Source organism: Arthrobacter sp. Y3221159, from assembly GCF_059089885.1.
Genome location: NZ_JBNHFC010000005.1, coordinates 1 through 115343, shown reverse-complemented (window position 1 = coordinate 115343; position 115343 = coordinate 1). Strand labels below are relative to the sequence as shown.

At 67.0% G+C, this 115343-nt stretch carries 95 protein-coding genes, 1 tRNA gene and 1 pseudogene (1 of these 97 running past the window's edge); 50 read left to right on the top strand and 47 right to left on the bottom strand.

Annotated elements, in window-relative coordinates:
* Positions 1–646, top strand: partial view of a Bax inhibitor-1/YccA family protein gene (locus tag AC5RT3_RS07040; protein WP_494123838.1) — the 3' portion only. It extends 242 nt beyond the left edge of the window; only the last 646 of its 888 coding nucleotides appear in the window; its start codon lies off the left edge, out of view; the stop codon is at positions 644–646.
* A gap of 100 nt (positions 647–746) precedes the next feature.
* On the opposite strand, the gene galK is transcribed toward AC5RT3_RS07040, so the two are convergent.
* On the bottom strand, positions 747–1934 hold the full coding sequence (gene galK / locus AC5RT3_RS07035; protein ID WP_494123837.1) for a galactokinase: 1188 nt from the start codon (positions 1932–1934) through the stop codon (positions 747–749).
* Positions 1931–3085, bottom strand: a complete 1155-nt coding sequence (gene galT, locus AC5RT3_RS07030) for a galactose-1-phosphate uridylyltransferase (protein ID WP_494123836.1) — start codon at positions 3083–3085, stop codon at positions 1931–1933. Before galT ends, galK begins: the two co-directional genes overlap by 4 nt.
* Before the next feature lie 100 nt (positions 3086–3185).
* Between galT and AC5RT3_RS07025 the strand changes: the two genes are divergently transcribed.
* Genes AC5RT3_RS07025 through AC5RT3_RS07010 form a run of 4 tightly spaced genes read left to right on the top strand, consistent with a single transcriptional unit; the run spans position 3186 to position 7369 of the window.
* On the top strand, positions 3186–4145 hold the full coding sequence (locus AC5RT3_RS07025; protein WP_494051413.1) for an aldose 1-epimerase family protein: 960 nt from the start codon (positions 3186–3188) through the stop codon (positions 4143–4145).
* Between the two features lie 39 nt (positions 4146–4184).
* Entirely contained in the window at positions 4185–5513 is a 1329-nt protein-coding gene (locus AC5RT3_RS07020; RefSeq protein WP_494123835.1) for an AI-2E family transporter, read from the top strand.
* A 3-nt stretch (positions 5514–5516) separates the two neighbouring features.
* Positions 5517–6755, top strand: coding sequence for a threonine ammonia-lyase (gene ilvA / locus AC5RT3_RS07015; RefSeq protein WP_494051415.1), 1239 nt, complete (start codon positions 5517–5519; stop codon positions 6753–6755).
* 8 nt (positions 6756–6763) lie between these two features.
* Complete coding sequence (locus AC5RT3_RS07010; protein ID WP_494051416.1) at positions 6764–7369, top strand: rhomboid family intramembrane serine protease; 606 nt, start codon at positions 6764–6766, stop codon at positions 7367–7369.
* 74 nt (positions 7370–7443) lie between these two features.
* On the opposite strand, the gene greA is transcribed toward AC5RT3_RS07010, so the two are convergent.
* Both greA and AC5RT3_RS07000 read right to left on the bottom strand, forming a co-directional pair.
* Positions 7444–7938 carry a transcription elongation factor GreA gene (gene greA / locus AC5RT3_RS07005; RefSeq protein WP_494051417.1) on the bottom strand — a complete coding sequence of 165 codons (495 nt, stop codon included), beginning with the start codon at positions 7936–7938 and terminating at the stop codon, positions 7444–7446.
* Between the two features lie 151 nt (positions 7939–8089).
* Positions 8090–8434 carry a DUF4307 domain-containing protein gene (locus tag AC5RT3_RS07000; RefSeq protein ID WP_494051418.1) on the bottom strand — a complete coding sequence of 115 codons (345 nt, stop codon included), beginning with the start codon at positions 8432–8434 and terminating at the stop codon, positions 8090–8092.
* A gap of 225 nt (positions 8435–8659) precedes the next feature.
* On the opposite strand from AC5RT3_RS07000, the gene mca reads away from it, so the two are divergent.
* Positions 8660–9565, top strand: a complete 906-nt coding sequence (mca, locus tag AC5RT3_RS06995; protein WP_494051419.1) for a mycothiol conjugate amidase Mca — start codon at positions 8660–8662, stop codon at positions 9563–9565.
* Between the two features lie 90 nt (positions 9566–9655).
* Entirely contained in the window at positions 9656–9991 is a 336-nt protein-coding gene (locus tag AC5RT3_RS06990; protein WP_494010625.1) for a hypothetical protein, read from the top strand.
* 23 nt (positions 9992–10014) lie between these two features.
* Here AC5RT3_RS06990 and trhA read toward each other — a convergent pair whose 3' ends face one another.
* Positions 10015–10758, bottom strand: coding sequence for a PAQR family membrane homeostasis protein TrhA (gene trhA, locus AC5RT3_RS06985; RefSeq protein WP_494123834.1), 744 nt, complete (start codon positions 10756–10758; stop codon positions 10015–10017).
* Positions 10759–10906: 148 nt separating this feature from the next.
* On the opposite strand from trhA, the gene AC5RT3_RS06980 reads away from it, so the two are divergent.
* Both AC5RT3_RS06980 and phoH2 read left to right on the top strand, forming a co-directional pair.
* Positions 10907–11668, top strand: coding sequence for an isoprenyl transferase (locus tag AC5RT3_RS06980; RefSeq protein WP_494123909.1), 762 nt, complete (start codon positions 10907–10909; stop codon positions 11666–11668).
* A gap of 237 nt (positions 11669–11905) precedes the next feature.
* Entirely contained in the window at positions 11906–13324 is a 1419-nt protein-coding gene (phoH2, locus tag AC5RT3_RS06975) for an RNA 5'-3' helicase PhoH2 (RefSeq protein WP_494051421.1), read from the top strand.
* 237 nt (positions 13325–13561) lie between these two features.
* On the opposite strand, the gene AC5RT3_RS06970 is transcribed toward phoH2, so the two are convergent.
* Both AC5RT3_RS06970 and AC5RT3_RS06965 read right to left on the bottom strand, forming a co-directional pair.
* The gene (locus AC5RT3_RS06970; RefSeq protein WP_494051422.1) at positions 13562–14209 is read right to left on the bottom strand and encodes a GNAT family N-acetyltransferase; all 648 of its coding nucleotides are present in this window, start codon (positions 14207–14209) and stop codon (positions 13562–13564) included.
* A gap of 40 nt (positions 14210–14249) precedes the next feature.
* Complete coding sequence (locus AC5RT3_RS06965; RefSeq protein ID WP_494051423.1) at positions 14250–15044, bottom strand: hypothetical protein; 795 nt, start codon at positions 15042–15044, stop codon at positions 14250–14252.
* Positions 15045–15103: 59 nt separating this feature from the next.
* Here AC5RT3_RS06965 and AC5RT3_RS06960 point away from each other — a divergent pair, with 59 nt between their 5' ends.
* The gene (locus tag AC5RT3_RS06960) at positions 15104–15646 is read left to right on the top strand and encodes a prepilin peptidase (RefSeq protein WP_494123833.1); all 543 of its coding nucleotides are present in this window, start codon (positions 15104–15106) and stop codon (positions 15644–15646) included.
* A gap of 183 nt (positions 15647–15829) precedes the next feature.
* On the opposite strand, the gene AC5RT3_RS06955 is transcribed toward AC5RT3_RS06960, so the two are convergent.
* The 3 genes from AC5RT3_RS06955 to AC5RT3_RS06945 all read right to left on the bottom strand — a co-directional run bounded on the left by AC5RT3_RS06955 (position 15830) and on the right by AC5RT3_RS06945 (position 18648).
* Positions 15830–17257 carry a class II fumarate hydratase gene (locus tag AC5RT3_RS06955; protein ID WP_494051424.1) on the bottom strand — a complete coding sequence of 476 codons (1428 nt, stop codon included), beginning with the start codon at positions 17255–17257 and terminating at the stop codon, positions 15830–15832.
* Positions 17258–17343: 86 nt separating this feature from the next.
* Positions 17344–17958 carry a carbonic anhydrase gene (locus AC5RT3_RS06950; RefSeq protein ID WP_494010619.1) on the bottom strand — a complete coding sequence of 205 codons (615 nt, stop codon included), beginning with the start codon at positions 17956–17958 and terminating at the stop codon, positions 17344–17346.
* A gap of 9 nt (positions 17959–17967) precedes the next feature.
* Positions 17968–18648, bottom strand: a complete 681-nt coding sequence (locus tag AC5RT3_RS06945; protein ID WP_494123832.1) for a DUF4245 domain-containing protein — start codon at positions 18646–18648, stop codon at positions 17968–17970.
* Positions 18649–18872: 224 nt separating this feature from the next.
* Between AC5RT3_RS06945 and glpX the strand changes: the two genes are divergently transcribed.
* Positions 18873–19895: a class II fructose-bisphosphatase gene (glpX, locus tag AC5RT3_RS06940; RefSeq protein WP_200859118.1), complete on the top strand. Its 1023-nt coding sequence runs from the start codon at positions 18873–18875 to the stop codon at positions 19893–19895.
* A gap of 81 nt (positions 19896–19976) precedes the next feature.
* Positions 19977–21017 carry a lipid II:glycine glycyltransferase FemX gene (locus tag AC5RT3_RS06935; protein ID WP_494123831.1) on the top strand — a complete coding sequence of 347 codons (1041 nt, stop codon included), beginning with the start codon at positions 19977–19979 and terminating at the stop codon, positions 21015–21017.
* Here AC5RT3_RS06935 and manA read toward each other — a convergent pair.
* From manA to AC5RT3_RS06915, 4 genes are read right to left on the bottom strand one after another with little or no spacing between them, the layout of a single operon-like run.
* A complete protein-coding gene (gene manA / locus AC5RT3_RS06930; protein ID WP_494123830.1) occupies positions 21014–22261 on the bottom strand; it encodes a mannose-6-phosphate isomerase, class I in 1248 nt (415 codons plus the stop codon). The genes AC5RT3_RS06935 and manA overlap by 4 nt on opposite strands.
* 35 nt (positions 22262–22296) lie before the next feature.
* Entirely contained in the window at positions 22297–23946 is a 1650-nt protein-coding gene (locus AC5RT3_RS06925) for an LCP family protein (protein WP_494123829.1), read from the bottom strand.
* Between the two features lie 10 nt (positions 23947–23956).
* Positions 23957–24541, bottom strand: coding sequence for a 5-(carboxyamino)imidazole ribonucleotide mutase (gene purE / locus AC5RT3_RS06920; protein ID WP_494051429.1), 585 nt, complete (start codon positions 24539–24541; stop codon positions 23957–23959).
* Positions 24538–25734 (bottom strand): 5-(carboxyamino)imidazole ribonucleotide synthase, encoded by a 1197-nt coding sequence (locus AC5RT3_RS06915; RefSeq protein ID WP_494051430.1) that lies wholly within the window; start codon positions 25732–25734, stop codon positions 24538–24540. The genes purE and AC5RT3_RS06915 overlap by 4 nt, the downstream gene beginning before the upstream one ends.
* 173 nt (positions 25735–25907) lie before the next feature.
* On the opposite strand from AC5RT3_RS06915, the gene AC5RT3_RS06910 reads away from it, so the two are divergent.
* Positions 25908–26465 (top strand): GtrA family protein, encoded by a 558-nt coding sequence (locus AC5RT3_RS06910; RefSeq protein WP_494123828.1) that lies wholly within the window; start codon positions 25908–25910, stop codon positions 26463–26465.
* Positions 26466–26506: 41 nt separating this feature from the next.
* Here the strand turns inward: AC5RT3_RS06910 and AC5RT3_RS06905 are convergent, their stop codons facing one another.
* The gene (locus AC5RT3_RS06905; protein ID WP_494103463.1) at positions 26507–27205 is read right to left on the bottom strand and encodes a TIGR03089 family protein; all 699 of its coding nucleotides are present in this window, start codon (positions 27203–27205) and stop codon (positions 26507–26509) included.
* Between the two features lie 391 nt (positions 27206–27596).
* On the opposite strand from AC5RT3_RS06905, the gene AC5RT3_RS06900 reads away from it, so the two are divergent.
* From AC5RT3_RS06900 to AC5RT3_RS06890, 3 genes are read left to right on the top strand one after another with little or no spacing between them, the layout of a single operon-like run.
* Positions 27597–28130: a WhiB family transcriptional regulator gene (locus AC5RT3_RS06900; protein WP_494051433.1), complete on the top strand. Its 534-nt coding sequence runs from the start codon at positions 27597–27599 to the stop codon at positions 28128–28130.
* A 29-nt stretch (positions 28131–28159) separates the two neighbouring features.
* The gene (locus tag AC5RT3_RS06895) at positions 28160–31519 is read left to right on the top strand and encodes a glycosyltransferase family 2 protein (protein ID WP_494123827.1); all 3360 of its coding nucleotides are present in this window, start codon (positions 28160–28162) and stop codon (positions 31517–31519) included.
* On the top strand, positions 31512–33158 hold the full coding sequence (locus tag AC5RT3_RS06890) for a DUF5719 family protein (protein ID WP_494123826.1): 1647 nt from the start codon (positions 31512–31514) through the stop codon (positions 33156–33158). The genes AC5RT3_RS06895 and AC5RT3_RS06890 overlap by 8 nt, the downstream gene beginning before the upstream one ends.
* A 62-nt stretch (positions 33159–33220) precedes the next feature.
* Here AC5RT3_RS06890 and AC5RT3_RS06885 read toward each other — a convergent pair whose 3' ends face one another.
* Complete coding sequence (locus AC5RT3_RS06885; protein WP_494010608.1) at positions 33221–33733, bottom strand: metallopeptidase family protein; 513 nt, start codon at positions 33731–33733, stop codon at positions 33221–33223.
* A 119-nt stretch (positions 33734–33852) separates the two neighbouring features.
* Here AC5RT3_RS06885 and AC5RT3_RS06880 point away from each other — a divergent pair, with 119 nt between their 5' ends.
* The 4 genes from AC5RT3_RS06880 to AC5RT3_RS06865 all read left to right on the top strand — a co-directional run bounded on the left by AC5RT3_RS06880 (position 33853) and on the right by AC5RT3_RS06865 (position 37459).
* Complete coding sequence (locus AC5RT3_RS06880; RefSeq protein ID WP_494010607.1) at positions 33853–34242, top strand: DUF3499 domain-containing protein; 390 nt, start codon at positions 33853–33855, stop codon at positions 34240–34242.
* A 78-nt stretch (positions 34243–34320) separates the two neighbouring features.
* Complete coding sequence (locus AC5RT3_RS06875) at positions 34321–34572, top strand: Trm112 family protein (RefSeq protein ID WP_494010606.1); 252 nt, start codon at positions 34321–34323, stop codon at positions 34570–34572.
* A gap of 106 nt (positions 34573–34678) precedes the next feature.
* Complete coding sequence (gene ahcY, locus AC5RT3_RS06870; protein WP_494123825.1) at positions 34679–36157, top strand: adenosylhomocysteinase; 1479 nt, start codon at positions 34679–34681, stop codon at positions 36155–36157.
* Between the two features lie 63 nt (positions 36158–36220).
* The gene (locus AC5RT3_RS06865) at positions 36221–37459 is read left to right on the top strand and encodes a L,D-transpeptidase (RefSeq protein WP_494051438.1); all 1239 of its coding nucleotides are present in this window, start codon (positions 36221–36223) and stop codon (positions 37457–37459) included.
* 2 nt (positions 37460–37461) lie between these two features.
* Here AC5RT3_RS06865 and AC5RT3_RS06860 read toward each other — a convergent pair whose 3' ends face one another.
* Positions 37462–38262, bottom strand: coding sequence for an RDD family protein (locus AC5RT3_RS06860; protein WP_494010701.1), 801 nt, complete (start codon positions 38260–38262; stop codon positions 37462–37464).
* 69 nt (positions 38263–38331) lie between these two features.
* Between AC5RT3_RS06860 and AC5RT3_RS06855 the strand changes: the two genes are divergently transcribed.
* Both AC5RT3_RS06855 and AC5RT3_RS06850 read left to right on the top strand, forming a co-directional pair.
* Positions 38332–39324: a stage II sporulation protein M gene (locus tag AC5RT3_RS06855; RefSeq protein ID WP_494123824.1), complete on the top strand. Its 993-nt coding sequence runs from the start codon at positions 38332–38334 to the stop codon at positions 39322–39324.
* A 127-nt stretch (positions 39325–39451) separates the two neighbouring features.
* Positions 39452–40615 carry a TIGR01906 family membrane protein gene (locus AC5RT3_RS06850; protein ID WP_494123823.1) on the top strand — a complete coding sequence of 388 codons (1164 nt, stop codon included), beginning with the start codon at positions 39452–39454 and terminating at the stop codon, positions 40613–40615.
* Here the strand turns inward: AC5RT3_RS06850 and AC5RT3_RS06845 are convergent.
* The gene (locus tag AC5RT3_RS06845) at positions 40606–42435 is read right to left on the bottom strand and encodes an AMP-dependent synthetase/ligase (protein WP_494051441.1); all 1830 of its coding nucleotides are present in this window, start codon (positions 42433–42435) and stop codon (positions 40606–40608) included. The two genes, AC5RT3_RS06850 and AC5RT3_RS06845, sit on opposite strands and share 10 nt — an antisense overlap.
* 66 nt (positions 42436–42501) lie before the next feature.
* Positions 42502–44244, bottom strand: a complete 1743-nt coding sequence (locus AC5RT3_RS06840) for a dolichyl-phosphate-mannose--protein mannosyltransferase (RefSeq protein ID WP_494123822.1) — start codon at positions 44242–44244, stop codon at positions 42502–42504.
* 46 nt (positions 44245–44290) lie between these two features.
* Here AC5RT3_RS06840 and rsmI point away from each other — a divergent pair, with 46 nt between their 5' ends.
* The gene (gene rsmI, locus AC5RT3_RS06835; RefSeq protein ID WP_494051443.1) at positions 44291–45166 is read left to right on the top strand and encodes a 16S rRNA (cytidine(1402)-2'-O)-methyltransferase; all 876 of its coding nucleotides are present in this window, start codon (positions 44291–44293) and stop codon (positions 45164–45166) included.
* 185 nt (positions 45167–45351) lie between these two features.
* A complete protein-coding gene (locus AC5RT3_RS06830) occupies positions 45352–46851 on the top strand; it encodes an NAD-dependent succinate-semialdehyde dehydrogenase (protein WP_494123821.1) in 1500 nt (499 codons plus the stop codon).
* Between the two features lie 57 nt (positions 46852–46908).
* On the opposite strand, the gene AC5RT3_RS06825 is transcribed toward AC5RT3_RS06830, so the two are convergent.
* The 3 genes from AC5RT3_RS06825 to AC5RT3_RS06815 are packed head-to-tail and all read right to left on the bottom strand — an operon-like array spanning position 46909 to position 51961.
* Entirely contained in the window at positions 46909–49380 is a 2472-nt protein-coding gene (locus tag AC5RT3_RS06825; protein WP_494123820.1) for a transglutaminase TgpA family protein, read from the bottom strand.
* Positions 49377–50831 (bottom strand): DUF58 domain-containing protein, encoded by a 1455-nt coding sequence (locus AC5RT3_RS06820; protein WP_494123819.1) that lies wholly within the window; start codon positions 50829–50831, stop codon positions 49377–49379. Before AC5RT3_RS06820 ends, AC5RT3_RS06825 begins: the two co-directional genes overlap by 4 nt.
* Positions 50832–50839: 8 nt before the next feature.
* Positions 50840–51961, bottom strand: a complete 1122-nt coding sequence (locus AC5RT3_RS06815) for an AAA family ATPase (RefSeq protein ID WP_494051447.1) — start codon at positions 51959–51961, stop codon at positions 50840–50842.
* A gap of 163 nt (positions 51962–52124) precedes the next feature.
* On the opposite strand from AC5RT3_RS06815, the gene AC5RT3_RS06810 reads away from it, so the two are divergent.
* From AC5RT3_RS06810 to AC5RT3_RS06790, 5 genes are all read left to right on the top strand, one after another.
* A complete protein-coding gene (locus AC5RT3_RS06810) occupies positions 52125–53030 on the top strand; it encodes a TatD family hydrolase (RefSeq protein WP_494051448.1) in 906 nt (301 codons plus the stop codon).
* A gap of 280 nt (positions 53031–53310) precedes the next feature.
* Positions 53311–54480, top strand: a complete 1170-nt coding sequence (locus AC5RT3_RS06805) for a resuscitation-promoting factor (RefSeq protein WP_494123818.1) — start codon at positions 53311–53313, stop codon at positions 54478–54480.
* 151 nt (positions 54481–54631) lie between these two features.
* On the top strand, positions 54632–55504 hold the full coding sequence (rsmA, locus tag AC5RT3_RS06800; protein WP_494010592.1) for a 16S rRNA (adenine(1518)-N(6)/adenine(1519)-N(6))-dimethyltransferase RsmA: 873 nt from the start codon (positions 54632–54634) through the stop codon (positions 55502–55504).
* Positions 55501–56466, top strand: a complete 966-nt coding sequence (locus AC5RT3_RS06795; protein ID WP_494051450.1) for a 4-(cytidine 5'-diphospho)-2-C-methyl-D-erythritol kinase — start codon at positions 55501–55503, stop codon at positions 56464–56466. Before rsmA ends, AC5RT3_RS06795 begins: the two co-directional genes overlap by 4 nt.
* 43 nt (positions 56467–56509) lie before the next feature.
* Positions 56510–58339, top strand: coding sequence for an ABC-F family ATP-binding cassette domain-containing protein (locus tag AC5RT3_RS06790; RefSeq protein WP_494123817.1), 1830 nt, complete (start codon positions 56510–56512; stop codon positions 58337–58339).
* Between the two features lie 165 nt (positions 58340–58504).
* On the opposite strand, the gene AC5RT3_RS06785 is transcribed toward AC5RT3_RS06790, so the two are convergent.
* Positions 58505–59131: a TetR/AcrR family transcriptional regulator gene (locus tag AC5RT3_RS06785; RefSeq protein ID WP_494123816.1), complete on the bottom strand. Its 627-nt coding sequence runs from the start codon at positions 59129–59131 to the stop codon at positions 58505–58507.
* 134 nt (positions 59132–59265) lie between these two features.
* On the opposite strand from AC5RT3_RS06785, the gene AC5RT3_RS06780 reads away from it, so the two are divergent.
* From AC5RT3_RS06780 to sufU, 9 genes are all read left to right on the top strand, one after another.
* Positions 59266–59337, top strand: a tRNA-Gln gene (locus tag AC5RT3_RS06780).
* 101 nt (positions 59338–59438) lie between these two features.
* Entirely contained in the window at positions 59439–60917 is a 1479-nt protein-coding gene (gene glmU, locus AC5RT3_RS06775; protein WP_494051452.1) for a bifunctional UDP-N-acetylglucosamine diphosphorylase/glucosamine-1-phosphate N-acetyltransferase GlmU, read from the top strand.
* Between the two features lie 2 nt (positions 60918–60919).
* Positions 60920–61900 (top strand): ribose-phosphate diphosphokinase, encoded by a 981-nt coding sequence (locus AC5RT3_RS06770; RefSeq protein WP_009356261.1) that lies wholly within the window; start codon positions 60920–60922, stop codon positions 61898–61900.
* 258 nt (positions 61901–62158) lie between these two features.
* Positions 62159–62776: a 50S ribosomal protein L25/general stress protein Ctc gene (locus AC5RT3_RS06765; RefSeq protein ID WP_494051453.1), complete on the top strand. Its 618-nt coding sequence runs from the start codon at positions 62159–62161 to the stop codon at positions 62774–62776.
* Between the two features lie 111 nt (positions 62777–62887).
* Positions 62888–63478 carry an aminoacyl-tRNA hydrolase gene (gene pth / locus AC5RT3_RS06760; protein WP_494010586.1) on the top strand — a complete coding sequence of 197 codons (591 nt, stop codon included), beginning with the start codon at positions 62888–62890 and terminating at the stop codon, positions 63476–63478.
* Between the two features lie 121 nt (positions 63479–63599).
* Positions 63600–66332: a helix-turn-helix transcriptional regulator gene (locus tag AC5RT3_RS06755; RefSeq protein ID WP_494051454.1), complete on the top strand. Its 2733-nt coding sequence runs from the start codon at positions 63600–63602 to the stop codon at positions 66330–66332.
* A 106-nt stretch (positions 66333–66438) separates the two neighbouring features.
* Complete coding sequence (locus AC5RT3_RS06750; RefSeq protein WP_494123815.1) at positions 66439–68976, top strand: LuxR C-terminal-related transcriptional regulator; 2538 nt, start codon at positions 66439–66441, stop codon at positions 68974–68976.
* A gap of 486 nt (positions 68977–69462) precedes the next feature.
* Positions 69463–70788, top strand: coding sequence for a SufS family cysteine desulfurase (locus AC5RT3_RS06745; RefSeq protein WP_494051456.1), 1326 nt, complete (start codon positions 69463–69465; stop codon positions 70786–70788).
* Between the two features lie 22 nt (positions 70789–70810).
* Complete coding sequence (sufU, locus tag AC5RT3_RS06740; protein WP_494051457.1) at positions 70811–71260, top strand: Fe-S cluster assembly sulfur transfer protein SufU; 450 nt, start codon at positions 70811–70813, stop codon at positions 71258–71260.
* A gap of 61 nt (positions 71261–71321) precedes the next feature.
* On the opposite strand, the gene AC5RT3_RS06735 is transcribed toward sufU, so the two are convergent.
* The 3 genes from AC5RT3_RS06735 to AC5RT3_RS06725 are packed head-to-tail and all read right to left on the bottom strand — an operon-like array spanning position 71322 to position 73595.
* Complete coding sequence (locus AC5RT3_RS06735; RefSeq protein WP_494051458.1) at positions 71322–71543, bottom strand: SCO4848 family membrane protein; 222 nt, start codon at positions 71541–71543, stop codon at positions 71322–71324.
* Between the two features lie 4 nt (positions 71544–71547).
* The gene (locus tag AC5RT3_RS06730; protein ID WP_494010580.1) at positions 71548–72045 is read right to left on the bottom strand and encodes a DUF2505 domain-containing protein; all 498 of its coding nucleotides are present in this window, start codon (positions 72043–72045) and stop codon (positions 71548–71550) included.
* 44 nt (positions 72046–72089) lie between these two features.
* Positions 72090–73595 (bottom strand): SDR family oxidoreductase, encoded by a 1506-nt coding sequence (locus AC5RT3_RS06725; protein WP_494123814.1) that lies wholly within the window; start codon positions 73593–73595, stop codon positions 72090–72092.
* 225 nt (positions 73596–73820) lie between these two features.
* Here AC5RT3_RS06725 and mfd point away from each other — a divergent pair, with 225 nt between their 5' ends.
* Positions 73821–77510 (top strand): transcription-repair coupling factor, encoded by a 3690-nt coding sequence (mfd, locus tag AC5RT3_RS06720; RefSeq protein ID WP_494123813.1) that lies wholly within the window; start codon positions 73821–73823, stop codon positions 77508–77510.
* Between the two features lie 6 nt (positions 77511–77516).
* A complete protein-coding gene (locus tag AC5RT3_RS06715; RefSeq protein ID WP_494123812.1) occupies positions 77517–78329 on the top strand; it encodes a metal-dependent hydrolase in 813 nt (270 codons plus the stop codon).
* 57 nt (positions 78330–78386) lie between these two features.
* On the opposite strand, the gene AC5RT3_RS06710 is transcribed toward AC5RT3_RS06715, so the two are convergent.
* From AC5RT3_RS06710 to nirB, 6 genes are all read right to left on the bottom strand, one after another.
* Positions 78387–78647, bottom strand: a complete 261-nt coding sequence (locus tag AC5RT3_RS06710; RefSeq protein ID WP_494010577.1) for a hypothetical protein — start codon at positions 78645–78647, stop codon at positions 78387–78389.
* A gap of 55 nt (positions 78648–78702) precedes the next feature.
* On the bottom strand, positions 78703–79419 hold the full coding sequence (deoC, locus tag AC5RT3_RS06705) for a deoxyribose-phosphate aldolase (RefSeq protein ID WP_494051461.1): 717 nt from the start codon (positions 79417–79419) through the stop codon (positions 78703–78705).
* Positions 79420–79516: 97 nt separating this feature from the next.
* Entirely contained in the window at positions 79517–80377 is an 861-nt protein-coding gene (locus AC5RT3_RS06700; protein ID WP_494123811.1) for an FAD-dependent oxidoreductase, read from the bottom strand.
* A gap of 210 nt (positions 80378–80587) precedes the next feature.
* Positions 80588–81736: a uroporphyrinogen-III synthase gene (locus AC5RT3_RS06695; RefSeq protein WP_494051463.1), complete on the bottom strand. Its 1149-nt coding sequence runs from the start codon at positions 81734–81736 to the stop codon at positions 80588–80590.
* A gap of 14 nt (positions 81737–81750) precedes the next feature.
* Positions 81751–82785: a uroporphyrinogen-III C-methyltransferase gene (gene cobA, locus AC5RT3_RS06690; RefSeq protein WP_494051464.1), complete on the bottom strand. Its 1035-nt coding sequence runs from the start codon at positions 82783–82785 to the stop codon at positions 81751–81753.
* A 2-nt stretch (positions 82786–82787) separates the two neighbouring features.
* Complete coding sequence (gene nirB / locus AC5RT3_RS06685) at positions 82788–85418, bottom strand: nitrite reductase large subunit NirB (protein WP_494051465.1); 2631 nt, start codon at positions 85416–85418, stop codon at positions 82788–82790.
* Positions 85419–85687: 269 nt separating this feature from the next.
* Between nirB and nirD the strand changes: the two genes are divergently transcribed.
* The gene (gene nirD / locus AC5RT3_RS06680) at positions 85688–86071 is read left to right on the top strand and encodes a nitrite reductase small subunit NirD (protein WP_494123810.1); all 384 of its coding nucleotides are present in this window, start codon (positions 85688–85690) and stop codon (positions 86069–86071) included.
* Positions 86072–86137: 66 nt separating this feature from the next.
* Here the strand turns inward: nirD and AC5RT3_RS06675 are convergent, their stop codons facing one another.
* Positions 86138–87889, bottom strand: coding sequence for a phospho-sugar mutase (locus AC5RT3_RS06675; RefSeq protein ID WP_494051467.1), 1752 nt, complete (start codon positions 87887–87889; stop codon positions 86138–86140).
* A gap of 68 nt (positions 87890–87957) precedes the next feature.
* Positions 87958–88776 (bottom strand): purine-nucleoside phosphorylase, encoded by an 819-nt coding sequence (locus AC5RT3_RS06670; RefSeq protein ID WP_494051468.1) that lies wholly within the window; start codon positions 88774–88776, stop codon positions 87958–87960.
* A gap of 103 nt (positions 88777–88879) precedes the next feature.
* Between AC5RT3_RS06670 and AC5RT3_RS06665 the strand changes: the two genes are divergently transcribed.
* The 3 genes from AC5RT3_RS06665 (at position 88880) to AC5RT3_RS06655 (ending at position 90889) form a co-directional block, all read left to right on the top strand.
* Positions 88880–90295, top strand: a complete 1416-nt coding sequence (locus AC5RT3_RS06665; protein ID WP_494123809.1) for an NAD(P)H-quinone dehydrogenase — start codon at positions 88880–88882, stop codon at positions 90293–90295.
* A gap of 139 nt (positions 90296–90434) precedes the next feature.
* Positions 90435–90695 (top strand): hypothetical protein, encoded by a 261-nt coding sequence (locus AC5RT3_RS06660; RefSeq protein ID WP_494051470.1) that lies wholly within the window; start codon positions 90435–90437, stop codon positions 90693–90695.
* Between the two features lie 8 nt (positions 90696–90703).
* The gene (locus AC5RT3_RS06655; RefSeq protein ID WP_494010566.1) at positions 90704–90889 is read left to right on the top strand and encodes a PspC domain-containing protein; all 186 of its coding nucleotides are present in this window, start codon (positions 90704–90706) and stop codon (positions 90887–90889) included.
* A gap of 66 nt (positions 90890–90955) precedes the next feature.
* Here the strand turns inward: AC5RT3_RS06655 and AC5RT3_RS06650 are convergent, their stop codons facing one another.
* The 3 genes from AC5RT3_RS06650 to AC5RT3_RS06640 are packed head-to-tail and all read right to left on the bottom strand — an operon-like array spanning position 90956 to position 96208.
* Positions 90956–92515, bottom strand: a complete 1560-nt coding sequence (locus tag AC5RT3_RS06650) for an FAD-dependent oxidoreductase (protein ID WP_494123808.1) — start codon at positions 92513–92515, stop codon at positions 90956–90958.
* Positions 92512–94737: a molybdopterin oxidoreductase family protein gene (locus tag AC5RT3_RS06645; protein ID WP_494051472.1), complete on the bottom strand. Its 2226-nt coding sequence runs from the start codon at positions 94735–94737 to the stop codon at positions 92512–92514. The genes AC5RT3_RS06650 and AC5RT3_RS06645 overlap by 4 nt, the downstream gene beginning before the upstream one ends.
* Position 94738: 1 nt before the next feature.
* Entirely contained in the window at positions 94739–96208 is a 1470-nt protein-coding gene (locus tag AC5RT3_RS06640; protein ID WP_494123807.1) for an MFS transporter, read from the bottom strand.
* 277 nt (positions 96209–96485) lie between these two features.
* Here AC5RT3_RS06640 and AC5RT3_RS06635 point away from each other — a divergent pair, with 277 nt between their 5' ends.
* Positions 96486–97898 carry an MFS transporter gene (locus AC5RT3_RS06635; RefSeq protein ID WP_494123806.1) on the top strand — a complete coding sequence of 471 codons (1413 nt, stop codon included), beginning with the start codon at positions 96486–96488 and terminating at the stop codon, positions 97896–97898.
* 151 nt (positions 97899–98049) lie between these two features.
* Here the strand turns inward: AC5RT3_RS06635 and AC5RT3_RS06630 are convergent, their stop codons facing one another.
* The 10 genes from AC5RT3_RS06630 to AC5RT3_RS06585 all read right to left on the bottom strand — a co-directional run bounded on the left by AC5RT3_RS06630 (position 98050) and on the right by AC5RT3_RS06585 (position 110601).
* Entirely contained in the window at positions 98050–98781 is a 732-nt protein-coding gene (locus tag AC5RT3_RS06630) for a glutamine amidotransferase (RefSeq protein WP_494051475.1), read from the bottom strand.
* Between the two features lie 32 nt (positions 98782–98813).
* Positions 98814–99254: a YybH family protein gene (locus AC5RT3_RS06625; protein ID WP_494010560.1), complete on the bottom strand. Its 441-nt coding sequence runs from the start codon at positions 99252–99254 to the stop codon at positions 98814–98816.
* Between the two features lie 15 nt (positions 99255–99269).
* Positions 99270–101078, bottom strand: a complete 1809-nt coding sequence (locus tag AC5RT3_RS06620; protein WP_494051476.1) for an acetyl/propionyl/methylcrotonyl-CoA carboxylase subunit alpha — start codon at positions 101076–101078, stop codon at positions 99270–99272.
* A gap of 130 nt (positions 101079–101208) precedes the next feature.
* The gene (locus AC5RT3_RS06615) at positions 101209–101856 is read right to left on the bottom strand and encodes a Maf family protein (protein ID WP_494123805.1); all 648 of its coding nucleotides are present in this window, start codon (positions 101854–101856) and stop codon (positions 101209–101211) included.
* Between the two features lie 44 nt (positions 101857–101900).
* Entirely contained in the window at positions 101901–104423 is a 2523-nt protein-coding gene (locus AC5RT3_RS06610) for an MMPL family transporter (protein ID WP_494123804.1), read from the bottom strand.
* A 16-nt stretch (positions 104424–104439) separates the two neighbouring features.
* Positions 104440–105165 (bottom strand): TetR/AcrR family transcriptional regulator, encoded by a 726-nt coding sequence (locus AC5RT3_RS06605; RefSeq protein ID WP_494123803.1) that lies wholly within the window; start codon positions 105163–105165, stop codon positions 104440–104442.
* Between the two features lie 199 nt (positions 105166–105364).
* Positions 105365–106816: a dicarboxylate/amino acid:cation symporter gene (locus AC5RT3_RS06600; protein ID WP_494123802.1), complete on the bottom strand. Its 1452-nt coding sequence runs from the start codon at positions 106814–106816 to the stop codon at positions 105365–105367.
* Between the two features lie 144 nt (positions 106817–106960).
* On the bottom strand, positions 106961–108652 hold the full coding sequence (locus AC5RT3_RS06595; RefSeq protein WP_494123801.1) for a DUF885 domain-containing protein: 1692 nt from the start codon (positions 108650–108652) through the stop codon (positions 106961–106963).
* A 63-nt stretch (positions 108653–108715) separates the two neighbouring features.
* Complete coding sequence (locus AC5RT3_RS06590; protein ID WP_494123908.1) at positions 108716–108937, bottom strand: acyl-CoA carboxylase subunit epsilon; 222 nt, start codon at positions 108935–108937, stop codon at positions 108716–108718.
* A gap of 80 nt (positions 108938–109017) precedes the next feature.
* Entirely contained in the window at positions 109018–110601 is a 1584-nt protein-coding gene (locus AC5RT3_RS06585; protein WP_494123800.1) for an acyl-CoA carboxylase subunit beta, read from the bottom strand.
* 226 nt (positions 110602–110827) lie between these two features.
* Between AC5RT3_RS06585 and AC5RT3_RS06580 the strand changes: the two genes are divergently transcribed.
* The 5 genes and pseudogenes from AC5RT3_RS06580 to AC5RT3_RS06560 all read left to right on the top strand — a co-directional run.
* On the top strand, positions 110828–111715 hold the full coding sequence (locus tag AC5RT3_RS06580) for an SDR family oxidoreductase (protein ID WP_494123799.1): 888 nt from the start codon (positions 110828–110830) through the stop codon (positions 111713–111715).
* 90 nt (positions 111716–111805) lie between these two features.
* Positions 111806–112714 carry a biotin--[acetyl-CoA-carboxylase] ligase gene (locus tag AC5RT3_RS06575; RefSeq protein ID WP_494051484.1) on the top strand — a complete coding sequence of 303 codons (909 nt, stop codon included), beginning with the start codon at positions 111806–111808 and terminating at the stop codon, positions 112712–112714.
* Positions 112707–113306 (top strand): PH domain-containing protein, encoded by a 600-nt coding sequence (locus tag AC5RT3_RS06570; protein ID WP_494010550.1) that lies wholly within the window; start codon positions 112707–112709, stop codon positions 113304–113306. The genes AC5RT3_RS06575 and AC5RT3_RS06570 overlap by 8 nt, the downstream gene beginning before the upstream one ends.
* Complete coding sequence (locus AC5RT3_RS06565; RefSeq protein ID WP_494010549.1) at positions 113296–114420, top strand: adenylate/guanylate cyclase domain-containing protein; 1125 nt, start codon at positions 113296–113298, stop codon at positions 114418–114420. The genes AC5RT3_RS06570 and AC5RT3_RS06565 overlap by 11 nt, the downstream gene beginning before the upstream one ends.
* Positions 114421–114538: 118 nt before the next feature.
* Positions 114539–115343: pseudogene (locus tag AC5RT3_RS06560) on the top strand (Ig-like domain-containing protein); the annotation flags it as partial.

Below are 115343 nucleotides of genomic sequence, written 5' to 3'. Positions count from 1 at the left end.
CGTCATCGTCAAGACTGCTGCCTGCCTCGGAGTGCTGCTCGCCGGTGCCGCGGTCACCATGGTGGTGGGCCTCGGCCTGGCATCCCTGCTGATGGTGGTCGGTGCGCTGGGCGGCTTCGTCCTGGCGCTCGTGAATACGTTCAAGAAGCAGCCGTCACCGGCTCTGATTCTTGCGTACGCGGGCCTCGAAGGCCTCTTCCTCGGCGGCCTCACCCGGGTCCTTGACACCATGTACCCGGGCGTTGGGCTCCAGGCTGTCCTCGGCACGCTGTCCGTCTTCACCGTGACGCTTGTCCTCTTCAAGAGCGGCAAGGTGCGCGCCACCCCCAAGGCCATGAAGTTCTTCATGATCGCCCTGATTGGCTACGCACTCTTCTCCGTGGTCAACCTCGTCATGATGCTGACCGGCCTCACCTCCGAACCCTTCGGACTGCGAAGCGGCATCATCGGCGTCGTCATTGGCATCCTGGCCATCGGCCTTGCGGCATTCTCGCTGGTCATGGACTTCACCAGCATAGAAGCCGGTGTCCGCAGCGGCGCTCCGCAGCGCTTCTCGTGGACGGCCGCGTTCGGCCTGACCGTCACCCTGGTCTGGCTGTACGTGGAGATCATCCGCCTGCTGGCTATCCTCCGCGGCGAGGAGTAACCGGCAAGGCGGTCCCACCACAGGACCGTGACAGCAACGGAGGGCCCCACCAGATTTCTGGTGGGGCCCTCCGTTTGTCTGCGTCCGGGTATCCTGCGGCTCAGGCGATGCGCACGGCCCCGGCGGCAGGCGACACGGTGAAGATGTCCGGCGCTGTGAAGCCGGCCCTGGCAAACGCGTGCACGACGGCGTCGCGCACCTTCTGTTCGCTGGCGGCGGGGGTCAGTGCGATGGCTGCACCGCCGAACCCGCCGCCGGTCATCCGGGCGCCGATGGCACCGGCCGCCCGCGAGGTATCCACGGCGAGGTCAAGTTCCGGACAGGAGATCTCGAAGTCATCGCGCATCGACGCATGGCTGGCGTCCAGCAGATGACCAATGGCAGCGGGCCCCCGGTCGGCGAGGAGTTCAACGGTCTGCAGCACCCGGTCGTTTTCGGTGACCACGTGCCGGACGCGCCGGAACGTCACCTCGTCCAGCAACCCGCCAGCCTCCTCCAGGTCACCCACCTGCACGTCGCGCAGCGCTTTGACCCCCAGCACTTCAGCGCCCAGTTCGCATGATGCCCGCCGGGAGGCGTATCCGCCGTCGGCATGCGAGTGCGACACCTTGGTGTCGATGACCAGCAGCACCAGCCCGGCGGGTTCCGTCTCGAACGGAACAAGGCTGGCGTTCTGGTCCCGGCAGTCCAGGAACACGGCGTGTCCGCGGGCGCCGCGCAGCGAGGCGGACTGGTCCATGATGCCGGTGGGGGCTCCCACAAAGTCGTTCTCCGCCTGCTGGGTGGCCAGGACCATGTCCTGTGCTTCCAGGCCGGCCCCGGTCAGGTCGTTCAGCGCCGTGATGACGGCACATTCAATAGCGTGCGACGACGACAGGCCGGCCCCCAGGGGGACGTCTGAATCCAACAGCAGATCGACTCCCGGGACGTCGATGCCGCGCCGGCGCAGGACCCACATGACGCCAAGCGGGTACTTCGTCCAGCCCTTGGCCGACCCCGGCTCAAGGGACTCAAGCGCGGTGGCTACGACGCCCTGGTCGCCGTAGGTCGATAGCAGCCGGACAGTTGAGTCCGCGCGGACTCCGACGGCCACGCGGGCTGTCCTGTCGATGGCGAAGGGCAGGACGAAGCCCTCGTTGTAGTCCGTGTGTTCACCGATGAGGTTCACGCGGCCGGGCGCCTGCCAGATGCCGTCGGGAGCGCTCCCGAACTCTTGGGTGAAACGGGCAGCCAGGTCCCCTGCCGGGGCAAGGGCCGGCGCGGTGGAGGGATCGGGTGCGGTGCTCAAGCGGGGGCTCCTTCAGACATGCCGGCCAGGGCCGGCGACGTGGGCGACCCCGGAACGGTGACCGAACGCAGGCGCTCTGCCACGCTTTCCGGGGTGGTGTCGTTGATGAACGCACCCATGGCGGCCTCGGACCCGGCAAGGTATTTCAGCTTATCCGCAGCGCGGCGGGGTGACGTCAGCTGAAGGTGCAGGTAGCCCGCGGGCCGCAGGACAGGATCCAACGGGGCCTGGTGCCAGGCGGAGATGTACGGGGTGGGGGTGGGATACAGGGCGTCCACGCGTTTGAGCAGATCCAGGTAGACCTCCGCCAGTTCGTCCTTCTCTTCGCCGCTCAGGGCCGCCAGGTCCGGAACATGGCGGTGGGGAACCAGGTGGATCTCAAGCGGCCACCGGGCAGCAAAGGGGACGTAGGCACTGAAGTTTTCACCTTCCATCACCATCCTGCCCCCGTCCTCCCGCTCAGCACGCAGCAGGGATCCGGTCAGGGTCTCCCGGCCGTCACGGGCGTCATGAAATTCCTGCGCTGCGGTGCCGATCACGGCGGCGCGGGGTGTTACGTACGGGTAGGCGTAGATCTGCCCGTGCGGATGGTGCAGGGTGACGCCGATGTCCGCGCCGCGGTTCTCGAACGGGAACACCTGCTGGATCCCGGGCAGGGCGCTGAGGGCGGCGGTCCGTTGTGCCCAGGCCTCAATAACGGTGCGGGAGCGGGTCCGGCTGAGTCCGCTGAAGGACCCGGTGTGCTCCGGAGTGAAGGACACTACCTCGCAGCGGCCGTACGCCCGACCTTTCGTTCCCCATACTGCATCCTCCGAAACGGGGCCCAGCGCCGGTCCGAGGGAGGGAAAGCGGTTCTCGAAAACCACCACATCGTAGTCCGCGGCCGGTATTTCCGAGGGGTTGCTGCCGGTGGTGGGGCAGATGGGGCACTGGTCTGCCGGCGGGAGATGGGTCCGGGTCTGGCGGTGGGCCGCGACTGCCACCCACTCGTTGGTCAGGGCATCGAACCGGACCTCGCCCGGCTCGCCCCGGGGAGGAAGGCCGCGGTGGTCCATGGTCAGTTCGGCTGCGCGCGAAACAGTAGTGCCCGCGTCGTCGAAATAGATCAGCTCCCGGCCGTCGGAGAGTCTGGTACTGGTGATCCCTGTCATGCAGAAAAGTTTGGCATACCCGATCAAAAAAGAATAGTTAAGAACAAAAGACAACATTAACCATTGGTGCCGTGAACGGCAGCCGGGGTACGGTATGCCCATGACATCGTCTTCCCAGCAGGAATCCCCGGCCGGTTCGACTCCGCAGGCCTATGCGACGGGGCGGCAATATGAGCTGCGGCGCGGCGATGCCCTGGCGGTGGTCACCGAGCTGGCGGCAGGCCTCCGCTCCTTCCACCGCGGCGGCGTACTCCTGACAGAGACATATGGCGACGACCAGATCCCGCCCGGAGCCACCGGAATCACGCTTGCCCCCTGGGCCAACCGCGTGGAGGACGGCAAGTGGTTCCTGGACGGCAAAAAGCAGCAGCTGGACATCACCGAAGTTGCCCGGAACAACGCCAGCCACGGCCTGCTGCGCAACACTGCGTACGCCCTGGTCGACGAGTCGGAGCACTCCGTCTCCCTGGAGGCCACCATCTTTCCGCAGCACGGCTATCCCTTCCTGCTGCGGCACCGCGTCCAATACCTCCTGGACCACACCCTGGGCCTGGTGGTCCGGCAGACCCTTGCCAACCATTCCAAAGCTTCGGCCCCGTTCGTCCTGGGAGCGCATCCATACCTCCGCCTGGGTGATGCGCCCATCGAGGAGCTGGTGCTCACGGTTGCCGCGGACACCCGGCTGGTGGCCGATGAACGGCTCATTCCCCGCGGCTCAGCACCGGTGGCGGGAGACACCGATTTCCAGTCCGGCCGGCGCATTGCGGACCTCAGCGTGGATGTCGCCCTCACCGGCCTCACGCGCGTGGACGGCAAAGCCCGGCATACCCTGAGTGCTGCCGACGGACGCAGTGTCAGCCTCTGGCAGGATGCAGCCTGCGAGTATGTCCACGTCTTCGTGAGCACCGAGTACCCCGGCCGCAGCCGGGCCGTCGCAGTGGAGCCAATGACCGGACCGGCAAACGCCTTCAACTCCGGCGACGGACTCCGCTGGTTGGCGCCAGGCGAGGCCTTCACCATCGAGTGGGGAATCGACTACAGCGCAGGCGGGGACCGCTAGCAGTTTCCCATTAGGGCACCGCTGCGGAATTATTAGGCTATGACGCCAACCGGGGATGCCGTACCGCCTTCAAGCCCAGCCTCCGTACAGCAAAAACCCGTTCCAGCACCACCGACGCTGCGGGTTCTCGCTGACCGGGAGCTGGACCGGGACATTCCCTACGGAATCCGTATCGCGGCGTCATGGGCATGGCGGCTGGGCCTGATCCTCCTGGTTGGCGGTGCCCTGGTGTGGCTGCTGAGCCACATCAGCTTCCTGATCATTCCCGTCCTGGTGGCCGCGCTCCTCGCAGGGCTCCTCAACCCGGTGGTGGGCTGGCTCAAGAGCTACCGGGTGCCCGCCGGACTGGCAGTGGCCATGACCGTGCTCGGCTTCATCGGACTCATCGCCGGTGCGCTGGCACTGGTGGGTAGGCAGCTCTGGGTCGGTTTCGGAGAACTCTGGTCGGAATCGCTGGCCGGGGTCAAGAAGATCCAGGACTGGCTGGCGGACGGACCGCTCCACCTGACGGCGGACCAGATGGACCAGTACCTGAAGGAAGCCACTGCGGCCCTGCAGGACAACACCAGCAGCATTGTCAGCGGCGCGCTCTCCTTCGGCAGCACTGCGGGCCACTTTGCCGCAGGCCTGGTCCTGGCCCTCTTCATCCTGATTTTCTTCCTGCTGGAGGGCGACAGGATCTGGGTATTCCTGGTGCGGCTCCTCCCCAGGAAGGCGCGGGCGGCAGCATTCGGCGCCGGACGCAAGGGCTGGACTTCCATGGTCAGCTATGCCCGGATCCAGATGTTCGTTGCGTTCGTTGACGCGGTGGGCATCGGGGTGGGAGCAGCAATCATCGGTGTTCCCCTTGCGCTGCCGCTGGCGGTGCTGGTCTTCATTGGCTCCTTCATCCCCGTGGTGGGTGCCCTGGTGACCGGCGCCATCGCCGTGCTGCTCGCGCTGGTGGCCAACGGGCCGGTCAACGCCCTCATCATGCTGGGCATCGTCCTGCTGGTCCAGCAGCTCGAAAGCCACATCCTGCAGCCCCTGGTCATGGGCAAGGCCGTGGCACTGCATCCGGTGGCCGTCATCCTCACCGTCGCTGCCGGCTCATACCTCGCCGGCATCCCGGGTGCCCTGTTCTCGGTACCCATTCTCGCCGTCGCAAATTCGGCCATTCGCTACATTGCCGCCAGAACGTGGGAACATGAACAGGTGCCGCTAACGCCGCTGGCGGCCGGTGCTCCGGCGGACAACACCATCAAGGATGTTGCCCGGCCTGCAGTGCGCTGGCACGGCAGGGACGCCGCAGCAGGCACCACAGCAGAAGATCCCGATGTCCGCAGCTTTCCCAAGCCGGGCCCCGGGGACGAATCCAGAGGAGAATAGTCCGTGAACATCCTTGAAACCCTTCCCGTCACACTGGACGATGTCCTGGAGGCGCAGAAGCTGCTTGACGGGATTATTGCGCGCACTCCTGTTGAATCGTCGCGGGCGCTGGGAACAATGGTTGGCGGCGACGTCTACTTCAAGTGCGAAAACCTCCAGCGGGCAGGATCGTTCAAGGTCCGCGGAGCCTACGTGCGGATGGCCAGGCTGTCCCCGGAAGAGAAAAAGCGCGGCGTGGTGGCCGCCTCGGCAGGCAACCACGCCCAGGGCGTGGCCGTGGCTGCCAAGAGCCTTGGAATCAAGGCCCGCATCTACATGCCGCTCGGCGTGGCGCTGCCCAAGCTGGCAGCCACCCGCAGCCACGGCGCGGAAGTTATCCTGCACGGGCACAACGTCGACGAAGCGCTCGCAGAAGCCCAGCGGTACAGCAATGAGACGGGCACCGTGTTCGTCCACCCCTTCGATAACGTCGACGTCGTTGCAGGCCAGGGCACGCTCGGCCTCGAGATCCTCGAACAGGTGCCCAACGTGGACACCGTGCTGATGGGCGTTGGAGGGGGCGGGCTTTTGGCCGGTGTCGCCGTGGCCATCAAAGCCCGGGCAAGGGAGCTGGGCCGGGAGATCCGCATTATCGGTGTGCAGGCCGAAAACGCAGCCGCCTACCCGCCGTCGCTCGCCGCCGACGCCCTGGTACCCCTGAAGAAGGTGTCCACCATGGCTGACGGCATCGCCGTGGGCCGCCCCGGCCAGTTGCCGTTCAGCATCATCCGGGAACTGGTGGATGACGTGGTCACCGTCAGCGAAGACTCGCTGGCCCGGGCCCTGATCTTCCTGCTGGAGCGGGCCAAGATGGTGGTGGAGCCCGCCGGCGCTGTGGGCGTCGCCGCGCTGATGGACGGGAAAATCGAGAACCCGGGAACCACGGCCGTGGTCCTGTCCGGCGGCAATATCGATCCCATGTTGATGCTGAAGGTGATCCAGCGCGGCCTCTCGGCGGCGGGACGCTACATGACTGTCCGGATGATGCTGGACGACAGGCCGGGCTCACTGGCCACCATCGCCAGGATCATCGCCGAAAACGATGCCAATGTGACCGGCCTGGACCACACCAGGGTGGGCGGCTCCATCAGCATGGGAGACGTCTCCATCACGGTGAACCTGGAGACCAAAGGCCACGAGCACGGCGCCCAGGTCCTCAGCGCCCTCCGCGCCGAAGGCTTCCAGCCGATCGTGGTGCACTAGGAGGTGCCGTGGAAGGGCTGACCGGGGACGGGGGCATCAGGCAGCGCCAGACCGTGGCGGCAAGGGCTAAGGGCGGCTTGCTGGTCCTTGGTGCTTTCGTGGTCCTGCTCTTTGTCATCGAGCTCTTCAACATGGTGATGCTCCGCTCGCTCAACGCGACGTTCGGGCTCCGGCCCCGCAGCGCTGACGGGCTGCTGGACATCTTCACCTTTCCGCTCCTGCACGCGAACCTGAACCATCTGCTCTCCAACAGCCTGCCGCTGATCATTTTCGGCTTCCTGGTGTTCCTCTCCGGACTCCGGGTGTTCATGACTGCCTTGGCCTTCAGCTGGCTGGGGTCCGGCCTCACGGTCTGGCTGATCGGCGACGGCGGCATCACCGTGGGCTCATCCGGCCTGGTTTTCGGCTTGTTCTCCTTCCTCCTGGTCCGGGGTTTCTTCAACCGCAGCTGGCGCCAGATCCTCCTGGCCGTGGTTCTTTTCATGGGATACGGGAGCATCCTGCTGGGGATCCTGCCCATCGTTTCCGGATTCGTCTCGTGGCAAGCACACCTGGGCGGCGCGGCCGGGGGACTGGTGGCGGCGCTGCTGCTTCGGACGCGGACGACCCGCTGACCTGACCGGCTGCGGGATAGAACGCATAAGCGCCGGCCCCCTTGCGGGTGCCGGCGCTTTTAGTGCGTCTGGAACTAGGCCACGTACGGCTTGGCGGACAGGATTTCCACCTTGATGTCCTTGCCGTTCGGTGCCGTGTAGCTGAGCGTCTCGCCTTCCTTGTGCCCGAGGATGGCAGCTCCCAGCGGAGACTTCTCACTGAACACGTCCAGGTCGGAATCGCCGGCAATTTCACGGGAACCGAGCAGGAAGGTCTCCTCGTCGCCGGCGATCCTGGCGACGACGATCATGCCGGGCTCAACGATTCCATCGTCAGCGGGAGACTCGCCCACGTGGGCATCGCGGAGCAGGACCGTGAGCTGGCGGATGCGGGCCTCAATCTTGCCCTGCTCCTCCTTGGCGGCGTGGTAGCCGCCGTTCTCCTTGAGGTCCCCCTCTTGCCGGGCTGCATCGATCTTCTGGACAATTTCCGCCCGGCCAGGGCCGGAAAGGTGGTCCAGCTCTGCCTTCAGGCGGTCAAAAGCTTCCTGGGTAAGCCAGGCTGCAGCTGCGCTGTTGGTGGTAGACACGGACTTCTCCTCTAATGGTCCTACATGCAAAAGACCCCGCCACAGTGGCCACTTGTGGAACAGTAACCAGCTCAGCGGGGTGAAGGTATTGCTCCATTGTAGTCAATCCTGTGGACTTATCCCAACAGGGGAGCGGCGCACGTCACATCCGCTAGCCCTCTTTATCCGCTATCCAGCAATCGTCCACCACGCCGGACACGGAAGGCGATTCGGTGCGGACGGCCACGCGCTGCGTTACTGTCCTGCCGCCGTCAGCCGCTCCTTCCCGGGCATCGGCCGGGATGTCCACTACTTTCCAGCCCACTATGGCGAACTTGGAATCAAGCGCCTTGACGGCACACTGCACGTTTGTCCCCGGTTCCCTGGTCACCTGGAAGTCCACCTCGGCCAGCGTGCCGTCAGGGGTGCTGTAGCCGATGTCCTTGAACGAGATATCGGTCAGGGAATTGGACGTGGAGACCCATGCAATGAAGCCGATGCCGCCGGCCAGTGCCACCCCGGCTATGGTCCGCTTGGCGGCGGCCGAAATCCCGCGCTTTTTAGCACCATAGCGATTGGCTAGGCTAGTGTCTGCGGGCGCGGATGGGGCCGGCTGGTCCGGGGAAGTCACCCGTCCAGTTTAGTGCCCATTCCGCCGGTGCCGGTCCTGCACCAGTGGGAGGCAGCGGCCCGCCGCCGTTGAAACAGCCACAACCAAAGATGAATGAGGAGCCGTCCCTCCATGACAGCGTCCAGCAACTCCCCGGCACCGCTACGGCTGCTTGCAGTCCATGCCCACCCGGATGACGAATCCAGCAAGGGCGCTGCGACGATGGCCAAGTACGCCGCCTCCGGCGTGGATGTCATGGTGGCCACGTGCACGGACGGTTCCCGCGGGGACATCCAGAACCCTGCGGTGGAAGGCGAACCGCACCCCAAGCGGGATATGGCCGGAGCCAGGCGCCTTGAAATGGAGAGCGCCGCCAAAATCCTGGGAATCAGGCAGCGGTGGGTGGGGTTCGTGGATTCCGGGCTTCCCGAGGGGGACCCACTGCCGCCGTTGCCAGCAGGCGCCTTTGCCACGCTGCCGCTGCACCGGGCCGCGGCGCCCCTGGTGCGGCTGGTGCGCTCCTTCAAGCCGCACGTCATCCTGAGCTACGACGAGAACGGCGGATACCCCCATCCGGACCACATCATGGCCCACCGGGTGGCAGTCGAAGCCTTCGAGGCTGCAGGTGACCCTTTGCGCTATCCCGATGCAGGGGAGCCCTGGGAGCCCAGCAAGCTCTACTACGACAGGGCTTTCAGCCCGGAGCGTTTCCGTGCGCTGCACTTCGCGCTGGAGGAGGCCGGCCTGCAGTCTCCGTATGCCGAGCGGTTGGCCGCCTGGCTGGAGTCCGACGCCGAGGGGCACACGCCGCCGCCGGCACCGCATCCGACCACCACGCAGATCGATTGCGGAGATTTCTTCGAGGTGCGCGACGACGCCCTGCGTGCGCACCGGACGCAGGTGGATCCGCTGGGGTTCTTTTTTGCCGTGTCTGCGGAGATGCAGCGGCGGGCCTGGCCGTGGGAGGACTACTCGCTCATCCATTCCCGGGTGCCTTCCGAGCTCCCGGAGAAGGATCTGTTCGCAGGGCTAAGATAGTAGCGGCAGGCAATTTCTATGCCGCGTAGAAGATAGGCCAGCCCTCCGGCCGCGCCATCCGCTGCCACCCGTTCCACAGAAGGTTTAAACGTGCATCATCTGCTCCTCAGTCTGGCCACCACCCCCACGCCGCTGCCCACCCCCACGCTGCGGGAAGGCATCTCTGAGGACCAGGTGACGCCGGGCCTCCTGGGCTTCATCATGACCGCTTTCTTCGTGGTGGCCACCGCCCTGCTGATCGTGGACATGGTCCGGCGGATCCGCCGGGTCCGCTACCGCGCGCAGGTGGAAGAGGACCGCCTGGCAGCCGCCGCAGCTGCCGATGTGGCGGCGGCTGACGCGCAGGACGGGCTGGAATCCGCTCCCAGGCAGTCCGACGGCGATGGCAACGGCATTGCCCCCGGCCAGTCCCGTCCGCAGGACTAGGCGCGCAGCCTGCTCGAAGGACGTTACCCGAGGACGGCCAGGGCGATGGCCGTGAAGTGGGCCGCGAAGGCGAAGACCGTGAAAGCGTGGAACAGTTCGTGGAAGCCGAAGTGGTGGTAGCTGAAGTTCGGCTTCTTCAGGGCATAGAACACCGCCCCGGTGATGTACAGGACGCCCCCCACGCAGATCAGCACGGCGGCCGGAATGCTGGCCTGGAAGAACTGCGGCAGGTAGACGAGGGAACCGCAGCCCAGGGCTATGTAGATCGGTACATACAGCCAGCGCGGGGCATCAGTCCACAGCAGCCGGAAGAGCACCCCGAGGATGGCACCGGACCAGATGACCCATAGCAGGAGAACAGCCTGCTGCCGCTCCAGGAGGGTCCAGGCCAGCGGCGTGTAACTGCCGGCGATGACGAGCATGATGTTGGTGTGGTCGAGCCGCTTCAGCACCATCTTTACGGCCGGGGACCAGTTGCCGCGGTGGTACACGGCGCTGACACCGAACAACAGCACGCCGGTGGTTGCATAGATGGCCGACGTGATTTTTCGGTCCGCGGTGGGTGCAAGGGCCACCAGCAGAATGCCTGCGGCTAGGGCCAGCGGAGCGGTCACGGCGTGGATCCAGCCGCGCCATTTCGGCTTGATCATTAACAGCTCTGCCAGCCGCACTGCCGCCTCGTCGAGGGCGTCCTGCCCGGCGCCTTCTGCCGCGTTTCCGCCCTGTGGTTGGGGCAGGTGCGGGGCATCGGGGGAGTCGCTGTTCATCCTCCAAGAATAATCTACGGTCCGGTAAGTTACTCGCGGGTAATACGACGGCGGGCTGCCGCCGGCACCAGCCGGACTTCCCGCATTCAGCGGGCGGTAGCCTAGGATGTGCAAGTACGTACAGCGAGGAAGTCAGGTGAGTCGACGCGTGGAGTTGCCCGGGTTCCTTTACGGCTTCTACGAGCGGCGGCTCCTCAAGGACCTGCCCCGCGACCGCATTCCCCGCCATATCGGCGTCATGGTTGACGGCAACAGGCGCTGGGCAAAGCAGTTCAACGCCCCCACCAGCCAGGGCCACCAGGCCGGCGCAGACAAGATCCATGAGTTCCTCGGCTGGTGCCAGGAACTCGGCGTCAAGGTGGTCACCCTCTACATGCTGTCCACGGACAACATGAACCGGTCCAGCGAAGAGCTGGACCTCCTGATGGGCATCATCGCCAACACCCTGGACCGGCTGGACGAGGATGCCAACATCTCTGTCCATGCGATGGGTGCCCCGGAGCTGCTCCCCGGCTACCTCGCCGAGCGGCTCAACAAGCTGACTGCGCGGACGCCCGTCCGGGAGAAGATCCACGTCAACGTGGCGGTTGGCTACGGTGGGCGGCGGGAAATCGTGGACGCGGTCCGCGAACTCCTGCATGACGCCGTGGCCAAGGGCACGGACATTTCCCGGCTCGCGGATGAACTCTGTGTGGATGACATTTCCCGCTTTCTCTACACCCGGGGCCAGCCCGACCCGGACCTGGTGATCCGCACCTCCGGCGAACAAAGGCTCTCAGGGTTCCTGATGTGGCAGAGCGCGTACAGCGAGTTCTATTTCTGCGAGGCGCTCTGGCCCGCTTTCCGCAAGGTGGACTTCATGCGGGCCCTCCGCGATTACGCGGGCCGGCAGCGTCGCTTCGGGACCTGACATCTCCAGTTCACGGGGAGTTCACGCCGGCGCAACAGGAATCGCCGCGTAATGGTTGCGGAAATTACCTGGAGTGGATTTACGTTATATCCATCAGCAGGCAAAACCGCCGGCTGATCGGGGAGGCCAGTACATGGAGCGAAACATCGCACCGGTTGTATGGGAGGCCGGACCCGGCCTCGTGGCCGAGCCGCCTCACCAATAACAATTCCGGGCTTGCCCGGGGCTGGAGTCGATGTGGCTACTTCTGAACAACTGCCCGAGGTCCTTTTCGACCAGGGAGAGAAAGCTACCTCTCGCGCCACGCGAGCCACTACACAAACCGGCGCAGCAACGGATGCAGCGGCCGGTTTTGCCGTCTCCGGAAGGGAAGCCCTCATCCACACGTTCGTGATCGACACGTCAGTCCTCTTGTCCGACCCGCGCGCCCTGCTTCGCTTTGCCGAACACGAAGTCATCGTCCCGGTGGTGGTCATCACCGAGCTTGAAGCCAAACGGCACGACCCCGAACTTGGCTACTTCGCCCGCAAGGCCCTCCGGCTCCTCGATGACCTCCGCGTCAAACACGGCGGACTGAACCAGCCAATCCCCATCGGTGACGACGGCGGCACCCTCATGGTGGAGCTGAACCACATCTCGTCCGAGGTGCTGCCGATGGGCTTCCGCAGCGGGGACAACGACAGCCGGATCCTTGCGGTGGCGAAGAACCTCTCCAACGAAGGCCGGGACGTCACGGTGGTGTCCAAAGACCTGCCGATGCGGGTCAAGGCCTCTGCAATGGGGCTTACTGCCGACGAATACCGCAACGAGCTGGTGAAGGACTCCGGCTGGACCGGCGTCGCCGAGGTTGAAGCCAACGAGCAGGAAATCTCCACCCTTTACGGCCACGAGCCCGTCTTCATCCCCGCGGCAGCCGAGATGCCGGTCAACACCGGCCTGGTGCTGCTGTCCAACCGCGGCTCAGCGCTGGGCCGGGTAGGACCCGACAAGCAGGTCCGCCTGGTCAAGGGTGACCGTGACGTCTTCGGCCTCCACGGCAGGTCCGCCGAGCAGCGCCTGGCCATCGACATGCTGATGGATCCCGCCGTCGGCATCGTGTCCATCGGCGGCCGTGCCGGCACCGGCAAATCAGCCCTTGCCCTCTGCGCAGGCCTCGAAGCGGTGCTGGAGCGCCGCGAGCACCGCAAGGTGATCGTCTTCCGACCCCTCTATGCCGTCGGCGGCCAGGAACTTGGCTACCTGCCCGGTTCCGAGTCCGAGAAGATGAACCCATGGGCCCAGGCGGTCTTTGACACCCTCGGCGCGCTGGTCAGCCAGGAAGTGGTGGAGGAGGTCATGGACCGCGGAATGCTCGAGGTCATGCCGCTCACCCACATCCGCGGACGCTCCCTGCACGACGCCTTCGTAATTGTGGACGAAGCCCAGTCGCTCGAGAAGAACGTCCTGCTGACCGTCATGAGCCGCATCGGCCAGAACTCGAAGATTGTCCTCACCCACGACGTCGCCCAGCGCGACAACCTCCGGGTCGGGCGGCACGACGGAATCGCCGCCGTCGTCGAAACCCTGAAGGGCCACCCGCTCTTCGGCCACGTCACCCTGACCCGCTCCGAAAGATCCCCGATCGCCGCCCTGGTAACAGAACTGCTCGAGGGATAGGTCAGCCGGACCCGTAAGGTGCGTGGGGCACCCTTCCTCTTCGTGCTGGCTCCTTCGTCGCCTTTGACGCACGCTGCCGGAAGGCTGCCCCACGCACACGTCCGGTCCCAGTGCTTCGTGTAGGAGCGCATCGCCGACCAAAAGCGGTGCGCAGGTCGCCCAGCGACCGAAGCGGCGCGACGGGAGGTGTCTAAGCGACGGCGAAGCGCTGGGGCGGACGAACCCAACCACTGCCACCTACGTGACCCTCAGGAACGCCGCCGCGGTTTCGTGGCCTTCTACCTGTAGCTGCCAGTCCGGGCGCTTGAATGTGTCTGGGGTGAGGCGGACGTGTTGGACTGTTTCCACCTTGGTGCCCCAGGCCTTGCGGGTGGTTCCGTTGAGCTCGTAACCGAGGCTGCGGGAGACGCCGAGGGAGGCCTTGTTCCAGACTGCGGCCTCGGATTCGGCCACGTCGGCGCCCAACCAGTCAAAGGCCCACAGGACGACGGCGGCGCGCATCTCCTTGCCAAGGCCGCGGCCCTGGACGGACTGCTTCAGCCACGATCCGGTGGTGACGGTCTTGAGGGCGGCGAAATCCTTGGCCCCCACGTCCTGGCAGCCGACGAACTCACCCTCGTGCCAAATGCCCAGGAGAATCATCCAGGACTCGGGGCTGCACTCTGCCCGGCAGCGCCAGTACCAGCGGGCCATGTTGGAGCCCAGCTCCTCCCCGGGAATCTCGGTCCAGGGAGTGCTGAACGGACTCTTCCCGGTCTCATGGATACCGCTGCGTGCGGCGTCGACGGCCGCGGGAATGTCCCCGTCCCGGACGGGGCGGAGTTCCAGCCGCGGAGTGGTCAGCTTGAGGTCGAAAAGTGGCCAAACGGAGCCCAGCGTAGTCATCAGCGAAGCCTAGCCGATCAGCATCACGGGGCCTGTCACATCAGGCGGGAATGTCCCAGCTGATGTGCCGCCGCACGTCCGTAAGGTTCATGGATTCGGCCAGGAACAGGTCATCGAGCATGTATTCGTCCACGGCAAGGATCCGCAGCCAATGGCCGTATTCGCCGGTGGACGGTTCCAGAGATTGGCTGGCAACGCAAACTCCGGTTCCCAGGTCCATCCGGATACGGTTGCGCCCGGCAAGGCAGAGAGGCGCAGCAGGATCGGCCGGGTGGTAGGCCGGAGTGGGGGTTACCACGGCCTCCAGCGCTGGTCTGCCTTCGTGTTCAACCGCACGGTGCTCCTCAACCAGCACGGCGTTGCTGCCCGGAAACTCAAGGGGAACGGGGGAGTTGCCCGCAAGTTCAACCGGATCCAGGGCGGCGGAGAAGCGGCCGTTTCCGAATCCCGGTTCCCCATAGGCGGCTTCGGGCCGGCGTTTGACCAAGCCGGAGCCGTCGTAAACGGGCGTGACCAGCTGCGGCGGCAGCAGCCACGATTTGCGGGTGGAGCTGACGTAGAGACCGTCACGGGAATCGTTGATTCCGGTGGTGCTGTGGAGGACCAGTCCGTCCGGGCTTTCGAGGCGGAGGGCACCGGGCCGGCGGAGCCAGGCCCGCACGAGGGGAGCCGTGGGGGACGGGGCCTCCGTGAAGGGTTCGTCCCAGTACTCAAAGCGCAGGGACTGCCACTTCCAGGGCGAGGACCGGCACAGGTTGCGGAACGTGGCGATTGGGTCTGCGGATGATGCGCCGCGCTCCGGATCCGGCCGGTGCCGGGAATCCCATGTCGCCATATCCACAGTTTACGCGGGCACGGTGCGGCAGCCACGGGAATTCCAGTAGCATCCGAGGGGTGATTGGTCGTCTGGGGGATCTGTGGCAGCACATGCCGACTGCCTTTTGGCTGGTGCTCGCGGCGTGCCTGTACTTCGCGGTGATGGCTGTCCGGCTGACAGTAATCGACGTCCGGCACCACCTGCTGCCCAACCGGATTGTCTTCCCGTCTTATGCCGTGGCCGGCATCCTGCTGCTCGCTGCCGCCATTGCCGGCGCCGCCGCCCCGGCGGGCGGCAATCTTGGTGCCGCCTTGTTTGCCGTGCCGGCGCTCCGGGTGCTGGCCGGCGCGGCCGTGCTGTGGCTCTTCTACTTTGTGCTCCGCTTTGCCTACCCGCCAGGCATGGGCTTTGGCGACGTGAAACTGGCCGGGGTGCTGGGGATGTACCTCGGCTACCTCGGCTGGGGGCATGTGTTCGCCGGGACTTTCCTGGCGTTCCTGCTCGGCGCGCTTTGGTCTGTTGCGCTCCTGGCGGCCCGGCGCGGGACACTGAAGTCGTCCATTCCGTTTGGTCCCTTCATGCTGGCCGGGACCGCCGTCGCCATGCTCCTGCCGGCGTGAAGGCGCCGCGCTGGATAGGCTGTCCGTTTCCCCCTGCCCAAGAATCTTTGTCCAGATATGGAGGGTTTAAGGGCTGCTAAGGCGCCATATCTGGACAAAAACTCCTTAGAGTACGACGGCGGCCGGTCACCTTCCGTTCGAAAGGTGACCGGCCGCCGTCGGGCGTTCGGGGGTGGTGCGGCTCTATGCCTTGTGGGCCGGGGCCGTCATGGTGGTGACGTCCAGTGCCTTGTCCAGGTCAGCCTCGGAGACCTTGCCTTCGCCGTCTCCGACGAAGCCGAGCTTCTCGGTGGCCTGGCGGATGGTCAGGCCCTCCGCGACGGCCGTCTTGGCGATTTTGGCGGCGTTCTCGTAGCCGATGTACTTGTTCAGCGGGGTGACGATGGACGGCGAGGCCTCCGCCAGGAAGCGGGCGCGTTCCACGTTGGCGGTGATGCCGTCAATCATCTTGTCCGCCATGACGCGGCTGGTGTTGGCCAGCAGGCGGATGGACTCCAGCAGGTTGGCGGCCATGACCGGGATGCCGACGTTCAGCTCGAAGGCTCCGTTGGTGCCGGACCAGGCGATGGCGGTGTCATTGCCGATGACCTGCGCGGCCACCATGATGGACGCCTCGCAGATGACCGGGTTGACCTTGCCGGGCATGATCGAGGAACCGGGCTGCAGGTCGGGGATGGCGATCTCGCCCAGGCCGGTGTTGGGGCCGGAGCCCATCCAGCGCAGGTCGTTGTTGATCTTCATGAACGAGATGGCGATGTTGCGCAGCTGGCTGGACGCCTCGATCAGGCCGTCGCGGTTGGCCTGTGCCTCGAAGTGGTCGCGTGCCTCCGTGAGGGGCAGCCCCGTGTCCGTAGCGAGCAGTTCAATGACCCGCTCCGGGAACCCGGCGGGGGTGTTGATGCCGGTGCCCACGGCGGTGCCGCCCAGCGGAACCTCGGCAACGCGGGGGAGGGCGGCGTTGATGCGCTCGATGCCGTAGCGGACCTGTGCCGCGTAGCCGCCGAACTCCTGTCCCAGGGTTACGGGCGTGGCGTCCATGAGGTGCGTGCGGCCGGACTTCACCACGTCCTTGAACTCAACGGCCTTGCGCTCCAGCGACTCGGCCAGGTAACCCAGCGCGGGGATCAGGTCATTGATCAGCGCGGAGGTAGCTGCAACGTGCACGGAAGTGGGGAACACGTCGTTGGAGGACTGCGAGGCGTTGACGTGGTCGTTCGGGTGGACAACCTTGTCGCTGCCGGCGGCCTTCAGGGCGCGGGTGGCCAGTTCGGCGAGGACCTCGTTCGTGTTCATGTTCGAGGAGGTGCCGGAACCGGTCTGGAAAACATCGATGGGGAAGTCGCCGTCGTACTTGCCGGCAGCAACCTCGTCAGCGGCGCCTGCGATTGCCTTGGCCAGCTCGCCGTCGAGCACACCCAGTTCAGCGTTGGCCTGGGCGGCAGCCTTCTTGACCCGGGCCAGCGCCTCGATGTGGGTGCGTTCCAGGGTCTTGCCGGAAATCGGGAAGTTCTCCACTGCCCGCTGCGTCTGCGCGCGGTACAGTGCGTTCACGGGGACGCGGACTTCGCCCATCGTGTCATGTTCAATGCGGAACTCTTCAGTGGAAGTCATGGGGCTAGCTTATGGCGACCAGCCACCCATCGAAAACCGTGAAGAGCATGCTACGGGGCCCTTGCCGGGCCCCGTGCGGAGGCCTTCTAGAGCTCGCCAATTCCCGAAACTAGGTTCGCACGGCCCTCTGCCAGGCTGTACGAAAGACCGATGACTGCCGTCCGGCCTTCCTCGATTGCGTCCGAAATCACACGCGAGCTGTCCGCCAGCCGCTGCGAGGTCTGCTTGACGTGCTCCACCACCATGTCATTGACCTCGGTTTCGTCGTTCCGGAGGGAGGTCAGCACGGAAGGCGTGATGCGCTCCACCAGGTCGCGGATGAAGCCGGCGGGCATCTGGCCCGTCTCCACGGCCGACTTGGTGGCGCTGACGGCGCCGCAGCTGTCGTGGCCGAGGATGACGATCAGCGGCACTCCCAGCACCCCCACGCTGTACTCGAGGGAGCCCAGGACGGCATCATCGATCACCTGGCCGGCCGTGCGCACCACGAAAACGTCACCGAGCCCGACGTCGAAGATGATCTCGGCCGCGAGGCGGGAATCGGAGCAGCCAAAGATCACCGCAAAGGGGTGCTGGTTCTCCACGAGGGAGGAGCGGCGCGACGCGTCCTGGTTGGGATGGGACGTCTCGCCGCTGACAAAGCGTTCGTTTCCTTCGCGCAGACGGCGCCAGGCAAGTGCAGGAGTCAGGTAAGTAGCCACGCGACTACGTTACGGTGCAGGAGTGGCCAAGGGTGAAACTGTGACGGCCGGGCTGCTTTCCATGGACTTCACGACAGCGTCCGCCAGGATGGCGAACTCGTCCAGCTGGGCGGCGCCGGACAGGATGACGGTGGTCCCGCGGTAGTCCAGGACCAGGGATTTCTCGCCCTTGCCGGTGTCGCGGATTTCCCATTCCTGGCCTCCGGCGTTCCGGGAACCGGTCACCGGTGCGTTCCGCGTCTGCTGGAGCAGCCAGGTGGGGTTGGCCTTGCTGGTCTGCACCAGGGCGATGAATGAGTCCTTGGGGGTCAGGAAGCCGACCTCCCAGGTGGGGACCCCGCTGCCCGTGCCTGCCTCCCAGCGCGCGTAGTTGGGGCGGAAGGCGCCGCCGGTCTCGGGCGCCGCGGGTGTGAATCCTGCCACATCCGTGGCATTGCGGGAGACGGCCGCCACATCGATGTCGGGGCGGTAGCCGTCGGTCTTGGGCAGCGGATTCATGAGGATGATCGGCAGGAAGGCTGCGATGCTGACCACCAGTGCAATGATCATGCCGATGGCTGAAGCATTCGCCCGCTTGGCGGCAGCAGCCGGAATGACAGGCTTTACCGGAGCTTCGCCAGCCGGACCGGCTGCCTGCCGGCCGCCAGTAGGCTCCGCTGGCTCGGGGCTGGGACTGGTCTTCTCCTGCATGTCATTCACCCTTCTATAGTCGCCCATGCCAGCGGGCAACTTCCATTCGGCCGGCTCGCGCCGCAGAACGTCCCCTGCGGGCACATTGCGCCGCCACGTCATCCGCCGCCCGGCAGGCGGCCCCGCGACTATGATCGGAAGTAGAGGAATCACCGTCCACCTGTTCCGGCGGGCGGGTTCAATGATCGCCACTCGAAGAAGAGGTTCACGTGTCACCAGCGTCCATGACCCAGAAGTACTCCACGATCTCACCGTCCCTGGCGGTGGGCAACGACGAACCGGACCGCAACCTTGCCCTCGAGCTTGTCCGCGTTACCGAGGCGGCAGCGATCGCCGGTGGCCACTGGGTGGGTTTCGGCGACAAGAACACGGCGGACGGTGCCGCCGTGGACGCCATGCGCTCGTTCCTGCAGACTGTCCACTTCAACGGCGTGGTGGTGATCGGCGAAGGCGAGAAGGACGAAGCGCCCATGCTCTTCAACGGTGAGCGCGTTGGCGACGGCACCGGCCCCGAGGTGGACGTCGCCGTCGACCCCATCGACGGAACCCGCCTGACCGCACTCGGCATCAACAACGCCCTCGCCGTGCTGGCCGTCGCCGAACGCGGCTCCATGTTCGACCCCTCCGCCGTCTTCTACATGGAGAAACTCGTCACCGGCCCCGAAGCCGCTGACATGGTGGACCTGCGCCTGCCGGTGAAGCAGAACCTGCACCTGATTGCCAAGGCCAAGGGCGTGAAGGTCAACCAGCTCAACGTGATGATCCTTGACCGTGACCGGCACCGTCCGCTGGTGGAGGAAATCCGCGAGGCCGGGGCGCGCACCAAGTTCATCATGGACGGTGACGTGGCCGGTGCCATCGCCGCGGCCCGCTCAGGCACCGGCGTGGACGCCCTGATGGGCATCGGCGGTACCCCCGAAGGCATCGTGGCGGCCTGCGCCATCAAGTCCCTGGGCGGCGTCATCCAGGGCCGGCTGTGGCCCACCAGCGACGAAGAGAAGCAGAAGGCGATCGACGCCGGCCACGACCTGGAACGCGTCCTCTCCACCAACGACCTCGTCTCCAGCGACAACTGCTACTTTGCCGCGACGGGAATCACCGATGGCGACCTCCTCAAGGGTGTCCGCTACTCCAAGGACAAGGTCCTGACCCAGTCCATCGTGATGCGCTCCAAGTCCGGAACCATCCGGTTCGTGGACGGCGAGCACCGCGCAGACAAGTGGGAAGGCTACGCCCGCAAGAGCTGAGCCACCCGGCTGGACCGCCGGAGTCCCGGAGCACTGTGCTCCGGGACTCCGGCGTTAAAGCCTTGGTATAGGGTTTAAGCCATGATTCCAGCTGTTGTTCCCTGTACTGACCGCGCCCTTTGGGATGACCATGTAGACCAGTTCCAGGGACATCCGCAACAGCTCTGGGGCTGGGGCGAGACCAAGGCAATGCACGGCTGGTCCGTCGACCGCGTGCTCCTTGAAGCCGGCGGCACCACCATCGGCTGTGCCCAGCTGCTGGTCCGGCGCCTCCCGGTTCCCTTCCGCGCCCTGGTCTACATTCCCCGCGGCCCGATGTGTTCGGTGGAAGACACTCCGGCCGTGCTTCGCAGCCTGGCCGACCACGCTACGTCCCGCCACCACGGCGTTGCCTTGAGCATCGAACCCGACTGGGACCGGGATTCCCCCTATGCGGGGGCCGTTGCGGGAGCAGGCTTCCGCGAGACCAGCAACACCGTCCTCATCCCGCGCACCCTCATCCTCGATCTCACCAAGTCTGATGACGAGCTGATGGCGGACATGTCCAAGACCACCCGCGCAAACATCCGCAAGGCCATGCGCAGCGACGTGGAGTTCCGGAAGGTCAAGAACGAATCCGAGCTTGAACAGGTGCTGGGCATCTACCACGAGACGGCTGAGCGGGCCGGCTTCGGTATCCACGAGGACCAGTACTACCGGGATATTTTCCGCAACCTGGGGGAGGGCTCACCCATCATTGGTGCGTTCGACGGCGAGCAGCTGCTGGCCTTTGTCTGGCTGGCACGCAGCGGTGCCACTGCGTTCGAGCTCTACGGCGGCGTTTCCGCGGAGGGCCAGAAGAAGCGAGTGAACTACGGCGTCAAGTGGGCAGCACTGCAGGCCATGCGCGAGGACGGGTGCTCACGGTACGACTTCAACGGGCTGCTCAACGATGGCATCTCGGACTTCAAGAAGCAGTTCGGCAAGCATGAAAACATGCTCCTGGGAACCTGGGAAAAGCCGCTGTCGCCGTTCTACCCGGCCTACTCCCTGGCAATGCCGCTGGCGCGGAAGGGCATCCAGGCGGGGCGCCGGCTGGCGAAAACGGCAGCCGGCCGCGCCCGTGCTGTGCTCCGCCGCTAAAGGCCCGTAGTCACCGCGAACGCCAGGGCAGGCTCCGCGCTGCCCGCCACCGGGTGGACGTTCACAGGCGCTTCGGCGGCAGCGAGGAATGCGCTGCCGCCACGCGCAAGCTGCAGGTCGCCCTTCGGCGAGTCCAGGTACACCTGGCCCGCAACCACGATCACCACCGCGGCACCTGACTGGGCCAGCGGGACGGGGGCGGCGTCGGGCTGCAGTTCAATGCGCTGAAGCTGGAACTCCGCGAAAGGCGGGCGGTAGAGTTCCTGGTCGAGGCCGCTCTTCTCGGCATCGAGCATCGGCACGGCCACCGGGTGGAAATCGATGGTGCGCAGGAGTTCGGGCACGTCGACGAACTTGGGTGTCAGCCCGCCGCGCAGCACGTTGTCCGATGATGCCATCACCTCCACGCCCAGCCCGTGGAGGTAGGCGTGGACGTTACCGGCGGGCAGGTAGACGGACTGGCCCGGCTGCAGCGAAATCCGGTTGAGGAGCAGCGAAATCAGCACCCCGGGGTCGCCCGGATACTTCTCGTTGAGGCTGATGACCGTTCCCAGCTCGGCCTCGTAGGGTGCAAGGGATCCGCCGGCCAGAAGCGCTGCCACCACCTGGGCGGTGGCATCGGACACAACCTGTCCGCCGGTGATGAGGCGTTCAAAGGCCTTCCGGAGGCCCGCCCCCTCATCGGCCTCGTTCAGGTCCCCCAGCAGCGCAGGCAGCAGGGCAGGAACCTGCCCCTCCACTGCCTCAAAGGCCGACGCAACGCGCTTCAGTACGTTCCGGGTCTCGGCTACCGGGCGGAAACCGCACAAGGCCTCAAAGGGCGTCAGCGCGAAGATCATCTCCGGCTTGTGGTTGTCATCGCGGTAGTTGCGGTGGGGCGCATCGGGGGCCACGCCGTCGGCGTTTTCGCGGGCAAAACCGGCCTTGGCCTGTTCCAGGCTGGGGTGGACCTGCAGCGACAGCGGCTGGGCTGCGGCGAGGATTTTTGCCAGGAAGGGCAGCCGGGGGCCAAACCGCGACACGGACCCGGCGCCCAGGAAGTGTTCCGGATCCTTGGCGATCAAGGCGTCCAGCGGGGTGGAACTGCCGTCTTCAGGCACATGGGCTACGGACGGCGAATCGGGGTGGGCGCCGATCCAGAGTTCCGCTTCGGGCCTGCCGGATTCGGGCCGGCCCAGGAGCGCCGCGATGGCCGTTGTGGAACCCCAGGCGTAATCCCGGAGGACGTTGTCAATCTCGTACAAAACCGGTTCCGTTTCTTTAGGTCTGATTGCGGGGGCTAGAGCGCCGCGCACATGCCGTTGCTGGCCACGAGTTCGCGGATGGCCTGCTCGTTGCCCTCACGCTTGAGCTGGTTCAGCATCTCTTCGGTGATCGGCTCGCCGTCGGGCGTGGTGGTCACCGGGGTGAAGTCCGACGGCGTGGGCTGCCGTACGGCGCTGCCCGCAGCCAGCGGGATGGCCGGGAAGGCTCCTGCCGCCTGGATGGAACCGGCGCCAGAGGCCGGGACAACCATGACGTCGTCGGCAGCTCCTGCCGACTGGGCGTCCTGCGCCGAGGCCGAGGCCAGCAGCTCGTCCACGCGCTCGTGGATCTGGTCGAAGTCCGGCACGGTGGAGAAGGAAGCGTCGAAGTCGGGCGGGCCGATGGTGAGCCGCTTAATATCCTGGCCCTTCGCCTTCATGGCGAGGTCCACGAAGCTGCCCAGCTGGGAGGAGGAGATGTTGGAATCGACCACCTTGGTTCCCGCGTTGGCGATGTCCTCGAACTTCGACAGCAGCGTGGCAGGGTCAAGCTGTTTGAGCATTGCCTGCTGGACGCACTGCTGGCGCTGGATCCGGGCGTAGTCGTCCACGAATTCCCTCGAGCGGCCGTACCAGAGGGCGAGGTCGCCGTTGAGCCGGTGTTCGCCGGCCGGGATCCAGCCGAGGGGCATGCCGTGGATGCCGTTTGCCTCGTCGATGACGTCGCCGCTGATGGGGACCCAGCCGCCGGCCTTGATCCTGATGCCGCCCATGGCATCGATCAGCTTTGCGAAGCCTTCCATGTCCACCAGGACGTAGGCCTGCACGGTAATGCCCAGGGTTCCGGAGACGGCCTCCAGCGTTGCCTGGGCACCCGGATCGGCCACTCCCGGGTAGAGGTCCGCGTACTCGTTCGTAACCTCGGTGTTGATGGCGTTGATCAGGCATTGGTCGCCGCAGTTGTACCCGTCAGGGTAAATGGACCGCATCGGTGAATCCTCGCTGAACTGAGCGTTCTGGAGGTTGCGGGGCACTGAGATGATGGCTGTCTGGCCGGTTTCGGCGTCCACGCTCAGCACGGAGAGGCTGTCCGGGCGCCTTCCGGTGCGGTCGTCGCCGGCGTCGCCGCCCATCATCAGGAAGTTGTAGCGGCCGTCCACGGGATCGATCGCCGGGCCGGAGGAGAAGATGCTGCCGATGGCATTGCGGCTGACGTTGAGCAGGTATGCTGCGTAGCCGAGTGAGCCGCTGCCGGCCACCAGGGCCAGGACCAGGGTCACGACGACGGCCGGCCGGGTCCGCGGCGCCAGCAGCACGGGACGGATGAGCCGCAGGGTGTTGATGAACAGGACGGCCCAGCCCGCCGCGAGGGCCACCAGTGCGATGACGATCACCAGCGAGGCAAACGGGTTCGTGACAATGGTCACCAGCGCTGTCCGGTTGGCAACGAGCAGGAGGACCGCCAGCAGCAGGGCAGCCCAAACGCAGAGCGTTACGCGGAGGGCAGCCCGGCCCAGCTTGCGGTCGCCCGCCACCAGTTGCGCACTGCCCGGGACCAGGAGCGTCAGCAGGATCAGGACGAATGCACGCTTGGTCCGGACCGGAGCGGAAGCGCTGACCGGGTAGCGGACCGGGTCCGTCAACGCGGTGTCGGACGGCGACTGCGGAACTTTGCTGCTGGACATGCCGGCGGTCCTAACGGCTGCCCCGCTGGGAGCTGTTGCCTTCAGCGAAGACTTCGCTGACTTTCTGCCGGAGGCTGGCCCCCTTGCGGCTGGCCACGGCGTTCAGGTCGGAAGCGAAGTCCAAAAGGTCGGTGCGGAGGGACACGGCAAACTCGTCCGTTCCCGCGGCAAGCATCCGGACAGCCAGGAGTCCGGCGTTGCGCGCGCCGGCGATGGACACCGTGGCTACGGGCACGCCGGCAGGCATCTGGACAATGGAGAGCAGTGAGTCCATGCCGTCCAGCGTTTTCAGGGGAACCGGAACACCGATGACCGGCAGGGGAGTGACGCTGGCCAGCATTCCCGGCAAGTGCGCGGCGCCGCCGGCTCCGGCGATGATCACCCGCAGTCCGCGCTCATGGGCTGTCTGCCCGTACCGGATCATTTCGGTCGGCATCCGGTGGGCGGAGACTACGTCCGCTTCAAAAGGGATCCCGAATTCGGCCAGGGCGTCGGCAGCGGCCTCCATCACCGGCCAGTCGGAGTCGGAGCCCATGACCAGGCCCACCAGGGGGCTTGCGGCGGCACCGGCGGCGGGGTTTGCTGGGGTGCTCATGCAGTCTCCTCGAAAGTGTGTGGCGCTTCATCCGCCGCTGCCCGCCCGTCGCGGATGATGTTGGCCACCATGGCGGCGCGGCGCCGGACCGAATCGACGTCGGCAGTGGACGTGCCTACGAGGTTCACGTGGCCGATCTTGCGGCCCGGACGCACCGACTTGCCGTAGCAGTGCACCTTGGCGGCCGGTTCGCTGGCCAGCGCGAGCGGAAACGCGGAATACAGGTCCTGGTTCTCGCCACCAAGGAAGTTCTTCATTACCGTCACCGGGGCCAGGGCATCGGTTGCACCGAGGGGCAGGTTCAGGACGGCGCGCAGGTGCTGCTCGAACTGGCTCGTCACGGCCCCGTCCTGGGTCCAGTGTCCGGTGTTGTGGGGGCGCATGGCCAGTTCATTGATCAGGAAGCCCGCACCGACGCCAGGGGTTTCGAACATTTCCACGGCCAGCACTCCGGTCACCCCCAGTTCGCCGGCGATCCGCAGGGCTGCGTCCTCGGCTGCCGCGGCAACCTCCACGGGGATGTCCAGGGCAGGGGCAATCACTTCGTCGCAGACACCGTCCACCTGGATGGTGTGCACTACCGGCCATGCGCGTGCCTCGCCATCGGGAGTCCGGGCGACCAGCGCTGACAGTTCGCGGGTGAACTCAACCTTGGCTTCGGCCAGGAGGGGCCTCATCGCCTGGAACCAGTCCTCGGTGCCGGCTGCTTCCTCTGCCGAATTGATGACCCGGACGCCCTTGCCGTCGTAGCCGCCGCGCGGCGTTTTCAGGACCACCGGCCAGCCGGTGGCGTCACCGAAACTGACGAGGGCGGCCACATCGTCCACCGGGGCCCAGGCAGGGTTGGGCAGTTCGAGCCGGTCGATCGCGGCGCGCATCACCAGCTTGTCCTGTGCGTGCACCAGGGCGTCGGGCCCCGGCTGGACGTTCACTCCTGCTTCCTGCAGGGCCCGAAGGTGGTCCGTGGGCACGTGTTCGTGGTCGAACGTCAGCACGTCCAGGCCCTGGGCGAAGTCAACCAGGGTCTGCAGATCCTTGTAGTCGCCCACCGGGGAAGTGGAAACCGCGGCTACTGCCGACACGTCGTCGCCTTCAGCCAGGACACGGAGTTCGAAGCCGAGTGCAGTTGCGGCTGGGGCCATCATTCGCGCAAGTTGGCCGCCGCCAACCACACCTATTACTGGAAAAGTCACATGGGCCAGCCTACCGAAGACCGCCCGGTATCCCGGCCTCCGGCAGCGGTGGTGGAGGCGATTTTGTGTAACGTGGGGCTGCCCCGTGCATCCTTGGGAGGCTGGCTCCATGTTTTGGGGGCTAAAATAGGCCTCTGGCCAGGTGGCCCATAGTTGAACGGCCATGGAGGGTCATGTATACCGCAGTAGCAGATCGTATCCGGGGACTGGCCTCGCTTTTTTGGCGCGAAGTGGCCAAGTTCGGCGCAGTCGGCGGTGTGGCGTTCGTCATCGACAACGGCATGACCTACTACCTGATGCATGGCCCGATGTCGGACAGCGAAGCCAAGGCCCGCTTTGTGGGTGCATCAATAGCCACGGTCTTTTCCTGGATTGCCAACCGGTTCTGGACGTTCCGGCACCGCCGCCAGGACAATGTCCTGCGCGAATTCCTCATGTTCATCCTGATCAACGGCATCGGCATCGGCATCTCCACGGGCTTCACTGCGGTGGCCAAGTACGGCCTGGGGATCACGGACAAAAACCTGCTGTTCTTCGCCGGCGTGTTCGGCATCATGGTCGCTACAGTGGTGCGCTTCTTTGCCTACCGCTTCCTGGTCTTCAACAAAGAGCTGGACCAGGAGCCCGAGTTCTCGCACGACCACGAACTCATCGAAATCCACCACCACCACAAGGAAGCCGCGGCCGCGGCCGAGCGCGAGCCTTCGCCGGACAGGTCAACCCAGCCGTAGGGATCCCGGGACTGCCCTGGAGCGCCCTGGACGAACAGCTGTCAGCTGCCGTGGATGCGTTCCGCTGCCAGCAGCTTGTCCGTCAGTTCCACATCAGGATGGGTCAGCACGACGGAACCTCCCCGCTTCCAGGCGCCGAGGGCATGGGCCAGGGCTTTTTCCAGTCCGTCCGAGGCAGGGATGTGCAGCCGCACGCCCTCCTCGTGGGCCACGGCGAAGGTATCGAACAGCTCCCCGTGCAGGTGTCCCCGGCCCTCGCTGTCCACGATGGCACAGGCGCCGGGGTCGGCATCGGCGTGGGACATGAAGACGTCGCCGTGGCTGCGGACTTCTGCCGCGTAGTCAATGCAGCCGGGCGCGAGTTCTCCCGACCAGCGCATGGCCAGGGCGGGGAGCGCAACGGCGATGACGGCGTCGTAGTTCCCATCTGCTGACTGGGGATCGGCGGTGACCAGGAAATCGGCGTCGGGTCCCGCGATTACCGCCTCAAGGCCAAGCTGCCACGCGGAAAGCGCCCAGACCAGTGCCTTCCAGTGGGCCGGCAGCTCCAGCCGCAGCCGCATCCCCGGTTCTGCGTCGAGTTCGTCCTGCAGCAGGTTGCTGGTCTTGGCCACCCAGTTGTCCAGGACCCGGCCGGAGAGTTCCACGCGTTCGGCGTCCGGGCCGTACCACGTGAGGCGGGGAGCCGTCGAATTTCCTGAGCGAAGGTTCGCCATCAAATCGAGCGCGGGTGTAGTCATGGCACCATCCTGCCACTGCTTCGGCACACGGTCATCGGGTGCTGATGCTATGGAAACGCTCAGGCTCCTGAAGTGATATTTATCACAAGTAAAGGTAAGCGTGCTTGCTATTTATCCCTTTACGGGGTATTTTTCGCGCAACTACGGGTTTTTTCGGCCAGTTTCCGCAAGCAAAGAGGTGCCCGGCGGGTTGTTCCCGGGATGGGGAGGAAAAAATCCCGGGCGTGGCGTGACCATCGTTGGGGAAGTTCACTGATTATTATCCCGGCAGCGGCTTGACTCGCCCTAGTTACACACGTGTAATTAGGTATCTAAAGCGACTGCGTAAATACCGGCACACAACCGAGTGCCTGCGTATCCAGGCAGGGGCTGCAACATCAGGAGGGTCGCCGTGGGGCATGTAGAGCGTATCCAGGAAGATGCCGTCGTGGCCGGTCAGGCAACGGCAAAGTACCGTGCGCGGGGGGTTCCAGGTGACTGGTTCGTGGACCCTGCGGATCCTGGGGCCGCGGAGCGGTATAACCGCGATGCCGGCGGCCTCCTGGAGGACCAGGCCACGGCATTCCTTGCGGCGCATGAGGCCCTTCTGGCCGGGGGACAGGACGCCGAAGACGAACTTGATCCACCCATGGAGCTGCGCGCCCCTGACTCCGTCCAGCCGGTCTGGATAGGACTGCCGTTCCAGCAGGACTTCGACGACGAAGGCGAACTTGGTTGGCAGACTGACGCCTTGTGCGCCCAGACGGATCCGGAGGCGTTCTTCCCCGAAAAGGGTGGTTCCACCCGTGACGCCAAGAAGGTGTGCGGTGCCTGCAATGTACGGTCGCAGTGCCTCGAGTATGCCCTGGCCAACGACGAACGGTTTGGCATTTGGGGGGGCCTTTCCGAGCGTGAGCGCCGGCGGCTGAGGAAGCGAGCAATCTAATTCACCAGGATGTCCTTGTCACTGCCGTTGTGGTCGCCCACAACGGCAGTGACTACCTGCCCAGAACCCTGTCAGCTTTGGCGGACCAGACCCGGCCCGTGGACCGTGCCATTGGTGTGGACGCAGGCTCCCGCGACAACTCCCGCGCCCTCCTTGAGCGGGCTATGGGTGCGGCCAGCGTGGTCAGCCATGACCGCGGCAAAGGCGGCATGGGGGCAGCGGTTTCCGCGGGACTGGCGGCGCCGGCCGCCCGGAAGGGCAGCGCCCAAGACAGCAGGCAGGAATGGATCTGGCTGCTGCATGACGACGCCGCCCCCGCCCCCGAAGCACTTGCCGAGCTGTTGGGTGCCGTGGAGCGGGCACCCTCCGTGACCGTCGCAGGCTGCAAACAGCTGGACTGGCACTCGGAACGCCGGCTGATCGACGTCGGCCTTTCCACCAGCCGCTGGGCCGAGCGGCTCACCCTGATTGACGCCGACGAACTCGACCAGGGGCAGTACGACGGCCGCAGCGATACTTTCGCCGTCAACTCCGCAGGCATGCTGGTCCGCCGCGACATCTGGGAACAGCTCGGCGGCTTCGACCCCGCACTCCCCGGCAGCGGTGACGACGTCGACTTCTGCTGGCGCAACCGCCTGGCCGGCCACCGCGTGGTGGTAGTTCCTGCGGCGCGGATGTTCCACGTCAGCCACAGGCCGCACGCTTTGGGGAACCCGGCAGCGGCACGGAAGGCGCAGGTCCACCTGCGGCTCAAGCACGCCCCGGCATGGATGGTTCCCGTGCACGCCGTCGGCGCTCTCCTTGGCTGCCTCTTCAGGCTGGTCGTGAGTATTGCGCTGAAGGACCCGGGCCACGGTATTACCCAGTTCCTTGCCACCGTCGCCGCCCTGGCCCGTCCGCGGGCTGTGCTGCGCGCCAGGCGGACGGCCCGGCAGACGCGCCGGATCCGGCGGTCTGTCATCCGGAAGCTTCAAACTCCCCGCCGCGAAGTCTGGAGCCACCGGCGGTCCCTGATGGAAGCCATCGGCTCGGACGGCAGCCAGGCTGACGACCTTGAGCAGGACCCGCTGGCACACCAGCCCAGCGGTGATGCTTCCGACGATTTCGCTGCCCTGGCAACCACCAAACGGGGCTGGGTGGGTAACGGCGCCCTCGCGGCGGTCATCATTGCTTCCGTAGCAGCCCTGCTCGGCCTGGCCGGCCTCTTCAGGGCAGACGCGGTGGCCGGCGGTGCCCTGATCCCCGTTTCCTCCGAGCTCGGGGACATCTGGAACCATGCCTCCAACTGGTGGATCACCCTCGGCGCAGGTCTTCCTGGCAAGGGAGACCCGTTCGGCTATGTCCTGTGGCTCCTCGGCGTCCTCGGCGGCGGTGACGCCAACGCGGCCATGGCCTGGCTGCTGCTCCTCGGCACGCCCCTGTCCGCCCTCACTGCCTGGTTCGCGGCCGGAGGACTGACGGTCCGGCGCCGGCTCCGCCTCGCGGCAGCCCTGTTCTGGGCGGCCGCTCCTGCCCTGCAGGTAGCCCTGAACCAGGGGCGGGTTGGCGCCCTGGTGGCCCATGTGATGATCCCGCTTTTTGTCCTCGCGTTGTTGCGTGCCACCGGGTCGGCGGTGGGCCATGGGCGCTTTTCGCTTCCTGCCCCGGCCGAACGGCGTGGCGAGAAACCCCCGGTCCGGCCTGGAATCAACGGCATGCCATCATGGACGGCTGCCGCCGCAGCCGGCCTGGCCATGGCCGTCGTTACCGCCGCTGCCCCCTCACTCCTGGTCCCCGCCACGGCAGTGATTGTGTTCTGCGGGCTCGTGCTGGGCCGCCGCGGCCGCACCGTCTGGTGGGCACTGCTGCCAAGCGCCGCGCTTTTCATCCCGTTCGGTCTGTCCGTGCTGGACAAGCCGCGGGCGCTCCTGGCCGACCCCGGCCTGCCGCTCGGCTTTGATGCTGCACCGCTTTGGCAGCAGCTCCTGGGCCAGCCGCTGGAGTTTGCGCCGGACAAGGGCCTGGATGGACTGCCCTACTTCCAGGACGGGACCCTGCCATGGGCCCTGCTGATGGCCCTCCTCCTGGCCGTCCCGGTCCTGGCCCTTGCCGTGGCGGGGCTGTTCAGCGGCCACCGCGCCGCGAAGGCGAAGTTGCTGTGGGCTGTTGCCCTGGTTGCCCTGGCAGGTGGCTGGCTCGGTTCACACGTCGCCGTCGCCATGGACGCTGACACCCTGGTGGTGCCTTTTACCGGTCCCGTGGTCTCCGCCGCATCGTTCGCCCTCCTGGGCGCCGGACTCCTCGGCGCCGAACAACTCCTCAGCGTGGCGGACAAAGCGGTTGCCGGCCCGGCCAGGCAGAAGACGGCCGTACGCTCGGCCGTGGCTTTCTGCATGGTGCTGCTCCTTGTTGGCCCGTTGGCCGGGATGGCCGCCTGGTCCGCCCGGAACCTGCTTCGTCCGGCAGCTGTTTCGGCCGCCGGTTCCCCGGCAGAACCGGCCACGGTGGCGGACGCCTCCGAATCAGGAGGTTCCGGATGGGGTACCCACCGGCTTGTCGAGGCTGCCAGCCCGCGCACCCTTCCGGCCACAGCCATTGACCGTGGAACGGGGCCCGAGCAGACGCGCACGCTCCTTATCGAAACGGGCGAAAACGGCACGTTTGACGCCGCCCTGATGCGTGGCGCCGGCACCACGCTGGACAGCCTTTCGGCCGTGGCAGCTGCGCGCAACATCCTGGGTGCCCCCGGGGCCGAAACGGTCCGCGATGATGACGACGTCACCACATCAGTCCGCCGGGCGGTCGCAACGCTGGTGGCCGGGCAGGGAGTGGACCCCCGCAGCGACCTCGAACAGCTCGGCGTGGGCTTTGTGGTACTCCGCTCCGCTGACACGGCAGCCCAGTTGACCGCAAGCAGGATGGACGCCGTGCCGGGCCTGGTGGCTGTGGGGCAGACCGACGTTGGATGGCTTTGGCGGGTCGCACCCCTCAACCAGCCGGTGCTGCAGCCCGCGGACATTGCCCACCGGGTCCGGATCGTGGACGCCCGGGGTTCCACGGTGTCGCTGGTCCCGTCCGCGTTCGACGGCGTCGACGCCCCGGTCCCTGCAGGACCCGAGGGCCGCCTGGTGGTCCTCGCGGAACGGGCCGATCCCGGCTGGAGCGCCTGGCTCGACGGCCGGAAGCTGACCTCCACCACGTCGGATTGGTCGCAGGCCTTCACGCTGCCCGCTTCCGGCGGCCAGCTGTCAGTCCGGTATGAAAACCCCTGGGCCCCCTGGGCAGGAATTGCGCAGGGCATCGTGTTCGGGCTGACCATCATGCTGGCCATACCCATGCCCGCCCGGAGGCCGAGAACCGGCCTTTCCCGTGACGAGGGCTCCCTGCGTAAGGAACAGCAGAATGCGTGAGCACACCATGTCAGCCGACACCACCGGGAGTGAACAGATCCCCGGCCGGCCGGACGCAGGACGTCCCGGCCGGAAACGCCGTCCTGGTGCCGTGGCCGGCGCCGCCACGGCAGCACTCGTCCTTGCTGGTACCGGCGCAGTGGTGGCAGCCGGATCACTGCTCCCCGCTCCCCAATCCGCACGGAGCGTGCCTGCTGCCGTGGCAGCCGTTCCCGCAGGTGAAAGCGTTGGGGTATGCCCCGGACCGGCCCGGCTGCTGGAAGGCACGGAGGCAGGAACCGATCCGCAATTCAGCCCGGTATCGGCCACGGCCGCAACCAGTGTGACTGCTGCCGTCCTTGGCGCCTCCGGTGTGCTGCCGGCCAGCCGGTTGTCGCAGCTGGACGGGACAACCGCCGTCGACATCGCCAAAGACAACGGACAGCCACCGGCCGAAGGCGCCCGCCAGGAGTTGCTGGCAGGGGCCGTGGCCAACCGGCCGGTAGACCAGGTGACAGTGCTTAGCGCCGATGCCCTGGCCAACCAGCAGGCTTCCGCCGCTGGTGCCATGAAGTTCAGTGCCACCGACGGCGACCTGCAAGGAACCGCTGCGGCCAACTGCCAGCAGCCCTCCAACGACCAGTGGCTGGCCGGAGCCAGCACCACTGTGGGGCGCGCCTCGGTGTTGCTCCTCACCAACGCCTCCACCACACCGGCCACCGTCAGCCTGGAACTCTTCGGCGGCGGCGGACAGATCCAGGCGCCCGGCAGCCGCGGGCTACTGGTGGCTCCCGGCACCACAAGATCCGTGGTGCTGGCCGGCCTGGCCCCGGGAGAGGAACAGCTCAGCGTCCGGGTGCGGAGCGCCGGGGGTCCCGTGGCGGCCGCCATCCAGCAAAGCGTCCTGCGCGGCCTGACACCCGGAGGCGTGGATTTCATTGCGCCCGGTGCCGCTCCGGCCGTGCGTCAGGTCATGACCGGCGTGGATATCCAGGACCCGGCGGGAATTTCCGCCCTGACAGGAAAATCGGGCTACGAGGACGCCGGGCCCGCCCTGCACGTCACTGTTCCCGGTGCCTCTGATGCGGTAGTGGAAGTGAAACTGTACGGCCGCGACGGCCAAAAGACACTCCCCTCCGGCGGGGTGATCACCGCCAAAGCCGGATCCGTCACCGAAGTTTCCCTGGCGGGCATACCGGCGGGCCACTACACCGTGTCGGCGGAATCGGACGTCTCCTTCGTCGCCTCCACGCGCATCAGCCGTGGCCTCCAGGCGGACCAGCCGGCCGACGTCGCCTGGGCCGCCTCCGGAGTACGGCTTGGCAGCCAGCACGTGGTGCCTGTCCCGCGGGGCGGGAGCCGCCAGTTGGTTTTTGGCGCCCTTGGCACCCGGGCCACCATCAGCTACTCGGCCATCACGGCGGACGGGAAGGTCCGCGCACCGGCCACGGCCGATATCGCCGGCGGAACCACCGCGTCCATCGCCGTCCCGGACAAGGCAGACGACGCCGACGTGGTGGGCTATGTCGTGTCGGCGTCGGGTGACGCCGCCTACGGCGCAGTGCTGGTCCAGCAGGACGGCCGGAACGACGTCTCCACCCTCGCTTTCCAGCCGGCAGCCGCCGGGCAGGAAACCGTCCCGGTGACCATCAGCTATTAGAAGCCTGCCGTCCGGCCCGGCCGACGTGCGGCGGCGGCGGACCACCTAAAGGGGGAGGGGCGTCAGTAGCGGCGCCGGTACACCGGATCCAGGGTCTCGGGGGCCACGCCCAGCATTTCGGCGGTGTGCTCCACCACCACGTCATGGACCAGGTCCTGCAATTCTTCAACTCCAGGACACGCCTGCTCCACCACCCGGCGATACACGGTGATCATCGGTCCATCCTCATCAGTGGCGGGCGAGTAGGACCCCATGGGGACCGGCGCTGAACTGGCGGCCAGGAGTTCCAGGTCCGGGGGAATCTCGTCGACGCCAAACCTGACACCGTCCAGGGTCTTTCCCCAGATATCGTGCAGCCGCTGGGCGGAATCCAGGACCATGTCATCAAAACGGTCCGAGCGGGTGCGGTACCCGGGATGCGTGGGCAGCATCACTTCACCGCGAAGCCCGCGCCCGTGGCGGTTCCGCCGGCGCTGCATGAAGCTCCTGCTAGTGGACTCTCCGCCCTGGTCCGTGCGGGCGTCCGGGTCAGCCAACCGGACCGTAAAGCCTGATTTCTGGTTCGATGACTGCATACATCGACTGTAAACCCGGGAAATGATTAACGCGATAGATTCCCCTTGAGGCGAAGACGCGTCCCGTACAGGGCGACAATGCGGCGTTTTGGCGGCGACAGCGAGTAGTCTGGGATGTCGTGGGAGCTATCCGTCAGTGTTCAAGATCTGCCTGCCGCCAGTCGGCGGTGGCCACCCTGACGTACGTGTATGCAGACTCCACCGCTGTCCTCGGCCCCTTGGCCACCTACGCTGAACCGCATTGCTACGATCTCTGCGAGCAGCACGCCGATTCCCTCACCGTGCCCCGGGGCTGGGAGGTGCTGAGGCTGGCCATGCCGTCCACGCCCCAGCAGCCCGGCCCTGATGACTTGCTCGCCCTGGCGAACGCGGTCAGGGACGCGGGGGCACTGCCCGTCCAGGCGCAGCAGCAGCCTGCGCAGCGGGGCCCCCACGCAGCACTGGAAGCCCCGGCGGGTACCGAAGGGACCCGCCGGGGCCACCTGCGGGTTCTGCGCGAGCCTTCCTGAACCCCGTCTGGCGGTACGCTGGAACCTGCACACAAGTCCGCTACCGGCGCCACCGCGCCCGCCAGGGAGCATGAATCAATGCCAAAGATCAGTCCTGAGCTGCTGTCCGTCCTGCGTTGCCCCGTGACGGGTTCACCCCTGGTCCAGGACGGCGACGAACTGGTGGCCACCGCCGCCGCGGAAAGCGGCGCAAAGCCCCGCTACGCCATCGAGGACGGCATCCCCCTCCTCCTGCCACCGGAGTTGCTGGCCGCGGCAACATCGGCCGGCTCAGATCAGCACGATTCCGCCCGGCACCAGCCTGGGCAGGGAACCGGTTCCCCCGCCTAGCGCCAACACGGCTTTCCTCCACTCTCCCTAACCGGCGCCGCAAGCGCCAGCACACAGCGCCGTCCAGCACGGACACAGCAGCACCGGATACAGCAAAGGACCACCCATGACTTTCGACTACAAAGTTGCCGACATCTCCCTGGCTGAAGCAGGGCGCCACCAGATCCGCCTGGCCGAGCACGAAATGCCCGGCCTCATGTCCTTGCGCGAGGAATTCGGCGCCAGCCAGCCGCTGAAGGGTGCCCGGATCGCAGGCTCGCTGCATATGACGGTGCAGACCGCCGTCCTGATCGAAACACTGACCGCGCTGGGTGCGGAGGTCCGCTGGGCCTCATGCAACATCTTCTCCACCCAGGATGAAGCCGCGGCGGCCGTCGTCGTGGGCAACGGCACCCCGGAGGACCCCCAGGGCGTGCCGGTCTTCGCCTGGAAGGGCGAAACGCTTGAGGAATACTGGTGGACCGCCGAACAGATCCTCACCTGGCCAGGCGCGGAATCCAACCCCGAACTGGGACCCAACATGATCCTTGACGACGGCGGCGACGCCACCATGCTGGTGCACAAGGGTGTGGAATTCGAAGCGGCGGGCAACGTACCGTCCGCTGATCCCACGGACTCGGAGGAATACGGCATCTTCCTCGAGGTCATCCGCCGTTCCATCGCAGCAGACCCACAGAAGTGGACCCGCACCGCCTCCACCATCAAGGGCGTCAGCGAGGAAACCACCACCGGTGTCCACCGCCTGTACCAGCTCGCTGAGCAGGGCAAGTTGCTGTTCCCCGCCATCAACGTCAATGACTCCGTCACCAAGAGCAAGTTCGACAACAAGTACGGAATCCGGCACTCCCTGCCCGACGGCATCAACCGGGCCACGGATGTGCTCATGGGCGGCAAGGTCGCCGTCGTCTGCGGCTACGGCGACGTCGGAAAGGGAGCCGCTGAGGCGCTGCGCGGCCAGGGCTCTCGCGTGATCGTCACCGAAATCGATCCCATCTGCGCCCTGCAGGCGGCGATGGACGGCTACCAGGTGGCCAGGCTGGAATCCGTCCTCGCCCAGGGCGACATCTTCGTCACCACCACGGGCAACAAGGATGTCATCATGGCCGAGCACATGGCCGGGATGAAGAACAAAGCCATCGTCGGCAACATCGGGCACTTCGACAATGAGATCGACATGGCCGGGCTCGCAAGGATCCCCGGCATCAAGAAGGTGGAGATCAAGCCCCAGGTCCACGAATGGGTGTTCGAGTCCGGAACCGACGCGGAGCGTTCCATCATCGTGCTGTCCGAAGGCCGCCTGCTTAACCTGGGCAACGCCACGGGGCACCCGTCCTTCGTGATGAGCAACTCGTTCGCCAACCAGGTCATCGCCCAGGTTGAACTGTGGACCAAGAAGGACCAGGACGCCGGCCAGCGGGAGTATGAGAACCAGGTGTACGTCCTGCCCAAGGTCCTTGACGAGAAGGTTGCCCGCCTGCACCTCGATGCCCTCGGCGTGGAGCTGACCGAACTGACCAAGGACCAGGCCGAATACCTGGACATCGACGTCGCCGGTCCGTACAAGCCCGAGCACTATCGTTACTAAGAAGTGAAGCACCCGGGTGCCCCGAGCACCCGGGTTGTTACTTCCAAGCCCTAGGATCGGAACATGGAGCCCGAAGCCCAGCCGCGCCGCGCGCGGACAGCAAAAAAGATTCTCATCGTCGCCGTCGTCTGCCTCCTGGCAGCTGCCGGCGGTGTTTTCGCTGCCGTCGCACCCGGACTCGCCGGCGCGGCGCTGGAATCCGAAGCCGGCTCCGCCGTCCGGACCTCCCCGGGCCTCGCCGCGCCCGTCATCGCCCCGGTGAAGTCGGACGCAGCACCCGCTAACGGTGCCAAGCAGGTCAATCCCGCGGCCCCAGTGTCGCTCAAGGTCAGCAACGGCACCATCGAGCGTGTGACGCTCACCAGTACCTCTGGTGAAACGGTGGAAGGAAGCATCGACGCCGCCGGCACCGGCTGGACGGCTTCCGGCCCGCTTAAGTTCAACACCGACTACAGCTACACGTACGTCGTGAAGGATGGCGCCGGACGGGAAACAAGCACCACGCAGTCCTTCAGCACCGTGTCCAGTTCACATGAGGCCGACGCCGCCATCTATCCGCTGGACGGCATGAAGGTGGGCGTGGGGCAGCCGCTGCAGATCATTTTCAGCGAACCCGTCCTCAACCGTGACGCCGTGGAAAAGGCCATCAGGATCACCAGCAGCGCCGGCCAGGTGGGTGCTTTCCACTGGCACAGCGACAAGATGGTCCGGTACCGTGCGGAGGGGTTCTGGGTTGCCAACTCCACGATCTCGATGGACATGCAGCTGTTCGGTGTGGACCTTGGCAATGGGCAGATCGCAAACTTCAACAAGAAGGTAAACATCGCCATCGGCGACAAGAAGGTGGCCGTCGCGGACGCCGCAGCCCACACCTTCACCCTCAGCATCAACGACCAGCCGGTCAAGACGCTGCCGGTAAGCATGGGTGACAAGCGCTTCCCGTCGGCACGGGGCTACGGGGTGCTGATGGAGAAGAAGCGCTACGACCATTTCCGCGCCTCAAGTATCGGCTTGAAACCGGACGATCCTGCCTACTACGGGGACGTGGATGTGGAGTACACCATCCGCCTCACGCTCAGCGGCGCGTACATCCACCAGGCCCTCGAGTCGGCCTACCCCTTCATCGGCAACGCAAACGTTTCACACGGCTGCATCGGGTTTGCTCCCGACGGCGCCGCCTGGGTCTTTGACAACATGGGCACCGGGGACGTGGTGCATATCGTAAACACCGAGGGCGACTACGCGGCGCACGACGACGGCTTTGGGGACTGGAACATCCCCTGGAACGAGTACGACAACTGACCTCAGCCGCTGAACGGCAGCCGCTGCAGCCGCTCGCCCACTTCCGTGTTGCGCCTCCGCTGCTGCGTCAACCTGGCGAGTTCCCGGGTACGGCGTTCGGCAACGACGGCAGCAAGGAAATCGTCCGCGCTGGTCCCCGCAGGCGGGGGAGGGGCCACATGGGCAGCGAGCTCCGTGGCAATTGCTGCCGCCATTCCGGCCCGTGACAGCGGTGCCATCCGCTGTGCCTGGCGGATGAACTGGGAGGCCCGGCGGGCGGTTGCGTCCGGAATTCTTCCAATGTCCGCGTGGGCAGCCCACGCGTGCAGCCGCGGGGGGACGAAGACGGGAACTGCTTCTTCCACCGGCACCCGGCTGCGGATGGCATAGGTTCCCGCCAGCAAGTCACCGAGCCGGCGCGATTTGTCGTTGAAGAGAGCCACCGCCAGCGCGAGTCCGCCCAGGGTCAGGTAGATTTCCAGGAACCCGGTCAGTCCCCGGATCAGGGCATGCCGGAAACGGATGGCACCGCCATCGTCCCGGACCACCCGCAACCCTGCTGCCAGCTTGCCCAGCGACAGGCCCCGGCTCAGCGTTTCCACCGCTACCGGGAGGACTACCAGGCAGAAGACAACGCTGGACAGGACCAGCGCACGCATGGCTGCCTCATCGAGGTCTTCGCCGGCCGCAGCCAGGCCAATCAGGATCACCACCAGCAGCACGGCGTGGAAGAGGACGTCGAGGACCAGCCCAAGCGCACGCGCCGCAAACGACGCGGGGCGCAGTTCCAGGACAACTGCCTCGCCGGTGACGATCGAACCCACAGCAGGTACCCCCTCGCGGCTGATGGTGCGGACGGTCAAAGTCTAGTGCCGTGCCGTTAGGCTGGTCCCGTGGATATGGACGCCTTCTCCGCGGTGAATGCGGACAAGTGGGCACGGCTGAACGAACTCGCCGCCAAGGGCAGGCTCAGCGGACGCGAAGCCGACGAGCTGCTTGCCCTCTACCAGTCCGCGTCCTCGCACCTGTCCCTGATCCGTTCGGTTGCCCCCGAGAGCGGTCTGTCCGCCTCGCTTTCCGCCACGCTTGCGTTGGCCAGGACCAGGTTCACCGGCGCGCGGTCCAATCCGATGGCCGACCTGGCACGGTTCTTCGTGGTGGCGCTCCCGGCCGCCTTTTACCGGCTCACCTGGCTCACCCTTGCCTGCGGACTGGCGTTCGTTGCCATTGGTGCCGCCTTCGCGCTGTGGATTGGAGCGTCCCCCGAAGCCCTGCGGGCGGTGGCTTCAGAGGCCGCCGCCAGGCAGTACGTGGAGGAGGACTTCATCGACTACTACTCCGAGAACCCGGCAGCTTCCTTCGCCGGCGCCGTGTGGACAAACAACGCCTGGATCAGCGCCCAGGCGGTGGCGCTGGGCATCACTGGCATCTGGGTACCCATGATTCTATTCAGCAACGCGCAGGGCGTGGGGGTCGCGGCAGGAGTCTTCGCCGCGGCCGGAAAGTCCGACGTCTTCTTCAGCTACATCCTGCCGCACGGCCTGATGGAACTCACCGCCGTCTTCATTGCCTGCGCTGCCGGCCTGCGGATCTTCTGGGCCATGGTCTCGCCTGGTCCGCGGACCAGGGGACGGGCGGTGGCCGAGGAAGGCAGGTCGCTGATCACGGTGGCGCTGGGCCTGGTCCTGGTGCTCTTTGCGTCCGGCCTCGTGGAAGCGTATGTCACGCCCAGCCCGCTCCCGGTGTGGGCCAAGATCGGCATCGGCGCCGGCGTACTGGCGGCCTACTGGGTGTACGTCCTGGTGTGGGGACGGCGCGCCTACCTGGCCGGGGAACGCGGCGACCTCCGCCGCGAAGATGCCGGGTATGCGGAAATCGCTGCCTGAATCGTTGTAATCCGGCCGGGGTGGTTCCTCGCTCCGTGTTACCCCCGGACTGTAGGCTCGTCAACAGATAAAACGTGCGCCAGCAGACCCTGGCGCAGCGTGTCAACCCTACGGAAGTGACGCTGCTGTGAAAGACGAAACACCGGCCCGCGCCAAGAGCACCGCGCCGCAGCCGGAACCGTTCCTGGATACGTCCGGCGACTCCGACGAACCCGCCTTTTCCTGGCTGACCCCGGCCGTCACCGACACCGCCCGGTCCGCAGGCGGGAGCGGCACCGCCGGGAACCCGTCCGCTGCTGCCGGTTCATCAGCTGTGCCGGGGAATTCCGGCGGGCCGGAGGCCGGAAATTCCCAGCCGGACAGCAGGGCCGGCCGAAAAGCGGCGGAGGCAGCAGCCCTGCCTTCCGACGGGACTGCTCCTTCCCACGGGAGGGAACCTTCTGCGACTGCACCTTCCGACGACGCTGACGCATCCGGCCGTGAAAGCACACCCGTCTTCCGGGAAACCCTCGAAACCTCGGCCCTGCAGGTGCGTCCACCGCAGGAAGAGGTGGAGCGGCGCAACGCGGAGCGGGAGAGTGCTGCCAATGCAAAACCGGTTGCACCACGTGTCATGCAGGTCGTGCTGGCCATCATCTTCCCGGTGGTGCTCCTGGTCCTCGCCGTCCGGGCGGTGACCAGCCCGCTGTTCCTGTGGGTGGAATACAACCGTCCGGGTTTCCCCGGCGACGGGTACGGCTTCAGCACGGATGACCGGATGACCTACGGCTCCTATGCCGTCGACTACCTGAGTAACTGGTCAGGCCCCCGGTATCTTGGCGACCTGGTGCACCGCAACGGGGACAAGCTGTTCAAGGATGGCGAAGTCAGCCACATGGCGGACGTCAAGCTGGTCATCCTGTCCACTTTCGGCGCAGGGGTTCTCCTGCTCGTCCTTGGCCTGGTCGCTGTCCTCTACCTCCGAAAGCGCAGCACCGGGGGAGTCCGCCGCGGCCTGTTCGCGGGTTCCATCGCTACCCTGGTCCTCATCCTGGGCCTCGGAACCCTGGCCTTCCTGGGCTGGCAGCAGTTCTTCACCGAGTTCCACCGGATCTTCTTTGCGGATGGCTCCTGGACCTTCAGCCTGGACGACACCCTGATCCGGCTGTTCCCCGGCCAGTTCTGGATCGACGCCGGCATCGTCATCGCCGGGCTGGTTCTGCTGACGGCGCTGGTGACGCTCATCCTCACCTGGCCGACGCGCCGCCGCCGCGGCCTGCCAGCCAGGGACGCGGCGGCCGATCAGGCGTAGAGCCTGTCGATTTCCGCCTGGAAGTCCTGCACGACGGCGGACCGCTTAAGTTTCAGTGACGGTGTCAAATGGCCTGATTCAACGGTGAACTCCGCGTCCAGCAGTGAAAAGGAACGGATGGATTCGGCCTTGGACACCAGCTGGTTGGCCTGATCCACTGCATGCTGCACTGCCTCCAGCACGCCGGGATCGCACGTTGCGTCCCGGACCGCGAGGGGCGGAAGCCCCCGTTCGGAGCGCCAGTTCTCGAGTCCTTCAGGGTCCAGTGTCACCAGCGCCGAAATGAAGGGCTTGCCGTCTCCGACAACCACCGCATGGCCCACCAGTGGATGGGACCGGATCACTTCCTCCAGGGGCCCCGGAGCCACATTCTTGCCGCCCGCTGTGACCAGCAGGTCCTTTTTCCGCCCGGTCACCGTGAGGAATCCGTCGGCGTCCAGCACCCCAAGGTCCCCGGTGCGGAAGAAGCCGTCCACGAAGGCTTCGGCGTTGGCGGCCTCGTTCCCGTGGTAGCCCTTGAAAACCCCGATTCCCTTGACCAGGATCTCCCCGTCTTCGGCCACTCGGATAGTGGTGCCGGGAATGGGGATACCCACCGAACCCACCCGTGTACGGGAGGGGGTGTTGGCCGTGCACGGCGCGGTGGTCTCGGTCAGGCCGTAGCCCTCCAGCACCGGGATGCCCGCGCCGCGGAAAAAGTGCGCGTCCTCATGTGCCAGCGGGCTCGCCCCGGACACGGTGTATCCCACCTGGCCGCCGAAGGCCTGCCTGAGCCGGGGATACAGGAGCCGGTCGAACATTCCGTGCCAGACCCTGGACACCAGTCCGGGGCCGGTACCCTCGCCGCGGCTCTGCCGGTCCAGCTCGCGGGAGTAGGCGATGGCAGCGGCCGAGGCGGCCTGGAACAGCTTGCCCTTGCCCGCCACCACTGCCTTATGGGCCGCCGTCGCCCGGACCTTTTCAAAGATCCGCGGGACCACCAGCAGGAAGGTGGGCTTGAAGGTCCCCAGATCCTCCAGGAGCCGGGCGGCGCCCGGGGTATGCCCCAGCGTTGCGCCCGCGGTCAGGCACACCACCTGGACGGCCCGCGCCAAAACATGGGCCAGAGGCAGGAACATGAGCGTGCGCGCCTGGTCCTGGATCAGCAGTTCCGGAAGGAACGCGACGATATTCTTGGCCACCAAGGCAAAGTTCCCATGGGTGATCTCGCAGCCCTTGGGATTGCCCGTGGTACCCGACGTGTAGACGAGGGACGCAACGTCGTCCAGGCCGGCGCGGCTGCGGTGCCGCTCGAGCTCGGCGTCACTTACCCCGGCCCCTGCAGCGGCGAGGCTGGCGAGGTTGGGGGCCGGGCCGTCGTTGTCCATCCGCACCACGTTCACCAGCCGGTCCCGGAGCGGGGGTGAGCCGGCAACAACGCCGGTGACCAGGTCCGCCACCGCCAGGTCCTGGGCGAAAACGCGCCGGACGCCGGCATCCCGGATGATCCACTCAACCTGGCGGGCGGATGACGTTTCATAAATGGGGACGGTCACGCCGCCCGCGAACCAGATGGCGAAGTCCACCAGCGTCCATTCATAGGACGTGGCGGACATGACGGCCACGGTGTCGCCGGGCTCAAGTCCGCCGGCAATCAGCCCTTTGGCCAGTGCGCTGACATCCTGCAGGAACTTTGCCGCCGGAACATCCACCCAGCCGTTGGGGCCCTTGCGCCGGTAGAGGGCGTGGGCGGGGTTGGCGGCGTGCTGCTCCAGCAGCAGGTCCGTGACGTTGCTGCCGGCGTCGAGCCCCACCAGCAGTTCCGTGCTTGCTTCTCTCACAGCAGGTCTCCGTTCCGCTGCCAGGCCGCGGCAGCGGCTTCGATCGGGTCTGATTGCAATCCTGCCCTAGATCCAGGACGGCATCCACATCCGTACCCGCCAGGCGTCGTAGGGGATGACCTCGGCTGCCCAGACGGGGTAGAAGAAGGCCGAGAGCAGGACGGCCGCCGCCACGAACAGGGCCACGAGGTAGAGGCCCGCGCGGCGCCGCCATGGAGGGTCCGCCGCCCGCCCCAGGACCAGTCCCAGGCAGTACACGAGGGCCAGGACCAGGAACGGCTCGAAGGAGACCGCGTAGAAGTAGAACATGGTCCGCTCCGGGTAGAGAAACCACGGAAGGTACCCGGCGCCGACGCCGGCGAGGACCGCCCCGGCCCGCCAGTCCCGCCGCCCCGCCCACCAGAACAGCAGGACCACCAGGGATATGACGGCGCCCCACCAGATGAGCGGGTTGCCCACGGACAGGATGGCCGATGTACATTTCGCCACGGCACATCCCGGCGTGCCCTGCTCCGGGGATTCATAGAAGAACGACGTCGGCCTGCCGAGTACCAGCCAGCTCCAGGCAGTTGCCTCGTACGGGTGGTCGGAGCCGAGGCCTTGGTGGAATGTGTAGGCCTCGCGGTGGTAGTGGGCGAGGGACCTGATGGAGTCCGGCAGCCAGCCCCATTCAGCGGACGGGTTGCCCTCCGCCCAGCGGCGGAAGTAGGCGTCCTCCGAGCGGAACCAGCCTGTCCAGGTTGCCGCGTACGCCAGGCATGCCACGGGAACGGTGCTGAGGAACGCCGGGATGCCGTCTTTGATGGCGCCGCCGCTGATCCAGCCGCGGATTCCTGCCACGCGCCGGGCACTGAGGTCCCAGATAACTGTGAGGAGGCCAAAACCGGCCAGGAAGAACAGCCCGGACCATTTGGTGCCGACCGCGAGTCCCAGGCAGATTCCTGCCGCCACCCGCCACCAGCGGATCCCGAGCCAGGGACCGGACAGCAGCATTTCCGCCGGCGGCTGTCCGCCGTTCCGGGCCGCCGCCTGTGCCAGGCGTGCTGCGAGCCGGCGCCGCCCGTCGTCCCGGTCCAGCAGCAGGGCGCCGAAAGCCGCGAGGATCCAGAACATCAGGAAGATGTCCAGCAGGGAGGTCCGGGACATCACCAGGTGGTGCCCGTCCACGGCCAGGAGCAGGCCGGCGGCGCCGGCCAGCGGCAACGACCGGAACAGTTTCAGGGCTATCAGGGCAAGGAGCAGGATGGAGAGGGTTCCGGTGAAGGCTGCAGCGAAGCGCCAGCCAAAGGAATTGTCCGCGCCGAACAGAGCCATCCCGGCGGCGATCATCCACTTGCCCACCGGCGGATGGACCACGTACTCGGGGGAGGGGAGCAGGACCGATGGATCGCCGGCGTTGAAGGAATCGTTCGCTTTGTCCGGCCAGTTGCGCTCATAGCCGCTGACCAGGAACGAGTACGCGTCCTTGACGTAGTACGTTTCGTCAAAGACCAACTTGTGGGGAGCGTCCAGCCGGACGAACCGGAGGATCCCGCCGGCCACGGCTGTCAGGACCGGAACCAGCAGCATCCACAGCCGCAGCGACGGCGGGTAGTCCCGCCAGGAGCGCACTCCTCCGAGAAGCCGTGCGTGCAGCGCTTCACGCGTGAAGGCCTCGGCCGGGCGGCTGATCCATGGCCGGGCCGCCCTGCCGCCTGTCCGGGAGTCCCCGCCGCTGCCTGGCGCCTTCGTGGCGTCCTGGCCGGGGGTGGGGGGAGCTGGTTGTCCGGCTCCGGGCGGCCGCGTGGAGGTCTGCGTCACGAGCCCCATGCTACCTTTTTGCGGCCGGCAGTCCCCCCGGCAGTAGGCTTGAGGCGTGGACCCTTCCCCCAGCACCCCGCCAGAATCCGGCCCGGCAGCGGCAGGACGCATCATCCTTGCCGCCACTCCGATCGGGAATACGGGTGACGCCTCCGCCAGGCTGGTGGAACTGCTGGCAACAGCGGACATCGTTGCCGCGGAGGATACCCGCCGCCTGCACCGGCTGGTGCAAAGCCTGGGCATCACGGTGGCGGGGCGGATCATCAGCTACCACGAGCACAACGAGGCGGCCAAGACATCGGAGCTGCTGGACCAGGTCAGGGCCGGCAGCACGCTGGTGATGGTCACTGACGCCGGCATGCCGTCAGTGTCCGATCCCGGTTTCCGGCTGGTGGAGGGCGCCGTGGCTGCCGGCATGACCGTAACGGCGGTTCCCGGCCCTTCCGCTGTCCTGACAGCGCTGGCCCTCTCGGGCCTGCCCACGGACCGTTTCTGCTTCGAAGGTTTCCTCCCCCGGAAAACGGGCGAACGGGCATCCCGGCTGGCCGAGCTTGCCGGGGAACGCCGCACCATGGTGTTTTTTGAGGCGCCGCACCGGCTTGAGGCCATGCTCCGGGCGCTGAAGGAACGTTTCGGCCCGGACCGGCGGGTGGCCGTCTGCCGCGAACTGACCAAGACCTATGAGGAAGTACTCCGGGGACCGCTCGGCGAGCTTCTGCAATGGGCGGAAAGCTCCGAGGTCAGGGGTGAGATCGCCGTCGTGGTGGCAGGTGCGCCCGAACAGGCGGCAGGCACCCCCGAGGACCACGTTGCGGCGGTGAACGATCTGGTGGCCCAGGGCATCCGGCTCAAGGAAGCTGTGGCCGCTGTCGCCGAGGACGTCAGGGTAAGCAAGAGGGAGCTCTATTCCGCCGTGCTGGCGGCCCGCTGACAGCCGCCCGCAGGCCTTCAAGGACTGCTGTGCAGCTGCACAGCAGAAGGCGGGTTCGGCAGTGCGCAGCGGCGTAGACCCCGGGCGAACCCCGGCAGTAGTCTGGCACATAATCAGCCTGATGGGCCCGGTCGTTCCGGCCGCAGCGAAGGGCTGCCAACAACCCTACTGACGAGGGAGTCATCGTGACTGTCACCGCACAGCCGGCCGTAACCGCGGACCGCGAAAGCCAGCTTCTGGCCTCTGTCCCCACCGGATTGCTGATCAATGGCGAGTGGCGGGACGCCGCTTCCGGCAAGACGTTCGACGTCGAGGATCCCGCCACCGGCAAAGTCCTGTTGAGCATCGCCGACGCCGGCGCGGAGGATGGTGCCGCAGCACTGGACGCTGCCGTGGCCGCACAGGAATCCTGGGCGAAGGTGCCCCCGCGCGAACGCGGCGAAATCCTGCGCCGTGCTTTTGAAATGGTGACCGAGCGGGCCGAGGACTTCGCGCTCCTGATGACCATGGAAATGGGCAAGCCGCTGGCCGAAGCCAGGGGTGAAGTGACCTACGGCGCCGAATTCCTGCGCTGGTTCTCCGAGGAAGCCGTCCGCGCCTTCGGACGCTACTCCGTCTCCCCGGACGGCAAGTCCCGCCTGTTGGTCACCAAGAAGCCGGTGGGCCCCTGCCTCCTGATCACGCCGTGGAACTTCCCGCTCGCCATGGCCACCCGCAAGATCGCGCCCGCCGTGGCCGCAGGCTGCACCATGGTGCTGAAGTCCGCGAACCTCACGCCGCTGACCTCGCAGTTGTTTGCCGCCGTCATGCAGGAGGCGGGCCTGCCCGCCGGAGTCCTGAATGTCATCCCCACCTCCACGGCAGGGGCCACCACCGGTCCGCTGATCAAGGACGCCCGGCTGCGCAAGCTCTCCTTCACCGGTTCCACCGAGGTAGGCCGCCGCCTGCTGTCCGATGCTTCGGAGACCGTCCTGCGGACCTCCATGGAGCTGGGCGGCAACGCACCGTTCGTCGTTTTCGAGGACGCGGACCTGGACGCCGCCGTCGCCGGGGCGATGCTGGCGAAGCTGCGCAACATGGGCGAGGCCTGCACCGCGGCCAACCGGTTCATCGTGCACGAGTCCGTGGCAGCCGAGTTCGCGGAGAAGTTCGCCGCGAAGATGAAGGAAATGACCACCGCCCGCGGCACCGAACCCGAGTCCAAGGTGGGCCCGCTGATCGATGCCAAGAGCCGGGACAAGGTCCACGAACTGGTCTCGGACGCCGTCGCCTCCGGCGCCAAGGCGGTCCTGGGCGGCGCTCCGGTGGACGGGCCGGGCTACTTCTACCAGCCCACCATCCTGGCGGGCGTTACCGAGGGAACCCGCATCCTTTCGGAGGAAATCTTCGGACCCGTCGCCCCGATCATCACCTTCTCCTCCGAGGATGACGCCGTGCGGCTGGCCAACAACACCGAATACGGGCTGGTAGCCTACGTCTTCACCAAGGATCTGAACCGCGGCATCCGGATGGGCGAACGCCTTGAGACCGGCATGCTGGGCTTGAACGCCGGCGTCATCTCCAATGCCGCAGCACCCTTTGGCGGTGTCAAGCAGTCCGGACTGGGCCGCGAGGGCGGCCTGGAAGGCATCGAGGAGTACCTCTACACCCAGTACATCGGCATCGCCGACCCCTACGCGGGATAAGCACCCGGGTACTTTGGCCCGGGCAGTCGCGCCCGGGCCGCCGGCCGCCGCCCGCCCTTACCGTGAACGCACGGGCAGGGTGCGGGTGGCGGCCTTTGCCGTTGCGGCGAGGAGCCGGCGTGCCGCGTTGAAGGGTGCCGCAAGCATCCGTCTTAGCCGCCCCATGACCGACGGCGGAAGCCAGGCGGCACGGAATCGTTGCCACCGGGTGGCGTTGGCGCGCAAGGCGAGCTCCAGGGCTTCGATGCGTGCCGCAGCGCCGGTGCCGCCCGCATCCTGCCGCTCCCGTCCGGCGTCGCCCGCCTTAGGGCCAGTCGGGGGCCGGCCGTACCTGTGCCGCTCGAAATCCGCGGTGATCACGCCCGCGGCCTGGTGCGCCGCTGCGTCCATCCCGCCGGGTTCCCCGAAGCGGGCGCGAAGCCGCCCGGCATAGGCCCGCGGGGTCTCGCTGGGGTCCGGGGGCACCCCAAAGTCGGTGCCCAGGTCCAGCAGTTCGCTCCAGGCCAGCGGGACGGCTTCACCCGGGTCCCTGGGCCGGAGGCGCCGGGCCCGGGTAGTCGCCCGGACCAGGTGCGGTGACGCGGCCAGCAGGACCGCGCCCAGGACTGCGCCGGCAACGATCAGGAACGGCAGGAGCTGCAGGCCGGACTCCGTGCCGCCACCTGTGCCGGGAGCCGGAATCGGGGCAGCGCTGGGCGCAGGGGCCGGCGCCGGAGTAGCGTCGGGAACCAGGTCAGCATTATTTTCGACTGCACCGGGGGCGGACGGGGACGAGGACTCGCTCGCGTAACCAGGAACCACGCCGCGGGAGGGAGTGGGCTCGAAAGGCACCCAGCCCACGCCCTGGAAGTACAGTTCCGGCCAGGCATGGGCGTCGCGCGCATCCACCTCGAACTCGGGAAGCGCGCCCTGCCCGGCCACGGTGACAGTGGCCCCGGTCAGCCTTCCCGGAGCGTAGCCCACCGCAATCCGGCTGGGAATACCTTCCAGCCGTGCCATGACGGCCATTGCCGATGCGTAGTGAATGCAGTAGCCGCTCTTCTGCTCCAGGAAGTCAGCCAGCACGGAGAGTCCGTTCCCGTCGTATCCGCCCTGCACAGGCGATTGCAGGGAGTAGGTGAACTCGGCCGAGCGGAGGTACCGCTGGATGGCCATCGCCTTCTGGTACGGGGTATTGCTGGCGCCTGCCACGGTCCCGGCAGTGGTCCTCACGATCTCCGGGACGTTGCCGGGGATCCTGGTGAACTCCTCGGGAATGTTGTTCCGCAGCGGGGCCGAGGACTGTGCCAGGAGGCCGGCGGAAAGGTTCGGCACCGATGACGTGACCACGTACTCCTGCCGCCGGGAGGTGGTGTCCGAGCCCTTGATGCTGAGGGTGGCCGGATCCCAGGTCCACCGGCCGTCCAGCCCGCGCACCGATTCAGGAGCGTAGGGTGCCGGAAGGTAGGGGCTGCTGAAGGAGCCGGTATCAATGGCAGTCACCTGCTGCACCTGGTCGCTTGCCGGGGCGGCGTAGCCGGGGTCAAGCTGCCCCACGAGCGGAAGCCGGGAGGCGTTGCGGTCGTCCGGGCCCCAGGATTCGCCGTCGAAGTTGTCCACCGTTACGGACCGCAGGTAGAGCGGGCTGGCCGCATTGGTGGCGTAGGTGATCCTGCCGCTGCCGTCAGGGGTCCGCAGGCTGTTTCCCAGGGTGATCATGGGGTTCAGCCCCGTGGAGGTACCCCAGGGATTGAGCCGGGAGCCCTGCGGAAATGTTCCCTGGTCGAATCCGGGGATGGCCAGGGCAACCAGCTGGGTGGCCAGCAGCGCAGCGGCGCCGGTCAAGGCGGCCCGCCTGATCTGTCCGGGGGTCCGGACGGAATCGGCCTGGGTCCGTGGGTCAGGGGCGAACCATTGGCTGCAAGCGAGGATCATCAGGTAGCCGGCAACGGCACCGGTGAAGCCCCAGAAGCCGACGCTTTGCGGCTTGATCACGGCCGGCACCACCAGGATGGCGAACAGTCCCACTCCGGTAGCGGCGGGCATGCCCAGGGGTACGGCAAGTGCGTCCACGAGGATAACGGCCAAGCCGAGGAGGGCACACATCACCATGACGATTCCGACGTTCGGCGCCACCGGCGCAGTTTCGGAAAGCACGGTTTCGCTGGCACGCCGGATGAGCCGGCCCAGGTCGGTGAAAGTGGCAGGGGTGGGGATGAACCCCAGGATGCTCGACCCCCGGAAGAACGTGAGGGTAAGGATGGCGGCAAGGGACAGGAACCCGCCGGCAGTCACCAGCAGCGGCTGGGCCCGGACGGCCCGCAGCGAAGCCAGGGTGAAGCTCACCACCAGCACAGTGGTGAACACGGGCCAGTACCAGCCCCAGCCCCGCAGTACACCGTTCAGCGAGAGGGCAGCACCGCAGACCGCCACGGATACCGCAGCCGCCATCGCCCATGGAAAGGGACCAACACGGGACCGGGCCGGGGATATTCCCACAGCCGACTGGTGCTGCCCGGTCTCCGGCGGCCGGGCCGGGGCGATGGTCACCGGACCACCCCCGCCCCGCGCCGGACTTCCGCGGCCGGTGCCGGAAGCTCCACGTCCTGGTCAAATTGTCCCCACGCCGAGGCCACCGGAACCGACGGCGGTACGGCCACCGCACGCCACCCTCCCTGGCGCAGCGCTTCGAGGACAGGGCCGAAGTCGGCGGGCCTGTCCGCCACCAGGATGGCAAAGGCATTCGTGCCGTAACCGGCGGCAGGGGCGAGGGACAGCGCCTCCTCGGGTGAGATCCTCCCGAGCACGGCAATCAGGGGCCCCCGCATGCGGTGGGCTGACAGCTTGTCCATCAGCCGGTCGTCGAAGGGGGGAGGCCCGGAATCCTGGCCCGTGCGGTTGCGGGGGCCGGAAAGGGGGATATCGCGGGCCACGGCGTCCAGGAGCCGGCTGTCACGGTGATGGTGGTGTGGGCCGGTGAGCTGGATCGCGGCAAGGCTTTCGCCGATGGACTGGAGCCCGGAGGTGCCGCTATATTCCTCCGACTCCGGGTTGGGCGCGGACGGGGAATGGAGGAACGCCGGTTCCCCGCGGACATCCAGCAGCCGCAGGCCGTAGTTGCGCTCGGACAGATGCGTGCTGATGGACATCGCCGCCACCACGGCCCACTCGAAGGTGCCGCTGGTGGCCATCGCGGGCCCGTCCTGTCCCGAGAGCCCGGCAGGCACCGCCGTGGAGCCGGCGGAAAACGCCGGAAAGCGGTGGTCCAGGATGATGGTTGCCTCGGGCGTGGTGACGGATTCCTCCTGCCTGACCATGAGGGCACCGTGCCGGGCGGTGGCGGCCCAGTGGACCCGGCGCATGGGGTCGCCGTGGCGGTATTCGCGGGTCATGACGTCGTCGTCGCTCGGGTTGGCCCGGATCCTGGTCGCTGTGACCCCGTCGTTGCCGCGTGCCCCGGCGAGCCCCGTCAGGGGAAGAACGACGGCGGCAGGCGTCACGGTCAGGATGTCGCCGTCGTCAATGGCCTGGCGGTGCAGGGAAAGCCCGAACGGATCCGTGAACTCAGCAGTGACCGGCCCAATGCGGAACTGGCCCCGCCGGGCAGAGCGCAGGGTGTACTCGTAGCGGCTGGTTCCGCCTGTGGCTGAGCGGGAAGGGAACCGGAAAGCAGGGGATTCACCGAACCGGGACGGCAGGCGCTCCTCCATGGTGGCCCGGCCGCTCCCGTTTCCGGTCCGGGAAACGGCCAGCCGCACGGTGGTGGGGGCCGACGTTTCCACGGGGGAGGGGTTGAACTCGCGGTAGACGCGGAAGCGGGGCTTGACCAGGCGGATGCCTGCCAGCGAAACCATGGGAAGGACCAGCAACAGGACGCTGAGCGTAAGCAGGTCGCGCCGGCCCATGATGTAGGCCGCGGCCATGGCGGCGGCGCCGGCACCCAGCATCCCCCAGCCGCGCTGGGTGAAGAGATGCCGCGGAAGCCTGTCCAACAGCGCCATGGTTCCGCCTAGCGGTTCCTGCCGAGGCCGGCCACGGATGCGGTGCTCCTGCCGGCAGGAGCTGGGTTGGGATCCGATGGCGCATGCGGAACCGGCAACCGCGACAGGATGCCCCGCAGCACGCTGTGGGGAGTCTCGCCCGAGCCTGCTGCCTTCCGGTCCAGGATGATCCGGTGCGCCAGGACTGCCTCCGCGACGTGGACCACATCATCCGGCAGGACGAAATCGCGGCCGTCAAGGGCGGCCGTGGCCTTGGCAGCACGCAGCAGCTGCAGCATGGAACGCGGACTCGCGCCCAGCCTGAGGAGGGGGCTTTCCCGCGTGGCCCTGCCCACCGAAACCGTGTACTCCTTGACTGCCTGGGACACGTACACCTGCTGGACCGTGGAAATCATGGCCGCCACTTCGGCCGTGCTGACCACTGCCGTCACCGTGGCCAGCGGTGACGCCGCCTGGTGCGTTTCAAGCATCTCGATCTCGGCGTCCTTGTCCGGATAGCCCATGGAGATCCGCGCCATGAAGCGGTCCCGCTGGGCCTCGGGCAGCGGATATGTCCCCTCCATCTCAATGGGGTTCTGGGTTGCCACCACCATGAACGGCTCGCCCAGGCGGTACGAGTTCCCGTCCACCGTCACCTGGTGTTCTTCCATGCACTCCAGCAGGGCCGACTGGGTTTTGGCGGAGGCGCGGTTGATTTCGTCGCCGATGACGATGTTGGCAAAGACCGCGCCCGGCCGGAACTCGAACAGCCGGGAGGCCTGGTTGTAAATGGACACCCCTGTGACATCGGAGGGCAGCAGGTCGGGGGTGAACTGGATGCGGTTGACGGTGCAGTCGATGGTCCGCGCCAGCGTCTTCGCCAGGAGCGTCTTTCCGACGCCGGGCACGTCCTCAAGCAGCAGGTGGCCCTGCGCCAGCAGGACGGTCAGCGCGAGCTTGGCGGCATCAGATTTCCCGTCGATCACGGTATTGACTGTGGTCAGGATGCGCTGGCTGGCGGCGTGGAAAGACTCACCGTCCATCGCGGCCGCCTGCCGGTGGCCGTTCAGCCGGCTGACGGGCTCTGCGACGCCCGCAAAACCACCCGCGGCAGCGCTTCCCTCGGTGGCAATACGTCGGTGGGGTTCCATCGGCAACCTTTCAGCCCGGGTTTCACCTGGACGTGACAGCAAGCCTGCCTTCGCCCCTCGGTGGGCGTTCGCATCTGTTCGTACCAGACTACTAACACAACTGCACCGGCAGACAGAGAGTTCCGACAAATATGGGGCACCCGGCCGCGGTTAGGCTGGATGGATGTGCACTTCGCTGATTCCCGATGCCTACCGCACCACCGCCGCCGGGGAAGCCCCGGATGACGAGGGCGGCCGGACGCGGGATTTCCCGCCTGCACCGGAACCGCTGCCGGTGCCGGTGATGGACAACCACACCCATCTCGATTTCCCGGACGGGAAAGCGCCGGTTGGAATCCGGGCGGCCCTTGACGCCGCCGCCGCGGTGGGAGTCCAGGGAGCCGTCCAGGTGGGATGCGACCTGGAATCCTCCCGTTTCACCGTCCAGGCGGTGGAGCAGGACGAACGGCTACTCGGAGCCGTTGCCCTGCACCCCAATGACGCACCCCGTTATGCGGCCAGGGGTCAACTGGAGGAGGCGCTTGACGAGATCGAGGAGTTGGCTGCCCATCCCCGGATCCGTGCCATCGGCGAAACCGGGCTCGACTTCTACCGGACCCGGGGCGAGGGCCTGGCCCACCAGAAGTACTCGTTCCGGCGCCACATCGATATCGCAAAGCGCCTGGACCTGACTTTGCAGATCCACGACCGGGATGCGCATAACGAGGTGGTGCAGGTCCTGCATGAGGAAGGCGCACCGGAAAGGGTGGTGTTCCATTGCTTTTCGGGAGACGAAGAGTTGGCGGAGATCTGCAACCGGGAGGGCTGGTGGATGTCCTTTGCCGGCACGCTGACTTTCAAGAATGCGGCGAACCTGCGCGCTGCCCTCACGGTAGCGGATCCCGCCCTGGTCCTGGTGGAAACTGATGCGCCGTTCCTCACCCCCCATCCGCACCGGGGGCGTCCGAACGCCAGTTATATGGTGCCCTACACCGTACGTGCCATGGCCGAATTGACAGGATCCGACCTTGGCGTATTGTGCGGCCGAATCAGCGAGAATACCCTGCGGGCATACGGATCCTGGGCTTAATGCCATCGCGACCTTGGAGCCCGATCTGAATACCTGGTATGTAGAATTCTTGGCCGCTTTATAACGCTACGGTTACAGTGGACAACTGTTAGCCGGGGTCGGGGAAGGCCATCGGGTAATTCACTCAACCTGCAACATGTTCTGACGGGGCCTGGTCCCGCCCAGGCCGTTGCGCAGAGTGTGGCGGCGCAACGGTGCCCGGACTGCTGTTACCACAGTGGTGCCGGGCATTTTATTGCGCAATCCCCGTGCCCGGAAGAACCTAAAGTTACGGGCAAACGTGGTCAAGTTCTTCACAACGGACGGCAAGATCAGCTTTTTCAAGGTTGGTGCCCAGATGCTGGTGCTCTGCGCGCTGGTGGTGGGGCTCGTAGCCTTCGTCGGCAATAACAAAACCGTCACGGTGAACGTGGACGGCAAAGTCACGTCCGTGCAGACCTTCGGCGGAACGGTCGGCCAGGTGGTCAAGAGCGCCAACCTGGAGCTCAAGCCGACGGACCGCGTTTCCCCCGCGATTGACGCCTCCGTCCGGAACGGCACCGTCATTAACGTGAACCAGGCCAAGGAAGTCACCGTGAGCCTGGACGGGGCGGAGAGGACTGTCAACACCACCGCCCAGGACGTGGAAGACCTGGTGACGGAACTCGGAGTTGCCAGTGCCTCGTCGGTATCCGCTCCCAAGGACGCGCAACTCGCCGTTGAAGGTTCCTTCGTGTCCATTTCCACGCCCAAAACCGTCAGCATCGTCGCCGACGGCAAGGTGGACACCACCACCACCACGGCTGCCACTGTGGGCAACGTCCTGGAAGATGCCGGCCTGGCCCTTGGCGCCAATGACCGCACCTCCCAGCCCGCCAACGCGCACGTGGTGAACAACATGGTGATCAAGGTTTCCCGCGTCGATAACGGCCAGACCGCCGTGGCCACCGAGGACATCGATTTTGACACGGTGACCACCGAAAGCGCCGAACTGCTGAAGGGTGAAAAGGAAGTCACCCAGGCAGGTTCCGCCGGCAAGTTGGAGAAGACCTACAAACTGGTCCTGGTGGATGGCCGCGAAGCCTCCCGCACCCTGGTGTCCGAGACGGTCACGGTGCAGCCGGTGGCGGAAAAGATCACCGTGGGCACCAAGCCCAAGCCCGTCGCCCAGGCAGCCCCGGCAACTTCGACGGGCAGCAACGCCGGTGCTTCCGCACCGGCCATGATGAACGAGGCCATGTGGGACAAGATTGCCCAGTGTGAGTCCGGTGGAAACTGGAGCATCAACTCGGGCAACGGCTATTACGGCGGCCTGCAGTTCGATATCCAGACCTGGATTGGAGCCGGCGGCGGTGCCTATGCCCCCAACGCCAGCCTCGCCACCAAAGCCCAGCAGATCGACATTGCCAACCGCGTCTACGCACAGCGTGGCCTGCAGCCCTGGGGCTGCGGCTGGGCAGCCAGCAGCTGACCTTCACCTGCGCCACCCCTTGGCGCCCGCGGCCGGGTCCGGACTTTCCGGGCCCGGCCGCAGCCGTTAACCGGCCGGCGCGGTTCTTTCAGGGCAGGTTGGCGTGCAGAGCTGTCCCGGACGGATTCCCCGCGCGGGATAGGATACCTAGGTGACTGAACCCATCCCCGCCGCGCCCGCACCGCTGTTTGGTGCCTCCGATATACGCCGGCTGGCGGAGGAAATAGGGGTCCGGCCCACCAAGACCCTGGGCCAGAACTTCGTCATCGACGGCAACACCATTCGCCGGATCGTGGCCGCCGCGGACGTGCAACCGGACGAGACCGTACTGGAGGTGGGCCCCGGCCTCGGGTCCCTGACGCTTGGGCTGCTGGACGCCGCTGCCGCCGTGGTCGCCGTCGAAATTGATCCCGTTCTCGCGGCGAAGCTGCCCGAAACCGTGAAGGAATGGCGTCCCTCCGCCGCAGCTGCCTTCCACCTGGTGCACGCCGACGCCATGAAGGTCACCGGGCTTCCGGTCCAGCCCACGGCACTCGTGGCCAACCTGCCCTACAACGTGGCGGTGCCCGTGGTTCTCCACCTGCTGGAGCAATTTCCCAGCCTGCGACACGGGCTGGTCATGGTGCAGGACGAAGTGGCGGACCGCCTCGCGGCCGGCCCCGGCTCTAAGACCTACGGTGTTCCATCGGTGAAGGCCGCCTGGTACAGCCATATGCGCAAGGCCGGCGTCATCGGCATGAACGTCTTCTGGCCCGCGCCAAAGATCCACTCCGGCCTGGTCGCCTTCACCCGCCGCGAGCCGCCGGCCACCACGGCAACCCGGGAACAGGTGTTCGCGGTCGTGGACGCCGCCTTTGCGCAGCGCCGCAAAACCCTGCGTGCCGCGCTTGCCGGTTGGGCCGGGGGAGCGCCGGAAGCTGAACGTTGCCTGGTGGCAGCCGGAGTGGACCCCACGGCCCGCGGTGAAGTCATTGACATCGCCGCGTTCGCCCGGATCGCCGAGGCCAAGGACACCGGGGCGTGACCGCCGCGCGCCCGGGCCGGTTCACCGCCAGGACCGTCAGGGTGAAGGCACCCGGCAAAGTCAACGTGTCCCTCGACGTCGGGCCCCTCCGCCCCGACGGGTACCACTCCGTAGCCAGCGTTTACCTCGCGGTCTCCCTGTATGAGGAAGTGGCCGCCACCAGCAAGGAGACGCCCGGCATCACGGTCAGCATCAGCCCGGAGAGCACCTTGGACCTGGACGCCGTTGACATTCCCCTGGACGGCAACAACCTGGCGTACAAAGCCGCCGCGATCATGGCGGACGTTTCCGAACATGCCACCGGCGTGCACTTGGAGATCACCAAGCGGGTTCCGGTGGCCGGCGGCATGGGCGGCGGGTCCGCCGACGCGGCGGCTACGCTCCTTGCCTGCGACGCACTCTGGAACAGTGGCCTCTCCCGGGAAGAACTGGCCCACTTGGCCGCCGAGCTCGGCGCCGATGTCCCGTTCTCCCTCCTGGGCGGCACCGCCGTCGGCCTGGGCCTGGGCGATAAACTGTCCCCGGCCCTGGCGAAGGCACAAACCCATTGGGTCCTGGTGACAGCCGACTACGGCCTGTCCACCCCGGAGGTGTACCGGACCCTGGACCGGCTGCGTGAAGCTGAAGGGGTGCAAGCGGCCGAGCCCACCGGCGTCGACCCGCAGATCCTCACGGCCTTGCGCGGTGGCGACGCTGAAGCGCTGAGCCGGGTCCTGGTCAACGACCTCCAGCGGGCGTCCATTGAACTTGCCCCGTCGCTGCGCGATACGCTGGGCATCGGCGAATCCCACGGCGCCATTGCCGGCATCGTGTCCGGCTCCGGTCCCACGGTGGCCCTGCTCGCGGACGATTCCGTGGCCGCGGAGGCCCTGGCAGAGGCCCTGCAGCGCTACGGCTTGTCCGCCCTGGCCGTGCACGGTCCGGTTCCGGGGGCGCGCATCGTCTCCGACACCCTGATCTGACACCCTTTATCAATCCCACCCGAGCAGCAGAAAGCAGTTCCCTTTGGCACACCTTCTTGGCGGCGAAAACCTGACGGTTTCCTACGCAACCCGCACCGTCCTTGACGGCGTCACCCTGGGACTTGAGGAGGGCGACAGGATCGGCATGGTGGGCCGCAATGGCGATGGCAAGTCCACCCTGATGAGGCTGCTCGCCCTGCGTTCCACGCCGGATTCCGGCCGGGTCACCAAGCGCGGCGACGTCAACATCGGCTACCTGGACCAAAGCGACGTGCTCGACGGCGACCTGACAGTGGGCGCGGCAATCGTGGGGGACCAGGCCGACTACGAGTGGGCACGCAACCCCCGGATCCGCGAGATCATGGGCGGTCTTGTGTCCGACGTCGACTGGCACGCCAACGTCCATGCCCTTTCCGGCGGCCAGAAACGGCGCGTGGCCCTCGCCAAGCTGCTCATCGAGGACCACGACGTCATCATGCTTGACGAGCCCACCAACCACCTCGACGTCGAGGGCGTGGCCTGGCTTGCCAGGCACCTGAAGAGCCGCTGGCGGGCTAACCAGGGCGCCTTCCTGGTGGTGACCCACGACCGCTGGTTCCTCGATGAAGTGTGCACCAAGACGTGGGAAGTGCATGACGGAATCGTGGACCCCTTTGAGGGCGGCTACGCGGCCTACGTTCTTGCCCGCGCGGAGCGGGACCGGATGGCCGCCGTCGTGGAGAGCAAGCGCCAGCAGCTGGTCAAGAAGGAGCTGGCCTGGCTCCGGCGCGGCGCGCCGGCCCGGACGTCCAAGCCGAAATTCCGGATCGAAGCGGCAAACGCCCTGATCGAGGACGTCCCGGAGCCGCGGGACTCCACGGCACTGAACAAGATGGCCACGGCGCGGCTGGGCAAGGATGTGCTGGACCTTGAGCACGTCTCCCTCAACTTCCGCGGCGGCGACGACGGCCGGAAGCTTTTCGACAACATCACCCTGCGCCTGGCACCGGGTGAGCGCCTGGGACTGGTGGGTGTCAACGGCGCCGGCAAGACCACCCTCCTCAAGCTGCTCAACGGCGAGATCACGCCCGACGCCGGCAAGCTGAAGCGGGGCAAGACCGTGGTCACGGCCGTGCTCACTCAGGAAGTCAAGGAACTCGACGACGTCGCCGATCTCCGCGTCATTGAGGTCATCGAGCGGGAAAAGCGGTCCTTCAACGTGGGCGGCCGGGAATTCACGGCCGGCCAGCTCGTGGAGCAGCTGGGCTTCACCAACCAGAAGCAGTGGACCCCGGTGAAGGACCTGTCCGGTGGCGAACGCCGGCGCCTGCAGCTCCTGCGGCTCCTGGTGGGGGAGCCCAACGTCCTCATGCTCGACGAGCCCACCAACGACCTGGACACCGACACCCTTGCCGCCGTTGAGGACGTGCTGGACGGCTGGCCCGGCACCCTGGTGGTGGTCAGCCACGATCGCTACCTCCTGGAACGCGTCACCGACCACCAGATGGCCCTGCTGGGCGACGGCAAGCTCCGCGGCCTGCCCGGCGGCGTGGACCAGTACCTCGAGCTCCGTGAGGCGGCCTTGGCCGGTTCCACAGTGACCGGCGGCGGCAACCCGGTCACGAGCGCCGGCGGTGCCGTCCCGGCCGCCGCCCAGTCCGGCCCCTCCGAGGCCGAAAAGCGCGAGGCCCGCAAGGCCCTCAACCGGATCGAGCGGCAGCTCAAGAAGCTGGACCAGCAGGAGAAGAAGCTCCACGACGACATGGTCAAGAGCACGGAGAAGTCCGACTTCGACGCCCTCGCCGAATTGAACAAACAGCTCAAGGACCTCACGGACGAAAAGGACGCCCTCGAACTCGAGTGGCTCGAGTCCTCCGAACTCCTCGGCGACTGACGCTTAGGAAGTATAGGCAAGAGCGGCGTGGTGGTCCTTCGCGTAGGAGCGCATCGCGGGCCATCAGGCCCATAAGGTCGCTCAGCGACCGTTGGAGCCTCTTTGGCCCGTGTCTAAGCGACGGCGAAGGGGCCACTGCGCCGTGGACGGAACTACGGCGGGGCACTATCCCTCGGATCGGAGCTCCGGATCCTTCTTTAGCCCGGTGAGCCCGTTCCAGGCGAGGTTGACCAGGTGTGCTGCGACGGTGTGCTTGTCGGGCTGGCGGCTATCCTGCCACCACTGGCCGGTCATCGCCACCATGCCCACGAGCATCTGGGCGTACATGGCGCCGTCTTCGCCGCTGAAGCCGCGGCGGGAAAACTCGTCGGAGAGGATGTGCTCCACCCGGGCGGTAACGTGCGAGAGCAGGGTGGAGAAGGCGCCTTCCGGCTGGGAGGGCGGGGCGTCGCGCATCAGGATCCGGAAGCCCTCCGTGCGGTCTTCGATATAGGTCAGCAGCGCCAGCGCGGCGCGTTCCACGAGGACCCGCGGCTTTGCCTCCTCGGCCAGGGCGGCGCTGATGGCATCCAGGAGGATGTGAAACTCGCAGTCCACCACTTCGGTGTAGAGCCCCTCTTTCGAACCGAAGTGTTCATAGATGACCGGCTTGGACACGCCTGCGCAGGCGGCGATCTCCTCGATGGTGGTCCCGTCCAGGCCGCGGGCGGCAAAGAGGCCGCGTCCGACGCCGATCAGCTGGCTCCGGCGCTGGAGTGCGGTCATTCGCGTCCGCGGGGGGTTGTTGCTCACATTTCCATCATGCCCTACGGCCCTGGCCCGGCTTTCCGGGGCTCCGGGGCGGGCACGGCGGGCCCGTGTCGCGCGGCGCCCCGAACCCGTGGCAAAATAGGGACTTGTGCCCGGGCCTTGCGCCTGGGGCATGGTCCGCTCTGGTGTAACGGCAGCACCCCGGCCTTTGGAGCCGTGGAGTATAGGTTCGAATCCTATGGGCGGAACTGCTGTGCGAGGAGTTCAGTAGCATGACACCCGGTTCCGTGCCGACAGGCCGCCCGGACACCGCAAACGCCAGCGTAACCCAGGCAAGGAGAGCCCGTACGTGATCCCCGAGAAAACCGGCCCGGCCGCCGTCATCGTTCTGGCAGCAGGCGCCGGTACGCGGATGAAGTCACGTACCCCCAAAATCCTCCACGAAATCGGTGGCCGGTCCATGGTGGGGCATGCGCTGCTGGCGGCCCGCAGCATCAACCCGCAGCAGCTCGCCATCGTGGTTCGCCACGAACGTGACCTGGTGGCGGAGCACGTCGCCCAGCTGGATCCTTCGGCCCTGATCGTCGACCAGGACGACATCCCCGGCACGGGCCGCGCCGTCGAAGTGGCACTCCAGGCCCTTGACGCGGAGCAGCAGCTCACTGGCACCGTGGTAGTGACTTACGGCGACGTCCCGCTGCTGTCCGGCGGGCTCCTGGCCGAACTCGTTGCCACCCATGAGAGTGAAGCCAACGCCGTGACCGTCCTGACCGCGGTGTTGGACGACGCCACCGGCTACGGGCGGATCCTGCGCGGTGAGGACGGCACGGTCATCGGGATCAGGGAGCACAAGGACTCCAGCGAGGCTGAGCAGCTCATCCGCGAGGTCAACTCGGGCATCTACGCCTTTGACGCCGCGGTGCTGCGGAAAGCCCTGGGCAAGGTCACCACCGAGAACGCGCAGGGGGAGAAGTACCTCACCGACGTCCTCGCACTGGCGCGGGAGGCAGGGGGCCGCGTGGCCGCCGTCGTCACCGCGGACCGCTGGCAGGTGGAAGGCGCCAATGACCGCGTCCAGCTCGCGGCGCTCGGTGCGGAACTGAACCGGCGCACCGTGGAAGCCTGGATGCGTGCCGGCGTCACCGTCGTTGACCCCTCCACCACCTGGATCGACGCATCCGTCACGCTCGACGAGGACGTCCGGCTCCTGCCGAACATCCAGCTGCATGGAGCCACCACCGTGGCCCGGGACGCCGTCGTCGGCCCGGACACCACGCTGACGGACGTTACCGTCGGCGAAGGCGCCAAGGTGGTCCGCACCCATGGTTCCGGCGCCGTGATCGGTGCGGGCGCCGCCGTCGGGCCCTTCACGTACCTCCGCCCGGGCACGGTCCTGGGCGAAAGCGGCAAGATCGGCGCGTTCTACGAAACCAAGAACGTAACCATTGGCCGCGGCTCCAAGCTGTCCCACCTCGGCTACGCCGGCGACGCCGAAATCGGCGAGGACACCAACATCGGCTGCGGGAACATCACCGCCAATTACGACGGCGAAAAGAAGCACCGGACGGTCATCGGCTCCGGTGTGCGGACAGGTTCCAATACAGTCTTTGTTGCCCCGGTCACCGTGGGGGACGGTGCCTACAGCGGCGCCGGTGCGGTTATCCGCAAAGACGTACCCGCAGGTGCCCTTGCCTTGAGCATCGCTGCCCAGCGCAACACCGAAGGCTGGGTTCCGGCACACAGGCCCGGAACCCGTTCGGCCGAACTGGCCCAGGCGGCCACCAAAGACTCCTCAAGTACCCCGGCATCTACAGAAGAGGGCAAGTAACAATGAGCGAAATTACGGCGCACGGCGAGAAGAAGCTGGTGCTCGCCACCGGGCGGGCACACCCGGAGCTTGCCCGGGAAATCGCCAAGGAGCTTGGAACCGACCTCCTCCCGGTGGACGCCTACGATTTCGCCAACGGTGAGATCTACGTCCGCGCGGGCGAAAGCGTCCGCGGCACTGACGCCTTCGTCATCCAGGCGCACCCGGCCCCGCTGAACAACCACCTGATGGAACAGCTGATCATGATCGATTCGCTGAAGCGTGCCTCCGCCAAGCGGATCACGGTGGTGTCGCCCTTCTATCCGTACTCCCGGCAGGACAAGAAGGGCCGCGGCCGCGAGCCCATCTCCGCCCGCCTGGTGGCCGACATGTACAAGACCGCCGGCGCCGACCGCATCATGAGCGTTGACCTGCACACCGCCCAGATCCAAGGCTTCTTCGACGGTCCGGTGGACCACCTGATGGCCATCCCGCTGCTCGCCGACTACATCCGCACCCGGGTGGACGCTGACAACATCACGGTCGTTTCGCCGGACACCGGACGCGTCCGGGTGGCGGAGCAGTGGGCCGAGCGCCTGGGCGGCGCGCCCCTCGCGTTCGTGCACAAGAGCCGCGACCTGACCGTTCCCAACCAGGCCGTGTCCAAGACCGTTGTGGGCCAGATCGAGGGACGCACCTGCGTCCTTATCGACGACATGATCGACACCGGCGGAACCATCTCCGGCGCCGTCCAGGTGCTGAAGAACGCCGGCGCCAAGGACGTTATCATCGCCGCCACGCACGCTGTCTTCTCCGAGCCGGCCGCCCAGCGGCTTTCCGATTCCGGCGCCCGCGAAGTGGTGGTCACCAATACGCTTCCGCTCTCGGCGTCCCAGCGGTTCCCGCAGTTGACCGTGCTGTCCATCGCACCGCTGATTGCGCGCGCAGTCCGCGAAGTGTTCGACGACGGTTCCGTCACCAGCCTGTTCGACGGCAACGCCTAAAGCCCTTTGCCGCGGCGGTCCCGGTTTAAGGAAACCGGCCCGCCGCTGGTAGGCTTATCCCCGATACCTTGGCGAGGGAGAGCAGCCGGTTGGGTGTATGCCTGACAACGGCCTGCAGTCTCCGTTATCGACTGGGTCTGATCTGCCCTTCCAATGAAGGGCGCCTTCTTGAAGGGCCGGCTTCCGGCCGCCCGGCGTTGAAGGTCGCACCAGACCTCCGCCCTTGCTGAACACCGTTTAGTCTTCAAGGAGATATCCATGTCTGAGCAGAAGCTCGCAGCAGAACTGCGCACCGAATTCGGCAAGGGCTACGCCCGCCGCGCCCGGATGGCCAACCTGATCCCCGCCGTCATCTACGGCCACGGCGCAGAGCCCCTCCACATCACCCTGCCCGCCAAGGCCACCACCCTGGCCGTCCGCACCCCGAACGCCCTGCTGTCCCTGGACGTCAACGGCGAAGGCCACCTGGCCCTGGTCAAGGACATCCAGCGCGACCCGATCAAGCAGATCATCGAGCACATCGACCTCCTGACCGTCCGCCAGGGCGAGAAGGTCACCGTGGACGTTCCGGTCCACGTCACCGGCGAAACCGCCCCGGGCACGGTCCACAACCTCGAACTGACCGTGGTGTCCCTCGAGGCCGAGGCGACCCACCTGCCCGACGCCGTCGAGGTCTCCATCGAAGGCCGCGGCGCTGGCGAGCACATCCACGCTTCCGATCTGGTCCTGCCCAAGGGTTCCGCCCTGCTGACCGACGCCGAGGCGCTCGTCGTGAACATCTCTGAGGCCGTGGCAACCGAGGAAGAGACCGCCACCGAAGGCGGCGAGGCTGTTTCCGGCGAAGCTTCCGAAGCCGCCGAAGCAGCAGCCGAGTAATCACCCGGCATGCCCTTGCCAGTGGCCGGATCCCTGTGGGGTCCGGCCACTGCCATGTCCACCGCCGCTGGCCTGCGGCTTGTCCCAATTAGCCCACCCTAGGATTGACCCATGACTGACACCTGGCTGATCGTCGGCCTCGGAAACCCCGGAGTCCAGTACCAAGGCAACAGGCACAACGTCGGCCAGATGGTGCTCGATGAACTGGCAGGCCGGATCGGTGCCGGGTTCAAGACGCACAAGGCGCGAGCCCAGGTGCTGGAGGGGCGGCTGGGGATTGGCGGACCCCGGGTTGTCCTGGCAAAACCGCTGACCTACATGAATGTTTCCGGCGGCCCGGTGTCGGCGCTGGCCAATTTCTACGGCGTCACGCCTGACCACGTGGTGGCCGTCCACGACGAAATCGACATCCCTTTTAATACGGTAAAGCTCAAGATCGGCGGCGGCGAAGGCGGACACAACGGGCTGCGCGACATCTCGAAAGCGCTGGCCACGAAGGATTACCTGAGGGTCCGCGTGGGAGTGGGGCGGCCTCCCGGCAGGATGGACACCGCCGACTACGTGTTGCGGGACTTCGGCTCCGCCGAACTCAAGGAACTGCCGTTCCTGCTCGATGAAGCGGCGGATGCCGTGGAGGCGTTGCTGCGCGAGGGGCTTACGGCAGCGCAGCAGAAGTTCCATCCCGCGAAGACCGGGCAGTAGCAACTTAGAAACTTAAACCCGTTTCAACCTGTTTCCCTGTGGGTGCCACAGGGTACTCTTCTTGCTATGCGGGGGAGCAATGGGGCTACAACCCGCTATCGGGGATGTAGGGGATAAGTTCATGTCAATCGAGCCACTCAGCTGGGGACGTGGGTCAACACCTCACGACGCAGTGCACACCCATGCCCCAGTAACGCCGGAACAGCAATGGTCCGCGCCTGCCCGGAGCGCCAATCTCGAAACCATCCACACGGCTCTGACCAGCGAAAACTCCCTGGGAGCCGTCATCACCGGCAGTCGGGGTGTGGGTAAGTCCTCCCTCGCCCGCGCGGCAGTGGCCGACCTTGGCCCGGACGTCTGGTCATTGCAGCTCCGCAATGGCCCCGCCGGATCCGCCACCCCCTACGGGTGTCTGTCCTTCCTGCTGGCGCGGCTCCCGCAGGCCTACATGGGGTCGCCCACAGCCATCCTCCGCGGCATCACGTCACTGATCCGCAGCGACGCCGCAGGCAGGCCCTGCATCATCACGCTCGACACCGCCGGCAGCATCGACGATATGAGCGCCGGAGTGCTGTTGAACGTGCTCCTGACCGGTACCGCCAAAATCATCGCTGTGGCACCCGGCATCAGCGACCTTCCGGCCGACTTCCACTGGCTGCTCACGGACCACCGGCTGACGGAGGTGCGGCTCAGCAACCTCAACGAGCTGCAAACCCGCCAGGTCCTGCTGTCCCTGCTGGGCCACCGGGTGTCTGCCTCCCTGGTCAACACCTACCACCGTATGGTGGGCGGCAACCCGCTCCTGCTCAAGGCCCTGGTCACGGAGCAGCAGCTGTCCGGAAACCTGGTCCTGTCCGATTCCGTCTGGACCCTGCGCGACAAGGTGGTGCTCGACGGCGCCGCCAGCCTCGATGACATCGTAAGGTCCCGCTGGTCACGGGAAACCCCGGAAACCCGGGAAGTCATTGAGATGCTCTCTTGCGCACGGCGGGTGGAACTGTCCCGCCTGACCTCCATCTACAGTGCCGACGTGGTGGCCGACATGGAAGACGGCGGCCTACTCGAGATTGACGACTCCGACCACCGCTGGGTGTCGCTGCGCGAAAAGTACATTGGCGACGTCGTGCGGACCTGGTTGAGCATCGCCCGGCGCCGGGAACTGCGCAGCGTCCTGATTGGCGGCGAGGAACCCGATCCCGCAGGCATGACGGTCGATGAGCTGATGGCCTTCGCGGCCTGGACGCACGAGTGCGAGGCTGAGCTGAGTCCAGCCTTCGCCCTCGCGGCCGCGGAAGCAGCGGTCCAGCTGTTCGATCCCAAGTTTGCCCTCACGTACGCTGACATGCTGAAGCGGACGGACCCCCAGTGGGTAGCGGCCCAGCGGCAGAAAGCTGCCGCATACCTCCAGCTGGATATGCCGGTACAGGCCTTGTCAGCGCTGGACGAGATGACCCGGCCGGAAATCGATGCACTGGACGACGTCGAGGAATACGCCCATCTGGTGGCGGCCAAGGCCCAGGTGATGATGCGGCTTCCGGACCAGGCAGGAAAGGTGCCCACCCTCCTCGCGGAGGCACGGGAACGGCTGGCGCCTGCCGGAAACGGTGCATTCTGGCCTGAACCGGGCGCGGCGGCGCTAAACCGCGTTGCCCTGACGGAGTTCGAATACCGGGCGTTCGTGGGCGACTACGCGGCGTTGATTCCCGAACTTGAGTCCGCCGCGGACCAGGCAACGAATCCCGACGCCGAATACCGCATGAATGCCGCCATCATCCTGATGACGGCCCTGGCATTGACCGGGCGGGAGATGGATGCCCTGAGCCTGATGCGGCAGCTCGGCGGGCAGATCAGCGATGCCTCCCATGTTGTGGGCCTGCGCGAGCGGTATAACCGGGAGGCCTACCTGGTGCTGCTGATGGCAGGGCAGTGGCGGCGGTGCATCGATCTTCTGGGCACGCAAAACGCCGAGGAACCATCCCGGCTGCCGTACGGCAGCGCCGCAGCCGAACTGGCCGCCGGAATCGCCTACGTCTATTCCGGCCGTGGCGCGGCCGCCCTCGATCCCCTGATGTCCGCGGCCGCGCAGCTGGAACTGCAGCCTGTGCAGACTGCGCTCCGGTTCGCATACTCGGCCACAGCCCTGGCCCATGCGCAGATCGGCAACGTGGTCCAGGCCAGGAAGTACCTCGCCAAGCTGCAACGGGTCTCGGGCGTATCCGGTTTCGCCACCGACAGCCTTATCGATTTCTGTGCCCTGGTGACGGGGCGCTGGCTGAACGACCCCGACGCCGTCAGCAAGCTCAAGCAATCGGCCCGCCGGAACATGGATGCAGGGCGGTACACGGTTGCAGGGGTGGAGCTCCTTGCGGCTACCGTGAACGGGAGCGACGCCGACTTCCGGCTTCTGGAGGAGATCGCAGACCACCGGCAGGGACCGCTGGCAGAGGTGTCGCGGCTGATAGCGCTGGGCAGTCGCACCAAGGACGCCAAGGTACTCCTCGCCGGCGGAGAGCTCGCCGCCACCTTGGAACTGGACGCCGTCGAGGCCCGGTGCATGGCCCTCGCCGTGGACTTCGCACGGCAGGACGGCGACTCGATGTCCGCCCGGACCGCCCAGGCCCGCCTGGACATCCTGGCCGCCACAGTGACCAACCTGCCGATCGTACCCAGCAGCGGCAGCCCGCTGCTCACCAGCAGGGAGCGCCAGATCGCGCGACTGGCCGGCCGGGGTGCGTCGAACCGCGACATCGCCCTGGAGATGGGCGTGTCAGTCCGGACTGTTGAGGGGCACCTCTACCAGGTGTTCACGAAGCTCGGCGTAACTTCCAGGGGTGATCTGACTGGACTCGTCTAATGGACATAAGCCCGGCGCGGCGCAGCGGGCACTTACCGGCCGCCGCGAGCCGCTGGACAGGATCTGCAACATTGTCCGGAACCGCACCAGCCAGGCCGTCTTCGTCATGGCCGGTCCAGGCATCGGCAAGTCCTCGCTCACAGAGACGGTCGCAGAGCGGTTCAGGGGGGAGCTGAACATCCTGCAGATCCATGGCAGCTCGGCGCTGGCAGCGGTGCCATTTGGTGTGCTGACCCCCTATACGACTGACCTGACCGCAGAGGAGTCGGTTTCGCCCGTATCGGTCCTGCGGTCCATGTGGACGTATTTCGAGAAGCTGCAAGCCGGAAACGGCAATGCTGTCCTGCTGCTGGTGGACGATGCCCACCAGCTGGATGAGGCCTCTGCGGGCGTGCTGGCGGACCTGATTTCTGCCGGCTGGGCGACAGTGGTGGCAGCGGCCAGGCCGCGGCCCGGACTCCCGCAGCCGCTGGACCAGTTATGGTACGACGGCCTTGCGGAGCGCGTGGACCTGCGGCCCCTGAACCGGGAACAGATCGAGGAGGTCCTGGAGCACCTCCTCGCGGGAACAGTTCCTGCGGCCACCATTGACGCGGCCTGGAAAGCATCCGGCGGCAATCCCCGCCTCCTGGATGCACTGCTGCACGATGCCGCCGAAGCAGGGATCCTCTCCAAGCGGAACGGCATCTGGGTCCTGCTGGGCGCCCTGCCCTCTGATGGTGCCCGGCTGACGGCGGTGGTGGCCAAGGACCACCTCCGGCGGCGGCCCGAAGAACAGGAAGCACTCAAACTTATCGCCCTCGCCGGACCCGTTGGCAGGAAGGTCATTGAGGATATCTGCGGGGCACCGGTGGTCCGTGCCCTGCTGGACCAGCAGATGGTGGTGGAATCGTCCGGTGTCCCGGCTGAACTTTCCCTGTGGAACAGCCTTTTCGCCGAGGCCATCAGGAACACCATCTCCGTGTCGCGCAGCCTGCAGCTGCAGGAAAAAATCCGAGCCCACCAGGACGGCACCGTACTCCGTGGCGAAGGCCGGCTGCGGTCTGTGGAATGGGCTTTGGAATGCGGACTGCGCGTGCCTGACGCCGACATGCTCGAATCCGCCATCGAGGCGTTGTCCCGGTACCGCAACCCCAGCGCGCGATCCATCGCGGCCAGGGTGCATGCCCCGGACCTCGTGCCGCTGGCGCAGGCGGTCCAGGCCCGAGCCCTGTACAACGAGGGGTCCTACGCTGATGCGGCCGCCCTGCTCGACCAATGCTGGCTCCAGCTCACCGACCATCCCCAGGGCCCGGCGGTCCTGCTGCTGCGGATATCGGCACACCAGGCGGCGGGGCACCAGCTGACCGCCGTCGCGGAGGACGTGCGGGAACAAACGGGCTCACCGGGGGAGGGGACCGGGACCTGGCAGGAGGATCTTCTCCGGTTGCTGAAGGCAGGGTCGGAGGTGGATTATCGTGCGCTGGCAGCGGCCGTGGAAACCGTCAGGGACCGTCCGTTGGGTGGCGGCCACCAGCCCGTGGCGGCCGTTGGTGAAGCGCTGCTGGCACATGCGCTTACGGCCGCCGGCCGCCCTGCCGAGGGCCTGGATGCCGCACTCCTGGCCGCATCCGAACTGCCGCCCCTGGACGGCAGCCTGTTTTTCTTTCCCGAATTCGTGCTGGGCCGCCTGGTGGTCAACTACTTGACCATGGGCGAATGGGAATCAGCGGAACGCGAGCTGAACAGCTACGCCGCCCACCACGACGCCGGTGCGGCAACCTTCGACGGCAGCCTGCAGTTGCTCAGGGGCTACTCGCTGCTGCGTCAGGGCCGGATGGAGCGTGCGTACCAGTTGCTGCTGCCGGCCGTGGAGGCACTGAGGCTCAATGACCCGCTCCACCTGTTCCGCTTTGGGTCTTCCCTTGGTTTCTACGTCGCGGCGCGGCTGGGGGATGCGGCCCAGGCCAAGCGCCTGGAACAGGACTATAAGGATGCTGTTACGGGTGGGCCGCAGCATGACCTCCTGGCCGGCGCATATGCCGCCGCGGCCGGCGAATACCTGGCCCACGACGGCAAGGGCCTCGCCTCGCTGCATACCATGATGACTGCCGCGGAAGCAGCCGGGCGGACGGGCCACCTGCTGGAGCTTCTGGCCGTGTGCTGGGATTTGGGGGATCCTTCGGTAATCCCCATGGTGAAGGACACTGCAGGTGCCGTGCAGGGACGCTGGGCTGCTGCCATGCTGACCCTGGCCACCGGCTGGGAAGCTGCCGACGGCGATGCCCTGATGGCAACCGCCACATCGCTGGAGGAGTCCGGCTTCGTCAACCTTGCCCGCGAGGCGTACGCCCGTGCCAGCACAGTACTGGAGCAGTCCGGGGAACGCCGCCGGTCCCGGCAGGCGGTGGCCCAGCGGGAGAAGTGCGACCACGAACTGGGAGAACGGTTCCGCGAAGGACGCTTTATCGCCGCAGCCCCCGCGGTGCACCTGACCCGCCGGGAACAGGACATCGTGGAGCTTGCGGTCCAGGGCCTCACCGACCGTGAGATAGCCCAGCGCCTCATGGTTTCGGTCCGGACCGTGGAAGGACACCTGTACCGTACCTACGTCAAGCTGGGTGTGCGGAGCAGGGACGAACTGGAGTCCGCGCTGCCCAAGTAGGCATTGCTACCTGCTTTTCTCCGTGCAGCCTGTACCGCGACGCCGTCACTCGGGACACCCTCTGCCGTCCGGCAGGTGCTCCCACAAGTTCCTCCGATGCAGGACACGAAGCCCTCCCGGGGGCTTGCTGGCCGGCACGGCTGCCCAAGTAGTTCCTTGCCGCGGAAAACGAGTACACCCTACTCGTGTGCAGAGGGCTACTGCACGATTTACTTAAGGAGGCAAAGGAGCGGCGGGAGGGAAGCCGCAGAGATTGCCTGCAGGACATCAAAGCCTCTATCGACTTCCGGCCCCCAGGGGCCGGGCCGAGACGGGGCCGGCGGCGTCAGAGTCTTCTGAGACCGAGACTCTCCCCCCAGCCGTCGCCGGCCCTCCGCTCCGCGGGCGAAGCCCGGAGCGGCTGTGGCGGCTGCCCCCGTGGGCGGCCGCCACAGCCGTGCTGTGGGACAATTGAGTGTCATCCGTTGGCATCTCAAGGAGATCGTTTTGGCCGTAGTAGCAACGCCAGCCACGCTGGAGCAGGCCCTGCCGGTGATGGATAACGCCGAAGTGATGCGCATCCGGAACGACTTTCCGGTCCTCCACCAGCTCGTCAACGGACGCCCCCTGGTCTACCTGGATTCGGGAGCCACCTCGCAGAACCCCGTGAGCGTCATGGAAGCCGAGCAGGAGTTCTATGAGCAGCGGAACGCCGCGGTCCACCGGGGCGCCCACCATCTTGCTGTGGAGGCCACAGAGGCCTTTGAAGACGCCCGGCAGACCGTGGCCGACTTTGTTGGTGCCGACTACTCCGAGACCATTTGGACGTCCAACGCCACCGAGGGCCTCAACCTCATCTCCTACGCGCTGTCCAACGCCGGGCTCTGGGCTTCGCAGGGCCGGGGCGATGCCGGACTGAAGGATCTCGCGCTGGTTCCCGGGGACGAGATCGTGGTCACCGAGATGGAGCACCACGCAAACCTCATACCGTGGCAGGAACTGGCTTTCCGTACCGGCGCCACGCTCCGCTACATCCCCATCGATGATGCCGGCAGCCTCAGGATGGACCAGGCTGCGGAGATCATCGGCAGCCGGACCACGGTGCTTGCCTTCACCCACGCCTCCAACGTCCTGGGGACCATCAACCCGGTCCGCGAACTCGTTGCACTTGCCCGGGCAGCCGGCGCACTGGTGGTCCTGGACGCGTGCCAGTCGGCACCCCACCTTCCGCTGAAGGTCAAGGACCTGGACGTGGACTTCGCCGTCTTCTCCGGGCACAAGATGCTGGCCCCCACGGGCATCGGCGTCCTCTACGGCAAGCAGGAACTGCTGGACATCCTGCCGCCCTTCCTCACTGGCGGTTCGATGATCACCACCGTGACCATGGAGCGGGCAGAGTACCTGCCTGCGCCCCAGCGTTTTGAGGCCGGTACGCAGCGGATCTCCCAGGCGGTGGCCCTGGCCGCCGCCGCCAACTACCTCACAGAAACCGGGCTGGACCGGATCCACCGCTGGGAGGCCGAACTCGGTGCACGGATGGTGGCAGGCCTGGAATCGCTCCCCGGGATCAGGGTCCTGGGGCCCGAAGCCGGGAAGGAGCGGATCGGACTGGCCGCGTTCGACGTCGAGGGCGTTCACGCTCACGATGTAGGGCAGTTCCTGGATTCGCGCGGAATCGCGGTGCGCGTTGGCCACCACTGTGCCCAGCCGTTGCACCGCAGGCTGGGCCTGACGGCCACCACCCGGGCAAGCACCTACCTGTACAACACCACGGACGACGTGGACCAGTTCCTGGATGCCGTGTCCGGCGTGCGGGCCTACTTCGGCGCCTAGCCCGAGGATAGAAGGTAAACCCATGAGTCTTGACCAGCTGTACCAGCAGATCATCCTCGACCACTCCAAGGCGCGGCACGGCAGCGGCCTGGCCGCGACCGAGGCCCCGGCGGGGGCATCCACCGGCCAATCCCACCAGCTCAACCCGGTCTGCGGGGATGAAGTGACGCTGCGCCTGGCCGTGGAGGATGGACGGATCGCCCAGGTTTCCTGGGACGGCGCCGGCTGCTCAATTTCGATGGCTTCGGCGTCGGTGCTCACTGAACTGGCCGAGGGCATGACCGTGGCGGAACTGCATGAAGTCATCGACAGCTTCCGGGAGGTTTTGCGCTCTCGTGGGAAGGTCCATGCGGATCCGGAACTGTTGGGGGACGCCGCCGCGTTCGAGGGTGTGGCCCGCTATGCAGCCCGCGTGAAATGCGCGATGATCTCCTGGGTGGCCGCCGAGGATGCCCTCAACCAGGCAGCCTGACCTACCGTAAACGCGAAAAGGCTCTCCTCCCGCCGGGAGGAGAGCCTTTTGGCATGCAGGGTCAGCCGAACAGTGCCATGATGCCGATGAGTGCCGTTGCGGCACCGAGCACCATGGAGACGCTCACCAGCACCACGTGGACGGTGAGGAACTTGGTGGCCTTGCCGGCCGCGTCCCGGGCCCGGGGATCCTTCATGACCCGCCGCAGGAACTGCGGCCAGACCACCAGGGACCAGACGCCGGCCACAATCAGGACCAGGGCCGCGAAAACGGGCAGTTCCACCGGGTTAGTGGCTTTCCAGCCAGGCCTGCGCCTGCTGTGCCTGCAGGTTCAGTGCCTTGGCCACCATGGGCTCGGCAGCGTCGGCGATCTTGCCGCCCAGGAAAGGCACGGAGGACTTGACCTCGCCCTCGAGCTCAACGCGGGTTCCGCTGGCCTCGGCCACCAGGCGCTGGACGGCGGTGACGTCCACGGGTGCGCCGGCGATCTTGACGGTGATGTTGCTCTGGCGGGAGCCGTCTTCCGCCGGGGCGTTCCAGCTTTCCACCTGGGTCACTTTCAGGTGCTCACCCACGAACTTGCGGGCAAATTCGGGCAGGCGGGTGGTGGGAAGGGTGCGCACCGAGGTGGCGTTGAACGCGCCGGCGACGTCACCGTCCACGGTGAAAGATTCCAGGTTTCCGCCCACCAGCTGGCTGACGTGGCGCTGGAAGTCCTCGTTCACCAGGACAGCTGCCACGCTGTCGACGGAGTGCGGAAGGGAAGTGGTTGCGCTCAGGGCCATGGGTCCTCCTGGGACATTGGGGAACGGATTTAACTCAAGACATCCTACGGGGTCCCGGCCGGCCGCTCCGCATCGATGAGCTTTTGTGCCGCCCCGGTGATGTTCCGGGCCATCGCCGGGAAGATCAGGCCGTGGAACGGCAGGACAGCCAGCCAGTAGAGCCGGCCGCTGAGTCCCTTGGGGAAGAAGATGGCCCGCTGCCGGTACAGGCTGCCGGCGCCGTCGGGTTCCACGGACAGTTCCAGCCATGCCCGGCCGGGCGCCCGCATCTCGGCCCGCAGCCGGAGCAGCCTGCCGCGGTCGATCCGTTCCACGCGCCACCAGTCCACCACCTCCCCGGCGGCCAGCATCTTGGGGTGCCGGCGCCCGCGCAGGAGCCCGGCCCCGCCGGTCAGCTTGTCCAGCCAGCCGCGCACCTGCCATGCAAGCGGGAGCGAGTACCAGCCGTTCCGGCCGCCGATTCCCTCGATAATCGTCCACAGGTGTTCCGGGTCCACGTCCCCGTGGAAGGTGCGTTCGTCGATGTAGACCGTGTGGCCGGACCAGTCGGGATCGCTCGGCAGGGGATCGGACGCCACTCCGGCATTTGCCCAGGTGGTTTCCACCTGGCCGTCCCGTTCCTTGCCCAGAGCCAGCGCGACGGCGGTGCGGTACGGCGTCAACCCGCCGTCGGGCTGGGGGATGTACCTGTCGATGCCATGCTCGCCGGATATGGCGTCGTGCTGCAGGGACTGGACCAGGGGGAAAGCCATGGACAGCGGGATGGGCGTGGTGAGCGCCACCCACATCCCGGCGAGCTTGGGGGCCGGGACCGGCAGGGCCAGCACAACCCGGTAGGGCAGGCCGGCTTCGGCGGCGTACTCCTTCATCATTGCCGCATACGTGAGCACCTGGCGGCAGCCGATATCGAAGGTCCGGTTGATGGGCCCGTCCAGGGATGCCGCGGCCACCAGGTAGTACAGGACATCCCGGACGGCGATCGCTTCGATCCGGTTCCGGACCCAGCTGGGCGCCGGCATCAGGGGCAGCGTCTCGGACAGGTGCCGGATCATCTCGAAGGACGCCGAGCCGGAGCCGATCACCACGCCCGCCTGGAAGACAATGGCGTCCACCTGGCCGTCCAGGAACACCTGGCCCACTGCCTCCCTGGACCGCATGTGGGTGGATAATTCCACGCCCTGCGGATGCAGGCCGCCGAGGTACACGATCCTGCCCACCCCCGCATCAGCCGCCGCCTGGGCCGCGATGCCGGCCATCGCCTTCTCCTTGGCTTCGAAACCCGCCCCGGCAGCCATGGAGTGCACCAGGTAGTAGAAGACGTCGACGCCGTCCAGCGCCTTCCGCAGCGCGTCGCCGTCGTCCAGGCTGCTTTCCACCACCTCCACCTTGCCCCGCCACGGCACCCCGGCAATCTTGTCCGGGGACCGGACCAGCACCTTGACGGTGTGGCCTGCCTCAAGGAGCCGGGGCACCAGCCGGCCGCCGATGTAGCCGGTGGCTCCCGTAACCAGGACTGTCTTGGGAATGTGGGGTGCATTGGTTCCGGTCATGCTCGCTCCTGTTCGTCCTCAGCAGTTCGGAGCGGCGGCCTGTCCGGACGGCCGCCCCGGTAAATGAGTGGGCCCTGCCAGCCTAAGCGCAGGATCCGCTGCCGTGACTGCCGGGGCCCGGAATGTCGCCGGTGCGCGGTAGGCTGGAGGTTACCCGGGATTCGCAGCGAATTTCGGGTTTTCGCGTTGCCTGCGATCCCCTTGAACACCACAGGAGCTTCTGCCATGAGCCTTCCCGGCCCGTCCGCCGCCGGCCAATCAACTGCAGGCCCGTCGCTGGATGGCCTGCGGCGCGTCCTCGCCGAGGACCAGACGTTCGCGCGCGTCCGGGCGGAAGCCGCCAGGGGATTCAGCGTCCGGGGCCAGGATTACCAGATCAGCGCGCCCGCCGGGCTGCGTCCCGTGCTGCTCGCCGAGATGTCCGACGGCCTCAGGGCCTCCGGGCCAGAAGAGTCCGACGGCGGCGGGCCGGGCGTGGTCCTCGCCGTCACCGCCACCGGCCGGGAGGCGGAGGACCTGGCGGCGGCACTTCGCGCCTACCTGCCCGCGGGTGCCGTGGCCGAGTTCCCCAGCTGGGAAACGCTGCCGCACGAGCGCCTCTCGCCGCGTTCGGACACGGTGGGACGGCGGCTGGCCGTCCTGCGCCGGCTGGCCCATCCGGAGAGTTCGGCGGCGGGCCGGCTCCGGGTGGTGGTGGCGCCCGTCCGGGCCGTGGTCCAGCCCGTGGTGGCCGGACTCGGTGACCTGGTGCCGGTCACGTTGAAGGTGGGCCAGGACATCCCGTTCACGGACGTGGTGCGGAGCCTCGCCGATGCCGCCTACGCCCGGGTGGACATGGTGACGCACCGGGGCGAGTTCGCCGTCCGCGGCGGCATCATCGACGTGTTCCCGCCCACCGAGGACCACCCCATCCGCGTGGAGTTCTTTGGCGATGAGGTGGACCAGATGCGCTGGTTCGCCGTGGCCGACCAGCGCTCGCTGTCAGCCCCCGGGATCCACCACCCCACCGAACTGCATGCGCCGCCCTGCCGGGAAATCCTCATCACCCCGTCCGTGATGTCCCGCGCCGCGACGCTCAAGTCCCAGCTCCCGGCCGCCGCCGACATGCTGGAGAAGATCGCCGGCGGCATCGCCGTGGAGGGCATGGAATCGCTGGCGCCGGTGCTGGTGGACGCCATGGTCCCGTTCGTGGACCAGCTTCCTGCCGACTCCATTGCCGTTGTCATCGAGCCCGAGAAGGTCCGCACCCGCGCCCACGACCTCGCCGCCACCAACGAGGAATTCCTGGAGGCGGCCTGGTCCACGGCGTCCGACGGCGGGACGGCGCCTTTGGACCTCAGCTCGCAGGCGTCGGCGGCCCTGCACTCGGCGAGCTTCCGCTCGCTGGGCGAGACCCGTGCGTCCGCGCTGGAGCACGGCGTCTCCTGGTGGTCCATCACCTCGCTGGCCCAGGACGCGGAACTGCTCCCGGAGATCGACGTCCTGAACCTGCACGCACGGGAGCCCCGCGGCTACCAGGGCGACGTGGCGGAAATGATGGACTTCATCGGTTCGCACGTGCGCGACCAGTGGCGGATCGTCGTGGCCACTGAAGGTCCCGGTCCCGCCCAGCGCCTGGCGGAACTGTTCCACGACGCCGATATCCCCTGCGCCCGGGTGGACAGCCTGGACCACGAGCCCCAGCCGGGGATCATCGAGGTGACCACCGCCGCCGTCGGACGCGGTTTTGTCCTGGACGGCCTGAAGCTGGGACTGCTCACGGAAGCCGACCTGCTGGGCCGGACCTCCGCAGCCTCCACCAAGGACATGCGGCGGATGCCGTCCAAGCGGCGCAACGCCGTCGACCCCCTGCAGCTGGTGGCGGGGGACCATGTCGTCCACGAACAGCACGGTATCGGCCGGTTCGTCGAGCTGATCCAGCGCAAGGTGGCGGGCGGAGCCGACGGCGTACGCGAGTACCTGGTGCTGGAGTACGCGCCGTCCAAGCGGGGCGCACCGGGGGACCGGCTGTTCGTGCCCACTGACCAGCTGGACCAGGTGACCCGCTACGTGGGCGGGGACACCCCGGTCCTGAGCAAGATGGGCGGCGCGGACTGGGCGAGCACCAAGTCCAAGGCCCGCAAGGCCGTCAAGGAGATCGCCGGGGAGCTGATCCGGCTGTACTCGGCGCGGATGGCCTCGCGCGGGCACGCCTTCGGCCCGGATACCCCGTGGCAGCGGGAACTGGAGGAAGCCTTCCCGTACGTGGAGACGCCGGACCAGTTGACCACCATCAACGAGGTCAAGGCGGACATGGAGCGGGAGATCCCGATGGACCGCCTGGTGTCCGGGGACGTGGGCTACGGCAAGACCGAGATCGCGGTGAGGGCGGCCTTCAAGGCGGTCCAGGACGGCAAGCAGGTGGCCGTGCTGGTGCCCACCACCCTCCTGGCCCAGCAGCACTACGAAACCTTTACCGAACGGTTCTCCGGCTTCCCGCTGCGCGTCAAGCCGCTGTCCCGGTTCCAGGGTTCCAAGGAAGCGAAGGAGACGGCGGAAGGCGTCAAGAACGGCTCGGTGGACGTTGTGATCGGCACGCACCGGCTGCTGTCCAAGGACTTCGAGTTCAAGGACCTCGGACTGGTAATCGTGGACGAGGAGCAGCGGTTCGGCGTCGAGCATAAAGAGGCGCTGAAGAAGATGCGCACCAATGTGGACGTGCTTGCCATGAGCGCCACCCCGATTCCCCGGACACTGGAGATGTCGCTCACCGGCATCCGGGAGACCTCCACCCTGGCCACGCCGCCGGAGGAACGCCACCCCGTGCTGACCTATGTGGGCCCCTACACGGACAAGCAGACCTCCGCCGCGATCCGCAGGGAGCTGATGCGCGAAGGCCAGGTGTTCCTGGTCCACAACCGGGTGTCCACCATTGAACGGACGGCGGCGAAGATCCGCGAGCTGGTTCCGGAAGCCCGGGTGGAGGTGGCGCACGGCAAGATGTCCGAGAGCCGCCTGGAACAGATCATCGTGGACTTCTGGGAGCGGCGCTTCGACGTCCTGGTGTGTACCACCATCATCGAGACGGGCCTGGATATCTCGAACGCGAACACCCTGATCGTGGACGGTGCGGACAAGTACGGCCTATCCCAGCTCCACCAGCTCCGCGGGCGCGTGGGCCGTGGCCGCGAGCGTGCCTACGCCTATTTCCTGTACCCGTCCGAGAAGCCGCTGGGGGAGGTGGCACTGGAACGCCTCAAGGCAGTGGCAACGCACAACGAGCTCGGCGCGGGCATGCAGCTGGCCATGAAGGACCTGGAAATCCGCGGTGCCGGCAACCTGCTGGGTGGCGAACAGTCCGGCCACATCCAGGGTGTCGGCTTCGACCTCTACATCCGGCTGGTGGGCGAGGCCGTGGCGGACTTCCGCGGCGAGGCCGAGGAGAAGGCTGCCGAGATGAAGATCGAGCTGCCGGTCAATGCCCACCTTCCGCACGACTACGTTCCGGGCGAACGGCTGCGCCTTGAGGCCTACCGCAAGCTGGCGGCAGCGCAGACCAACGAGGCGATCGACGAGGTCTTCGCCGAACTGGTGGACCGCTACGGTGAGCTTCCGCTGCCGGCCCAGAACCTGGTGGCCGTGGCCCGGTTCCGGGTGGCTGCCCGCGAGGCAGGGTTGTCCGACGTGGCGCTGCAGGGCAACTTCATCAGGTTCTCGCCCGCGCAGTTGCCGGAGTCCAAGGTCATGCGCCTGAACCGGATGTACCCGGGATCGCAGTCCAAGCCCGCACTGGACGCGGTGCTGATCCCCAAACCAAAGACCGCTCGCATCGGCGGCCGGGACCTGCAGGACGCGGAAATCCTGGGATGGGCGGACGGCGTCATCCGCAACATCTTCTCCGACCAGCCCGTTCCCGTTGCTCAGACAGGGGCCTGACGGGTGATGGGAGGACACCACGCCGCGTCAGGAGCCGCGGCGTGGGTAGCTGTTGCCTCCACGGGCCCCTACACGCTGGGCTGGTACCCGTTGGATCCAACCGGCATCCTGATTGGCGGCCTGGCCACTGCAGGAACGGCACTGGTCTGCGACTGGGACCACCGCTCCAGCACGGTGGCCCAGTCCCTGCCGCCGCTGTCCAACGCGGTTGCCCGCGGGATTGAGAACGCCAGCGGCGGGCACCGGCAGGGAACGCATTCCATCCTGGGCGCGGGGGTCTTCGTCCTGCTGGCCGCGCTGGCGTCCCGGTTCCAGCTGGAGACCCCCTGGGGGCTCCTGTCCGTTGGTGCCGGCCTGCTGTGCATGTGCCTGATCAACATCGCGGCGAAGGCCCTGAAGCTTTTTCCCAAGAGCGGGTTCCTGACCAACTGGACTTTCGCGCTGGCGATGGCCGGACTGGTCACGGTGTATGCCCCGGAACAGTGGACCTGGCTGCCCGTGTCCATGCTCATCGGTGTGGTGGTGCACATCGTGGGCGACCTCATCACCACCGGGGGAGTCCCGCTCCTGTGGCCGCTGGTGGTCCGGCCCCCGAAGGCGCTGCGCAGGGTCCCGCTGCTGCGGTACGTGTGGCGGCCCAACGGGGCACTGTCCTTGCCGCTGCTGGGACGGGCCGGCTCCAAGCGCGAGTGGCTGGTGCTGATCCCGGTGAGCGCGTACGCCATGGTGGGCATGACGGTGGCCGGCTGGTCCATTGCGCAGAGCCAGTGGACGCGGATGGCCGATGCCGCCGTGGCCTGGACCAGGCTCTGGTTCTAGCGCACGAAAAGGACCCCCGGACGGGCGTCCGGGGGTCCTTTTCGTACAAGAAGCTTCTTAGTGTTCGCCCGCTGAGTCCGAGCGGCCCCAAATGGTCTGCGGGATCCAGAACGCCAGGGCGAACAGCACCAGGCAGACGGCCATCGGCCAGGGGTTGCCGAGCGTGAGGAAGGACAGCGAGTAGATCGCCCCGAAGAACAGCGCCATGATGATCACGAACAGCACAATGCTGCCGGAGAGCTTGTTCTCGTTCTGCGGGGTCCGGACCGTGCGCTGGTCCGATGTGTCCTGGCCGGACGCGTTAATCTTGCTGGACAATTTCGTTCCTCCTCGGCCCCGCAGGGCTCAATCTGTGGCGGCGTCCGGCCTGCCGTCAGTAGGCGGCTGAACCCTGTTCACCCTTGACGATGGCAATACCGGAGCTGGCACCAATACGTGTTGCACCAGCAGCAATCATAGCCTGAGCGTCGGCCAGGGAGCGCACGCCGCCGGAGGCCTTGACGCCCAGGTCCGGGCCCACGGTCCTGCGCATGAGGGCGATATCCTCGGCCGTTGCACCTCCACCGTTGAACCCTGTGGAAGTCTTGACGAAGTCCGCGCCGGCTTCCACGGCTGCCTGGCAGGCGAGGACCTTCTGGTCCTCCGTGAGAAGGGCGGTCTCAATGATCACCTTCAGGATGGCGCCGCTGGCATGCACCGCCTCCGCCACAGCGCTGATGTCCTCGATGAGTGCACCCTTGTCGCCGGCACGGGCGGCGGCAATGTTGATAACCATGTCCACCTCGTCGGCGCCGTCAAGCACGGCGCCGCGGGCTTCGAAGGCCTTGACGTCGGTGGGTGTGGCCCCCAGCGGGAAACCGACCACGGAGCAGGTGAGGACGCCGGAGCCTTTCAGGGCATTCTTGACGGTCTTGACCCAGATGGGGTTCACGCACACGGACTTGAAGCCGTATTCGGCAGCCTCGGCGCACACTTTCAGGACGTCGGCCTCGGAGGCTTCGGGCTTCAACAGCGTGTGGTCGATGTAGGAGGCGATGCTCCCGGCATCAGCGGGGGCTGGCTGAACGGAAGGGGTGGCTTCGTTGCTCATGATGGTCCTTTCCGGGGGCCTTATGGGCCCCGGCACGTCCTGGAACTCGGTTCGGCACCATCTTGTCACAGCCGGGGCAACAGCAAGATGCGGCCGGTCAGGCGGCTGCCTGCAGGTCCGGCCCGGTTGAGGCCGCGGCCAGAAGCTGCGTGGCGCAGGCTCCCGCGGCGGAAGCTGCCGCCACGAGCAGGCCCAGCCGGACGCCGTCGTACGCTGCGGCGTCCCCGATGGCCCAAATGCCGGGGACGGACGTCCGGAAGTCCTGGCTGATGACAATTCCTCCGCTCGCCGCGGTCCGCAGTCCCGCGCTGGCAGCGAGGCCGTCCCGTGCCACCCGCTCTTCAGCCAGGACCACCAGGTCGCCGCTCATGCTGCTGCCGTCCTCGAAGACCACCGCGGAGGCAGCCAGCCCGGACACGGACTGCCCGGGGACGACGGCGGCCGGGCGGGCGGTGGTGCGGATGGGCCGCACGCCGCGGGCACGCAGGACGGCCTCAGCCTGGCCTGCGGCGGCCCCGTTACCCACCAGGATCCCCAGCGGCCGTCTGCCAAGCTCCCGGGTCACCTGTCCCACGGCCTCGGCAATGCGTGCGGCGTCGTCGATGGTGGAGTAGCTCAGGCACTGCGCCGCTCCCTCCACGGGGTTGGCGCCGGGGGATGATCCGGTAGCTATCACCAGGTTGTCGTAGGAGAATTCCAGGCCGTCGGCCGTTGCCACGGTCCGGTTCACGGCGTCGATGTGGCTGGCCGGCTGGCCGAACCGCACCGACACCTGGGGGAGCAGTGCCAGCTCCAGCAGTTCCTCCGGCGTGTCGTCCCGGCTGCTGAGGACCGTGATGGTGCCGGCGAAGCTTGCCCGGTCCAGCTGCCTGACCAAGGCCTGTGCGGCCGGGCCGGCTCCGGCGATGACGATGCGGGTGGGGGCGGAGGTGGACGGGGTGGGTGCCGGAGCGGACATGTGCTGGCCCTTTCGCTGGCGGCCTGGACGGCCGGAAGTTCGTGATGGAACCCAGCGTAGGGGGACGCTTTTACCGTTGTGTTTCCCCTCGGTTGCCGTTGTGAGGGGGCCCGTTCGCCAGTTTTTACCGGCCGGTAACAGAACCGGTGACGCGGCTCTCATTCGGCCGCCACCGGACACACGGGCCCCTCGAACGGGAGCAGCGGGATGCTAGACGCGGATCCGGTACCCCCGTTTGACCACGGTTTCCACCAGGCGTCCGTCCGGCAGCGAGGACCGCAGCCGGCTCACGGTCATGTCCAGGGCGTGGACGGATCCCCGCAGTTCCAGCAGTTCGGAGAGCGACTCGCGGGAGAGGACCGCGCCGCCGGCGCCCAGCAGCGCCCGGAGCAGCAGCAGCGGGGCAGGCGCCAGTTCCACCGGCTGGCCGTCGATGCGCAGGCTCCGCCCCCGCAGTTCGATGTTGCCGGACCTTGTTTCCAGGCGGCGGACGTGGTTCAGCGCCAGGTGCTCGCAGACCAGCCGGATGAGCGCCCCCATGCGGAAGCGTTCCGGGACCAAGGGTGCCACCCCGGCATCTATCAGCGGCTGGGCGGTCACGGGGCCCACCACCGCGGTGGTGACGTTGGTCTTCAGGCTGTCGATCAGCTGCTTGTAGACGCCCATCTCGTGCGCCGTGCTCCACATGGCATCGACGGCGGGGGCGCTGGTGAAGGTGAGGACGTCCAGGTTCCCGCTGCAGGCGGCCTCGATGAGGCGCGGAAGCTTGTCTTCGCCGTCGGGCTTCACCCAGCGGTAGGGGGTGACGGTCAGGACGGTGGCGCCGGACATGCGCAGGCGCTCCAGCTGGCGGACATCCGTGTAGCCGTGCAGCTGCACGGCTACCGTCTTGCCGCGGACGCCTTCGGTCAGCAGCATGTCCACCAGCGTGGCGGTGGTCTCGTCGCTGCTGATTCCGACGTCGGCGAGTCCGGCCGCGCGCACGGCGCCGCGGGCCTTCGGTCCCCGCACGAACATCCGGCACGCGCCCAGGGTCTCCAGGAGTTCATCGCCGATGCCGAAGGAATCCGCGGCCTCGCACCAGCGCCGCATGCCGTAGGCGGTGGTGGCGATGCACAGGTCCGGCTTGGCCGCGATGATGGCCCGGGTGTCCTCGATGAGGCGCATGTCCTCCTGGACGGGGGCGATTTTCAGGGCAGGGGCGTGCAGCACCTCAGCGCCGCGGCGTTCAAGGGCCTCAATGAGGTCCCGGGAACGCCGGTGGGAGGTCACGCCGATCCGGAAACCCTCCAGCGGGGCTTCTGCGGCATCGGGTGTTTCTTCGACCTGCGGTGTTTCGGCCGGTGCGAGTGCATTCATGGGGGTCAATCCTTTCACGAGCCCAGCAGCGAGGCCGCCAGCCTGTCCAGGTCGGCGGCGGCCTCAGCATGCCCGCGGTTGGCTTCCGCCACCCGAACCACCTCGCCGATGACCAGCACGGCCGGGTTGCTGCACCCGGCAGCGGCGGAGGCAATGGTGCCCAGGTCCGCGATGGTGGTCCGCTGGCCCGGGCGGTACCCCCGCTCGACGACGGCCATCGGCATGTCGGGGCGCATGCCTGCCCGCCGGAGTCCGGCGGCCAGTTGGTGCAGGGTGCCGATGCCCATCAGCACCACGATGGTGCCGCCGAGGCCGGCCAGGTGCTGGTGCTCCTTCTCGGTCAGCGGTGCGTGGCCGGAAACCACGGTGAACATGTGGCTGACTTCGCGGTGCGTGACCGGGATGCCGGCAGCTGCCGGGACGGAGATGGCGCTGGTGACGCCGGACACCACGTGGACCTTGACGCCGGCGGCCACACAGGCGGCAACTTCCTCGCCGCCGCGGCCGAAGACGTACGGGTCGCCGCCCTTGAGGCGGACCACGTTGTTGCCGGCGAGGGCGCTTTCCACCATGAGCTTTTCGATGTCCGCCTGGCTGACCTTGTGGTGGCCCGGCTTCTTGCCCACATCCACCAGTTCGGCGGAGGTGAGGGACGGCAGCTCCTGGTACGGGGCCAGGCGGTCGTAGAACACCACGTCCGCGTCCCGCAGGGCCTTGACCGCGGCGACGGTCAGGAGTTCGGTGGTGCCGGGTCCGCCGCCCACCAGGGTGACGTGGCCGGCGGCGCCGGCAGCGGGTTCGCCGGCCACGGGGATCCCGGTTTGCCGGCAGCGGTCCAGGAGGGCGTCCCAGCCGGGCTGGCCGTCGTCGACTGCCGCCACCAGGAACGGGCGCTCGGGCAGCGGCCCGTCATGGCCCGCGCCCTGCGGGGTGCTCAGGCGGTAGACGACGGCGCCCGCGGCTTCGTAGCGGCGGACCGCCTGCCGCGCGGCAGTGTCGGAGCCCGTGACCAGGACGTCGCGTCCGGTGAGGTCGATGCTGAGCTGCATGGCTATGCCTCGTTCTCGTTGCCGGCACGTACCGGGATGGAGGCCCCGATCAGGACCTTGCCCTTCTCTTCCGGCGTGGCGGGGCGCATCTGGCCGCGCTCGTCCGGGACGAAGGTGATGGAGTCGTCCTTCTGGTCCGGGGCGTTGACGAAGGAACGGAACCGGCGCAGGCGCTCGGGGTCCTTGAGGGTGTCGGCCCACTCGTCGATGTAGGTGTCCACGTGCTTGGCCATGGCCGCTTCGAGGTCCTCGGCGATGCCCAGGGTGTCCTTGACCACCACGTCCTCAACGTGCTTGATGCCGCCGTCGAGCTCTTCCTGCCAGCGGGCCGTGCGCTGCAGGCGGTCCGCGGTGCGGATGTAATACATGAAGTAGCGGTCGATGTACTTGATCAGCGTTTCGTCGTCGAGGTCCTTGGCGAGCAGCTGCGCGTGCGCAGGGGTTGCACCGCCGTTGCCGCCCACGTACAGGTTCCAGCCGTCTGCCGTGGCGATCACGCCCACGTCCTTGCCGCGGGCCTCGGCGCACTCGCGGGCACAGCCGGAGACGCCCATCTTGAGCTTGTGCGGGCTCCGCAGGCCGCGGTAGCGCAGCTCCAGCTTGATGGCCATGGCCACCGAATCCTGGACACCGAACCGGCACCAGGTGGAACCGACGCAGGACTTCACCGTGCGCAGGCTCTTGCCGTAGGCCTGGCCGGATTCGAAGCCGGCGTCCACCAGTTCCTTCCAGATCTCGGGGAGCTGTTCCAGCCGGGCGCCGAACATGTCGATCCGCTGGCCGCCGGTGATCTTGGTGTACAGGTTGTACTTCTCGGCCACTGCGGCGATGACGCCGAGCTTCTTGGGCGTGATCTCGCCGCCGGCGATGCGCGGGACCACCGAGTAGGTGCCGTCCTTCTGCATGTTGGCCAGGGCGCGGTCGTTGGTGTCCTGGAGGGTGCCGCGGCCGGCGTCCAGCACGTAGGCGCTGTTCTGGCTGGCCAGGATGTTGGCGATGGTTGGCTTGCAGATGTCGCAGCCTGCGCCCTTGCCGTACTTGGCCATGATCTCTTCGAAGGAGGTCAGTTCCAGGACGCGGATGGCGTCGAAGAGTTCCTGGCGGGACAGTTCGATGTGCTCGCAGAGGGCCTTGGAGACCTCAACGCCGGACTTGGTGAGTTCGGTTTCCAGCAGCTTCTTGAGCATCGGAACGCAGGAGCCGCACTGGGTGCCGGCACGGGTGCAGCCCTTGAGCTCGCCGAGTTCCTGGACGGGTGCGTTGCCCTCGCAGGCGCCGCAGCCGTTGATGGCGTCGCGGATGCTTCCCGCGGTGACGTTGTTGCAGGAACACAGGGTTGCGTCGTCCGGCAGCTCTGTTTCGGGGGCGTCGCCGCCGCCGGCGGCACTGAGGAACGCTCCGGGTTCGGCGGGAAGTTCGCGGCCGAGGAGCGGGCGGAGGCTCATGTACGGTGAGGCGTCGCCGACGAAGATGCCGCCCAGCAGGGTCTTGGCATCGTCGGTGGTGACGATCTTCTGGTAGACGCCGCGGGCGGGGTCGGCGTAGACAATCTCGAGGGCGTGCTCGGTCTTGGCAAAGGCGTCACCGAAGCTTGCCACGTCCACACCGGAGAGCTTCAGCTTGGTGGCGGTGTCGAATCCGGGGAACGTGGCGTCGCCGCCGTGGAGGCGGTCGGCCACGATCTCGGCCATGGTGTTCGCGGGAGCCACCAGGCCCAGGCACATGCCGCCGTAGTTGGCCACCTCGCCAATGGCCCAGATGCCGGGTACTTCGGTTTCGCAGTAGTCGTTGATCACCACGCCGCCGCGGGGACCAAGGCTGAAGACCTGTTCCTCGCCCTCGGCGGCGCGGAAGAGTTCGTCGCGGGGCCGGACGCCGATGGCCACAATGACCATGTCCGCTTCGATGATGCGGCCGTCCGCCATGAGGACGCCGGTGACCTGGCCGTCGTCGTCGGAGAGCACCTCGGACGGGAAGACGCCGCCGTGGACTTCGAAGCCCTTGGCCTTGATGAGCCGGCCCATTGCCTGCCCTGCGCCCTCGTCCAGCTGGGTGGCCATCAGCCACTGCGAGCCGTCAATGACGATGGGGTTTGCGCCCAGCTGTTCCGTGCCGGCGGCCGATTCGAGGCCGAGCAGGCCGCCACCGATGGTGACTGCATTGACCTTCCGGCCGAGCTTCTCAGTGAGTTCGGCAATTTTCTGGTTGATGGTCCAGACGTCTTCGAGCGTGCGGTAGACGTGGGTGAGCTCGTTGCCGGGGATGGGCAGGCGGGCGGCGTTTGAGCCGGTGGCCACCACCAGTTCGTCATAGGGGTACGTGTTGCCGGTGGACGTCTCCACGGTCTTCGCGCCGGCGTTGATCTTCACAACGCGCTCGCCGGTCTTCAGCTCCAGCGAAGGGTGGTCCCACATGGAAGCGGATCCCAGGGTCAGGTCCACGCCGGTATCGGTGAGGGCCTTGGACAGCGCGACGCGGTCGTAGGGGAGGTGGGCTTCCTCGGTGAGGACCGTGACATGCCAGCCATCGAGGCCACGGGCATGCATTGCGTCCGCAAAACGGTGGGCCGCGGGGCCGCCGCCGGCGACGACAATGCGGCGCGTTGTCTCGGTGTTTGAAGTCTGTTCGGTCACTGTGGGCCTTTCGCATGGGCCGCAGCAGTGCTCCGGCCTTCTCTGACGAGTGTCCATCCAGACTAGGGAGAGGCAGTTTCGCCTCAGTTTCCCCTTTGTTTCGCGAACTTAACTTCTGCATCACGAACGCATTTCGGGCCGGGTTAGGTGTCTTTTACGCGCCGGACACATTTGCTGCATCCCCACGAAACACCCCGCGCCTAGCGTGGAACCCGGCCGCACAGACAGCCACAACCCACGGACAACAAGCACAGGGAAAGGAGCCGGACATGACGGCAACACTGGAACTTGGGGCGCTCGACACCGCAACCGCCGAAGCCGGAGCGGCCGACGCAGGGTGGCACCGCGTCTGCCACCTGGACGACCTGGAACCCTCCTGGGGTGAAGCGGCCCTGGTTGCCGGGCGCCAGATCGCCCTCTTCCGCACCGCGCCCGGTGAAGTCTTTGCGGTGGCCCACGAGGATCCGGCCACAGGCGCGCATGTCATGGCGCGCGGAATCCTTGGCTCCAAGGGGGCCCGGCCCACCATCGCCTCGCCCCTGCACAAAGAGGTCTACGACCTCGAAACCGGGGAGTGCTTCAGCGCTCCCGGCCTAAAGCTTGCCGCCTTCAGCAGCCGGATCGTCGACGGTTTCGTCGAAGTGGAGCTGTAAACAACAGCACATCAATCCCGCACCACCCAGGAAAAGGGGCGCCCCGGCAGGCGCCCCTTTCACGGCTTAAAGTCCCAGCGCCTCGCTGACGTCGCGGAGCACAGCATCCAGCGATGCCCGGGCTGCCTGCCGGGCGGCGGGCAGTTCCGCGGCGGAGGCAGCCTGGTGGATCACTTCCACGTAGCACTTGAGCTTGGGCTCCGTGCCGCTGGGCCGGATGATCACGCGCGTCAGGTCCCGGGTCACGTACAGCAGGCCGTCGGTGGGCGGCAGCTGGTCCGTGCCCTGGGCAAGGTCCGTGAAGACTTCCACCGTGGACGATCCGAAGGATTCCGGCGGTGACACCCGGAGCCGGTTCATCATCGCGTCAAGGAGCCCCAGGTCGGCGACCCTGATGCTGAGCTGGTCGCTGGCGTGCAGGCCGTGCTTCAGGTACAGCTCATCGAGGGTGTCGAAGATGGTTTTCCCCTCGGCCTTGGCTGTCGCCGCAAGCTCGGCGATGAGGACCGCGGCGGAGATGCCGTCCTTGTCCTTCACCACGTCCGGTGCCACGCAGTAGCCGAGGGCTTCCTCGTAACCGTAAACCAGCCCGGGTACCCGGGAAATCCATTTGAATCCGGTGAGCGTTTCCTCGTGGGCGTAGCCGGCGGCCGTGGCGATCCTGGCCAGCAGCCGCGAGGACACGATGGAATTGGCGAAAACGCCGCTCACGCCCTGGGCCTCACCGCCGGGGGCAGTGGCAGCCAGCCGGGCCACCACGTGGGCGCCCAGCAGTGCCCCCACTTCATCTCCCCGCAGCATCCGCCAGGCCCCCGTGTCCGGGTCCTTTGCGGCCACCGCGGCCCGGTCCGCATCGGGGTCGTTGGCGATCACGATGTCGGCATCCAGCCGCGCTGCAGTTTCCACGGCGAGGTCCAGTGCCCCGGGTTCCTCCGGGTTGGGGAAACTGACGGTGGGAAAGCCGGGGTCCGGCTCTGCCTGTTCGGCCACCAGGGTGACATCGCTGAAGCCCGCGGCCTGAAGCACGGCCCGTGCTGTTCCGCCGCCCACGCCGTGCAGGGGAGTGAGGACGACGCGCAGGTCCCGGGAGGGAAAGTGGTCCCGCAGGGCGAGGGAGGCCGTGGCGCGCTGGTACTCCGCGGCGATGGAGCCGTCCAGGACGGTCCAACCCTCCGGTGCCAGCAGGATCGACTCCAGCGGCCCCACCGCGCTGATCCGGGCCGCGATCTCTATGTCATAGGGGGTGACGATCTGGGCGCCATTTCCGCTGTCAGGTACGGCGTGGCGGCCCAGGTACACCTTGTAGCCGTTGTCCTGCGGGGGGTTGTGGCTGGCGGTGACCATCACGCCGCCGTCGCAGCCCAACGCCCGCACGGCGTAGGCCAGCACGGGGGTTGGCAGGGCCGAGGGCATCAGGAAGGTTTCGATACCGGCAGCAGTGAAGATGGCCGCGGTTTCCGCCGCGAAAATGTCCGAGTTGTAGCGGGCGTCGTACCCGACGACGGCGCGAGGCCGGGTTCCCCGGGAGGCCCGGCCCACTGCGTCCGCCAGGAACGCTGCCAGGCCCGCCGCGGCACGCCGGACCACCACGCGGTTCATGCGGTTGGGCCCGGGGCCGAGCGCGGCCCGCAGGCCGGCCGTGCCGAACTGGAGGGTGCCGCGGAAGCTGTCTTCGAGTTCCTGCCGGGCGGCAGGATCACCCTCTTCCACCAGCCTGACCAAGTCAAGGAGGGACGCCGACGTTGCGGGATCCGGGTCTTGGGAGGCCCAGGTGCGGGCTTCGTCGAGCAGGCGGAAATCGGCATCGGAAGACGTCATGGGCATAACGCTATCGTCATTGTCCGCCTACTCCGCGCAACGCGGAGCCCGTTTGGGCGCCGCCGCTTTCAGAGTTTGGCGATGATATCGGCGAGGAGCCTGGAGATCCGCGGGCCTGCTGCCTCTCCCGATTCGATGACCTCCTGGTGGCTGAGCGGCTGCGGGCTGATGCCGGCGGCAAGGTTGGTGACCAGCGAAATCCCGAACACCTCCATGCCGGCATGCCGGCCTGCGATGGCCTCCAGCGCCGTCGACATGCCTACCAGGTCGGCGCCAATCCGCTTGGCATACTGCACTTCCGCCGGCGTTTCGTAATGGGGCCCGCTGAACTGGGCGTAGACCCCCTCGTCGAGGGTGGGGTCCACCTCCCGGGCAAGGTTGCGGACCCGGGAGGAGTAGAGATCTGTCAGATCCACGAAGGTGGCCCCCTCCAGCGGGGACGCCGCGGTGAGGTTAATGTGATCTTTGATGAGTACCGGCGTGCCAGGAGCCCAGTCCTCGTTGAGTCCGCCGCAGCCGTTGGTGAGGACCAGCGTGCGGCAGCCTGCGGCGGCTGCGGTGCGGATGCCGTGCACAACGGCGCGTACCCCTTTGCCTTCGTAGTAATGCGTCCTGGCGCCAAGGACCAGGGCGCGCTTGCCGTCCCTGGCCAGCACCGAGCGGATGGTGCCAACATGCCCTTCCACGGCGGGGGCGTGGAAACCGGGGACTTCTTCGGCGGAAAGGGTGGCGGTGGTTTCACCGATCAGGTCGGCTGCGGCGCCCCAGCCGGAGCCAAGCACCAGCGCCACGTCGTGGCGGTCCACTCCTGTTTCTTCGGCGATGTAATCGGCAGCGGCCCGGGCCGAGGCGAAGGGATCCGTGTTCAGGAAGTCTGTTGTACTCACCAGTACAAGTTATCCTGCCGCTCCTGTTGCGCCCACCACAGGCGGCCGCGGCGGAGCGTGGAATTCTTGGTGCTGCGGCGGTGATGGGCGAGAATGATTGATTGTGACTACGCATCCAGATTTCAGTTCACCCCGGATCGCAATCCTGGGAGGTGGTCCGGGCGGATACGAGGCCGCCATGGTGGCCGCCTCGCTGGGAGCGCAGGTCACCATCATCGAGCGCGCAGGCCTGGGCGGATCCGCCGTCCTGACGGACGTTGTGCCGTCCAAGACGCTGATCGCCACCGCGGACCTGATGACGCGCGTTGCCGAGGCAGGCGAGCTGGGCGTGAAGTTCGACGTCGACGGCGGCGACTTCGTCCCGGTGATGCGCGCGGACCTGAAGCACATCAATGACCGCCTGCTGAACCTGGCCCGCAGCCAGTCAAAGGACGTCCACGACGGACTCGAGGGCCAGGGCGTGCGCATCCTGACCGGTTCCGGCCGGCTGCTGGATAACCACACCATCGAGGTCATCACCCTGGACGGCACCGAGATCGTGGAGGCAGACACCATCCTGCTGGCCGTCGGCGCGCATCCGCGTGAGCTGCCCACCGCCCGGCCGGACGGTGAACGCATCCTCAACTGGACCCAGATCTATAACCTGGACGAGCTGCCCGAGGACCTGATCGTGGTGGGCTCCGGTGTCACCGGCGCGGAATTCGCCTCGGCCTACAACGGCCTTGGCTCAAAGGTCACGCTGGTTTCCAGCCGCGACCGCGTGCTGCCCGGGTCCGATGTGGATGCCGCTGTGGTGCTGGAGGAAGTGTTCGAACGCCGCGGCGTCCGCGTCATGTCGCGTTCACGCGCGGAATCCGTGGAACGCACGGAGGACGGCGTGGTGGTCACCCTCAGCGACGGCTCCAAGGTGGCCGGCAGCCACTGCCTGCTCTGCCTGGGCTCCATCCCCAACACAGCCGGCATCGGACTGGAAGAGGCGGGCGTGGCGTTGAGCGAGAGCGGCCATATCAAGGTCGACGGCGTCTCCCGGACCAGTGCGCCGAACATCTACGCCGCCGGGGACTGCACCGGCGTCCTGCCGCTGGCCTCCGTGGCAGCCATGCAGGGCCGGATCGCCGTCGCCCACTTCATGGGTGACGTCGTTACTCCGCTGAAGCTGCACCAGGTGGCTTCCAACATCTTCACTTCCCCCGAGATCGCCAACGTGGGGGTCTCCGAAGCGGAGATCGATTCGGGCAAGTACCAGGGCGATGTGGTGAAGCTTTCGCTGCGCAGCAACGCCCGGGCCAAGATGCGCAACGCCCGGGACGGGTTCGTGAAGATCTTCGCCCGCAAGGGATCCGGCACGGTGATCGGCGGCGTCGTGGTGGGGCCCAACGCCTCGGAGCTGATCTTCCCCATTTCCATCGCCGTGAAGCAGAAGCTGCATGTGGACGATGTGGCCAGCACCTTCACCGTCTACCCGTCGCTGACCGGGTCCATTTCCGAGGCGGCGCGGCGCCTGCACGTGCACCTGTAACAGCGGGGTACCGGCAGGGGGCGGGAAAGTCTGGACCCTGCTGCGGCCGCCTGCATAGACTCCTTCAAGGACCGGCCGGGAATTCCGATTACGAATTTCCGGCCGTCCCTGCATCAGCCGACGACGCGAGGAGAATCCCATGGAACTGCAGGACGTCAAGTGGAACGAGCAGGCACGCGAGAAAATCCTGCTGGACGCCGACAGGGCGCTGCAGGAAGCGGTCCGTGAAGCAGCATCGTCACTGTCGGACGCCGGCAAGGACGAGGTGTACAAGTTCCTGTACGAGAAGCTGAAGCCGCAGTTCGTCGACTTCCAGCCGGGGCCGGACCTCACCGAGTTCGCGGAAGCAGTGGCCGGCGGAGAACTCTCCGCCGCTGCCGAGGCCGGGGCTGAAGGGTAGGCGGGATCATGGCAATGGCTCTTGAACGGCCCCGCCGCGGCAAGATGATCGGCGGCGTCTGCGCAGCGCTCTCGGCCCGGTTCGGCCTTCCAAAGTTCCTGGTGCGGTTGGGTTTCGTGATCTTCGGCCTGGTGGGGATCGGCGAACTGGTTTACATCGCGCTGTGGATCATCATCCCGAAGGCGCCGGCGTAGCAAACAAAGCAATGGGTTGGCCCCGGAAGTTCCGGGGCCAACCCATCTGCGGGCCGGGCGATTCACTCAGGAGACGGCTGGGGAGAAATGTTTTTCGATCAGCCCCTTGATGTCCTCATGGCAGCCGCCGCAGCCGGTTCCGGCGCGGGTTGCCTTGGAGACCTCAGCCACGGTGGAGCAGCCCTCCGAGACGGCGTCCTGGATGGCAGAGCCGCTGACGCCCGCGCAGCGGCACACGGTGCCCGCAGGATCGGCGGTACCGGCTCCGGGCAGCTGGTCCGGCCCGTCCAGCCGCAGCAGCAGCGACCGGTCCGCCGGCAGCTCGGCCGAACGCTCAAACAACCCCACCAGTTCGGCGGCGGTCCGTGGCATGCCCACGGCCACCAGCCCTTCCAGGACGCCACCCCGGGTGGTCATCTTCACGTAGCGGCCGTGTTCCGGATCCGCCCACTGGGCCACCTGGAGCCGGGGACGCCCGTTCGCAGCGCCGGCGTTCAGGGCTTCCTCGTCCCAGGGATCTGCGCTGTTGTTGCCGGCCACAGCCATGCTCAGGCCGCGCGCCTTCAGGACAATAACGCCGGGCTGCTCCGCCGGCAGTTCCGCCAGGACTTCGGCGTCATCGACCGCGCCGGTGGCGAGCAGGGCCAGGTACGCCGCCAGCCATTCGGCCTGGCGCCAGCCGGGACCCACCAGGCCGGACGGACCCTTGGCGTTGCGGCAGGCAGCACAGTTCGGGTCCGGGCAGCGCACCTCCGCGCAATCGCCGATGGCAAAGATGTGCGGTTCATGGTGGGCGCGGAGCCGGTGGTCCACCAGGATGCCGGCTGCGGTGGAGAGCCCGCAGCCTTCGGCCAGTTCGGTGCGGGGACGGACGCCGCACGAGATGACCAGGAGGTCCCCGTCAATCGCCGAACCGTCGTCGAGCAGCAGCGCCGAGAAACCGCCGTCGGGAGCGTTGTGCTCAACCCCGGTGGAGCGCGCGTTTCCAGCCATCCGCACGCCGCAGTGGCGCAGACCCGCGGCCAGGACGGCGCCGCCGCTGCGGTCGATGTTGCGTCCCAGCGGGTGCGGGCCATTGTGGACCACCGTCACGGTGGCGCCTTCCTCGGCCGCGGCAAGGGCTGTTTCCAAGCCCAAAACGCCGCCGCCCAGGACCACCACACGCTTGCCGCCGTCCACCGCCCGGCGGAGCACGTCAGCGTCGCGAAGGTCGCGCAGGGCAGTCACACCGGCCGGCAGGACGGGTGAGGCGGGGTCCGGGTTGATGCCCGTCAGGTTGGGGATGACCGGCCGTGAACCGGTGGCGAACACCAGCCGGTCGTAGTGGACGGAGTCCCCACCGGAAAGGAGGACCTGCTGCCGGGCGCGGTCCACGCGCCGGACACGGACACCCAGGCGGACGTCAACGCCTTCGGCCACCAATGCGGCGGCGTCGGAGAGGGCGAGGGCATCGGCTGTGGTGCGGCCAACGCCCAGGTCCGCCACCAGGACGCGGTTGTAGGCGGCTTCAGCTTCCTCGCCCACCACGGTCAGCCCCACGTGCCCCGCACGTACGGCGGGGAGGAGTTCGTCAACCAGCCGGGCAGCCACCGGGCCGAATCCAACAATGACAACCTGCTCGCTCATGAGGCCTCCGTCGTTTGAAGCATCTTGCTGGAAAGGGGTGCAGCCACGGCCCGCACCCAAACCTTGTTGAACTTGAACTCAGGCATCCCGGACGTGGGGTCCGTGGCCGCCTCGGTCAGGCGGTTTGCGCTGCCCAGTCCGGGGAAGTGGAACGGCAGGAAGACCGTGTCCGGCCGGATGTCGTTGCTGAGCTCGGCCCTGCACACCACCTCGCCGCGCTCGTTGGCCACGGACACGAGGGAATCGGCCGTGATGCCCATGGCCTCGGCGGCAGCGGGGTGGACCTGGACCTTCGCCTCGGGCCGGGATGCCAGCAGCTCGGTGACACGCCGTGTCTGCGCACCGGACTGGTAGTGCTCCAGCAGCCGGCCCGTGATGAGGGTCATGGTTCTCGCTGCGGGGTCAGGGTTGGGGGCAGGCGTACGACGGCGGCGGGGCACCACGGGGGTCATCACGGCTTTGCCGTCGGGGTGGGCGAAGCGGTCCCGGAACAACCGGGGCGTGCCGGTGCTGCCGGCAGGGTAGGGCCAGTAGGCAGCTTCCCCGCGGTCCAGCATCGCGTAATCGATGCCTGAGTAGTCGGCCAGGCCACCGGCGGAGGCGAGCCGCAGTTCCTCGAAGACGGTTTCGGGGTCCTCGCTGTAGGTGGACGGGGCGTCCAGCCGCTCCGCCAGACGTGCCATGATCCACAGTTCGCTGCGGGCGCCGGCGGGCGGGGCCAGGGCGCGGCGGCGGCGGAGGACCCGTCCCTCGAGGTTGGTGAGGGTGCCTTCCTCCTCCGCCCACTGGAGCACCGGGAGGATGAGATCGGCCTCCGCGGCGGTCTCCGACATGAAGAAGTCACAGACCACCAGGAAGTCCAGGCTCCGCAGGCCGGCGGTCACGGCGTTCGCGTCGGGGGAGGCAACCACCACGTTGGAGGCGTGGATGAAAAGGCACCGGACGCCGTCGGGCTGTCCCAGCGACTTCAGGAGCTGGACCGCAGGCAGGCCGGGACCGGGAATGGTTTCCTCCGGAACGCCCCAGACGCGGGCCATATGGGCGCGGGCGGCGGGGTCGGTGATCTTGCGGTAGCCGGGCAGCTGGTCGGCCTTCTGGCCGTGCTCGCGGCCGCCCTGGCCGTTCCCCTGGCCGGTCAGCGTGCCGTAGCCGCTGCGTGCGGAACCGGGCAGGCCCAGCAGGAGGCTGAGGTTGATGGCGGCGGTGGCGGTGTCGGTGCCGTCGGTGTGCTGTTCCACGCCGCGGCCGGTAAGGATGTAGCTGCCGCCCTGGCGGGCGCCGGCGGCAAGCCTGCGGGCGGTCTCCCGGACCAGGTCGGCGGGGACGCCCGTAAGGGACTGGACGCGTTCGGGCCAGAAGGAGTTGACGCTGCGGACCACGGCGCTGTAGCCCGAGGTGCGTTCCTCGATGAAGGCGGTGTCCACCAGGCCTTCGTGGATGACCACGTGGGAGATGCCCAGCAGGAGGGTGAGGTCGGTGCCCGGCAGGGGCTGGAGGTGGAGGCCGCCGCCGTCGGCCGTGAACGCGGCTGTGGCGGAGCGCCGCGGATCCACCACAATCAGCCCGCCGGCGTCGCGCGCTCCCTTAAGGTGCTGGACGAAGGGCGGCATGGTTTCGGCCACGTTGGAGCCAAGCATGAGGATGGTGCTGGCCGTGTCCAGGGCTTCCAGCGGGAAGGGCAGGCCGCGGTCCACCCCGAAGGCGCGCATTCCCGCGGCCGCCGCGGAGGACATGCAAAATCGGCCGTTGTAGTCGATGCGCGAGGTGCGCAGGGCCAGCCGGGCGAATTTGCCCAGCATGTACGCCTTTTCGTTGGTGAGGCCGCCGCCGCCGAACACGCCGACGGCGTCGGCACCGTAGCGTGCGCGTGCGTCCCTGACGGCGGACGCGGCGAGGTCCAGGGCATGGTCCCAGCTGATGGGCCGGTGCACGCCGTCGGCACCTTTGAGGAGGGGCTCGGTGATCCGGCCCGGGTGGTTCAGGAGCGTTGCGGAGGTCCAGCCCTTGCGGCACAGGCCGCCCCGGTTCGTGGGGAAATCGCGTCCGCTGACCTCAAGGGCAGCCGTTGCCGCAGCTGCCGGGGCGGAGGACTGCAGGGTGGGCAGGAGCGGCACGGGGACTGGCCCCGGCTGGGGAGCCGGGGCCAGTTCCGCTGGAGACGTGAGCGTCATGGCGCACTGCAGGGCACAGTAAGGGCAGTGCGTGTCGGCGCTGTTGGTCATGTTAGACGTGTCCCATCGCATTTCGGTTGGCGTTGCGGATGTAGCAGAACCAGCAGACGGCGAGCATCAGGGCGTAGGCCGCGACGAAGCCGTAGAAGGCCGGGGTGTAGGAGCCGCTGGCCGCATTCGATGCGTTCAGCACCTGCGGGATGACGAAGCCTCCGTAGGCGCCGATCGCGGAGATCAGGCCCAGTGCCGAGGATGCCAGTCGCTGGGTGGCCACCGAGCTTGCCCCGGATTTGGCTGCCCGGCTGGAGGTGGCGAAGATGACCGGGATCATGCGGTAGGTGGCCCCGTTTCCGAAGCCGCTGGCGGTGAAGAGCATCAGGAACAGGGCCAGGAAGAGCCAGAAGTTCTTCAGCGGCAGGGTCCAGATCATGGTCAGCGTGATGACGCCCATCGCGGCGAAGGCCGTAACGGTCATCCGCGCCCCACCCATGCGGTCGGCCATGCGTCCGCCGTAGGGGCGTGCTAAGGAGCCCACCAGGGGCCCGAGGAATGCGAGCGACAGGGCGACGGTACCGACGGCGATCGAGGAGAACTCCGGGAAGTAGTCCTTGATCAGCTTGGGGAACACGCCGGCGAAGCCGATGAAGGAGCCGAAGGTGCCGATGTACAGCAGCGCCATGATCCACAGGTGCGGTTCCTTGAGCGCCGCGACGGAGCCGGCCACGTCACCCTTGGCGCTGGTGAGGTTGTCCATGTACTTCCAGGCGCCGAAGGCGGCGAGCAGGATGAGCGGAACCCACATCAAGCCTGCTATGGGCAGGTTGACGGTGCCGGCGGCCAGGAGCGTGATTGCGATCGGGACGGCGAGCTGCGCGACGGCGGCACCCATGTTGCCGCCGGCTGCGTTCAGTCCCAGCGCCCAGCCCTTTTCACGGGCCGGGTAGAAGAAGGTGATGTTCGCCATGGAGCTGGCGAAGTTACCGCCGCCGAAACCGGCCAGGGCGGCGATCAGCAGCATGACACCGAACGGCGTTTCCGGGTTGGAGACGCACAGGGCCAGGCCGATGGAGGGGATCAGGAGCAGCAGGGCGGAGACGATGGTCCAGTTGCGGCCGCCGAAGCGGGGGACCATGAAGGTGTAGGGGATGCGGAGCGTGGCGCCCACCAGGCTGGGCATGGAGATGAGCCAGAAGATTTCCGACGTGGAGAAGGTGAATCCGGCGGAGGGGAGCTGGACCACCACGATGGACCACAGCTGCCACACGACGAAGCCGAGGAACTCGGCGAAGATGGACCAGTTCAGGTTGCGGCGGGCGATCGAGCGGCCTGCGGTTTCCCACTGCTCCTTGTTTTCGGCATCCCAGTTGGCGATCCAGCGGCCGGGACGGAATTCAAGGGCGGGAGCGTCGGTGGTGCGGGTAGTGCCGGGCTGTGCGCTGGCGGATGCGGCTGCTGGCCCTTGTGCATCGTCAAGGTCCAGGGAATTGCCAGTGCCGGCATCTGCGGTGCGGTCGACAGTCACGGGTTACCTCCTTCGGGGGGATGTTGTCCTTCCAAGGTAGGGACGGCGCGTTTCACAGACCGACGCCGGATGTTAACGCGTTGTGACATTTGCCTATCGGCCCGCTGGGGCCATCGTTAGGATGTCCCGCGGCTCCACACAATGAGACGGACGACACGCGTCCGCATCCTGGACCTTTCGTCCATTGACTGGACCACGGGAACTAAGATCGAACTCTAACTATTTCGAGCCGGGGGCTATCCCTGCGTCCGGCGGGTTCTCACGAAAGCGTTCGCATATGTCATCCACCGCAGCCTCAACGGTGCCCGGTTCCAAGAAGCCGGTGAACTCCAAAGGCAAAGTCATCTTCGCCAGCCTTATCGGCACCACCATCGAGTTCTACGACTTCTACATCTACGCAACGGCGTCCGTGCTGGTCTTTCCGCGGCTCTTCTTTCCGCAGGCCACGGACGTCAATGCCCTGCTGAGTTCCTTCGCCATCTTCGGTGTCGCCTTTATCGCGCGCCCGGTCGGCTCGGTTCTCTTCGGCCACTTCGGTGACAAGTTCGGCCGCAAAGGCACGCTGGTAGCCTCGCTGCTGACGATGGGTATCGCCACCTTCCTGATCGGGCTGCTGCCCACGGCCTCGGTGCCCGGCTGGGCAATTCTGGCTCCGCTCATGCTGGTGGTCCTCCGCTTTGCACAGGGCCTGGCGTTGGGCGGCGAATGGTCCGGCGCCGCCCTGCTGGCCACCGAGAATGCCCCGGAAGGCAAGCGGGCTGTCTACGGAACGTTCCCGCAGCTCGGTGCCCCCATCGGCTTCATCCTCGCCAACCTCCTTTTCATCTGGCTCAACTTCGCGCTCTCCGCCGAGGACTTCCTGGCCTGGGGCTGGCGCGTACCGTTCCTGTTGAGCGCCGTGCTGGTCATTGTGGGGCTCTACGTCCGGCTGAAGCTCGTGGAGAGCCTCTCCTTCCAGAAGGTCCTGACCGAGGAGAAGGTGGCCAAGCTTCCGTTCGCAGCCACCTTCAAGAACCACTGGCGTCCGGTGCTGGCCGGAACGTTCATCATGCTGGCCACCTACGTGCTGTTCTACGTGATGACCTCCTTCACCCTGACCTACGGCACCAAGCCGGCTTCGGTAGAGGCCGCCCAGGCCGCAGCAGAGAAGGCAGGCAAGCCGATGTCCGCAGCAGAGGTTGCCAACTTCGTCCCCGGCCTGGGCATCGCCCGCGGTGACTTCCTCTGGATGCTGATCCTCGGCGTCGTGTTCTTCGGGATCTTCACCCTTGTATCAGGCCCGCTGGCCGAAAAGTGGGGACGCCGGAAGTTCCTGCTCGGCGTGACCGCAGGCATTTTTGTCTTCGGGCTGCTGTGGTTCACGATGTTCGGCCCGGGTGCCGCTGCCGCCATCATCGGACTGATCGTGGGCTTCACCCTGATGGGCCTGACCTTCGGACCCATGGCAGCGATCCTGCCGGAACTGTTCCCTGCGAACGTCCGGTACACCGGCTCGGCAATCGCCTACAACCTGTCCAGCGTGATCGGGGCAGCTCCGGCGTCGTTCATTGCCATTGCCCTCTGGCAGGCCGCCGGCGGAAGCACCTGGCTGGTGGGTGTTTACATGGCCGCCGCCGCGGTGCTGACCTTCATCGCCTTGTGGATCACCCGCGAGACCAAGGACACCGACTACGAGAACAACGTGGCCTGACATCCGGTCCCGTGCGTTCCGGCCCGGTTAGTGGCTGAAGTGCCCGGCGCATTCCCCGTCAACAGGGGAGTGCGCCGGGCACTTCGTTGTCCGGGGCGCAGTAACCGGGCGGGAAGGCACGACGGCGGGAAGGCACGGCGGATAGTGCAGGTCACCGGGCGTAGCGGGCCACGAAGTTCCGCAGGATCTTCATGGGTTCCGTCACGGTGTACTGCCGGGCCTTGTCCATCAGCTCCTCAGCCGATTCAGGCGGAAAGTAGCCCGCATACCGGTAGATGTCGATCCGGGTGATGAGGCCCTCCACATCCAGCTCAGGGTGGAACTGGGTGGCATACAGGTTTTTCCGGATGCGGAACATGTGGACCGGGCAGGCCGCGGACCGCGCCAGCAGCACGGCGTGCGGCGGCAGGACAGTGCAGGCCTCCTTGTGCCCAGTGAACGCCGGAAAGCTTCGCGGCATCCCCTCGAGCAGCGGGTCCGCCAGGCCGGCGTCGGTAAGTTCAATCTCGACGCCGCCCAGCGGTTCGCCGTAGGTCCGGTCGATCACGGCGCCCTGATGCCTGCCGAGGGTCCCCACGCCGTAGCAGGCCCCGAGGAAGGGGAAGTCCCGTGCCACCAGCTCATCCAGCAGCCCGGAAAGCTCACGCTCCACCCGGTGCTGCACAGCAGTCTTCTCCGCCGGCGGGTCACTGGACGTGAACGGGCTGCCGCCCACAATCACGCCGGAGTAACGCGAGAGGTCAAGGCCGGGCATCGGCGCCGCCTCCAGCCGGATCCGGTGGAGTTCCTGCGGCTCCAGGCGGCCGTACCGGAGATACGCGTCGTACTCGTCCTCGGCCGCGGCATCTTCGGCCCTGGACGCGAGCAGCAGGAATGGCAGCATCTGCTAAGTGTGCCCTGCTGCGCGGCCGCCTGTCAGCTGTTGGCCGGCTGGCTCAGGGAACGGCGTGACTGCGGCCTGGCAGCCGGATCGGCATGCCGGTGCACCAGCTTCCAGTAGCCTTCCTCGCGGCGGAACACGCTGGTAACCCGGAGCGCAAACTCCTCGGCGACGCCGGCACCGTCAAGGCGGGCACGGAAGTGTTCGGTTTCCACCAGGAACGCCGTGTTGCTGGCCTTGTAGGACGTGATGGTGTCGAAACCGAGCATCTCGCCGTCCTGGAACTGCCGCGCGGCCTGGTCAAGCCGGGCCTCCACCTGGGCCCAGCCCCGGGCGACGCCGCCGAAGGGGTTGGCCAGGGTGACGTCGTCGAGCCGCGAGTACAGCTCTTTGATGGGTTCCGGGTTGCCCCGGGTGATCTCGGGAACCGCAGCGTGGTAGCGGTCCACTTCTTCCTGAAAGCTGGGTGCGAGCATGATTGCCTCCGGCGGCTAGTCTTCGATGATGGCGATGACGGCGCCGGCACTGACCGTTTCGCCGGCTGCTGCGGTGAGGCCCGTGATGGTGCCGGAGCGGTGCGCGGTCAGGGGCTGTTCCATCTTCATGGCCTCCAGGACCACCACCAGGTCACCCTCGGCCACGATGTCGCCGTCGGCCACCGCCACCTTCACAATGGTGCCCTGCATGGGAGAGGTGAGGGCGTTGCCGGTCGCGGCGGCCGGGCCGCCGGAGCGGGACCGCTTCTTGGACTTGGCGGGCTTGGCCGCCACCGCCGATCCCGTGCCTGCCGAAGCCAGCGACGCGGGCAGCACTACTTCGAGGCGCTTGCCGCCCACCTCGACCACCACGCGCTGGCGGTCCTCGGCAGCTTCGCTTTCGGCGATGCCGTCAGGGGTCCAAGCCGGCAGGTTGTTGGTGAATTCCGTCTCGATCCAGCGGGTGTGGACCTTGAACGGGCCCTCTGCCGGGGCGAACGCGGGATCGGAAACCACTGCCAGATCGAACGGGATGACGGTGGGGATACCCTCCACCACCATTTCCTCCAGGGCGCGGCGGGCGCGCTGCAGGGCCTGCGGCCGGCTGGCACCGGTGACAATCAGCTTGGACAGCATGGAGTCGAAGTTGCCACTGATCACGTCACCCTGCTCAATGCCGGAATCGATGCGGACGCCGGGGCCGGTGGGGTTCTTCAAAACCCGGATTGTTCCCGGGGCGGGCATGAAGTTCCGGCCCGGGTCTTCCCCGGTGATGCGGAACTCGAACGAGTGGCCGCGGACCTCGGGGTCGCCGTAGCCGAGCTTCTCGCCGCGGGCCAGCCGGAACTGCTCGCGGACCAGGTCGATGCCGGTGACTTCTTCGGAGACGCAGTGCTCCACCTGGAGCCGGGTGTTCACTTCGAGGAAGGAGATGGTGCCGTCCTGGCCGACCAGGAACTCGCAGGTGCCGGCGCCGAGGTAGCCGGCTTCCTTGAGGATCGCCTTGGAGGATTCGTAGAGCCGCCGGTTCTGCTCCTCCGTCAGGAACGGGGCAGGCGCTTCCTCCACGAGTTTCTGGTTGCGGCGCTGCAGCGAGCAGTCACGCGTGGAAACCACCACCACGTTGCCGTAGGCGTCGGCAAGGCACTGCGTTTCAACGTGGCGGGGTGCGTCCAGGAAGCGCTCAATGAAGCACTCGCCGCGGCCGAAGGACGCAGTGGCTTCACGGACGGCGGAATCGTAGAGCTCGGGGATCTCCTCGCGGGTCCGTGCCACCTTGATGCCGCGGCCGCCACCGCCGAAGGCCGCCTTGATGGCCACCGGAAGGCCGTGCTGGTCCACGAAAGCCAGGATCTCTTCGGCGGATTCCACGGGATCCGCCGTGCCGGGAACCAGGGGAGCGCCCACCTTTTCGGCGATGTGCCGGGCCTGGACTTTGTCGCCGAGGGCGGAGATGGCCTCCGGGGACGGCCCGATCCAGGTGATGCCCGCCTCGATCACGCGCGCGGCGAACTGGGCGTTTTCGGCCAGGAAGCCGTAGCCGGGGTGGATCGCGTCCGCGCCGGACTGCCGGGCAGCGTCGATGATCTTGTCCATCAGCAGGTAGGACTCGGCTGCGGTGTTGCCACCCAAGGCGTAAGCCTCGTCAGCGAGGCGGACGTGCAGGGCGTCGCGGTCCGGGTCGGCGTAGACGGCCACGGATGCGATGCCTTCATCGCGGGCGGCGCGGATGATACGCACGGCGATTTCACCGCGGTTTGCGATCAGCACCTTTGTGAGGGTCGACTGCGTGGTTCCTGCGGACTGCTCCAAAATTGCTGACAAGGCGTCTCCTTCTTTCCTTGAGGGAGCCTAGCGCGCTTTTGGAGGTTTCGCCGATATTACTTGCGGAATCCGCGTGTAAACCGGGAAGGCTTTGTAGGGAAGCTACAAGATGCCTCGAAATGGTGATGATTTACGGCGCGGGCCAGAGGTCGGTGATGCGGACATTAGCGGAGGCGAGCAGGCCCCGGAGGGTGGAGACGGAAAGGCCGACGACGGCGTGCGGGTCCCCGTCCACCTTCCGGATGAACGCCCCGCCGAGGCCATCTATCGTGAAGGAGCCGGCGCAGTGCAGGGGCTCGCCGGTGGCGATGTACGCGTCGATCTCCTCAGGTTCCATTTCCATGAACGCCACCTCGGCGGAGGCGACCGCTCCAAGCGTGGCGCCCGAGCCGGGCTCCCCGCCGTCGTCGTCCCCGTCCGTGTCCCGGCAGTCCACCAGCCAATGCCCCGTGTGCAGGACTCCCGCGTTGCCGCTCATCCGGAGCATCCGCGCGCGCGCAATGTCCGCTGTATAGGGCTTGCCGTGTGCCTCGCCGTCAAACTCGAAAACCGAATCGCAACCAAGAACCAGGGCGCCGTCGGCTTCGGGCAGTGCCGCCACGGCTTCGGCCTTGGCCCGGGCAAGGAGCAGCGCGGTGTCGTGGGGGTCGGTGACGCCGTAGTGTGCCTGGACGGCGGCCTCGTCCACGTCCGAGACCAGGACCGAATGTTGGATGCCGGCCTCGGCCAGGAGCTTGGTGCGGGCGGGGGACTGGGAGGCAAGTATCAGGCGGACCACGCCTCCAGCCTAGTCCGTCCCGCCCGCGGGCACCGGAGCCGGAGTCAGTGGACCAGTTCGCCCGATGCCTCCGCAGCCTCCGGCCGGCGAAGCCGGGCCCCCTCCACGTCCACGTCGGGCAGGATCCGGTCCAGCCAGCGGGGCAGCCACCAGGACTTTTCGCCCAGCAGGTACATGACCGCCGGGACGATGGTCATGCGGACCACGAAGGCGTCGAGGAGGACACCGAAGGCCATCGCAAAGCCGAGCGGCCGCACCATGGTGAGGTGGCTGAAGATGAAGCCGGCGAACACGCTCACCATGATGATCGCGGCGGCTGTGACCACCGCTGCGGCGTGCCGGAAGCCCACCCGTACTGCTTCCTTGGCGGACGAGCCGTGCATGTATGCCTCGCGCATGCCGGAGGCGATGAACACCTGGTAGTCCATGGCCAGCCCGAACAGGACTCCGATCAGGATGATGGGCAGGAAGCTCAGGACGGCCCCGGGGTTGGCGACGTCGAACACGCCTCCCAGCCACCCCCACTGGTAGACGGCCACCACGGCGCCGAAGGCCGCGGCGAGGGAGAGCAGGAAACCGCCGGTGGCGAGCAGCGGAACCACGATGGAGCGGAACACGAGCAGCAGCAGGATCAGGGAAAGGCCGACGACGATCGCCAGGTAGGGCGGCAGGGCCTCACCGAGCTTGCTGGAGACATCGATGTTGCCGGCGGTCTGGCCGGTCAGGCCCATGGCCACGTTGTGTTCTGCCTGGATCTCATCGTTCAGGCCGCGCAGTTCCGAGACCACCTGGACGGTGCTTGCGCTGGCCGGGCCTTCCTTGGGGATGACCTGGAAGACGGCCGTCCGGCGGTCCTCGCTGAGCGCGACGGGCACGGCGGCCACCACGTTATCGACAGAGCGCAGTTTGTCCGCGACGTCGTACTGGAGGGCCTGCGCCTGGGCCTCGGCAAGGTTGGCGGGGAACTCGCCCACGGCCACGATGGGACCGGTGACGCCTTCGCCGAAGCTCCGGGCTGTCAGGTCGTAGGCCTGGTAGGCCTCGGATTCCACGGGTTCCGAACCGCCGTCGGGCAGGGCGAGCTGCAGCTGGGCGGCGGGCAGGGCAAGGGTTCCCAGCAGGGCCACTCCGGCGAGCAGGGCCAGCACCGGGTGCCGGGTGACCAGGCCGCCCCAGCCATGCGTGCTGCGTTCACGGTCGGCCGCCTCGTCCGCTGCCTCGTGCCCGGGCTCGGCATTGTGCGCCTCCGCCTTGGCCCAGGCCCGCCGGGAAATGATCCGGCGGCCAATCAGCGACAGCATGGCCGGGATGAGGGTGATGGCCACGAGGACCGCCACGGCTACGGTGCCGGCGGCCGCGAGGCCCATGACCGCGAGGAACGGCAGCCCGGGAACCACCAGGGCTGCGAGGGCGATGATGACCGTAAGGCCGGCAAACACCACGGCATTGCCGGACGTGCCGGTGGCGCGCGCAACGGACTCCTCAGGGTCCATCCCGGCCAGGAGCTGGGTGCGGTGCCGGTTCACGATGAACAGCGAGTAGTCGATGCCCACGGCCAGGCCAAGCATGAGGGCCAGCATGGGCGAGATGGAGCTCATGTCGAAGAGGCCGGACAACGCGAATGTGGTGCCGACGCCCACGCCTACGCCCACCACCGCCATGAGCAGGGGAAGGCCGGCCGCCACCAGGGTTCCGAGCATGATGATCAGCACCAGGGCCGCCACGGCGATGCCGATGATCTCGGCGGCGCCGAAGAGTTCGGAGATGTCCTCGGTGATTTCCTTGCTGGCCAGTGCGGTGACGCCGGCGGAGGACGTCTCGTGCGCGATGTCCTGCACCTGCTGCCGGATTTCGGGGCTCAGCCCGTTGATGGAGGCGTTGAACTGCACCTGCGCGACGGCGGCCCGGCCGTCCTCGGACACGAACCGGATGGCGGACGATGCTTCTGCCTGGCGCTTGCCCAGTTCCAGCTTCGCCTTGCTTGCCTCGAGCTCCTGCTGGCCGGCCTGGAGCCTGGCCTCGCCTGCCGCCAGCTCCGCTTTCTGCTGTCCCAGCTGGGCTTCGACCAGGGCAGCCGGGGCGCCGGCCGCGGCCAGCTGCTGTTCGGCCGCCTCCAGCTGAGCCTTGCCGGCCTCGAATGTGGCGCGGGAGGCGTCAAGCTGTGCCTGGCCGGCGGCAAGCTGTTGCAGGCCGTCGGTGACCGCATGCCCGGCCTGGTCCACCTGGGCCTGGGTGGCGAAGGGGTTCACGGTCCCGCGGACATCCGGCAGGGTCTCGAGCTTCTGCAGCGCGCCGGTGACGGCGGCCCGGCCCTCGTCCGTGAAGCCGCCCTCCGTGGCTTCGAAAACAATGGTGGCGGTGCCGCCGGAGGCCGAGGGCAGGTCCTCTTTCAGCTTGTCCGCGATCCGCTGGGTTTCGGTGCCCGGGATCTGGAAGTTGTTGGAAAGGGTGCCGTGGAAGGCCGCGGCGGAACCGCCGACAGCCACCAGGGCGGCCAGCCACAGTGCGATGACCAGCCAGCGCCGGCGGTAGGAGAACTTGCCAAGGCGGTAAAGGAACAGTGCCATGAGGGAACCGATCTGATCAGGAGGAACGGGAGTCTGACGGGGAAGGTTTGGTTTCCTGCGCTGTCACGGCGCGCGGGGCACTGGTTGGGGGCGGGGAAGCGTTGAAGCCGGCGCCCAGCAGGGCCATGGCGTCGATGAGCAGCTGGCGCAGCTCTGCGAGGGAGGCGGGGGAGAGGTCCGGGCCGCGGCGGCCGAACCAGACTTCCAGGGCCGCCTTGCCGCAGGAGATGACGGAGCCCGCAAGGGCGTGGATGTACAAGTCGTCCTGCCCGCCGCGCCGACCCGCCACCCGCTCGCGGGCGATGGCGAAGACCTGTGCCCTGCAGTGGTCCCAGGCTTCAAGCTCGGTATGCGACATGAGCGGGCTCTGCTGGGTCAGCGTGAACAGCTCGGCAAGGGGTGCGATGGCTTTCGGATCCGCGAGGGCCATCAGCGCGGCTTGGGCGGAATCCAGGACAGGTTCGTCCGCGGGCCGGAGCCTCAGTTGCTGGATGGCATTGTCCAGGAAAGCATGCGTGATGGAGGCCAGGGCGCCATCCGTGCTGCTGAAGTAGTTGAAGAACGTGCGCCGCGAGATTCCGGCGGCCTCGGCAATGTCTTCGGCCGTGAAGTTGCCGGGACCGTTGGTCCGCAGAAGGCCAAGCGCGGCGTCGGTGATCGCCTGGCGGGTGGCGGCCTTGTTGAGCTCGCGCCGGGAGGGAGGCGCAGCGGGGTCAGCCGGGACAGGAGAAGCAGCGGTCACGTTCTTACACTACGTGCAACTTTGCACTCCGGGCAACTATTCTCTCACCAGGAATAAAGGTTGCTGACAGCATGCACAGAACCTGTATCGGCGGCGGCAGGCACTGCCCGGAGACCCGGCACACAGAAGCAGGGCATAACAAAAGGAAGCCCCCGGGATGTTCTTCCCGGGGACTTCCTCCGATCACACTCGGCGCGGCTTAGGCCTTCGCATCCTGCAGTTCGCGGGGTGCGGTGTCCGTGCTGGTTCCGTCAGACGGAGTGCCGGCGGACGGTGCTGCAGCGGCGTCACTGTCATCAACGAACGGGGTGCCGTTGCGCGGCGCGTTGTACAGCGACTCGTCCAGGATGCCCTGGCGCTTGGCCACGATGGTGGGGACCAGCGCCTGGCCTGCGACGTTCACCGCGGTGCGGCCCATGTCAAGGATGGGGTCGATGGCCAGCAGGAGGCCGACGCCGGCCAGCGGCAGTCCCAGCGTGGAAAGGGTCAGCGTCAGCATCACCACCGCACCGGTGGTTCCGGCGGTGGCGGCCGAGCCCAGGACGGAAACCAGGGCGATCAGCAAGTACTGGCTGAAGTCGAGCTGGATGCCGAAGAACTGTGCCACGAAGATGGCGGCGATGGCCGGGTAGATGGCTGCGCAGCCGTCCATCTTGGTGGTGGCGCCCAGCGGCACGGCGAAGGAAGCGTAGCCGCGGGGAACGCCCAGGCTGCGTTCGGTGACCCGCTGCGTGAGCGGCAGGGTGCCCACCGAGGAGCGGGACACGAAGGCGAGCTGGACTGCCGGCCAGACGCCCGAGAAGTACTGCTTGATGGAGAGCCCGTGGGTGCGGACCAGGACGGGGTACACCACGAAGAGCACCAGGGCCAGGCCCAGGTAGATGGCCGCCGTGAACTTGCCCAGCGAGCCGATGGTGTCCCAGCCGTAAACGGCCACGGCGTTGCCGATGAGCCCGACGGTGCCCAGGGGAGCGATGCGGATGATCCACCACAGCACCTTCTGGATGACGGCCAGGGCCGAGGCGTTCAGGTTCAGGAAAGGTTCTGCCGCCTTGCCCACCTTCAGCGCGGCCACGCCGACGGCGATGGCGATCACCAGGATCTGCAGGACGTTGAAGCTTACGGACGTGGTGACGGCGCCGGATTCAGCCACCGTGGAGGTGGCACCCAGGCCCAGGAAGTTCTTGGGGAACAGCCCGATGAGGAAGGACCACCAGTCACCTGACTTGCCGGAGTACTTCGCCTCCTCGGTGATCCCGGTGTTGGCGCCGGGCTGCAGGAGCACGCCCAGGCCGATGCCGATCAGCACGGCAATCAACGAGGTGATGGCGAACCAGAGCAGGGTGTTCCAGGCGAGCTTCGCAGCGTTGGACACCTGGCGCAGGTTGGAGATGGAGCTGACAACTGCGGTGAAGATCAGGGGAACGACGGCGGTCTGCAGCAGGGAGACGTAGCTCGAGCCGATTGTCTGCAGCGTGGCGCCGAGGCCGTTGGGAGCAGCCTTGGTGCTGCCGGTGTACTTGGCCAGCAGGCCGAGTCCGAGACCGACGACGAGGGCGGCGATGATCTGGAAGCCGAATGAACCAGCCCACTTGGGGAGCTGGAAGCCGGTCTTTCCTGCGGTATCTGAGGGACGGGTCGATGTGCTCACCCGATTACGCTAGGACCACTCCGCATATCACGCCGAAAGCATGTTGAGAAATATTACGCGCCTTCTTTTGCTCTTCCGTGTCAGGTTCCGCGGAAAACCGGGGAATTCGCCACCCATTGTTACTTATTCCCGGCCGGGGTGTGCTTAATGTCTCCCGAGCAGAGCTCGCCGCAGGGTGTCCAGCCCGACGGAACCTACGTTGAGGGCGCGGGTGTGGAAGTCCTTGAGGTTGAATCCGGGCCGGGCCTCGAGTTCGGCACGGATCTGTTCCCAAAGCCGCTGCCCCACCTTGTAGGAGGGGGCCTGGCCCGGCCAGCCGAGGTACCGTGCGAACTCGAAGTCGAGCTGTCCCTCGCTGATGGCCAGGTTCTGCTTCAGGAATGCGTACCCCTTTTCCGGTGTCCAGGTCCCCGAGCCCCAGCGCGGGGGCACGGCCAGTTCCAGGTGGACGCCGATGTCGAACACCACGCGCGCCGCGCGCATCCGCTGCATGTCCAGCATGCCCATGTGGTCGCCGGGGTCGTTGAGGTAGCCCAGTTCCTGCATCAGCCGTTCCGCATACAGGGCCCATCCTTCGCCATGGCCCGAGGTCCAGCAGATGTTGCGGCGCCATTTGTTCAGCAGTTCACGCCGGTAGGTGGCAGTGGCCACCTGGAGGTGGTGGCCCGGGACGCCTTCGTGGTAGACGGTGGTGGTTTCCGCCCAGGTGGTGAAGGAGTCCTCGCCGGCCGGCACGGACCACCACATCCGGCCGGGCCTGCTGAAGTCATCGGAAGGGCCCGTGTAGTAGATGCCACCCTCGTCCGTGGGTGCGATCAGGCACTCCAGCTTCTTCATGACGTCCGGAATGTCAAAGTGCACGCCGGCGAGTTCGGCCACGGCCTTGTCCGAGAGTTCCTGCATCCATTCCCGCAGCGCCTCGGTGCCTTTGAGCCGGCGGGCAGGGTCGCTGTTGAGGATCTCCTTCGCCTCGGCAATGCCCGCACCCGGCTTGATGGCGGCGGCCACTTCCTCCTGCTCGGCGATGATGCGGTCCAGCTCCTGAACGCCCCAGGCATACGTTTCGTCCAGGTCCACGACGGCGCCGAGGAAAGCCCGGGAGGCGAGGGCGTAGCGTGCCCGGCCCACGGCGTCTTTTGCCGGGGCGGCAGGAAGCAGTTCGTCGCGGAGGAATTCGGCGAGCCGGGTGTAGGCACCGCGGGCGGCGACCGAACCGGCGTCGATCTTTTGCTGCACGTCCGCCCCCAGCGGCCCTTCGGCCGTGGCAGCACCGGCGGCAAGCTTGGCGAAGAAGCCGTCAGCAGCCGCGTACCTGGTGGCCTGGTCAATGACGATCTTCACCTGGCGGGCGGCGGCGACCCGGCCTGCGTCGCGGGCGGACCGCAGGGATTCGATGTAGCCGGCGATGGCGCCGGGCACGTTGTGCGCGCGGCCGGCGATGTTCGCCCAGTCCTGTTCGGTGGCGGTGGGCATCAGGTCGAAAATCGACCGGATGTCCTGTGCGGGCGAGGCGATGTTGTTGAGGTCGGCGTAGTCCCAGCCGGAGGCGTGGATCAGCAGCTGCAGGCCGAGCCGCTCCTGCATGGCATCCAGCGTGACGGTGTCCACCTCGTCCTGGGGCTCCAGGCCTTCCAGGTCGGACAGGGCCTTCCGCGCGGCCTCGGCGAACCCCGCGATGCCTGCGGGGGAGAAGTCCTGGAATTCGGTCTCGTGTCCCGGCACGCCCAGTGTTGTGGCCAGCGACGGGTTCAGGCTGACGAGCGTGTCGGTGTACGCGTCCGCCACGGCGTCAATGCGGGTGTGAGGGCGGGCGGCAGGAGCGGTCTCGGTAGTCACCTCCCGAGACTAACGGGGGTCCGGAGGTAAGCAAAGCACCCGGGTGGCTTTGCGGTGGGCCGGTCAGCCCCGGCTGCGCTTCCAGGCGCCAGGTCCCGGTGTGGGGGCGAGCCGCAGCTGCTGCCGCCGCACCCAGTGGCGGACGGTGGGCGTGCGCGCCGGACCAGGTGCCGAACCGCCCAGGGAGAGTACGACGGCGGTCAGCGCCGCCAGTTCCTCGGCGTCCGGCTGCCCCTTGACCACCGAGAACAGGGGCGCCGCAGTTTCAGGGGTTTCCCTCCCCAGCCGCTCCCTAACCTCGCGGGCTCGGTCAGGGAACCCGGCGGCGGTGGGCCCAGGCTCAGCCAACGGCTGCTCTTCGATGCTCACAGCGGGATGTTCCCATGCTTCTTGGCGGGGAGGCTGGCGCGTTTGTCACGCAGCGCGCGGAGCCCCTTGATAATTTGCACCCGCGTATCGGAGGGTGCGATGACGGCGTCGACGTAGCCGAGCTCGGCCGCCTGGTAGGGATTGAGGAGTTCCTCCTCGTACTGCCGGATGACCTCGGCGCGCCGCGCCTCCACGTCTCCGCCGGCCTCCGCAACCGCGGTGAGGTCGCGGCGGTAAAGGATATTGACGGCGCCCTGCGCGCCCATGACACCAATCTGGGCGGTAGGCCAGGCAAGGTTCAGGTCGGCGCCGAGCTTCTTGGAGCCCATCACGATGTAGGCGCCGCCGTAGGCCTTGCGGGTGATGATGGTGAGCTTGGGAACGGTGGCCTCGGCATAGGCGTACAGCAGTTTGGCGCCGCGCCGGATGATGCCCTGGAACTCCTGGTCCTTGCCGGGGAGGAAGCCCGGCACGTCCACGAGGGTGATGATGGGGATGTTGAAGGCGTCGCAGTGGCGGACGAAGCGGGCCGCCTTCTCCGAGGCAGCGATGTCCAGGGTTCCGGCGAACTGCAGCGGCTGGTTGGCTACGATGCCCACCGTGTGGCCTTCCACGCGGCCGTAGCCGATCATGACGTTGGGTGCGTAGAGGGCCTGCATTTCCAGGAAGTGGCCGTCATCCACGATCTGCTCGACCACCGCGCGCATGTCGTAGGGCTGGTTGGCCGAATCCGGGACCAGCGTGTCCAGGGCGAGGTCGTCGTCGTCGATCTCCAGTTCCTGCTGGTGGTCCACCACCGGGGCCTCGGAGAGGTTGTTGGAGGGCAGGAAGTCCAGGAGTTCACGGACGAACTCGATTGCATCGCCTTCGTCCGGGGCCAGGTAGGTGGAGGTGCCGGTGGTGGCGTTGTGCTGGCGGGCGCCGCCCAGGGTCTCCATGTCCACGTCCTCGCCCGTGACGGTCTTGATGACGTCGGGGCCGGTAATGAACATGTGCGAGGTCTTGTCCACCATCACCACGTAGTCGGTGAGGGCGGGGGAGTAGGCCGCTCCGCCGGCGGACGGGCCCATGATCATGGAAATCTGCGGGACAACACCCGAGGCGTGGACGTTGTTGCGGAAGATGTCCGCGAACATGGCCAGCGAAGCGACGCCTTCCTGGATGCGGGCGCCGCCGCCGTCCAGGATGCCCACCACGGGGCAGCCGTTCCGCAGGGCGAACTCCTGCACCTTGACGATCTTTTCGCCGTTGACCTGGCTCAGGGAACCGCCGTAGACGGAGAAATCCTGGCTGTATACGGCCACGAGGCGGCCGTCCACCGTCCCGTAGCCGGACACCAGGCCGTCGCCCAGGGGCTTTTTCTTCTCCATGCCGAATGCTGTGGAGCGGTGCACTGCCAGTGCGTCGAACTCCACGAACGAGTCCTCGTCCAGCAGCAGGCCAATGCGTTCGCGGGCCGTGTTCTTGCCGCGTGCGTGCTGCTTTTCGATGGCTTCGGGGCCGGAGGGCTGCTCGGCACGGGCCTGCCGGTCGCGGAAATCGGCAATCTTTCCCGCTGTCGTGGTCAGATCGTGGCTCATCAGGTATCTCCGGCTCTGTTGCAGATTGTGTTTCGTGGCGCTCTGGTTGCTGGCGGGTTGCGCCGGGGCGGAGCTTAAGTAGCATCCACACAAAGGTCGAACCCTGCAGGCAAGTCTAGTAACGCTTTGGGCGCCCGCAGCTGTAGGGAACCTACAATTTTCTGCCGTGCCTCCAGCCGCACCACTATGTTACTCGCCGGTAACTTTACTGGGTTACAGTAGGCAGATGACTTCGAGCAATGACGCTGCGCAGACCACCGGAAGCCCCTACCGCGCTTCGGGTTCGCTTTCCGGACAGACCCTCCTCATCTCCGGCGGAAGCCGCGGCATCGGCCTGGCCATCGCCCTCCGCGCCGCCAGGGACGGCGCCAATATCGTCCTGATGGCAAAGACGGGGGAGCCGCACCCCAAGCTCGCCGGCACGGTCCACACAGCGGCCCGGGAATTGGAGGAAGCCGGCGGCCAGGCACTGCCCCTCGTGGGTGACGTGCGCCGCGACGAGGACGTCGCCCGCGCGGTTGAAGCCGCGGTTGAGCGGTTTGGTGGTATCGACGTCGTTATTAACAACGCCTCGGCCATCGACCTTTCGCGGACCGGTGACGTGGACATGAAGAAGTACGATCTCATGCAGGACATCAATGTCCGCGGCACGTTCCTGCTCTCCAAGCTCGCGCTGCCGGCGCTGCGCGCGTCCGGGCAGGGCCAGATCCTCACCCTTTCGCCGCCCCTGAACCTCGACCCCTTCTGGGCGGGCAAACACCTGGCCTACACCATGGCCAAGTACGGCATGAGCCTCACCACCCTGGGGCTTGCGGAAGAGCTGAAGGCCGACGGGATCAGGGTGAACTCGCTCTGGCCCTGCACGCTCATAGACACAGCCGCCATCCGGAACATGCCTCACGGCGACGTGATGGTCCGGGCCGCCCGGGGACCGGCCATCATGGCCGACGCCGCCCATGCTGTCCTTACCGGCAGCAACCTGGGCGCGGGCGGCATGACGAGCGGCAACTTTTACACGGATGAAGAGGTCCTGGCGGCCGCGGGGGTCGGTGATTTCCGTGCGTACAGCCTCGGGGCGCCCGAAGACCAGCTGGTTCCGGACATCTTCCTCTAACAGCCGCATTGTCTACCGGACGTGGCACGCGCCGCGTCCGGTTTGGGCGGCCGCTCCTCCCGGGCGCGTTTGGCTCGCTAGGATTTAGGCATGGATGACGCGCATAACCCGGGCACCCCTCTCAACCGCTGGGACCTGGATGACCAGCGCTTCCTGTCCGCCGCCGGGATTCCCCGGATGGAGGTGGTTGACTCCACGGGTTCCACCAACGCGGACCTCCTGCGCGCAGTCACTGTCGAACCCCAGGCGTGGCCGGATATGTCCGTGCTGACCGCGGAATACCAGACAGCAGCCAGGGGACGCCTGGACCGGCACTGGGAAGCGCCGCCGCTGAGTTCCATCTCCGTGTCGGTGGTCCTGCGGCCCGTCAACGCCGATGGGAGGCCGCTGCCCACCCACAGCTATTCCTGGCTCTCGCTGATCGCCGCGCTGGCCCTGCGGGAGACCCTCCTGGAAACCGCCGGCCTTCCCGCGGAACTCAAGTGGCCCAATGACGTCCTGGTCCGCGGCCGGAAGATCGCCGGCATCCTGGCCCAGCTTGGCCCCATGGGGGACGGGACCGTGCCACCGGTCATCCTCGGGACGGGCCTGAACGTCACGCTGCGTGAGGGCGAGCTGCCCGTTCCTACTGCCACTTCCGTTGCCCTGGAAGGTGCCCGCACCACGGACAGGACGCTGCTCCTGAAAAGCTACCTGTCGCATTTCGCTGTGCTGTACCGCAGTTTCTGCAATGCCGACGGCGATCCCGCGGCGGGGATGGCCGGCGGGCCGTCCCTGCACAAGCGCGTGGAAGCCGTGATGGCCACCCTGGGCAAGCAGGTCAGGGCGCAGCTGCCCGGTGACCACGAGATCATTGGGCATGCCTCGCGGCTGGACGACTATGGCTCGCTGCTGGTGGTGGATAAGGATTCCCGGGAGCACGTGGTGACAGCCGGGGACGTGGTGCACCTGCGCCCCTGGACGTCCCCTGACGACGCCGGCCAAGGCGGCTATGCGTAAAGACCTCGCGCCGGGCGAACAGGTGATTGTCACTACACGCCCGCAGCCGAGGAAGCTGGCAGGAGCCGCCCTCGCCTTTGTGGTGTCACCCGCGCTTGCCGCCTTCGCCTCCGCCTGGATCGTCCGGGGCGAGGCCCGCCGTTATGTGCCCTTCCTCACTCCCCAGTGGACCCCCTGGCTGGTGGCTGCCTGCGCCGGTGCCGTGGCCTGGGTGTGGCTGGGCTATTGCCTGCCCCGCCTGCTGCGTTGGCACAGCACGCGCTACACGCTGACCAGCCGCAGGATGGTGGCAAGGTACGGCCGGCTCAAACGGCGGGACCAGCAGGTGGACCTGGCCTGGGTCCGCAACCTGACTGTCCACGAAACGGTGCTGCAACGCCTCCTGCGCTCAGGGAATATATCCTTGGAAACCGGGTACCAGGGCGTGGTCATATTTCAGGACGTGCCGGAGGTGGCCCGGTTCAGGGAATTCATCCTCGATGCCATCGGGGAATTGCCGGACGAAGGTGATGCCCAGCCGGGCGGCGCAACGCACTACCCCGCCGAAGCTTTGCCGTGGGACATGAGAGAAGGTGGACGGGATGACCGATGAGGACCAGCAGGAACGCGTCGACCCCGTAGCGCCGCCGCCCGCCACGGACCCTAACCCGGCCACCGGCACCATGTCCGCGGAGCGGCTGGCCATGAAGGCCCTGGAAGCCCGGCTCCTGGGCGGGGAACGCAAGCTCCGCCGTCGTGAAGTGGCTGCCGGGGCCGGACTGTCCCTGCTGTCCGCACGCAAGCTTTGGCGCGCCCTCGGCTTCCCGAACTTCGGCGACGAGGACGTCGCCTTCACCGAACGGGACCAGGCCGCCCTGTCCACCGTGGTGGACCTGGTACGCACCGGAAAGCTTACCGAGGAAGCCGCCATTTCCGTCACCCGGGCCATCGGCCAGATGACGGACCGGATGGTGGTGTGGCAGATCGAGGCCCTCGTGGAGGACATGGTCCACGAACAGGGCGTCACCGACGCCGTGGCACGTAAACGCCTGGTTAACGAACTTCCCACCTTGGTGGACGCGCTTGAGGAAGTGCTGGTCTACTCCTGGCGGCGCCAGCTCAACGCCGGCGTGCAGCGGCTCGCCGTCCGCGCCGAGGCCGGCCTGCAGGCCAGCGAAGAGGGCCGGGAGGGCGACGAGGATGACGCGCCGCTGCCGCTGGCCCGCGCCGTCGGCTTCGCCGACCTGGTGTCCTACACCAGCCTGTCCCGCCGCATGAACGAGAAAACGCTGGCGCGGCTGGTCCAGCGGTTTGAAAACAAGTGCGCCGAGATCATCTCCGTGGGCGGCGGCCGGCTGGTGAAGACCGTGGGGGACGAAGTCCTCTACATTGCGGAAACCCCTGCTGCCGGCGCCGAGATTTCGCTGGCCCTCGCCCAGGCCTTCACGGAAGACGAAATCCTTCCCGAGGCCCGGGTTGCGATGGTCTGGGGACGGATCCTGTCCCGGCTTGGGGACATCTATGGGCCGACCGTCAACCTCGCCGCGCGCCTGACCACGCTGGCCGATCCGGGCACGGTGCTGGTGGACTCCATGACCGCCTCTGCGCTGGAGCATGACGAGCGTTTCGTGATGGTTCCCCAGCCGCCGGAGAACGTTCGCGGCTTCGGCGAAATCCGGCCGGTGCGCCTCACCCGCGGGCTGGGCAAGGGCCTGGTGCTGGACTAACTGCCGGTTCACCGGGAGTTTATCCATTTGTTGGCCTTAGGGGCTATATTGGTGGTGCCCTGCTGCCGCATAGCCGGAAGCCGACGGGCGCTGGACTCAACCTGGGGGAAGTCTTTCCATGAAATTCCGCGGACACGCGCGCGCCAAAACTGCGCCCTCCGCCGTGCCCTTCAGCAGCCGCCTGGTCCGTTCCCGCCTCGTTACCGGCACCGTCTTCAGCCTCGTCCTCACCCTCCTGGTCGTAGGGGCTGTCCTCTATCCGGGGTTTAAGACCACTGAGGTGGAGTTGAATGACGGTGGTGTGTGGGTGGTGTCGAAGTCGAAGAACGCGGTGGGGCGGTTGAATTATCCGTCGCGGGTTTTGGATGGTGCGGTGACGCCGGCGTCGACGACGTTTGACATTCTTCAGGATGCGGGGGATGTGTTTGTTGATGATGAGGCTGGTTCGACGTTGAACCAGGTTTCGCCGGCGAACATGCGCCTGGGTGGGGATAAGCAGTTGCCGGGGGCTGCGGATGTGAGTTTTGGTTCCGAGGTTATTTCGGTGACGGATGCGGCGTCGGGCAAGGTGTGGGCGGTGTCGCCGTCCACGGTTAATGGTTTTGATGAGGAAGCGTCCGAGCCGGTTTTGGTGGGTTCGGAGGGCACGGTGTCCGCGGTGGGTGCCGATGACCGGATTTATTCGGCGGACCCGGAGGCCGGGACGGTGACGGTGACCGGGGTGGACGCGAACGGGGTTGTGACGTCTTCTGAGTCCGAGACGTGGGGTGCGTTGAAGGGTGCGGGGGATCTGCAGATCACGGTGGTGGGGGACCGGCCGGTGGTGTTGGATGCGGCGGCGGGGAGCCTGTTTTTGCCGGGTGGTAAGCGGTTGCAGTTGGAGAACGCGCGGGATGCGAAGTTGCAGCAGGCGGGTCCGGGCA

What these genes read in the sequence shown, in the direction of transcription:
- AC5RT3_RS06770 (WP_009356261.1), top strand. Translation starts at nt 60,920, where the DNA reads ATGAGCGAAATTACGGCGCACGGCGAGAAGAAGCTGGTGCTCGCCACC.
- nirD (WP_494123810.1), top strand. Translation starts at nt 85,688, where the DNA reads ATGACGGCAACACTGGAACTTGGGGCGCTCGACACCGCAACCGCCGAA.
- sufU (WP_494051457.1), top strand. Translation starts at nt 70,811, where the DNA reads ATGAGTCTTGACCAGCTGTACCAGCAGATCATCCTCGACCACTCCAAG.
- AC5RT3_RS06565 (WP_494010549.1), top strand. Translation starts at nt 113,296, where the DNA reads ATGACCGATGAGGACCAGCAGGAACGCGTCGACCCCGTAGCGCCGCCG.
- glpX (WP_200859118.1), top strand. Translation starts at nt 18,873, where the DNA reads ATGACCCAGAAGTACTCCACGATCTCACCGTCCCTGGCGGTGGGCAAC.
- mfd (WP_494123813.1), top strand. Translation starts at nt 73,821, where the DNA reads ATGAGCCTTCCCGGCCCGTCCGCCGCCGGCCAATCAACTGCAGGCCCG.
- AC5RT3_RS06570 (WP_494010550.1), top strand. Translation starts at nt 112,707, where the DNA reads ATGCGTAAAGACCTCGCGCCGGGCGAACAGGTGATTGTCACTACACGC.
- AC5RT3_RS06655 (WP_494010566.1), top strand. Translation starts at nt 90,704, where the DNA reads ATGGCAATGGCTCTTGAACGGCCCCGCCGCGGCAAGATGATCGGCGGC.
- deoC (WP_494051461.1), bottom strand. Translation starts at nt 79,419, where the DNA reads ATGAGCAACGAAGCCACCCCTTCCGTTCAGCCAGCCCCCGCTGATGCC.
- AC5RT3_RS06730 (WP_494010580.1), bottom strand. Translation starts at nt 72,045, where the DNA reads ATGGCCCTGAGCGCAACCACTTCCCTTCCGCACTCCGTCGACAGCGTG.
- AC5RT3_RS06650 (WP_494123808.1), bottom strand. Translation starts at nt 92,515, where the DNA reads ATGAGCGAGCAGGTTGTCATTGTTGGATTCGGCCCGGTGGCTGCCCGG.
- AC5RT3_RS06955 (WP_494051424.1), bottom strand. Translation starts at nt 17,257, where the DNA reads ATGACTTCCACTGAAGAGTTCCGCATTGAACATGACACGATGGGCGAA.
- AC5RT3_RS06580 (WP_494123799.1), top strand. Translation starts at nt 110,828, where the DNA reads ATGACTTCGAGCAATGACGCTGCGCAGACCACCGGAAGCCCCTACCGC.
- AC5RT3_RS06885 (WP_494010608.1), bottom strand. Translation starts at nt 33,733, where the DNA reads ATGCAGTCATCGAACCAGAAATCAGGCTTTACGGTCCGGTTGGCTGAC.
- AC5RT3_RS06890 (WP_494123826.1), top strand. Translation starts at nt 31,512, where the DNA reads ATGCGTGAGCACACCATGTCAGCCGACACCACCGGGAGTGAACAGATC.
- AC5RT3_RS06695 (WP_494051463.1), bottom strand. Translation starts at nt 81,736, where the DNA reads ATGAATGCACTCGCACCGGCCGAAACACCGCAGGTCGAAGAAACACCC.
- AC5RT3_RS06645 (WP_494051472.1), bottom strand. Translation starts at nt 94,737, where the DNA reads ATGACCAACAGCGCCGACACGCACTGCCCTTACTGTGCCCTGCAGTGC.
- AC5RT3_RS06970 (WP_494051422.1), bottom strand. Translation starts at nt 14,209, where the DNA reads ATGACTACGCTGGGCTCCGTTTGGCCACTTTTCGACCTCAAGCTGACC.
- AC5RT3_RS06635 (WP_494123806.1), top strand. Translation starts at nt 96,486, where the DNA reads ATGTCATCCACCGCAGCCTCAACGGTGCCCGGTTCCAAGAAGCCGGTG.
- AC5RT3_RS06905 (WP_494103463.1), bottom strand. Translation starts at nt 27,205, where the DNA reads ATGACTACACCCGCGCTCGATTTGATGGCGAACCTTCGCTCAGGAAAT.
- galT (WP_494123836.1), bottom strand. Translation starts at nt 3,085, where the DNA reads ATGACAGGGATCACCAGTACCAGACTCTCCGACGGCCGGGAGCTGATC.
- AC5RT3_RS06675 (WP_494051467.1), bottom strand. Translation starts at nt 87,889, where the DNA reads ATGACGTCTTCCGATGCCGATTTCCGCCTGCTCGACGAAGCCCGCACC.
- purE (WP_494051429.1), bottom strand. Translation starts at nt 24,541, where the DNA reads ATGAGCACCCCAGCAAACCCCGCCGCCGGTGCCGCCGCAAGCCCCCTG.
- AC5RT3_RS06715 (WP_494123812.1), top strand. Translation starts at nt 77,517, where the DNA reads ATGGGAGGACACCACGCCGCGTCAGGAGCCGCGGCGTGGGTAGCTGTT.
- pth (WP_494010586.1), top strand. Translation starts at nt 62,888, where the DNA reads ATGACTGACACCTGGCTGATCGTCGGCCTCGGAAACCCCGGAGTCCAG.
- AC5RT3_RS06935 (WP_494123831.1), top strand. Translation starts at nt 19,977, where the DNA reads ATGATTCCAGCTGTTGTTCCCTGTACTGACCGCGCCCTTTGGGATGAC.
- AC5RT3_RS06755 (WP_494051454.1), top strand. Translation starts at nt 63,600, where the DNA reads ATGTCAATCGAGCCACTCAGCTGGGGACGTGGGTCAACACCTCACGAC.
- AC5RT3_RS06925 (WP_494123829.1), bottom strand. Translation starts at nt 23,946, where the DNA reads ATGTCCAGCAGCAAAGTTCCGCAGTCGCCGTCCGACACCGCGTTGACG.
- AC5RT3_RS06815 (WP_494051447.1), bottom strand. Translation starts at nt 51,961, where the DNA reads ATGGAACCCCACCGACGTATTGCCACCGAGGGAAGCGCTGCCGCGGGT.
- AC5RT3_RS06660 (WP_494051470.1), top strand. Translation starts at nt 90,435, where the DNA reads ATGGAACTGCAGGACGTCAAGTGGAACGAGCAGGCACGCGAGAAAATC.
- AC5RT3_RS06840 (WP_494123822.1), bottom strand. Translation starts at nt 44,244, where the DNA reads ATGGGGCTCGTGACGCAGACCTCCACGCGGCCGCCCGGAGCCGGACAA.
- AC5RT3_RS06910 (WP_494123828.1), top strand. Translation starts at nt 25,908, where the DNA reads ATGTATACCGCAGTAGCAGATCGTATCCGGGGACTGGCCTCGCTTTTT.
- AC5RT3_RS06765 (WP_494051453.1), top strand. Translation starts at nt 62,159, where the DNA reads ATGTCTGAGCAGAAGCTCGCAGCAGAACTGCGCACCGAATTCGGCAAG.
- AC5RT3_RS06750 (WP_494123815.1), top strand. Translation starts at nt 66,439, where the DNA reads ATGGCCGGTCCAGGCATCGGCAAGTCCTCGCTCACAGAGACGGTCGCA.
- cobA (WP_494051464.1), bottom strand. Translation starts at nt 82,785, where the DNA reads ATGCAGCTCAGCATCGACCTCACCGGACGCGACGTCCTGGTCACGGGC.
- AC5RT3_RS06625 (WP_494010560.1), bottom strand. Translation starts at nt 99,254, where the DNA reads ATGCTCGCACCCAGCTTTCAGGAAGAAGTGGACCGCTACCACGCTGCG.
- AC5RT3_RS06585 (WP_494123800.1), bottom strand. Translation starts at nt 110,601, where the DNA reads ATGAGCCACGATCTGACCACGACAGCGGGAAAGATTGCCGATTTCCGC.
- AC5RT3_RS06945 (WP_494123832.1), bottom strand. Translation starts at nt 18,648, where the DNA reads ATGCAGGAGAAGACCAGTCCCAGCCCCGAGCCAGCGGAGCCTACTGGC.
- AC5RT3_RS06725 (WP_494123814.1), bottom strand. Translation starts at nt 73,595, where the DNA reads ATGACCGGAACCAATGCACCCCACATTCCCAAGACAGTCCTGGTTACG.
- AC5RT3_RS06610 (WP_494123804.1), bottom strand. Translation starts at nt 104,423, where the DNA reads ATGGCACTGTTCCTTTACCGCCTTGGCAAGTTCTCCTACCGCCGGCGC.
- mca (WP_494051419.1), top strand. Translation starts at nt 8,660, where the DNA reads ATGACAGCGTCCAGCAACTCCCCGGCACCGCTACGGCTGCTTGCAGTC.
- AC5RT3_RS06965 (WP_494051423.1), bottom strand. Translation starts at nt 15,044, where the DNA reads ATGGCGACATGGGATTCCCGGCACCGGCCGGATCCGGAGCGCGGCGCA.
- AC5RT3_RS06700 (WP_494123811.1), bottom strand. Translation starts at nt 80,377, where the DNA reads ATGTCCGCTCCGGCACCCACCCCGTCCACCTCCGCCCCCACCCGCATC.
- AC5RT3_RS07020 (WP_494123835.1), top strand. Translation starts at nt 4,185, where the DNA reads ATGACGCCAACCGGGGATGCCGTACCGCCTTCAAGCCCAGCCTCCGTA.
- trhA (WP_494123834.1), bottom strand. Translation starts at nt 10,758, where the DNA reads ATGAACAGCGACTCCCCCGATGCCCCGCACCTGCCCCAACCACAGGGC.
- AC5RT3_RS06630 (WP_494051475.1), bottom strand. Translation starts at nt 98,781, where the DNA reads ATGCTGCCATTCCTGCTGCTCGCGTCCAGGGCCGAAGATGCCGCGGCC.
- AC5RT3_RS07025 (WP_494051413.1), top strand. Translation starts at nt 3,186, where the DNA reads ATGACATCGTCTTCCCAGCAGGAATCCCCGGCCGGTTCGACTCCGCAG.
- AC5RT3_RS06875 (WP_494010606.1), top strand. Translation starts at nt 34,321, where the DNA reads ATGCCAAAGATCAGTCCTGAGCTGCTGTCCGTCCTGCGTTGCCCCGTG.
- AC5RT3_RS06810 (WP_494051448.1), top strand. Translation starts at nt 52,125, where the DNA reads ATGTGCACTTCGCTGATTCCCGATGCCTACCGCACCACCGCCGCCGGG.
- AC5RT3_RS06865 (WP_494051438.1), top strand. Translation starts at nt 36,221, where the DNA reads ATGGAGCCCGAAGCCCAGCCGCGCCGCGCGCGGACAGCAAAAAAGATT.
- ahcY (WP_494123825.1), top strand. Translation starts at nt 34,679, where the DNA reads ATGACTTTCGACTACAAAGTTGCCGACATCTCCCTGGCTGAAGCAGGG.
- AC5RT3_RS06575 (WP_494051484.1), top strand. Translation starts at nt 111,806, where the DNA reads ATGGATGACGCGCATAACCCGGGCACCCCTCTCAACCGCTGGGACCTG.
- AC5RT3_RS06820 (WP_494123819.1), bottom strand. Translation starts at nt 50,831, where the DNA reads ATGGCGCTGTTGGACAGGCTTCCGCGGCATCTCTTCACCCAGCGCGGC.